The following is a 108,591-nucleotide window of genomic DNA, read 5'->3' on the forward strand; positions in this document are numbered from 1 at the left end:
CGCCGCCTTCCTGGCCTCGATGTCGTGCTTCACCCTCAAGTCGACTCGCATAAAAAGCCTCCCATTTCTCGTGTCCAAGAAATGGGAGGCAGTTCATTTTGGGACGGGGCTATTTTGACTACTTTTAACGTCAAGCAGTTCCAAATACCTGCATCAACAGGAAAGTAGTCAAAAAAACCCCGTCCCAAAAAGACTACTGACCAAAAAAGCGAACGCCAAAGGACGTGTCCTCGCAGGCGACAATGCGGCGGTCGCGCAAAATGGTCCGCACGTAATACCAGTCGCCCACACAGCCCGACAAATGCAAGCCGGCTGCCAGGTAGCACAGCAGCGGATAGCCCGAAAACGCAAACCCCAGGGCAAATGCTGTCGTCACGACAACCGTCGGCGCCAGACAAACTGCCATGTACCGCCGGCGCGAATACACAACGCCCTCGGCGCAGGCATAGATCATGCACGTCTCGAGGTTCGCCCCAAAGGTAACCTGCGCGCCCGCAGGAGCCAGCAGCTTAAAGAACACGCCGTGCACCAACTCGTGCACGGCAAATGACGCCGCCGAAACCGCAGCCAAGCCAACTATCCAGCCCAAGACAGCCGTCCAGCCACCCGCGTCAGCCGCATCCAAGTCCGCGGGCCCACCCAGCAGCATAAACACCGGCACCAGGCACACGGCAAATGCGCCAAGCACGGCCATCCCCCACACAAAGCAAGCGTGCAGGAAATCCTCGTCTTCAAACGCATGTATGTTGGAAATCTCATTCATAGCATCTTAGGATAGCGCCCCTGCCACGTACCCGTCCGCATGTGCGATAATGTCGAACGATATGCACGAATTGACCACCGCGTCGCCAGGCCTTGCGCCCGGCTGCGCTCTCACCATATGCGAAGGAGTCCCATGGCATCCAAATACTCCATGAACGACCGTCCCAGCTGGCCTCGCCGCGCCATCGTTACCGCCGGCGAGCCCTATGGCAACAAGGGTCTTCACTTTGGCCACGTTGGCGGCGTCTTTGTCCCGGCCGACTTCTTCGCCCGCTTCCTGCGCGACCGCCTGGGCCGCGAGAACGTCATCTTCACCTCGGGCACCGACTGCTACGGCTCGCCCATCATGGAGAGCTACCGCAAGCTCAAGGAGAACGAGGGCTACGATAAGTCCATTAGCGAGTATGTCGAGTCCAATCACTCCCGTCAGGCCGCGACCCTCAACAACTACAACATCAGCTGCGATATCTACGGCGGCTCGGGCCTTGAGCCGGCGGCGCAGATTCACAACAAGGTGACCGCCGAGATTATCGAGCGCCTGCACGAGCAGGGCACCATCTCCAAGCGCTCTACCCTGCAGTTCTACGACGCCAAGGCCGGCACGTTCCTCAACGGTCGCCAGGTCATCGGCCGCTGCCCCATCCAAGGTTGCAAGTCCGAGAAGGCTTATGCCGACGAGTGCGACCTGGGCCACCAGTTTGAGCCCGAGGAGCTCATCGCGCCCAAGAGCCAGCTCACCGGCGAGGTGCCCGAGCTGCGCCCGGTCGACAACCTCTACTTCGACCTGCCCGCCTACCTCGACTTTATGAAGACCTATACTGCCAAGCTCGCCCAGAACCCGCAGGTTCGCTCCGTGGTCTCCAAGACCATGGAGGAGTGGCTGCTGCCGGCACAGCTCTACATCCAGAATAAGTTCCGCGAGGCCTTCGACGCCGTCGAGGACCAGCTCCCCGAGCACACCGTGCTGGAGCCCGAAGGCAACAAGAGCAGCTTTACCGTCACCTTCCCCAGCTGGAAGGAGCGCGACGACGCCCACGCGGTACTCGCCAACGGCGGCGTGCGCTTCCGTAGCGGCAAGGCGCTCGTGCCCTTCCGCATCACCGGCAACATCGACTGGGGCGTTCCGGTGCCCGAGGTCGATGGCGTCTCCGACGTCACCTGCTGGTGCTGGCCCGAGAGCCTGTGGGCGCCCATCAGCTACACCCGCACCGTGCTCGCCCGCGATGCCCGCGCCGCCGGCGTGACCGAGGGCGTCGCCGCCCAGGATGCCGCCCTCATGGGCGAGCCCGCCGCCGATTCCACGCAGGTCCCCGCGCCCACCTACCAGCACAGCTCGCTCGACTGGCGCGACTGGTGGTGCTCGGACGACGCACAGATCTACCAGTTTATCGGTCAGGACAACATCTACTTCTACTGCATCGCGCAGACCGCCATGTGGGAGGCCCTGGGTTGGAACCTCACGCAGAGCACCGTCAGCGCCTGCTATCACCTGCTCTACATGGGCAAAAAAGCCAGCTCGTCCTCGCAGACGCCTCCCCCGCCGGCAGACGACCTGCTCAATCACTACACCTGCGAGCAGATGCGTGCGCATTGGCTGTCGCTCGGCCTGTCCGAGAAGCCGGTGAGCTTTAGCCCCAAGGCATATGACACACGCGTGACCGGCAAGGACAAGGACGGCAACGAGGTGCGCGCCTGCGACGACAAGCGCGTTATCGACCCGGCCCTTAAGGAGAGCGCGCTTTTGACCGGCGTGTTCAACCGCCTGGCCCGCAGCTGCTTCTACGGCGTCGCCGTCAAGGAGGGCGACGAGAGCCCCTACCGCAACGGATGCATCCCCGCCGGTGCCGCCTCCGCCACCGTGGTCGAAGCCGCCGAGCAGGCAGCTCTCGCCTTTGAGCAGGCCATGTACAAGTTCGAGACGCACCGCGCGCTCGCCGTGTGCGACGACTACCTGCGTGCCGCCAACAAGCGCTGGAGCGACGCCTCCAAGGCCGCCAACAAGCTCGAGGGCGAGCCAGCCAACGCCGCAATGACGCAGGCACTGGTCGACGCCTTCACCGAGCTGCGCGTGGCGACCGTGCTCATGCACGGTATTGTGCCGGCCGGCTGCGAGCTCATCTGCGAGTACTTCGACGTCGATCCGGTCGCCTTCTTTAGCTGGGATAACATCTTTGCCTCCACGGATGAGTTTGTGGAGAGCCTGGGCGAGAAGCCCGGCGAGCACCGCGTAAAGCCGCTGCCCCCGCGCTTCGACTTCTTTAGCAAGCACGAGAGCCAGTACTAGACAAACGCCAAGGCAGACTAGTCAATTTGGGACGGGGCTATTTTAGCTACCCCGTCCCAAATTTAACTGCAACGCCTGCCGAAACGGACGGGCAGCTAAAATAGCCCCGTCCCAAATTGACTACTTTTAATGGAATGGGAAGGAAAGACGGATGTCCAAGCCACGTCGTCGTAAGCAGAAAAAGCAGGTTAAGCCCGAGCTCAAGCTTAGGCAGTTTGCCGCTACCGAGCTTTCCGACCAGCTTGCCGCCCAACACCCCGCCGCCGACCTGCCGCGCTTTATGGTCGATACGGTCGCCGGCGCCTATGCGCCTGCCGATGCCGAGCTCATGATCGAGGGCTTTGGCGCCGCAGCCACGCGACCGGTCACGCTGCGCGCCAACACGCTCAAGGCAACCGCCGAGGACATCGCCGCCGCGCTCGACGCAGCCGGCATCGCCCACCAAACCGTTGCCTGGTACCCGGACGCTTTCATCCTGCCCGAGGCCCAGGTATCCGATCTGTGGGATCTCGACATCTACCGCAACGGCAAAATCTACCTGCAGAGCCTGTCGTCCATGATGCCTCCTTTGGTGCTGGGCGCTCAGGCCGGCGAGGATATCCTGGACATGTGCGCGGCCCCCGGCGGCAAGACGACGCAGATCGCCGCCCTCACCCAGGGACAGGCGCACCTCACCGCCTGCGAGATGAGCATTCCCCGCGCCGAAAAGCTCGAGGCCAACTTGGGCCGCCAGGGCGCCAAAAACGTACCCGTCATGCGTATCGACGCACGCGAGCTCGACGAATTCTTCCGCTTTGACCGCATCCTGCTCGACGCCCCCTGCACCGGCACGGGCACCGTCATCAGCGGCAACGAGAAAAGCCTGCGCGGCCTGACCGAGCAGCTGCTCTGCAAGTGCGCCCGCTCGCAGCGCGCGCTTCTGGACCGCGCCATGGGCGCCCTCAAGCCGGGCGGCACGCTCGCCTATTCGACTTGTTCGATCTTGCCGCAGGAAAACGAGGACGCCCTGCAGGAGGCCCTCGACAAACACATGGACTGCGAGCTCATCCCCCTCGACGGCACGCCGAGCGAAAGCGAAGCGCGCCGTGCTCAGGAAGCTGGCGAAGAGCCACGCGTCGAGAGCAACGCCCTCACCGAGGCCATCGCCACCGGCCACGTCTCGACCGTCGCCAACGGCATGCCCGGCACGCTGACCATCCCGCCCAGCCGCGACTTTGAGGGCTTCTACATCGCTCTGATCCGAAAACGCAGCTAGCGCACGGACCAACTCAACAAGCTATCTCCGTGCGCGCTTGTCCTGCTGGTCCTTATGCCGCGCAAGCGCTTCACGCTCCTTGCGCTCGGCCTTTTTGCCCTTAATGGCCGTAACCACAAAGTAGATGACCGCGGCGGCTACGATTGCGCCCACGCATAGGCCAATCGAGCTCAATATCGTCGTGATTTCCATACCGCGCCACCTCTCTTATAAACGGGACATTTAAGATAGCACCTCAAAACCTGCCACCACAGCTCCTTCACGTTCGCCGGCCCTTCGGTCTAACGGATAGCGCGGCGGGGAAAAATCAACTCGTCAAACGTTTTAGCAACGTAGCGCCGGTCGCACGCTGCCGACCGCACATTATAGAAACGGACCGCAATGGATTCTCTCAACGATTTGAACGAGCGTGTTGACGCTTTTGTCGCCACCAGCTCCTTCGACACGCCCGCCGCGACGAACGACCAAGCCCCCATCGATGTTCCCGCCGAGGTTCACGAGGACATCGTCGCCTCGGTCGATTTCTCAGAGGTTGAGCTTGCGGACGAATTTACCGAGCCCCAGGTGGCTGTAACCCCCAGCGGCCTTTTGCCCATGGAGCCGCTGCCCATCGACGGGCGCCTGCGCAAGGCGGCCCTCCGCATGCCCGATGAGATCGAGGAGGCCAGCGGCTTTACGCTCTTTGGACGCCGCATCAAATCGCTCATCTACACCACCGACGTGGCGGTCATCCGCAACTCCAATGCCGACGCCGTGTTTGCCGTCTACCCCTTCACGCCGCAGCCCGCCATTACGCAGGCGCTGCTGACTGTTGCCGAGTGCCCGGTCTTTGTGGGCGTTGGCGGCGGTACCACCACCGGTAAGCGCTCCGTGCAGATGGCGGCCGTCTCCGAGATGCAGGGCGCGGCGGGCTGCGTGGTCAACTCCCCCGCTACCGCCGAGATGGTCGAGCACATCACCAACATCGCCGACATCCCCGTCATCGCCACGGTCGTTCGCTGCGATGACGATGCCCACGCCAAGGTGCGCGCCGGGGCCAAGATCCTCAACATCGCCGCCGGCAAAAACACACCCCAGGTCCTACGCGAACTGCGAGAGCACTATCCCAGCCTGCCGCTCATCGCACCGGGTGGCAAGACGCCCGAGAGCATCCGTGAAACCATCGCCGCCGGCGCCAACGCTATCATCTGGACGCCGCCTTCGGCCCAGCAGCTGCAAACCGACATGATGGAGCGCTACCGCAAGATGAAGGAAGACGCCACGCCTGTCATCTCGCGCGACGATGTGCCCATTATCGACCAGGTCGCCGCCGCCGAGATCAGCCAGGTCGAGAACATGAATCCCGACGTGCCGATTCCCGACGAGGTCATCGAGCGCGTCGCCTCGATCCACGATCATATCGAGGAGCGTCGCGCCAACCGCGGACTCAAGCCCTCGCTACACGGTTTCTTCTTCCGTGGAAAGAAACGCTAGCCGCAACAGCAAGGCCCGCCCCGCAAACAACGGGACGGGCCTTTTTCTGTTATCAAATGTCAGGAGGACAGGCGTAGCCGTTAAAACCGTCAGCCAGCCCACAAACGTTAGTCCACGCGCTTGTCGCCCATAAAGAAGAGCGCCACCGTACCAGGTCCGGTATGCGAGCCAATCAGAGTACCGATGTCATTAATCTCAATCTTGCCTTTAAGCTGCGGAATCTGTTCCTCTATCAGCGCCGCAACTGCCTCGGCATCCTCGCGACACGCCGAGTGCGACATGATGCACTTACCCGAATAATCCGCACCGCCCTGCACGTGTGCCATCATGGTCTTAGCCATCTCGGAAATCGCACGCTTCTTGGTGCGAATCTTCTCACGCGGCGCCAGCTCACCTTCGCAATCGACCGTCATAAGCGGGCAAATCTTGAGTGCCGTGCCGATAATCGCGCTCGCGGCCGAAATGCGACCGCCGCGCAGGTAGCTCGACAGATCGGTCGAAAAGAACCAGTGGTGCAGGTTGAGTTTATGCTCCTCAATCCAAGCGGCCGTCTCCTCGAGCGAAGCGCCGCCATCGCGAACGTCGGCGGCACATTCCGCCAGCAGGCCAAGGCCCGAAGACGCCGCCAGCGAATCGATGACGCGCACCTTGCCGCCCTGGGGATAGCGATCCGCGAGCATCTGCGCCGCAACGCAGGCCGATCCATACGTGCCCGAAATACCCGACGACAACGTCAGGTGCAGCACGTCTTTACCCTCGGCAACAAACGGCTCCCAAAACTCCTCGTACTCACCCACGCTCACCTGAGACGTCTTGGGCATGGCGCCCGCGGCAATCTGAGCAAAAAACTCGTCCGGCGTAATCGACTGATACAGATCGTCCGTATAGACAACATCGTCGATCTCGTAATGAAAACACACGACAGGAATATTGCGCGACGCAAAGAACTCACGGGTTCGATCGGCGGCGGATTCACAGGTCAGGACAAAATCACTCATATGAGGCTCCTTACTCATTGCTGCGCAAATTATCGCACAGCATGCGTGAATACGGTACAAATGTCCGTTATTTACCAAATTGAACCAAAGGTAGTGAACATCTTTACCGTCATCATCTCTAGCGATCCCGGAGGTATGCGCCTGCAAAACGACCCTACGTCTCCACTCAACCGCCATATCTACCTCGACTAAATCGATTTAGCAAACCGTTCGGCCAACAATTCAATCTCCTAACCCCAATTGAAACAAAAGCGGCGCATACTGATAAACGTTTGACGCTGTTTATCAATTTTACCAACCACATCGGAAGGTGTTTCATGGTCGCATTCGATCGCAATCCGCAAGACTTCAAGTATCTGCGCCTGCTGTCGAGACAGTTCCCCACCGAGCAATCCGCATTCACCGAGATCATCAACCTCTCGGCCATCCTCAACCTGCCCAAGGGCACCGAGCATTTTATGAGCGATGTGCATGGCGAGTACGAAGCCTTTATGCACATCCTCAACAACTGCTCGGGCGTCGTGCGCGAGCATGTCGACGAAATCTTTGGCGACACGCTCTCCTTTAACGAAAAGGGCGAGCTGTGCACGCTCATCTACTACCCGCGCGAGAAGATCGATCTGGTCCGCAGCCGGCACGAGGACTCGCCCACCTGGTACAAGACCATGCTCAACCAGCTCATTGTGGTTGCCCGCTCGCTTTCGAGCCGCTACACCCGCTCCAAGGTACGTAAGGCCATCCCGCGCGATTACGCCTACATCATCGACGAGCTGCTGCACACGCATCCGGACGAGAACAACTACCGCGTGCGTTATCACGAGCGCATTATCGAATCCATCTTGGAGACCGCCAGCGCCGACGACTTTATCGAGTCGCTCGCCTCGCTCATCAAGCGCCTCGCTGTGGACCACCTGCACTTGGTGGGCGACATCTTCGACCGCGGCGGCGGCGCGGCCAAGATTATGGACCGCCTGCTCACCTATCATTCGCTCGATATTCAGTGGGGCAACCACGATCTGTTGTGGATGGGCGCCGCTGCCGGCGAGCCCGCCTGCATCGCCACGGTGCTACGCAACAACCTGCGCTACGACAACTACGAGATTCTCGAGAACGACTACGGCATCTCGCTGCGCGAGCTTGTCGCCTTTGCCAACGCTACCTATACCGCCGGCGAGCCCATCAGCCCGCTCATCAAAGCCATCAACGTTCTGCTCTTTAAGCTCGAGGGCCAGATTATCCAGCGCCACCCCGAGTTCGACATGGCCGACCGTCTACTGCTCGACAAGGTCGATCACGACGCCGGCACGGTCACCCTCGCCGACGGCAGTGTGTGGCCGCTCACGACCAACGACTTCCCCACCGTCGATCCGGCAGACCCCTACACGCTCACGCCCGAGGAACAGCACATCATAGACAAGCTCGTGTCCGAGTTTGTCACCGCCGATCATCTGCATCGCCACATCGATTTCCTCTATACCCACGGCTCCATGTATAAGGTCGCCAACGGCAATCTGCTGTTCCACGGCTGCGTACCGCTCAACGAAGACGGCACCTTTAGCAGCATGAACTGCCTGGGTACCTGGCACGCCGGCCGCGATTATTTTGATTTTTGCGACTATATCGCCCGCCGCGCCTGGCGTGCCGGCGACCGCGATGCCCTCGACTGGATGTGGTACCTGTGGATCGGCTTTAACTCACCCGCCAGCGGACGCGTGGTGCGCACCTTCGAGCGCGCCTACATTGCCGACAAGAGCACGTGGGTCGAGCCGATGGACCCGTACTACACGCTCACCACGTCCTCGTCCGTTTGCGACGACATCATGCGGGAGTTTGGCGTCGCCCCCATGGCCTGCTCGCCGACGGGCCATATCATCAACGGCCATACGCCCGTCAAGACCACCAAGGGCGAGCAGCCCATCCGCGCCAACGGAAAGTTGCTGGTCATCGACGGCGGTTTCTGTCGCGCCTACCACCCCAAAACGGGCATCGCCGGTTACACGCTCATCTCGAGCTCGCGCGGATGCCGCCTTAAGTCGCACCAGGCCTTTACCAGCGTTGCCGAGGCGCTCACCCGCAACATCGATATCGAAAGCGAGACCAACCGCTTTGACGAGGCCGACCGGCGCCGCATGGTGAGCGACACCGATACCGGCGTCAAGATTCGCAGTCAGATCCAAGACCTGCGCCAGCTCCTCGATGCATATAGAAACGGTGCTATCGAGGAGCGCGCCTAGCCCCGCCTGCGGGGATTGGTTAAACTTGCTAGGTTTGTCATCCCCGCGGCGCCCCGGCGCCACCCTAAGGCAGGTACCATGCAAAAGCTCCTTGCGCAGATCATAAAGTTTGGCGTCGTCGGCGTCGTTGCCACCGTCATCGACTTTGGCATCATGAATCTGCTCCACTACGGCCTGGGCCTCAACATCTTGATCGCCAACACCAGCGGTTTTATCGTCTCGCTCATCTTTAACTACGTCGCGAGCATGAAGTACGTGTTTGCACACAAGGAGGGCATGAGCCGCCGCCGCGAGTTCATCATCTTTGTCGTGCTATCCGTTATTGGCCTGGCGCTCAACGACGGCATCGTGCTGACCCTCAACGCCGGCCTGGGCCTCGAGGCCAATATCGCCAAGATTTGCGCTACCGCGCTCGTCATGGTCTACAACTTTGTAACGCGAAAGATCTTCCTAGAGGGCGAGCAGACCAAATAGCTCGGCCTCCTCGTTGCACTACGGGGACCTGCGGATGACGCGCGTCGAGCGTAGCGTTGCCTGGGCCTTGCTCGTTTACGGGAAGATTTGCAGCGTTTGCGGATTTCCACTTGAATATTTGGCGAGTTCGTATAGTTCTTGCCAAAGACCTTACGTTTGCCATGCAAAAGCTCTAAAGTATCTCGTTGCTCGATTCATCAACGCATTGGATGTGATTACGTGCGCAACGCGCTGGCACAACCTCATACCAAGCAGTTCCTCAAGTTCGCTGTCGTAGGTCTTATCTCCTTTGGCGTCGACTGGGGCATGCTTATTGCGCTCGTCGAGCTGTTCCACCTCGACTTTTTGATGAGCACGACGGTCTCGTTTACCACGTCCGTCGTGGTTAACTACTGGCTCAGCATGAAGTACGTGTTCGACCATCGCGAGGGCATGAGCCGTAAGCGCGAGTTCACGATCTTTACCATCCTGTCGGTGATCGGTCTGGGCCTCAACGACCTGTACATGTTTGTGGGCGTCACGTTTTTGAGTATCGGCTACCAGGCCATGAAGGCCATCGCCACGTTCCTGGTCACCTGGTACAACTACTTTAGCCGTCGCTTTTTCCTCGAGGGCGCACGGTCGTAGACGGCCCAACATAATCTCGCTTCGCAGCCGGTTGGAATTCTCGTTCCAACCGGCTTTTTGTTTGCAGAGTCTGCCGAGGAAGGCGGGCTACGGTGCATGAATGGGACGCAGTTTCCCCATGAGCGCTGTTCCGGAAAGTGTATCCCAGATTGCAGCCTCAGAATGGGATGCAGCTTCCGCAACGCCGTCCTAGCGGAAACTGTGTCCCGGAATCAGCCAACAGAACGGGACGCAGTTTCCAGATGAGCCCCCATGCGGAAAGTCTATCCCGGAATGAGCCCCCAGAGCGGGGCACGCTTTCCGAAACCCGCCCCATCGGGAAACCGTATCCCGGTCTGAGCGTGGATTCCGGGACGCAGTTTCCCGCGGACGCCGAAACGGAAAGCACATCCCGTTATCGATGTCTAGAACGAGATGCGCTTTCCCAATGGATGCTGATGCGGAAATTGCGTCCCGGAATTCACCTTCAGAGTGGGATGCGATTTCCGGTTGAGCCTCGATTGGGAAACGACGTCCCATTCGCATAAAAACGGGCGGCTCGGATGTTGGTCCGAACCGCCCGTTTGGCATGTTATGTCGAGGCATTTAGCCCGTTACGTAATACCAGACCACGCTGTCGCCATTGGAGAGAACGTAGTTGCTGCAAGCCGTGTTGGGCGTTACGCCGTTGACAGAGTACATCCAGCCGCTTGTACCACCGTGCTCCTTCTCGGCCAAACCACCGATAGCGGCGACATACGTGCCGTACGATGAGCCGTGCGCATTTACGGAAAGGCCCAGTGCGCACAGGGCATCGTAGGGGGTAGCGCCCTCGTTGAAGGTGAACGTACCGCCAGAAGACACCGGGTTACCCACGGCACTCGACGTCACTGAGACCGTCACAGTAATGTAGCCAGGCTGCTGCGAGCCGCCCTGATTGCCAGCAGAAGCGCTGTCGCCGTTGGATACAGACCCACCGCCAGACACCGAGCCGCCGCCCGAAGAGGAGCCGTCAGAAGAACTCGATCCACCAGCGGATTCGGAGCCCTGTCCGGCAGACGCGTTGTTGGACTTCTTGCCGCCCTTGCCTTCGGACTTCTTCTCTTTCGAATCCTTGTCTGACTTCTCGTCCGAAGACTCGGAAGCGTCCTTGGAATCCGATTCATTCGAGTCCTTGGACTCGGAGTCCACAGCGTCAGAAGACGAGGAGCCCGCTGTCTCCGTCTTGCGAAAGGCGATAGAGCCAGAGTCGGCAACGCTCCTCCCCGCCACGGCCCGAGCGATCCAATCGATGGACCAGGCGCCGCTGGCGGAAGGGTGAACAAAGCCCAGCGAGACGAAAATCAGCGCGATGCAGACGGCCGTCAGAGAGCCAAGTAGCGCCTTGCGCCGAGGGGCGGACACCGCCGAAGCGGCGCCCTTTTGCTTAGCATCGTCGAGCTGAATGAACGACGAGTCGGGTTGCTTGGAGTCGGCATCCTGAGGTTTATTGGACACAGCTCTCACCTACCGGCGCTTGGTAAACACGAACACGCCAATGACCGCAAGCCCGATCACGCCGGCCGCTACGCCGACAATGGCGAGCGGGTTGAAGCCAGACTGCTGTGCCAGAGCCTCAGCGGACTTCTTAGCGGTAGTCGCGGCAGCCGATCCCGTATCGGACTTGGAGCTGGACTTGCCGGACTTCTTGTCAGACTTCTTGCTGTCCTTCTTGTCGCCCTTGCCGGAATCCTTCTTGGAATCCTTGCCGTCCTTGGTCTCGGTCTTGGTCGTTGTGGATACCGGCTTCTGGCCCGGAGCAACAGCACCGCCAGTCTGCTGGCCATTTGTGCCGTTACCGGAGCCAGAACCAGCACCGGCATTACCCGAGCCGCCATTGCCGCCGTTGGAGCCAGAGCCGCCGTTACCGCCAGGGGCAACAGCCTTCTTGTTCCACTTGGCATACAACGTCATATCGGCCGTCACCGCAACGCTAAAGTCATACGCCTTGGTGCAGGCAGCATCGGTGTACCAACCGGCGAAGGTGTAGCCCTTGCACTGCGGCTTAGTCGAGGGCTCCGTCACCGCTTTGCCTTCCTTCACGCGTTGAGAATCGGGCATCGCCGCATCCTTACCGTTGGCGTCGAACGTCACAGTATAGCGTTTGACCCTTTGGCCATTGCCCTTGACAGCAAACAGCTTGCCCGAGTCATTGACATAGTAGAGTGAGCCATCGGATCCGACCGAAATAGAAGCCATGCAGTACTGCTGGTCGCCCGCCGCGGGCGTATAAAGCAGCTCGGCCTCGTCGTCGCCAATACGGTAGCGATAGATGCCGCCCGGGTTGTTGTTAGACGTAAAGTAGACGTACGTCTCGCCATTCTGGACAGAAACGACCGGCTGCGACTTTACATCACCGCCGCCCGAAGCCCCCTGACGAATATAGCTACCGTCCGCCTTGCAAATGGAATAGTCCACGGCAAGCGTCTCGGCATCAATCACTGCAAGCTGACCGTAGTAGTACGTGTACTTGTTCTGATAGCCGCCCATAAAGGACTCGGTCGATGCGCCTCCGACCACAATTTTGCCGTTGACCAACACCGGCGTCGAGGTCGAGCTGCTGCCAAACGAAACCTTGCCGAGCTCAGAAAGCGCTCCGTCTTTCCCAACCGAAAGCTTATGCAAAACGCCATCGGCACTTACAACATAAGCGGTTGACCCATCGACCAGCACCGTTGTACGGACGCGATCGGCAACCTTGAGCGACGCAACGGTCTTTCCAGTTTCGGGGTCGACCGTGCTCACCGTACCGGAATCATCTGCGATGACGCCATAATTGCCCGAGAACGCCAAGCCGGCCCAGTAGTAGCCCTTGCTGTTCTCGTTCTTATGCTGCCACATAACCTTGCCATCGGAGATGCGCACGCAGAGCAGGTAGCCGTCGCTCGAGTCGGACCAGCTGGCCGATGCCGTCCCAAAGTAAGCAAAGCCGTCACGAACCGTAATGGACGCAAGAGACTGCTGGGCACCATCGGGACCAGCAGGCAACTCATCGGTTACCCAAACCGTCGCCAGGGCATCAACGGTCAGCGCTTGCAGGCGACCGCCCGAAAGCGGCACGAGCACGACGCCGCCGGTGTATACCATGCGCGAGGTCGTATCGATTTTTGCTGCCAAAGGCGATTCGGCAACGGTCTCACCCGTATCGACATTCTTCTTAAGCAGCTTGGAGCCAACGGCCACGTAGAGGTAGTCACCGACCAGCAGCGGGTCGGAAATACCCTTGCTCCATTCGCTCGAGCCCTTGAGCTCGCTCACCCATTTTGCCTCGGCGTCCTTCGTGGGCACAGAAGCATCGGTTACCTTGTTGGCGCTCGTATAACCAGGCCAATCGCTGTCCCAGTTGGGACGTGTGGCGCTCGGGTTCAAAACTACGCCGTCAAGCGGTTTTTCACTATCGGACGCGTAAACATACTGGGTGTTGTCGCCGGGCTTGAGCACAACCTGGTCGGCACCAACCTTGGAATATTCGCCATTGACGTAGAGCTGCCAATAGCGACCCGTCGCCTCATTCGAACCCAGCTTCCGACCGTCGGTCGACGTAATGCTCTCCAGGAGGAAGTAGCCGTCCTTCTCCGGCGTCTTCAACTCGTACCCAAGGCCCGAAGCCTTCAGCGCCATCGACGTCAGGTCGGCAGCCGTCGCACCGCTCTGGAGCTTCGCGTCGTTGAAGGAGTACCAGACCGAAGTCTTCTCGTTAGCATCAGGACCAATCAAACTCAACGAGGCCTTGACTTTAGCCTGCCCAATCTCGTCAAGACTGGTACCAAAAGCGGAATAGTAGAGCACGACGCTATCGCCGGGGGCGAGGTGAACCTGGCCGGCGCCGACCTCAGACGCCTTCCCGTTAACAAAAAGCTGCCAGTACTTGCCCGTCGACGCATCCCAGCCCAGCTTGCGACCATCCGCCGAAGTGATATCACTCAGATAGTAACTCGCCGTGCCCACACCGGTCGCGGTATGGGTCATGCCCTTTAGAGCGTCTTCAATCACATCGCCGGCAGTCGAGCCGTAAACTACACTCTTGGCGGAATCGGCCCAAACCTCGTCGTTGCTGTCGGCGTCGACGCCAACGAGCTTAAAGGCAACGGAAATCTTGGGGTCGGAATGATCGACCGTACCAACAACGCGATACGTCGCTTTAACGCTCTGGTTAATGAGGCTCTGCAGCTTAGCGTTCTCGGGATGCGCCTTCGCCAGAGATTCGTACTTGGCGTACGTCAGGTTGCTCTCGACCGTAACAAGGGTATCGGCCTTAGGGCGCGTCACCTTTAGATTTTCGTTCGAGATGACCGAGGTGTCGCTCGTACGATACGTGCGCCAGTCGTTCCCCGACATCGCGTCGTATCCAGGAAGGTCTGCTGCCACAACGCCGGACAGCTTGCTGTCCTTACCCTTGCGGTACTCGATGCCGCCGTCTGCCGTAGGCACCGCTTCGGCAAAGGTCGACAGATTCTCGGTAACCGCGTCAACCGAAGCGTTATCGCCGAGCAGAGACTTTGCGTAGGCATCCTTGACCTGCTGCATAAATGCCACAGCTTGGTCAATCTCGGAATCGTCGATGGGCTTAACCTTGATGACGATGTCGCGCGTTACGGTTATGCCGTCCTTGGCAAGCGTAGCCGTAATAACTACTTCATTCGAGACGCCTTCGATATCACGGGTAACAACCACGCGGTAGCCGTCGACCTTCGCAACAGCCTCATTGCTCGATGTATAGGAGAGCTTGGCGCCGGACGGAGCGTCGATGTCAGAACGACGGGTATTGGGCAGCTGGAGATCGCCCTCGACGGCATTGGCATCGACTTCTTTTTTGGTCTCAAAATCCTTGAGCACAATGCGGTCGAGCGCAGCTGACAGCTCGGCCTTTTCGGCATCAATCTGCTCCTGAGATTTTGCCTTGACGGTATAGTAGACCAGATATGCCGTCCCATTTGACGGGGCATTATTGTAGCCAGGAACCGCCAGCGAGAGTGTAGCCGTGAGCTGAGCAGTCTGGTCGGTCATACCGTGGGTATACGTAACCGTCGGATCGCCGTAGCTGGAATTCACCTTGGCAACAGAGTCATCAAGACTCATCCAGACAATAGAAGCAACCTTTATACCGTTGATGCTGATTGAGCCGGGAAGCGTTCCCTGCGTGACGCCCGCCTCAATCTCGTCGGGCAGACCCTCAGCATGAGCCCATGCCGCCTTAAGATAGGCGATGACCTTGCCGCCGTCCCATGCGAGCGTCGATGCGCGACCGGGCGTATACGACACGCTCTCGGAGCCAAGCGTCAGCGTATACGTCGGCGTAAACTGGCGAAGCAGCGAGTAATCAAGCGCGGAAGTCTTATCTGCAGGAGACAGGAAGAAATAGGAAATCTTTCCATCATCCGCGATGCCGCCATCCTGCTTGGGATCGCGACCGCCATAGGTTACGCCCGCAAGCGAAACCTTGATATCCGAGTAGCCCAAGTTGGCAAGCTTCGCCAAAAGCATGGAGCAGATGTTGGTATCGGTTCCCTGGGATGGATTGGGATACCAGCCTGAATAGCCATCGGCTTTGAGCTTCGCAACCGCCTCGTCCAGCTTCTTCGCATCGTCAGACTTGAGGGCTTCGGGTTCGGCAGGAGCCTCTACGGGATACTTGAGGCTTGCCGTGAACTCGTAGTCGCCGGCGCCATACGTAACACGGCATGCGACATACTTGCCGGCAAGATTGGAGGTCAACTTGAGATCACGAGCAGTTGCGCCTTCGATAGCGGTGTAGCCCGACGCCGTCGGAGCGGTAGACTGGCTATTGCCGACATACCACTGATAGCCCAGCTGGTCGTACTCTGAGGAGAGAATCTCCTCGTCTTCGCCAAACTCGTCCTTGTAATAAGCTGCGACCTTAACGGTATCGCCAACCTTGGCGATACCGCTGCCATAGGCAAGCCCGTTGCCGTCAGCATCAACAATTTCAGCCGAGTTAACGGTCACATATGCCGAACGTGCGGAAACGGCGACGGAGTCGGACGCATCGCCCTGCTCGGAAGCGACGGATACCGGCGCAGCCGAACCCTCTGTATTGACAGCATCACCGGCCGTCGCGTTATCGCTGCCAGCGGCATTTTCGGCGGCATCATCGTCGGCGCCTTCGGCCGCCGCGCCCTCGCCGCCCGTCGCAGCCTGAGCCACGGCCTCGGCAATGCCCTCGGCGCCCTCGGCCCAAAGTTGCGCCGGTGTGGTACCAAAAGCCATGGCAAAAGCCAGGAACGCCACCAGACCGCGCTTGGCTACGCCGCACGCAATCGCCCCATGACGACGCCACGAGGCGCGCTGGCGCTCGTCCTCAAACATATCCATTTGTCTCCTACTGTCTGCACTTGGAGCATTGCCTAGCGGCTGCCCCACGTCATCGCGCATATTGCGCTCGAGTACCCCCATCGGGGTCCCCCCTTCCCTCCAGAGCCCAACGCGTACCGGCGGCATGCGCCGCGGCCGCGTACAAGATGGGAGGCGATCCGACTTAACCTTACCGACCCGGGCGCGCCGTCCGATCTGCGGCGCGGCCATCCCGGACCAAGAGGAATTACGGTTACTGGTACAGCCGGGGACTTGCACCCCGATTCTCCCAAACGCGCAGGAAAACCGCGCATTTGTGCGTCTCCGCACCACCATCTAGGCCATCGATTATTACTGTCAATATGGTAGCACGCAAAAGGGCCCCGCACGCAGGCGAAGCCCAAGGTAAAAGCTATTGTTTGCGATAGGAGAATGCGGTGACGGTCGCAGTCTCTACCGCTTGCCGCCGTGACTGTTGCGCCAGATCTCGCGGCCCAGCATCAGCGCCAGCACCAGCGCACTCACGTAGCCCATAAAGCCAATGACCGGGATACCGAACACAACCGGCTCGATGCGCGCGTAGTACACAACCGACGAGCCGATAAACAGGCCGGCGATCACAATTGCCATCGACATGCGGTCGATAATTCCACCCAGCTGTCGCAGCGCCTTATCGCTGCTCATGATCTGCGTGTTCACCTTAAGCTGGCCGCGCGTGAGCATGCGCGACGCCAAGCCCAGATACTCGGCCGCCTCGAGCGAGCCTTTTGCCGCGCGATAGCTGCTCGCGGCAAGATCGTGCCCCATTTCGCGGACGCGCGCATAGGTGCTCTTCTCGTTTTTGATGTGCGTCTGGATGATCTGGATCATGTTGACGTCGGGCATATACTCGGTCAGCAGACCCTCGAGCGTCACCATGCCGCGCGCGAACATCGTCACCACGCTCGGCAGCTCAACGTCGTTTTTGCGCGCCAGATTTAACAGCGAGGTCAAAAACTCGCCGATATCCAGGTCCTTAAGATCGAGCCCTGCAAAGTCGGCGACGATAAAGTCCAAGTCGGACAAAAAGGCCGAATGGTCGAGCTCGGCAGAATCGCCGCGCGTCACGGCAAAGCGCATAAGCGAATCCTTGAGCTTGGGAACGTCACCTTCGGCCACGGCGAAAATCATGTCCTTGACGATACCGCGGTCGTGACTCGACATGCGCCCGACCATGCCCAGGTCGATAAAGTAGACGATCCCGTCTTTGAGGATGATGTTTCCCGCATGCGGGTCGGCATGGAAAAAGCCATCGTCGAGCACCTGCGTCGAGTAGTCCTCGACGATCACGGCGCCAATCTTTTCCAAGTCATAACCCTCGGCCACCAGGCGCTCGGGATCGGCAATGGAGATGCCGTCGATGTAGTCCATGACCACGACGTGTTCGGTACAAAGGTCCAAGTAGGATTTGGGACACGAGACGCCATGCACGCTTTTGTGGAAGTCATAGAAATCGTTGAGGTTTTTGGCCTCGGCCAAAAAGTTGGTCTCCTCGCGAAACGAGGTCCACAGCTCTTCGACCACGCCATGCAGGTCCACAAACTGGTCGGTGTTGACGAACTTGGAAACGATGCGCACCACCGAGCGAATGATGTCGATGTCCTGAGCCATCACCTGCTGCGCGCCGGGGCGCTGTACCTTAACGGCCACGTCCTCGCCGGTCACCAGACGGGCGCGGTGTACCTGCGCGAGCGACGCGCTACCGAGCGGGTTGGGGTCAATCGCGTCGAATATCTGCCCCAGGCGCTGGCCGTATTCCTCTTCCAAACAGCGGAGCACTACCTCATACGGCACCGGCTCTACGTCGGAGCGCAGACGGCGCAGCTCGTCGCAAAACCGCTGCGGCAAAATCTCGGAGCGGTTGGCCAGAATCTGCCCCATCTTGACGAACATGGGACCGAGCTCTTCGAGCAGACGACGCAGGCGCACCGGCGTGAGGTTGTCCCACACGCGATACTTTTTGATCAGGCGAACGATCTGACCAATGCGCTCACGACGACCTGCCGGCGTGAGCTGGTATTCCTCGTCCGGCGCCATCGCGTCGGGCTCCTCGGGGACCATATCGACAGCGCGCGGCTTCTTGCGAGCGCCCGAGACGGCGGCCTCGACCTCGTCGACAACCGCCGTCTCGTCACCCAAGGGATCTTGATTGTTGTAATCGGTGGTGGAATCTGCCATCTGCGCTGCTACTCGGCCTCTTCGGCGTCCTCTGCGTCGTCGGGCTCAACGGACTCGACGGGCACCGAGGTCACGTTGTCCTCGACCGAATCGACGATGTCGCGCACATGGGCCAAAAAGGCCGTGCGCTCGGGGGCGGTCATGACGCGCACGCGGGCGAGGATGAGCTCGTCGAGCACGCGCTGGGCCGCAGTCTCGCCCTGCATGCCCAAGCGCTCGGTAAGGTCGGAGATGGTGCCGCCGGCCTGCTCGAACATGTCGGACACGCTGCGGGCGATATCGGGGGTGCCGGCGTCCTTGCGCACCTGCTCGCCCTTGGCATTGAGGTCGTCGAGGACCTTCTTGCCGCCCTCGACGGCAACGGCGGCGGCACCGAAGCCCACGTTGATGGCACCGTTAACAAGCTGATCGAATTTCATAACCATGGTTGGCTCCAATCGTGAACAACTTCATTGGCCTACTTGTACCCAAGATTGGGCAAACGACACAAAATCGTTTGTCACCGGGATAGAAATCGAGCGAGTCAAAGCCTTTGACGGCGTTTGCCCCGCTCGCTCGTTGCAAGGTTATCTTTACCTTACGTTATCGTTCATCGCGAAGGAATTCTTCATGGCACAGCTCGTGGTGTAGAGCACCTTGCCCAACAGGGCATCGGTCTCCACGCGCACAAGCTCGGCAAACGCCTCGTTGGCGCGGGCGAGCTCGGCAGACACCTCGGCCTCGGGCAATACGGCTACAACGGCGTCAACGTCGTGAATCTGCTTGTGGCCCATGCCGCCGACCTTCTCCTGATAATCCTCGACCGCGCGACCGCACTCATGGAAGCGGACATCGGCCAAGGCGCCAATCAGGCGATTCGCCCAATAGAAATTCTCGGACGTCACGCGAGCCTGCGTGTCGGCATAGTACTCGGGCATGGTCTCGACATTGGCGTACAGCGGCACAAGCGCGTTAAACGAGTTAGAGCCAAACGCCATCCACTGCACGGCGCGATACGCCGGCTGCGCATAGGGGCGCAGCTGCAGCACGGCGAGCTGGCTGTTGCGGTTGATGCCGATGGGACGATAGGCGCCGCGCGTGGCGGGCGTACCCTTGCTGCCGTAGCAGTCGTACTCCGTGCCCTGGTAGTGGCTCGAAAGCACGTACTTGATGTCCTCGAGGGTCACCTTGCGCTCGGGCACGCGGCTCCAGGGAATGTCGTCGCTCTCGGGCGTGTAGTCGGCGTCGGGACCGTCCCACACATCGCTGGGGTTGAGGCAGCGCTGCATGTACCAGGCGCGCGGCGTGTTGTAGACGTGGTCGCTGTCGCTGTGCGAGCCAAAGGCCTCGCGCGGATTAAAGACCGCGGCGGGACCGTCGCCCTTAACGCCCAACGTCAGGTCCAGATGCCACTCGGCCATCCAGGTGCGTAGGTCGGCCGAGCACATGTGGTCGACCTGCGCGCCCTCGGCGTCGTCCAAGTCAAAGCTGTCGATACCCAGCTGGTTGGGCATGGTCACATAGGCGTCGTCGGGTACGCGCTTGGCGATCCAGTGGTGGCCGCCGATGGTCTCGAGCCACCAGATCTCGTCAACGTCACTAAAGGCGATGCCGTTGTTCTCGTAGGTGCCGTAGCGCTCGAGCAGGTCGCCCAGAATGCGCACACCGTCGCGGGCGGACTTGGCGTATGGCAGCACCAGGGTCACCATGTCCTCCTCGCCCAAACCGCCGGGCTGCGCCGGCACATAGCCGTCCTCGCCCTCGTTACCCTTGGCGGGCACGAAATCCACGAGCGGATCGGCGCCGCGGACGCGCTCGTTGGTGGTGAGCGTCTCGGTTGCGGACATGCCAACATTGAGCTCGTTGAAACCGGCCTCGGCCCAAATGCCATGACCCGGGACAACGTCGGGGACGCTTGTGTAACGCATGGGATTGTCGGACAGCTCAACGGTCAGGTGGCTCAGGACACTCGTGTAGACACGCGGCTGCTCGTCGGGATGCACTACGCGCATGCGCTTGGGCTCAAATACCCCATTGGGCGAGTCCTCGTTGCGGGCAACCAGCGTCGACCCGTCATAGCTCGCGTTCTTACCGACCAAAATCGTTGTGCACGGCATGCGCATCCTCCTTGAGCGAAGAAATCAAACGGTAACAGTGTATCGCTTCGGTGCAAAAAGGGCGAAACCACAGCCTCGGCAGCCCCCGTGGTCAAAAGCCTATTTCGATGCGCGCTCGGCCGCTTCGATCACGTGTTTGGCGAGAATCGCGGTGGTCACAGCCCCCACGCCGCCCGGCACGGGTGTGATGGCGTTAACGATCGGCTCCGCAGCATCAAAATCGACGTCGCCGACCAGCTTGCCAGCGGCCTCGTCCCAGTTAATGCCCACATCGATGATCGTCTGGCCCTCGCGAACCGCATCCGCGCCAATCGTGCGCGCGCGCCCAACGGCCGCAACCACTACATCAGCCGCACGACACTCGGCAGCAAGGTCGCGCGTGTGCGTATGGCACGTCGTCACCGTGGCATTGCGAGCCGTAAGCATGGCGGCAACGGGACGGCCAATCACCAGAGACCGACCGACGACCGCGACCTTGGCCCCATCCAGCTCAACACCGTAATGGTCCAGCAACGCCAACACGGCCTCGGCCGTGCAAGGAGCAAAGCCCTCGCCTCGCCCCGAAAGCGTGGTAAGCAGCGAGGCCGGCGTCATGGAGTCGACATCCTTGGCGGGATCGAGTGCCGCGGCAACCGCATCCTCGTCAAGCCCGGCGGGCAGCGGGCGAAACACTAGGCAGCCATGAACGGCGGGGTCGGCATTGATGTCCTTAATAGCCGCCAGCAGCTCATCCTGCGAAGCATCGGCAGGAAGCAAAACGCGGCAAGCATCGATGCCAGCCTTTTCGCAGCGCTTGAGGGCGCCGCGCTCGTACGATAGATCATCCTCGCGCTCGCCCACACGAACGATGGCCAGCGTCGGCACAACGCCGCGTTCGCGCAGGACGGCGCAGCGAGCAGCGAGTTCCTCGGTCAAGGCACGGGCAACGGGAGCACCCTTGAGCAGCTCGGCCATGGCTATCCCCTCTTCCTGGCTGCGTCGGCGGCGCGGCGCGCCAGCGCATCGGCACGCGGCAGCCACGTATCCAGCAGCTCATCGCACGCCGCCTCGAGTTCCTCGGCGCGCGCCCGGTCTTTCATAGATGTAGTGTTGGCAAAGAGCGTCAGGCTCGCACCCTGCATGGCGGCGCGGCAGAACACGGCACCGCACGCCACGTCGGACAGCAGCTGGCGCGACCCCTTGTCCGCCATGTCCTCGAGCAGCGCCAGCGCGCGCCCGCAGGCATCCATAATGCGATACGGTGGCATAGCCGCCACGTGCAGCGCATCCTGAATCGCAGCCGGTCGAGCCGGATCCTCGCGCGAAATACCGTACGCCGCGGACACCTGGCCGTACGCGCGAACATCCTCGGCGACCAGGTCCACAAGTTCCTGTGCCAACTCATCCGCCTGGGCAAACGCGTGCGCCAAATCGTCCGCTCGATCGGCAAGCGCGGGATTGGTCGCACCGTAGCGGGCAACCATCCCGCAAAGTGAGGCTCCCAGTGCGCCCACAAAGGCGCTCGCGCTGCCACCGCCGGGAACCGGCTCGCGCGCGGCAAGTGCCTCGGCAAATCCGCGACAGGTTTTATCCATCATCTCTTGGCTCATACGCACGCACCTTCAAGTCATATAGATCGGTCGGGCGGCAACCGCCGGCCAACTGTATCGATCAAGTAATGGTGCTAAGTCTAGCCCATAAGCACATGAGCGTCAGCGAACCTGGCCATCGCGGATTTCTATGACACACGATAGGCGTCGGCGCCGCAAGCATGGGACACATGGCCCAGCCGAGCGAGCCGCCCGCGCGTACAGTAAAGGCAGGTAATCCATGGGCGATTACAGATGAGGAGACACGACTATGAAAAACTTTCTTATGCCGGTAGCCGACGAACGCGAGGATGCCGGATGCCGGAACCACCCCAAATGTGGCAACAGTACGAAAACGGCAGGCACCCCAACACGTCCGCCCGCCGATTTATTGCGCCGCGCAGACAATTAAACCGGCTTCTTTAAACGTCTGGGCAGTATAGTGGCCACAACGAGCGCGCAGCCGCACCCTGCGAATGGAGGAGTTATGACCGAACATCACGCCATCAGTCGCCGAGCGTTTACGCTGGGCCTTGGACTTGCAGCGTTGTCGCCTCTGGCAAGCCTGCCCGAAACCGCCATGCTGGGCATTAGTCCGCGGACAGCCTTTGCGGACGGCACGGCCGATCCAGCGGCCAGCCTCGACAAGTTCGTCATTCGCCTTCGCCCCGCGGGCTATTTTCGCACCGCGAGCGTCAACGAAGACGGCAACGTCATCGGCAACGTCTGCCACCTATTTAATGACGGCACGTCCAGCAAGCTCATCCTTGAGCACGTAGCGACCGATACAGATAATACAAAATGGTATGCCATCCGCACCCTGCTCAATTTCGAAGAGCACAAGAAGACGGGCTACAGCATTTGGTCGGTCGATGGCGACTCGGACGAAGATGGAAAGGTCATCCACGTATGGAGTGGCGAGCATGACGACAAGCCCAGCCGCTCTTTTGCGTTCGACCGCCAGCAAGACGGAACCTACATCATCCGAGACCGCACAAACGAGGACAAAGACTTTAATTACCTGGCCATAGAAAAGGACGGCAAAGACCAAGACGACAACAAGATCTGCCACAAGAGGACGAGCATTCCGTGGGAACTCGAACTTGTCGGTTACGACATGGGCGAGATCAATACCACAGTTAGCAGTATCGACTGGACCACGTATAGCAGCTACGTCGACGGACCATGTTGGATGAGCCACGTCGACAACAACAAATACCTCGACGAGCTGAGCATCCCGGGCACGCATGATACGAGCACCTGCAGCGTCGACAACGACACCGAGCCCCAAACCTCGCTTGTAAAGTGCCAGCAGGATTACATACCCACGCAGTTGCTCGAAGGCATTCGCTATTTTGATATCCGACTTGGAGGGAACAACGAGCACGACGACCCCGGTATCGTCCATGGAGGATGCTACCTGTTCAAAAAAGACGGGCACTATATGCAGCTCTCCGATGTCATCGGTTACTTCAAAACATTTTTGAAAGAAAACCCGTCAGAAGCGCTCATCATGCTTGTGTCACGAGGCAACAACGAAGCCACCGACGAAAGTGCTACGACGGCTTTCGCCAAGGTTTTGGGCAATGATCCCAATCTGTTCTATACGTCGAGCCACGTTCCCACACTGGGCGAGGTGCGCGGAAAGATCGTCCTGCTGCGTCGATTTGGACTCGCCGGCAGCAGCGTAAGCGGCCACACATGGGGCCTCGACCTCACCGAATGGGACAAAAAAATCGCAGCACACTCAGACAGCTCCTCTATGTGTCTCGTCCAAGACGTGCGAGGCTTTGAGACCACGGGCAATGCGGGCGACAAAGAGCCCTATTGCACAAAGGTATATGCCCAAGACCATTACAGCTGCACGGGATCCAGTAAGATAGCATGGGTCGATAGCGCCCTGAAGGCAGCGTCCGAACTCGAGCGCAACACCGTAGATATCACTGCCGCGGATGGAACAACGATGCAGGCAACGGAGCGCTGCTGGTCTATCAACTACACCAGCTGCACGCAAAACAACCCTTTTACCGCAGCGCGAGTGGTCAACGAGCATCTGTACAAGAGCCCGTACATCAATCCCGACGGCACCGAGGAAACAGAGCCAGATTACCTCAAGCACATTGGCATCATCGCATCCGACTTTGTTGATGCGGCGCTGGCCCGGAGCATCTATCAGCGCAATTACGATACGGAGCACAAGCAGACGGCTTCGTACCACCTCCCGACCCGCATGCGCATGACGTACGGCGACTCGCTGAGCGATGCCTCGCTCCAGGATGGCAAGACCGTTGGCGAGGGCTATTTCCGCCTCAAGGACAGCAGCAACGTACTCAACGTGGCGGCTTCGGGCCATGTGTTTGAAATCGTATATGTGGATGTCGACGCCTTGGGCAACAAGACCGTTACGGCGCTGCGGGGCTCCGTGCCCATCGATATCGATCCGCGCGCGTTGACACCCCATTTTAAGGGGCTCGAGGGCCTTAAGGCCGGCGAGGACGTGCGCGCCAAGATTACGGCATCACTCGAGGGCAAGCTCGAAAACGATGCCTGCACCGCCCAACTCGAGTTTATGCACGATGCAAACGGCGCTCCGGGAACGGCGATGGCCGAGGGTGAGGCATTTGCCGCGGGAACGTACTGGGTGCGTGCGAAAAAAGACCTGTTGGGCGACGCGGCGCAGAACTACACGCTCGCCAGCGACGGAGCCGCAAGCTTTACCGTAGCGGCCTCGGACAGTGCAGGCGGCGCCGGCGCCAACGCGGGCAGCGCGAACAAGAACGGTAAGGGCAACAAGGGCAAGGGCTCGGGCGGAAAGCTCGCCGACACGGGCGACGGCTCCGGCGTTGCCGCCGGGCTCGCTGCCGCCGCCATAGCTACAACGGTCGCCGGCGCAGCAATGATTGTCAACGACCGCGAAGACAGCGAAGGCGCTAGCGAATAGGCAAGCCGACCGTTTGGACACATCGACTCAATCGGGGGCGCAGGATACCGTTCTGCGCCCCTAGCTTTTGCAGATGAGTGAGCAGCGTGTCCAGCGCACTCGCAGGTCGAGCGCTCAGCCACTGCGTCGTCCAATGCACAGCCGCAAATTTACCCCGAACGTCGCTATCGGCTACATCACCAAGTTCAGCACGCTCACGAGTTCCTGAGCCTGGGAATGACTGCTCAGCCTGTGGGAACAGGCGGTCAGCAACCTATTACGGAGGAGCACGCGCTTACCCTTGACCCTGTTGACACCCGTAATGTCCCTGAGGTAGACGATCTTGGTATGGGTACCGAAGAAGTTGTTCTTCACGACCGCCTCGATACGATTGGGATAGATGCTTATTCCTTTGAAAACGCCGGCACCCTTATCGTGAAACAGCACGTGTTGTTATCCACGCGCGCCACCCCATGGAGTTCGATAAAACCATCTCTATGGCCACATTTTAACCACCGCAAACCCTCTTCGCGGTCGTGCGCAGAGCACCAAATCGTGTCCGCACGAGGCTTCAAACTAGAATCAGTAAAGGTGTTTGATGCGCTTGGTGAGCTCTTAGGATGTTCCTCAAATCGCCGGCATCGGAGGATGTCTTACATGGTTTACGTATGGGAATCCGAGTTCTTTGATTCGGACGGCATGGTCGATGCCGTGCCATGTGGCTCGCTGGGCGGAGGAGGAACGTTTGGCTCCGACCTAAACGACGCTGTCGAAAGCGCCGCTGATTTTCTCGCATGCATGGTCGACGATCATCTTATGGGCGGCGTCGATCTTCCCGCGCCGGACTTTGGACACCAGCCACAACACGGCGGCAAGATTATCGCCGTGGCCGTCAGCCGCGAGCTCGGCGACATCCCCGCCGTCACCGCGGCGGACACCGCTCGTATGCTCGGTGTTAGCTCAGCACGGGTATCGCAGCTGATAAATGCTGGGCTGTTGGATTCATGGAAGGATGGCACCAAGCGCATGGTGTCCAAAGCTTCCATCGAGGCACGACTCGCCGACGCCCCAAAGGCAGGACGCCCGAAAGAAATGCCTGTTGCCGTGTAAAGAGACGTCTATGCATACCATTTTGACATATTGACCATTGAGTTCTCTCGATTCGCTACGCACCGCGTCGCGAATCGAGCTGGACATATTGCCGCCGATTACCACGCATCTCCAATCCGAAGTGTAAGAGGAGTTTTCCATGACAGACAGACCGAAAACAACACTGCGCGACTGCATCTACGGACTTGCCGTCGGCGACGCGCTGGGCGTTCCATACGAGTTTATGCCTCGCGGCACGTTCGAATGCATGGACATGATCGGCTACGGCACGCATGGGCAACCCGCCGGCACCTGGAGCGACGACACATCTATGACGCTTGCTACCTGTGACTCGATTAGGGAGCTCGGGCATATCGACACCGCAGACATGCGCGACAAGTTCGTAGGCTGGATTGCCCGTGGCGAGTATACGATTGACGGTGTTTTCGATTACGGCGGCACGACCGCTCGAGCCCTGCGCACCGGCAAAGGAGGCTCCGGCGAGCGCGACAACGGCAACGGATCGCTCATGCGCATCGCGCCCCTGGCGTTTGTCGACGCGACGGACGAAAAGATCTGCGAGGTCTCCGCGATAACGCACGCTCACAGAACGTCAACTGAGTCATGCATCATATTTGTTGAGCTGATGAGGAGCGTGATGAACGGCACGCTTCCCTCATGGGCGCTGCATCTGAAAGGCGTGTCTGAGCAGGAAATCAGGTCAGGTGGCTTCGTGCGCGACACGCTTAAGGCAGCCGCCTGGTGCTTTGTCAACACTAACAGCTACAAAGGTCGCGTGCTTGCCGCCGTCAACCTGGGCGACGACACCGACACCACCGCAGCCGTCGCAGGCGCCCTCGCCGGCACGGCATACGGTATCGATGCAATTCCACGGGAGTGGATAGACACCCTACGCGGCAAGGAGCTGATTGAGAGCTGCTTGTTTTAGATCGCGGCGGCAACAGAAACAAGCCAGGTGGCATCATGGAGAGGAAGATCGCGAATATAGACGAGTTCCAAGTAGACGAAAACGGGATTCCGCTATTTCCAGCAGGACTAAAGGAAGAAGCCAACCTCTATGTCCTCCCCGACGGGCGTTACCTCCCCTGCGGAGTCTACAAGACCGCGGACGGCGACTTGCTCCTTTATGAGCCATCCGAACTTAGTTTCTTCGGGCAGATGACTAGCCAATTCAAAGAGCGCTAGAGGTTTGATTGCCCGTTAGATCGACACTGTTCCAAACCATGAGGTTGGTGGAGAAAGGGGTCATAGAAAGGGGCCGGTTGCAGCCGGCCCCTTAGACATTAGCACCTGCGTTGCCCGCGCTTACAAAGTTGACCGACTGAGGAGCGGGTTCCGCGGCACACCTTGATTTTACCCGGTGGGGCGGCTCTTTTGCAGCCGTCCCACCGTTTATTTAGATCTACTACAACGGACAGCTCGCACTACCGCGCACTGTCCCGTACCACCCCCCTACTTACCAAAGATCGCGCCGAACAGGCCCTTGCGTTTGGGCTTTTCCTCTCGGTAGGAACCCTTAGCTGCCGCTGCCACCTGACGCGGTTGCCCGCCGCCTCCATGGCGCACAATCTGGTACAGAAACGGAGATTTAACGTATTTGACCTCGATGGGCGTGGCGTGCACGGTACTTTCGTTCGATAGATGCAGGCTCGGATTGAGCGGTGCCACCACATGTGTCTCGCGCTTGTCGCTAAACACTACCGCGGCCGCGCGGCCCGTCTGGCCGTTTACGGCAATGCGCACCTGCTCACCATCGCGGCTGTCCGTTGCCGGACGATCGACAAAGTAGACCGGCACCATCACCAAGCCGTCCTTATGCTTGCGGGCCTTGCGCGCCCACGTGCGGATACTCTTTTTATTGAGCCCCAGTACCGCCTCGGCATCGTTGCCGGCAATGTCGAGCGCCAGCTTATCAATGACCACCTGGTCCTTGGTAGATGCATCGACGGAAACGACGCGGAAGTCGCCTTCCTGTATGGCAGGATCGAACGGCCCCACCTTGCCAAAGTCCCACGGCTCCAAAATGCCCATAAGACGAACGTCCAGGTAGTTTGCCCGCGGATATGCCCAGTCGAGCACCTCGTAGTACACCAAGGTCTCCTTGCTCAGCCCCTTGCCCGGGAAGGACGCCATCATGCGCAAATCCGCGAGCGCCATGGGAAAGTAGAAGAGCATCATGTCGTTTTGGATCGCGTCTTCTACATCGTGACCGGCAAAGGCTTCCGCATACTGGTGCACCAGCTGCAGCGCGTTGGCACGTGCCTGCTGCGGCGAGATTTCGCAGGGAATACCCTGCTCGGGTACATACTCCGCACCAACGCCCATGGTCAGGCGCTTGCTAAAGGTACCGGGCTTGAGTAGGTCTGCAACGCCGATCTTATTGCCGCAGGACGGGCATTCAAATACGCGCTGGGTCGACTCGCCTTCGAAGGATGCGCCACAGAAGGGGCACGGGATGCTCACATGCGCGGCCTCCTGGAACTCCTGCGCCGTGCCGCGGTCCTCCCACAGTAGATGCTCCAGAACCGACTGGTTGCGCCAGTGCGCATGAAAGAAATACCAGTCGGGGTCCACCGGGCGCTCGAGCTGCGACACATGGGTGAGCTTAAGCAACCCATCGACAACCGTCAGCGGCGCATGGCGAATGCCCAGGGCGCTCTTGGGCTCCCCCGCATCGGCCTGCCACGGAACGACCGTGCCGCAATAGGCACACTCAAAGCTGCGTTTAGCCTGGTGTGAGTACATGGGGCCGCCGCAGTTTTGGCATTTGATGGCAAACATCTCGTCCATGGATACGTCCTCCTTTACGCAGGGGCTGTCGACATTAAGTATGTCGGGCAGGCAGGCACAAGCCCATACCCATGTGGCCCAAAATGGAACACCCGATCGGACAAGAAGCCCCGCTCGTTAGCTCCAGCAGACCATTGCTGCATTTTCTGAGCATCGGCGCACGGCGCGCCTATGCGAGCTACACTATCCCCTTAAACGAGGATGCGAGGAGGTACGCCATGCTATTTGTAAATCGGCTGGTACATACACTTGTTCCTGGCAGCGAGGGCGAGCCGGTCGATGCATCATGTCGCACTAACGCGGGCTTTGCCGCAAGCCTCATCTGCATTGGCCTCAACATTACCCTGTGCCTGGCCAAGGGCATCGCGGGTCTGCTCGCCGGCTCTGTCTCGCTCATCGCCGATGCCTTTAACAACCTCTCCGACGCCTCGAGCAACATTGTGAGCTTACTCGGGTTCCGCCTTGCCAGCCGCCCGGCCGACGAAGGCCACCCCTATGGCCACGGCCGTTACGAATACCTCGCCGGCTTGTTTGTCGCCGTCCTCGTTTGTGCCGTCGGCATCAACCTGGTGCTCGAGTCCATTACCAAGATCATCAAGCCCTCCCCCACCGCCTACACGCTGGTCTCCCTAGCCGCCCTCGTCTTGTCCATGCTCGTCAAATTATGGATGGCCGCATTCAACCGCGCGCTGGGCGACCGCATCGACTCGGAGACGCTCATCGCCACGGCGCAGGACTCCAAAAACGACGTCATCACCTCGGGCTCGGTCTTGGTGGCAGCGCTTATTTCGCAGACGACCGGCTTTGACCTCGATGGCTGGGCAGGCCTGGGTGTGGGTATCTTCATCTGCATCAGCGGCATGGGCCTGGTGCGCGACGCCATCAGCCCGCTGTTGGGACAAGCGCCCGACCCCAAGCTCGTCCAGGAAATCCGCGACAGGATCATGTCGTACCCCCAGGTCTTGGGCACACACGACCTCATGGTGCACGACTACGGCCCCGGCCGTCAGTTTGCCAGCGCACACGTGGAAATGCCCGGCGAGGGCGATGCCTTTGAGCACCACGAGATCCTGGACACCATCGAACACGATATTAAACGCCAGATGGGCATCGACATCACGCTGCACTGCGACCCCATCGCCACCACCGGCGACGACCTGCGCAGCTGGGTCAAGCGTGGCGTCATGCAGATCGATCCCGCGCTCTCCATCCATGACCTGCACGAACACGATGGCTTTGTGTCATTTGACCTGGTGCGTCCCGACGGTTTTCGCATCTCCGACGACGAGCTGTTGGAGCGCGTAACGCATATCGTGCACGAGCGCAGGCCCGATGCATCATGCGTTGTCACGTTTGACTCGGGCTTTAGCTCGCCCGACCGTCCGGCCGAACAGTTGTAGCCCCGCTCCACTCGGCCGCTAGTTTCCCTGCGCGCCCGAAATGCCGTTTTGCAGGGCATCCCAGGCGTTCGTTGCCATATCGCCCAGGTTCTGTGCAGTATCGCCGAGGTTCTGGGCTGTGTCGCCCAGCTCTTGCGCCTTGTCTCCCAACTCCTGTGCCTTGTTGCTCAGGTCCTCCAGCGTGTTAGAGCTCGAGCTGTCCGTGGCGCCTTGATCAGCGGACGCATTGCCCGACGAGCCGTCCTTGCGCGTGAGCTGAATCTCGAGGTTACCGTTGTCGTTATAGTAGGCAGACGTCACGACCCAATTGGCACCGACAACAGGTGTTGAGCCATCATCGGTCAGGATCACGGCATTCGAAAGATCGGCCCCGCGCGACTTGAGGAGCTTCTTGGCGTTTGACCAGTACTGACCCGGGATATCGCTCAGGTCGACGGTGCCGGACTGGGCAGTCTCGGTCTGCTCGGCCGTGGTATCAGTCGTGGCGCCCCGCTTGTTGAGCATGCCCGACACAATGGCGAACACAACCGACAAGGCAAAGAAGATCGCCAGCACGATGAGGATCTTCTTGATCACGCTCGACGAACGCGAAGGCTTCTTCTCCTCGTCCTCGCCATACTGGGGGATGGACTTGGGATACTCACGATACGGCTCGCGCGCGTATCGGTCGTGCGACTCGTAGCGCGGCTGTGCCGTGCGCGGCATATATGTCGTCTGCTGAGGTTGTGGAATGGGATTTTGCAGCAGGTCATCATAAGGGTCTACCGCCGCGTTGCCGTAGGGGTTCTGCGATGAGACACCATGCGGGTCCTGCGCCGCGTTTCCGTAATTCACAACGCGCGTGGGATCAGCCGACACCTGCGTCGTATCGGGGGCAGCGTAGCCGGGATTCGGCACGACGCGGGTCGCATCGGCGCCATTGCCCGTCCGCGGGGAGCCGTAGCCACCCATTACGGTCGTCTTGTCCTGGTCCATGCAACGTTTCCTTTCCGTCGCCCGTAAGCATCAAGTTATCCATGCATTCTACCCGCGCAAAAGCCTATGATGGACAAAGCCCGCCGGTATCTACAAGACATGCGCGGCCGACGGTCACAAGCGAATCGAGGATATGTCATGGCAAAAAGCAAGCTCATCAAGGACACGACGCGTGCCGAGCGTGAGGAGATCATCAAGCTAGCGCTCGCGGGCTGCGGCAACGGCAGCTGCGACAACTGCGGCAGCTGCAGCTTAGGAGCCGGCGACCCGTACGGTACCTACCAGCCCTACATTGACGGCGAGATGGAAATCGCCGATATCAACATGATGGTCGCCGAGCGCAACGCCAAACTCTTCGGCCTCCAGCGCGGCTAACGACCTCTTCTTGGGCTGTGCACCACAAAATGCGCCCATCTACTACGTTTAACCCAAGGGTGCCAACCATAGCCATATCTGTGTTAACAAAACCGCAGGTAAACGTCTTGCCGCATTGTTAAAAAACGCTCCATGGTCGGTCCAACCCTGGTAAACGTAGTAGATGGGCGCTTTTCGTGGCATGGCTGGCCCAGATAGCTTGTTTCGGAGCCAATTTGCATCAAAAAGTCCCCGGCGGCGCTGCGTTTTGCGCCACCGGGGACTGTTCAGTTCACTCCCTGTTGTTTTGCCCTACTCGTTGGGCACATGCGTGGCGCAAGGATACCCAGGCGTCACATCCTGACCGCAGGAATAGCTCGAATCTTGTAGTACGCCGACCTCGTCACCTGTTCCGAACGATACGGAGGAACGTAGCTATCGGTATAGGTACGCACAAAGCCCCGCCGGGCCTTGGTAGGCACGGCGGGGCGGGCAAGCGGCTATGAGCAGCAGGCTTAGAAAAGGCCGGTGATGTTGCCGTCGTTGTCGACGTCGATGTTCTCGGCCGCGGGAACCTTGGGTAGGCCCGGCATGGTCAGAACGCTGCCGGTCAGCGCGACCACAAAGTGGGCACCGGCGGAAACCTTGAGCTCGCGCACGGTGATGCGGAAGTTCTCGGGCGCGCCCAGAGCCTTGGCGTTATCGCTAAAGCTGTACTGGGTCTTGGCGACGCACACCGGCAGGTTGCCAAAGCCGTTCTCGCGCAGCTCGGCGAGCTGGCGCTTGGCAGCCGGCGTAAAGTCGACACCATCGGCGCGGTAGACCTTGGTGGCAACGGCCTCCAGGGCGTCGGCCACATCGGCGCCGTCCTCGTAGGCAAACTTGAGCTCGCTCGGCTGCTCAATCAGGCGCATGACCTCATCGGCCAGGTCGAGCGCACCCTCGCCGCCCTTGGCCCAAACCTCGGACAGCTTAACGTTGACGCCGAGCTTCTGGCACTCGGACTCGATGAGCGCAAGTTCGGCCTCGGTGTCCGTCGGGAAGCGGTTGATGGCGACCACGCAGGGAAGACCATAGACGTTCTGGATGTTGTCGACGTGGCGCAGCAGGTTGGGCATGCCGGCCTTAAGGGCCTCGAGGTTCTCGTCGTTGAGGTCGGCCTTGGCAACACCGCCGTTGTACTTAAGCGCGCGGGCAGTGGCGACGACCACGACAGCGCTGGGGCGAACGCCCGTCATGCGGCACTTGATGTCCAGGAACTTCTCGGCACCAAGGTCGGCGCCAAAGCCGGCCTCGGTAATCGCGACGTCACCAAAACGCATGGCCATGCGGGTGGCCATGATGGAGTTGCAGCCGTGGGCGATATTGGCGAAGGGGCCGCCGTGGACAAACGCGGGCGTGCCCTCGAGCGTCTGCACCAGGTTGGGCTTGAGCGCATCCTTAAGCAGCGCAGCCATGGCGCCCTGAGCCTTGAGGTCGCGGGCGCGGACGGGCTCGCCGGCATAGCTGTAGCCGACGACGATCTCGCCCAAGCGCTCTTTGAGGTCGTTGATGCTCGTGGACAGGCACAGAATCGCCATGACCTCGGAGGCAACGGTGATATCGAAGCCGTCCTCGCGCGGCACGCCCTGGGCCTTGCCGCCAATGCCATCGATAACATGGCGCAGTTGACGGTCGTTCATGTCGACGACGCGCTTCCAGGTGATGCGCTTAACATCGATGCCGAGCTGGTTGCCCTGCTGAATATGGTTGTCGAGCATGGCGGCCAGCAGGTTGTTGGCGGCACCGATAGCGTGGAAGTCTCCGGTAAAGTGCAGGTTGATGTCCTCCATGGGGATGACCTGGGCCCAGCCGCCGCCGGCGGCACCGCCCTTGACGCCAAAGACGGGACCGAGCGAAGGTTCGCGCAGGGCAACGGCGCTCTTGACGCCGCGACGACGCAGACCGTCGGCCAGACCGATGGTCGTGGTGGTCTTGCCCTCGCCTGCGGGCGTGGGATTGATAGCGGTCACGAGGACAAGCTTGGCCTGGTGATCGGTCGGCTCGTTGAGCAGTGAATAGTCGACCTTTGCCTTGTCGAAGCCGTACGGAATCAGGTGCTTAACGTCGACGCCGGCGTTCTTGGCCACCTCGGTAATAGGTAGCGGCGTGACGGAACGTGCGATTTCGATGTCAGTAGGCATGGGCGGTCCTTTCGTTACCGGATGAGAAAAAGACCAATTCAGCATAGCACGGGCGCGCAATAGTAAAACGCCCATAACCGATGAACGGCGATATGTTTATCCAATGCCCAGCGATAGCCTACAGACCAGCCAAAACAAACCCGCCCCTAAACGGTAGGTTCAATCCCCAAGTGCTCAAAGGTGCGAAGCGTTGCCTGACGACCCTGCGGCGTGCGAATCATCAACCCGCACTGCAACAGGTAGGGTTCGTAGACATCTTCGAGCGTACCCGGGTCCTCGCCCACCGCGCTGGCAAGGGTCGTCAGGCCCACGGCACGGCCGGAGAACGTCTTGGCGAGCGTCTCCAAGATGCGAATGTCCATCCAGTCCAGACCAAGCTCATCAATCTCAAAGAACTCGAGCGCCTGACGGCAGATATCAAGCTCAATAGGACCATTGCCGCGCACCTGGGCGTAATCGCGCACGCGCTTGAGCAAGCGGTTGGCAAGACGTGGCGTGCCGCGCGAGCGTGAGCCGATCTCGAGTGCGCTGGGATGGTCTATTGTCACGCCCAAAATGGTTGCCGAGCGCGTCACAATCTGGGCAAGCTCCTCGACCGTGTAGTAGTCCAGGCGATACGAAATACCAAAACGGTCGCGCAGCGGGCCGGTCAGCATACCCGAGCGGGTCGTTGCCGCCACCAGCGTAAACTTGGGGATATCCAGGCGAATCGAGCGCGCCGCCGGGCCTTTACCGATAACGATATCGAGCGCAAAGTCCTCCATCGCGGGATACAGGACTTCCTCGACCGAACGGTTGAGGCGGTGGATCTCGTCGATAAACAGCACGTCACCCGGCTGCAAGTTGGTAAGGATGGCCGCCAGGTCGCCGGTGCGCGCGATGGCCGGGCCACTCGTCGTCTTAATCTGAGCGCCCAGCTCGTTGGCTATAACGGTGGCCAGCGTGGTCTTGCCCAGACCCGGAGGGCCCGAGAAGATCACGTGGTCGAGCGTCTCGCCACGGCTCTGCGCCGCCTCGATCAGCACGCGAAGGCTCTGCTTGATATGCTCCTGACCGCAGTAGTCGTCCAGGCGCTGGGGACGCAGGGTACGGTCGACATCGAGGTCCTCGGGCGTCAGCTCCGAGCCCACCATGCGCTCGCCATGCGCCATGGATGCCGCCGGCGAGTTGCCGGGCGTCGCCCACAGGTCCTGAGAGTCATCGGCTTCCCACATCACGCATCCATTCCGAGTCGCTTAAGCGCCGCGCCGAGCAGATCCTCGACACGCATATCCTGCCCATCATACCCGCTCAGAGCGACATCGGCCTCCTGCGGGCTAAAGCCCATGGAAAGGAGTGCCGCACGGGCATCATCGATGGCCGAGGGAGCGGCAGCGGGCACGGGCATCGCAACCTGTCCGGGAATCACGTCGACCGGCACAAAGCCCTTATCCTTGGCAAAGGTACTCTTGAGCTCCAGAATGAGGCGCTGAGCTGTCTTTTTACCCACACCGGGCACCTTAGCCATGCCCTTGTCGTCCTCGGCCATCACCAGCGAATACAGCTGCCCCACGGTATAGGTGGAAAGCACGGCGAGCGCCAAGCGCGGGCCAACGCCCGAGACGGACACGAGCCGGTCGAACATTGTGCGCTCATCCTTTGAGGAAAATCCGAAAAGTGTCATGGCGTCCTCGCGCACCTGCATGCGCGTGTAGAGGCGGACCTCGCCGCCGGGCGTCGGCAACGTGGCCGCAGTGCTGCCCGAGATGCCGAGCTCAAAGCCCACGCCCGATACATCGACGACAGCAGAGCTCATCGTGGCCTCGACAAGCGTTCCGTGGAGCTGGGAGATCATCAGTATCCGGTTCCTCTCTGTTGATAGAACTCGCCGCCGGTAAGCGCTCGGGTGCGGCTGAGGTTAACGTGGCAGATGGCGCAGGCCAGGGCATCGGCGGCATGGTCGGGGTGCGGGTCGTGATCGAGCTGCGTAAGCGTGCGCACCATGTAGGCAACCTGCCGTTTGTCTGCAGCGCCCGTGCCCACAACAGCCTGCTTAATCTGCATAGGCGTGTATTCGCCAATCTCGAGCGCGCACTCCGAAAGCGCCACAAGCGCAGCGCCGCGGGCATGCGCCGTGGGGATGGCCGAACGAACGTTAGCGCCAAAGTAGATGCTCTCGATAGCAGCGGTATCGGGACGATAGCGTTCGACAACGCCCTTGAGGTCGCGGGCGATATGCGACAGGCGCACCGCGAGCGGACTTCCAGCACTGGTCTCGATGCAGCCATAGGCACGACAGCGAACCTCGCCACGTCGCTCCTCGATAATCCCCCACCCCGTATGGGCCAAACCAGGGTCGATACCCAAGATAACCAAGCCAACCTCCCCTCGCCACAAGCGCAGCGCAAGGCAAGGCCCCACGCACTATTCACGAACGTCTGTTCTAGAATAACACAACAGGGCCAAGATGCTTAGTTAAAGCATCGGGGTTGGGAGCGAATCCTATCCCCAGTTTAGTTCTGCGAGAAAAAAGGAAACTGACGGGGATCCACCGGCGGATGTGGCATCGGCGTGCCCTGGGGCCCGCCCTGCGGTCCGCCCTGGCCGCCCATCATCCTTTCGATGGCGTCCTGGACCTCGCCCTCGAACTTTTTCATTCCCTCGTGCAAACGACGCTGACCGTCCTCAGAGCGCAGCTCCTCCATCTGCTCGGGCGAAATACCCAACAGCTCACCCAACAGACCCATCATCTCACCGCGCATGCGATCGCCCGTATCGCTATCGGCAAAGCGGCGCACTTCGGCGCGCGCCAGTGAATCAACCGTCATGCGCTCCTTGCCGTTGAGCCCCAAATCGGACCACGCAAGCATGTACGGCCAAGCGCGCTCGGCAAACGAACGGGCCGAAACGATCGGCGCCGTCGGCAACATGCGACGGGCAGCCTCACCCTGTCGAACGAGCATCAGCAGCAGCGAGCAGGCCTCAGGCTTGCCAGCGGCCATCGGGATGTCGTCGAAAGATCGATTGCGGTCCACGTGCGCCTCGAGCGCGCCATCGACCTCACCCGGCTCAAGCCCGCCGAGCAGCTGTGCCGCGCGGTCGAGCATATCGACCGGACCGTCGAGCGTCGAGAGCGCCTGCGCCAGCACTCGCTCCATACAATCTTCCACCGCGTTGAGCGTCACGAGCTCTTGGGGCACCACGGCAGACGTGCGGTTGCGCACGCGCGCCACAAACTCAAGCGTCGACAGGTACACATCGCCAAAGGGCGCAAAGTCGCCCTGGTAGCCGCCGGACAGTGCGGGCGCCGCTAGCGCGTACTCGGTCTTGGAGAGCGGGCTCAACGCCATGGCGCCCAGCTCGAGCGCCGTGTCCTCCAACATCAGGTCCAGCGCACGCGAGCGCAGACGCTCGGCATCGCCCGCCGACACGTCGCGATCGAGCACACGCGCCGCATCCGGTGCATCGCGCTCGACGGTGCGAATGTGCAGGCGCTCGGCAATCGCGCGGACGGCGGCACAGCGGGCAGCCTCGGCCTCTTCCTGAGCCGGCGTAAAGATACGGTTGCGACCCAGCACAAGGCCAATCACATTACGCGGGCCCAGAGCGTCAACGGCAAGTGCCGCCAGCAGGGACGACGGCAAGTCACCCTCGAGTGCCACCACAGCACGCGACGCGCCGCGAGCGCGGGCGTTGTCGCGCACGGCGAGCACCAACGCCTGCCACAGCCACGCCTCGGAACGAAACTCGGGCAGTTCGTGATCTTCCAGGGCATCGAGCATCACGCCGCGCTGAATCTCCTGAACCAGCAGGCTCTCCTCAAAACACGGCGCCTGGGCCACCACGCGACCGCAGTCGTCGAGCACAAACGAACCGCCGGTATACACCGACTCGTCGTACGCACCGACCGGCGCCATGCAGGCAAACCACACGCTGCGCTTAGACGCGATCTTGCGGTAGGCACCGCTGCGAACGGCGGCGATGGCGGCAGTCTCGCGGTCGGTCATGTCAAACGCGTTGAATTGGAAATACGCAATGAGGTCAACACCGGTCGGCAACATCTCGAGTTCGCGGTCCAAGTCAAAAATCACGGCGATGCGCACGCCGTCCACGTCGAACACCGGCGGCGCCCAACGCGTGTCGTTGTTCTCGCCACGCTGCAGGGCAATGCTCGATCGCGCCGGCACCACACGACCGTCCTTGAGCATCATGTAGTCGAGCAGCGGCTGGCCCTCAAACGAAACGGCCGCGGGCACGATGCAGATCATATCGAGCTCTTGGATACGCTCGGCAACACCGGTCAGGCCTGTCAGCATGTCGTGCTCAAAGTCGGCAGTACCCACCAGACCGCCGGGCAGAGCACCCATAAAGAGCGGAGCCGGGACGCACAGCACGCGCGCCCCGCGCTCGTGGGCCAGACGAGCCTGGTCCTCGATGCGACCGCAAATGCCCTCAATATCACCCAGGCGCATATCGATCTGTGCAAGCGCGAGCTTCATGGCCCAGCCCTTTCCGTCGTAAACCATCGAAACCGTAGTAAAAGCGCCGGCCGCATAATGCAGCCGGCGCTTGCATGTGCATATGCTAGCTATGATACCCCGAGCGGGGGCGCGCTCCTAGAACGTCGCGGACCACAGCCCATGCAGGTTGCAGTAGGCATAGACGGTACCGGTCTTGGAGCCGCCAGCGAAAAACGTCGCGGGCTTCATGCCGGGCTCAAGGTAATGGACCTCCAAGCGGCCCTCGGCCTCAAGCGCGATCCACTCGATGTAGTGCTCGGGCAGCATGGGGTGCTCCGTCGAGCCCACGCGCGCACGAATGACGTGGCCATCGCGCTCGATCTCGACAACAGGCACGTGCTTCTCGTGCGCCGCGTCCTCGGTGTTTGCCGTCAGCTCCGTGCAGCCGGCAGGGGTCGCAACGTCGTCGCCAAGAGCGGCAACGAGCTTGCCGTCGGAGTCTTTAAAGAATTTCGCCATGATGTTCTCCTTTGCTGATGTGCCAATGTTCTCAATGGTTCTTATGCCCAAAGAGCGCCGAACCATCCATGGCATTGCAAATGAACACATAACGGGTGAGGCAAGCGGTCGGGCCAGGACGAACCGGCGACCTGGCCCAGCCCGGCGGCCCCATCCCGCGCGCAGCTAGCGACCGTCGCCACCGAGCAGCGCCAGAACGTCCTCGCGCGTGAACAGCGCCGACGAAATGCCGTCACCGCCGAGCACACTGTTGACCAGGTCGCGCTTGGACTCCTGCATCTGCATGATGCGTTCCTCGATCGTGTCCTTGGCGATGAGCTTGTACACGGTCACGGTGTGCTGCTGGCCAATGCGGTGGGCGCGGTCGGTCGCCTGGTCCTGCGCCGCCACGTTCCACCACGGGTCGTAGTGGATGACCACGTCGGCAGCCGTCAAATTAAGGCCCACGCCGCCCGCCTTGAGCGAAATCAAGAACACCGGCACCTCGCCCGCTTGGAACTGCGCAACCATCTTGGCGCGGCTCTCTTTAGACGATGCGCCCGTAAGCTTAAGGAAGGTGATATCCTCCTTGGCCAGGCGCTTGCCGATGATATCGAGCATGCCCGTAAACTGGCTGAACAGCAAGATGCGATGACCGCCGTCGAGCGCGCCGTGGACGAGCTCCATACACGTATCGAGCTTGGCGCTTCCCGCCTTGTAGTCCGCGTAATGCAGATGAGGATCACAGCAGATCTGGCGCAGCTTGGTGAGCTCGGCAAGTACCTTGAGCTTATCTTTTTTGAACTCCCCGGCCTCGCGGTGCTGCACTTGCTGGGCAATGCGGTCCTGGTTGGCCAGGTAGAGCTTACGCTGCTCGCCGGTGAGCTGCGCCATCACCGTATCCTCGATCTTCTCGGGCAGGTCGGCCACCACGTCTTCCTTGACGCGGCGCAGCACAAATGGCGACACGAGCGCCTGCAGGCGAGCGGCGCTGTCACCCTCGGCGTGCTCGACCGGGCTTTCGAAGCGCTTGGCAAACGACTCGCGCGTGCCGAGCAGGCCCGGCATCAAAAAGTCGAAGATGCTCCAGAGCTCGGACAGGCGGTTTTCGATGGGCGTGCCCGTCAAGGCAAAGCGCACAGCGGCCGGCAGACGCTTTGCGGCGCGAGCCACCTGCGTGAGCGGGTTTTTAATGTACTGGGCTTCATCCAGCACCACGCGGGCAAAGTCCTGCTCGACGTACTCGTCGATATCGCGGCGCATGAGGTCATACGACGTCACGATCACGTTGTGCTCGGCCACGCCGGCAATTTGCACGCGACGTTGGGCCTTAGCACCCACAATGGCGCACACATCAATCGAGGGGGCAAAGCGCTCCAGCTCGGCGGTCCAGTTGTACACGAGCGATGCGGGGCATACCACGAGCGTGGGCTTAGCGTCCCCCGCCTCCACGTGCGCCAGGATATGCGCGATCATCTGGAGCGTTTTGCCCAGGCCCATGTCGTCGGCCAAGATGCCGCCAAGGCCCAGATGCTCGAGCGAACCGAGCCACTGGTAGCCGTCGACCTGGTAGCCACGCAGCGTGGCCTTGAGCGAGGCCGGCACCGTAAAGTCCATCTTGCCGAGCGTGTCCAGGCGCTCGACGGTGCGACGGAATGCAGCGTCGCGATCGGCTTCGAGCGCGGGCGTGCGCGCAAGCATGCTGTCGACGAACAGGGTACTCGACGCGGGAAGCGACACGCCGTCGAGCAGGTCGACAGCATCGACCCCCAAGTCCTCGGCAAGGCCAAACGCGGCGCGCGCTCCCTCGTCCAGGCGAATGATGTCGCCCGACGTGAGACGAGCAAACGTCTGGTGACGCTTGTAGGAATCGAGGTAGATGGCAAGGTCTGCCGCCGAAAGGCCGCTCGCGCCCAGTTCGACGTCGAGCAGGTTACTCTTGACGGTGGCGCGCACCGAAAGCTTGGGCGCAGGGCGGACCGAGATCTGGCGCAGACGGTCGCTGAGCATGACCTCGCCCAGCTCGGACAGGGCAGACAGGCCCTCAGTCAGCAAGTGGAACAGGCTCTCGTCATCGCGTTCCTCAAACGCCAGGCCACCCTCGTAAAAGTCGAAATACAGAGCCGCCGTATCCATAACGCGAAACTCTGCCACCTCGTCGCGCGGCGGCACGCCCGGGCGCCGCTCTTCGAAGGGGCTGCCCGGAGCGCCCATGCTAAAGAGATCTGCCGACCAGTCGCCGTAGGTAACCGTAATTTTGCAGGTCACAAGGCCATCGTCGACGCCGATCGCCATGGCAAAGCTTGGCTCGGGCGCCACGGTATCGAGCACAGCGGGCGCAGTAAGGTCGGTGTAGTCGCGCAAGATAGGCAGCGCCATGCGGCAAAACTCACCCACCTGGTCGGCGGCGATATGGACCGGTGTGCGGCAGGGCAACAAGTGCGATAGGAACGGCGCGGCATGTTGGGCAAACGCCGTGTCGGTACGGCGCGCGCGGCGCGTATCGACCAGATAGGCGACGTCGCCCGAGGCAAAGCAGTACGTATCGGCCGGAAGGCGCAAGTCGTAGCTGCCCCCGGCTGCCGGCATAATCTTGGCAGCAATCAGCGGCGGGCGCTTAGCCGGGACTTCGTTCTCCCCTTCCGGCAACGACTCGACCGTCACCTCGTAGGCGCGGTGCGTCGTCGTCCCCCGCGACCAAGCAGGCTCAAAGGACATGGCCCTGCCGCGCAGCAGGTCCAGCACGGACACGATGGAATACTCGGATACCGGCAACTGACGCTCGGCGACAAAGCCGCTGCGGGCAAAGTCGTACGATGCCGAGCGCGAGCTCGTAATATCGCCTAGGTAGGCGACCGTCATTGCAACAAAGTCGAGCAGCTTTGCCGACACGTCATCGAAAGCCTCGGACACATGGGCAAACGTAAGCTTCTTGCCATAGGAGAACGTACCGCCGCGCGCATAGGCATCGGCCATGCCGTCGATATCCTTAACCACGTAGGACACCGAACCGCAGCGGATGCGAAACTCGAGCGCCCAGCTAAAGCGATCGGCAAACAGCGGATTGTAGTACGGCACCAGCGAGGGCTCCAGCACTGCTTTGGGCGCATCGGGGTCAATGGTGCCGGCGAGCTTGCGGCGCATGGCCACGAGTTTATCCATGCGCGCGTCCGAAAGATCGGAAAGTGCTGCCACAAGGCTCGGGCTCGTGGGCACGGGCGCCGGGAAGGGAAAGTTGGGGTTGACCGCAGATGCGCTGGGCGCGGGGCGTGTGGGCTGCTTGGACTGTGCGGGCGACACCGTAAACGTGCGGACCGGCGTGCGCAAACCCTCGACGGGCTCGGCGCCGCTGGCATCCAGATACGCCAACGCCGTGGCGATGGCGTGCTTGCACATGCCGGAATAGCGGAAGGCGGCGGGACAATCGCAGTCGTAGTCGACAACCTCGTGCTCGTCCATATCGAGCGCCACGTGCGTCTTATACAGGTCGCCGCGCGAACCACGCACCGTACCCTCGATATTCGCGTTTTTGGAGAAGCGCGAGCCGGAGTCCTCAAACGACAGCACGGCGCCGTTGAGCATGAGCGAACGCCCCTTCATAAAGGTACTGCTGAGCGCCGCCTCCTTACGAAGCGCCTGCACAAACGTCCCCTGCGCCATCGCTTCCTCCAATCTCACCCGGGGTAGCTAATTTGGGACGGGGCTATTTTAGCTACCCCCATATGTCGGTTGAGATGTGTTCCGACCCCGACTCATTCGCCGTCAGCCAAAGGGTAGCTAAAAAAGCCCCGTCCCAAATTAGCTACCCCGCCAACGGCGTCCTTAGATCACCGTCACGCGACCTTGGTTGCCGACGATGGCCTTGGCCTCGGCCAACAGCGGAATCGAGCGTGCGTTGACCTTAGCAGGTACCTCGGCACGCAGCACGCGCCCGTCCGCCTGCTCGATAAAGATCTCTACGCGATCGCCGCCCGGGTTGGCGGTGAGCACCGTGGCAAGACGCGCCATGTTGCCCTGGCTAAAGCGGCTGTTGGGCACCATGACCTCAAACACCTTGGGCTTGTTGTTCTCCTCGTTGAGCTCAAGCGGCACGATCTCCTGCGCGATGATCTGGTCGCCGCGGTCCGAGCGCTCGAGCTTGCCCTTAATGCGCACAAACGCATCGGACAGCTGCGCGCCGGTCTCGGGGTCGACCTCGCCGTACAGATACCCCTCGGCCTCCTTGAAGGTCTTGGGGAACACCACGACGGTGGCCTCGCCTTCCATGTCCTCGAGCTGCACGATGCCCATGGGGTCGCCGTTTTTGGTCACGCGCTTGGACACGCTCGAGACCATACCGGCCCACCACAGCGCCTTGCCCTCGGGAATTTCCTGGTTGATGGTGCCGCCCGTGGGGTTTTGCACCTCGTAGCCGGTGTCGATCTGCGAGAACGAAAAGTCGCGCGCTTTGCTGAGCGCATACTCAAACGGGCGCAGCGGGTGGTCCGAGACATAGATGCCCAGAACCTCCTTCTCCTGGCTCAGCTTAAGGTGGCGGTCCCATTCCTGGCCATCCGGATCGGGTACGCTCACCTCAAAGCCCGAGCCCTCAACGTCGCCAAACATGTCGAAGAACGACGTCTGGCCGCTCGCGCGATCCTTCTGGCGCTTTGCCGCGGCATCGATGATGTTCTCGGGGTTGTTCTTGTCCACAAAGTGCATCATCTGACGACGCGGATACCCCGTGGAGTCGAAGGCACCTGCCTTGATGAGCGATTCGATCACGCGACGGTTGGCCTGGCTCGAGTCCACGCGCTCGACAAAATCATGCAGCGTCTTAAACGGACCGCCCGCCTCGCGCTCGGCGATAATCGCCTGCGCCACGCCGGTGCCCACGCCGCGGATACCGGCCAGACCAAAGCGCACACCTTCCTTGGTAGCCGTGAACTCGGTACCGGACTCGTTGACATCTGGCGAAAGCACGGGGATGCCGTCGTGACGGCATGCCGAGACGTAGTGCACGATCTTGTCGGTCTTGCCCGTATAGGACGTCAGGACAGCCGCCATGTACTCGTGCGGATAGTGCGCCTTGAGCCACGCCGTCTGCATAACCAAGATGGCGTAGCCGGCGGAGTGCGACTTGTTGAAGGCGTAGGACGCGAACTCGAGAACATCGTCCCAAATCTTCTGGGCGACCTCGCGCGTGTAGTTGTTCTTGATGGCGCCGTTCATCCAGTGGTCGTAGGTGGTCTCGTCCGAGCCATCCTCCCAGTGGAGTACCGTCGACGTGAGCAGCTTGATCTTCTTCTTAGCCACGGGCTTACGGATACGCGAGTCCGATTCGCCCTTGGAGAAGCCGCACATCTCGACGGAGATGAGCATAACCTGCTCCTGGTAGACCATGGTGCCGTAGGTTTCGCCCAAGATGTCGTCCAGACGGTCGTCGTAGGAGACGGCCGGCTCCTTGCCGTTCATACGGTTGATGTAGGACGAAACCATGCCGGCGCCCAGCGGGCCCGGGCGGTACAGGGCGATCAATGCCACGACGTGCTTGTACTCGGTGGGCTTCATGTTCTTGATCGTGGCCGTCATGCCGGCGGACTCAACCTGGAAGACGCCGGCGGTGTGGCCGGAGCCCATGAGCTTAAAGATCTCGGGATCGTCAAAGGGAATCTCTTCCTCTTTGATGTCGATGCCGAAGTTCTTTTTGATGTTTGCCTTGGCCTTGGAGATAACCGTCAGCGTACGCAGGCCCAAGAAGTCCATCTTGAGCAGGCCCATGTCGGCAACGGTATGGCCCTCGTACTGGGTAATCTCGACGCCGCCCTTGGTGTCGAGCTTGGTGGGCACGTGCTCGTTGACGGGGTCGCGGCAGATCAGAACGGCGCACGCATGAACGCCCTCGCCACGGGTGAGGCCCTCGATCGAGAGCGCCGTGTCGATGATGCGGCGGGCGTCGTCGTCCTTTTTATAGGCCTCGGCAAAGTCGGGGTTAAACAGATCCTCTTTGCCGGGTTGTTTTTCGAGCACCTGCTTGAGCTTGACCTTGGGGTCGCTCGAGACCATCTTGGACAGGCGCTGGCCCATGTAGACCGGGTAGTCCAGGACGCGCGCGGCATCGTTGATGGCCTGCTTGGCCTTAATGGTCGAGTAGGTGATGACGTGGGTGACCTTCTCGGGACCGTAGAGCTGGCGAACGTGCTCCACGACCTCAAGACGCCGCTCATCGTCGAAGTCCATATCGATATCGGGCATCTCGGTACGCTGCGGGGACAGGAACCTCTCGAACATCAGACCGTTCTCGAGCGGGTCGAACGCGGTGATGTTCATGGCGTAGGCGACGATAGCGCCGGCGGCCGAGCCACGGCCGGGGCCGACGCCGATGCCGTTGTCCTTGGCCCATTGCACGTACTCGGCGACGATCAAAAAGTAGGCGGCAAAGCCCTTGTCGCAAATGACCTTGTATTCGTACTCAAAGCGCTCTTTGATGTTGACGCCACCGATCTCGCGCGTGGCCCAGTCGTCACCGTAGTGCTGGCGAAGGCCCTTCTCGCACTCGCGGCGGAACTGGCTCTCGTGCGTCTCGCCGGGATCGAGCAGCGGAAAGCGCGGCAGGATGATGGAGTCCCAGTCCAGCTCAACGTAGCACTTGTCGGCGATCTCGAGCGTGTTGTCGCAGGCCTCGGGGCAATACGGGAACATCGCCCGCATCTCCTCCTCGGTCTTCATGTAAAACTCCGAGCCGGTCATGCGCATGCGGTTGGGGTCGTCGACCTTGGCGTTCATGCCGATGCACATGATGACGTCCTGCACGGGCGCGTCCTCGCGGCGCAGGTAGTGGAAGTCGTTGGTGGCGATGACCTTGACGCCCACCTGTTTGGCGATATCAATGAGCGTGCGGTCCATCTGCTCGTCGGTCAGGCCGTTATCGGTGGTGATGCCGTGTTCCTGGATCTCGATGTAGAAGTCGCCGGGGTCAAAAGTATCACGGAAGGTCTCGGCCCACTTGATGGCGCCCTCCATGTCGCCCCGGTCGATGTATTTGGGGATGATGCCCGCGATGCAGGCGCTGGTGCAGATCATGCCCTTGGCGTGGCGGCGCAGGTTGTCGAGCGTCACGCGCGGCTTGTAGTAAAAGCCCTGCACGGCGGCCTCGGAGACCGTTTGCATCAGGTTGACGTAGCCCTCCTGGTCCTTGGCCAGAAGGATCATGTGGTAGAGCTCGGGTTTGTGGTCGCGGGCGAGCGTCTCGTCCGGCGTAAAGTAGACCTCGCAGCCAAAGATGGGCTTGATGACCAGAGGCGGCTTGAGCTCGTCGATATTGCCCTTCTCGTCCCACATGGCCATGTCCTTCACATACTGGGCATGCTCGCGCGGGTTTGCCTCGGGATCGGGCTCCACCAGCTCGTCGCGGCGGTCCTTTTCCAAGAAGGCCTTGTCGTGGCTCCAAGTTTTGTACTCGGGCGTATTGTGGTTGACGGCGTCGCAGGCCAGCGCCAGATCGGGCACGCCATACATGTAGCCGTGGTCGGTAATGGCCACGGCGGGCATGCCCAGCTCTACGGCACGGTTGACCATATCCTGGATACGGGTTGCGCCGTCGAGCATGGAGAAAACAGTGTGGTTGTGCAGATGGACGAATGCCATGTGATGAGCTCCGATGCGGGTTCGTGTTCTGACTGAACGATTTTACCCCACGGCACGGACAGCGCCCGAACCTAGCCAAACCCACACGGGTAGCTAATTTGGGACGGGGCTTTTTTAGCTACCCTTTGACTGACGGCGAACGAGTCGGGGTCGGAATACATCTCAACCGATGTATGGGGGTAGCTAAAAGAGCCCCGTCCCAAATTAGCTACCCCTGAGCTGCAGTGGAATCGAAAAGGAATCCACCGCAAGTTATCTGAGGGTTAGAGGTTGTAGGTGACCACCTGGGGCTCGGCGAGCTCGACTGAGACAGCTGGGGCCGTCTGCTCCACGCGGACGAACTTGACGGTCACCGTCTTAAAGCCCGCCTTATGCAGAACATCCGAATAGACGCGCGCCTGCAGGGCGTGCTTCTCGAGCAGCTGGTCGGGTGTCTCGTCCGGCGTGCCACCCGTCTTGTAATCGATGACCAGTGCGCGTGACGGATCGGCCGGGTCGGTCGCCAGCGCATCGATGGCGCCCTCGGCATATGCACCGTAGCGGGCAATGTCCTTGTCCTCGCAGCCCAGCGAGAAGAACGGCACTTCGGCACGGACGCACGGCCAGGCAAGAAGCTCGGCACGGACCGACGACCTGAGCCAGCGATTCAGGGCAACGTCAAAACGCTCGCGCTGCTCCGGCGTCAGGCACCACAGGCGCGTCAGCGCATCGGCGCGCTCAGCGGGCAGCGCATCGGCACCCATCTCGATGAGCCACTGGCAGGCGGCATGGAACGCCGAGCCCAGCGCCACGGGGTTGCCGGCGGGCTCGACAGCAGCCACGTCTGCATCGGCTATCTCCGAGCCATCCGACTCGGCATCGTCGCCCGCCTCGTCCATGGGAACACGCGCCTCGGCGGCACGGTCTTCCGTCTCGGCATGGAGCGCCGCGGCGATCGACGAATAGCTGTACGAATCACGCGCCGGGAACGGACACGTGCCCATGCGCACGCCCGCCGCCTGGGGATATACGAGTTCAAACGAATCGGGCTTGGGGTCGGCAGGACCGGGCACGGTTGAGTGCGCAGCATTATCGGCGACATCGGTATCGCCACGAACGAGCCTGCCCTCGGCATTCAGCGAAGCGTTGGCCTCAAACGCCTGCTCGCCAAAGGTAAAGTCCGAAAGCGAAATGAGCTCGTAGTCGCCCGGCTGGGAGTTGTCGAATACCAGGCGGTCGGCATCGAGCTGCGGCATGTCCAGAGCGTCGGTCGGCAGAATGCGGCGCAGCACGTCGTAGGTCAGATCGGTCTCGACATCGAAGGTCGGCGCCGTCACCTTGCCACGGCTCACGCCGGCATCCATCGCCAAGATCACCAGCTCGCGCGCACGGGTCATGGCAACGTAGAGCAAACGGGCCCGCTCCTCGAGCGAAAGCTGCAGGTCGTCGTTGCGCAGGCGAGCAAATGCCTCGGCGGGAGAACCCGTCGCACAGACGTCCTCCATGAGCTCCGGCGGTAGCCACAGCGACGTGCCCTTGCCCTTAAACGCATGCTCAAACTGCTTTTTGACGTCATCGCCCTTTACGAACGTGCCGTCCGCGAGCTTAACGCCGTCGAAGCGTGCCGGCAGCGCCACGACCCGCGCTCCGCCCTCGACGCGACCCATCTGTGCCGAACCCGAGGACTTACGCACGCCAAAGCACTCGGCGACCGCCACGACCGGATATTCCAGACCCTTGGAGGCATGAACCGTCATGATGCGCACCGCGCCGTCGCCCTCCTCGTTCAGGGCGCCCGGGGCCTCCTTGCCCGCCAGGAAGCGATCGAAGGCAAGCGCAATGGAGCGCGGCGAGTTACCGAACTCGGCCTCCGCCTCGGCCACGGCATCGAGCGCCTTGAGCACGTTGGCGGCGATGGCCTTGCCCTCGGGGCCGCGCTGCGCCAGGCGCACGAACCAGCCGGAGGCATTGACCGCGTCGCGCGCGATGGCGGCGAACGAATCACGCCCCACGCGACGCAGTGCGTAGCGCAGCACCTCGCGGGCACGCGTCACGAGCGGCAAGCCCTGCAAGCCCGGCACATCGGAATCGCTCATGATGCCCGCATCGATGTTGCGGCGCGACGTCTCGCCCGTCTGATCGTCGAGTTTGGTCGCCAGCGCCAGGAACTCCTGGGCGCCGAGTGCAAACATCGGCGAGGCCAGCAGTGGCATAAGGCCCTGCGCCGTATCGGCCGGATTGGCGAGGGCACAAACCAGGGCGCGCACCGTCTGCACCTCGGCAGCTTGGGCAAAGACCGAGCCGCCCGCGATGACGCAGTCGAGCCCCTGGTCACGGAAGGCCTGTGCGTAAACGTCTGCGTTGGTCATGCGGCCCAGCAGCAGCACCATGCCGCCCTGGGGCTGGCCGGCATCGGCAAGCGCGCGGAATCGCTCCGCGATCGCGCGGGCCTTGGCCTGTGTGCGCTCCTGCGTACTGCCGCCGGCAACAAAGAGGGCCTGGCGGCGCGAGGCATCCGCCACCAGCGTGTCCTTGCGGCCGTCGCTCGCCTCAAGATCCAAAAAGCCCTGCATCAGGCCGCCGTCGTCGCCGTCGAAGACACGGGCCACATAGCGCAGCACCTCGTCGTGGCTGCGGAAGTTGCGCACGAGCTTGACGAGCTCGCCGGCGAGGGCATCGGACGTGGCAACCGTCTCCGACGCCGCCGTCGATTCCACTTTGCGCTCCTGGCGACGGAACACCTCGACCTCGGCGCCGCGGAAGCGATAGATCGACTGCTGCGCATCGCCCACGGTGCACAGCGCGCGCTCCCCCACGCCGGTCAGGTAGCGGATCAGGTCGACCTGCATCTGATCGGTATCCTGAAACTCGTCAATCATGACCATCTTAAAGCGGCCCTCGTACGCAGCACGAATGGCAGGGTAATCGCGCAGGGCCTCGTAGGCCATGCGCAGCAGGTCGTTATTATCGAGGGCGGACTGGGCAGCCTTCAGTGCGCGATACTCGGCCTCTACAGAGCGGGCCAAGCCCACCAGTGCATCGAGCGCGGGGCCACCGCAGGCAAGCACGATATTGATAAATGCATCGGCGGCCTCGGCCTTGAGCAGCTCGACCTGCTCCTTGGGGAACGCCTTGCTCGCGCGCGGCATGGTGCACGACATCATGAGTCGCGCCGCATCGACCATGGTCTTGCCGCTCGCCTCGAACGCGTCGATGGCGTCGAGCGCCGTCTGCGCCTTCTCGGTCGCGGCCTTGCTTGCGCCCAGCGCCGCGCGATAGGCATCGGCGAGCGCCGAGGTATCGGCCTGGCCACGCGCCACGCACACGTCGTCCATGCCGCCCGGCAGCTGGCTCGAGAGCTCCAGCATCTCGCGCACCAGACCCTTGATGGTCGTGCCGGCACCAAAGGGGCCGCCCTCGCCCGCCATGGGATACCAGGCGTAGAGGGCCTTGAGCGATGCCGCGAGCTCGGGGGCGGCATCGGGTGCCGTCGCGCGGGCCAGCACATGCTCAACAGCCTGGTCCATGAGCTCGTCGGTATCGGTGAGCACCGTGAACTCGGGGTCGATGCCCAACTCAAGCGCGTGTGCGCGCAGGATACGCGAGCACATGCCGTGAATGGTCGAGATCCACGCGTCGTCGACGGTCAGCGCTTCCTCGTCCATGCCCTCGTCGATAAGCGCACGGCGCACGCGATCGCGAATCTCGGCCGCGGCATCCTTGGTAAAGGTAATGGCGAGCACCTGGTCCAGATGCTCGACGAACGGACCGGATTCGGGCGAGAGCGCGTAGACGATGCGGCGCGTGAGGGTAAAGGTCTTGCCCGAACCGGCGCCCGCCGAGACAAACAGCGGACGGTCGAGCGTCTTGACGATCTGCAGCTGTTGCGGCATCAAGGTCGAAAGATCCATGGTCTACACGTCCCTCCTTACAAACGTTCCTTCGTGGTTATACGAGCAGCGGGCATGCGCGGCCTGCGTCGACGCCGGGTCGACAGCAGTGACGTTGCCCGCCTCGAGTTCGCGCAAGCGCTCGGCGATGCCGGCCTCCACGCGATCGAGCAGGGCGTCGAAGTCCATGCTGCCACCCTCGCCGGGGAAACCTTTCTTAAGGCCCGGGATGCGACCGTCGCCACGCTCTTCCTCGAGCAGCTCGGCGCTCGCGGCACCGCGCAACGCCGGCTTGCCGCCCTTGGTCGAAAAATAGAGCGCCGCACGGGTATCCAAATCCAGCGCCCGGCGCATGGCCTGGGCGTAGATGAGCGTTTGGGTATGTGGCGGCAACCAGCGCGGATCGTCGATGGGCGCCGTGCCCGATTCCTCGTCGCGCACCGTAGGGTCGGCGAGCTTAAACTCCTCAACGCCCGTGCGATGCTTGTAGTCAATCACCACAGCGCGATTCTCGGCATCCACATCCACACGGTCGATGCGCCCGCCGAGCGGCCAGCCGGCATACTCGACCTGGAGCTCGTTGAACGCAAACTCCAGGTAGCGCGGAGCGAAGGGGGCAAGCGCCTCGGACTCGTAAGCAAGCACGCCCTCCAGCTGCGGCAGGATCTCGGCCACCTGACGCTCCTCCACCGCAGAGAGCGGTACCAGCGGGCCCTCGTTGCCACGCTTGCCGGCGTGCTCGGCCAAGGTTTCGGCAAAGACCTCGTGCAGCAGCTCCTGCGCACGCGGCAGGTTTTCGGGCGTCACACGCTCCATGCCCTCTTGGGGCAAACGGGCATGCAGATGTTCCAGCACGTCGTGGACAAAGTTGCCCTTCTCCATGTTGCCAAAACCCGCGTCGATAGACTGGGGCTTAACGCGATACGAGACGAACCAGCACAGCGGGCAGGTGGAATAGGCCTCGATCTGCGAGGCAGACGTCAGACGCGGTACAAGCGGCGCGTCCTCGCCCTCGCCGTCCCGACGGCGCAAGACCAGATATGGCACGGCCGCCTCGCTCAAATGCTGAGGAGCCTCGCATGCCACGCGCTCGCGCTTGAGGCCCTTGCCGGCTGCAGGGTCAAAATCACCTACGATATCGCCCTCGCCCACGCATGTCACCTGAGCGGCACCGGTGGCCTCGGCATGCGCCCGCAACTCGGTCCACACGGCAGCCGGATAGCACTCGCGCGCCTGGCGATCGTGCGTCACGCGCGCAAGCGCAACCGGGCCACGTGCCGCCCGCATCGCGTGGCCAAAGCGCACGCGCAACAAGGCCGCAGGCTCAAGCGTCACGCCCTCGCGACCAAGGCTCGCAGCCAACGTGGCCAGCGGTCCTTCCTCGCGTGAGAGCGGATAGCTGTCCAGATCGACATCGGCAAACAGCACGGCATCGTAGCTGCCGGGGCGCAGAGCCGCCACATCGGCAAGCGAGGCAAAGCGAACCTGGGCACGTGGCGCACCGTCAACCTCGTAGGTCTCGTAATCGTAGGCGGTGCTACGCTTGTCCACCTTGGTGCGAATGCCATCGAGCACGGGCACGGTCGCGGCCTGCGACACGTCGAGCGCGCGGGCGTCATTCATAAGGATGTCGATGGCGTGGCGCAGCAGGGCCGTCTCCGCTTGGCGACGAGCTTGGCCATCCAGGCTACCCAGCGAGCGATCGGGCAACGCCTCGGCAACGGCAAGCATGGCCTTGAGCGCCGTCACGGGCTTGTCGCGCCACAGTGCCTGGAACACGTCCGAGACCACACACGGTACGTTCTTAAACCAGTTTTCGTCGCTCGCCGCCTTGCGTGCGCCCCTCACCTGGCCTTGCACGCTCTGCAGCAGGCTCTTAACGCCCGCGGTAGTCTTGCTACGCGAGAGACGCATATTCTTATCGAAGATACGGGCATTGGCGGCATCAGCGCCCGAAAGCGGACTGTAGATCCAGTCGGCAAGCTCAGGCGCGGGCCACCACTCGGTCTTTGACGCCACACCCTCATCGGCCGCCTTCATGCGCTCGATCAAGCTGGCAAGCGCCGCAAACTGCCTGCCCGCAATGGATTGGGAAAACGCCGTGAATTCAGTTGTCTCGGCAGCGATATGACGAGCCGCCAGACGAGAGGCGAGCTCACCGAACAGCTGGGGTGCCCGGGCAGAAACAACGAGCACGCGTACGGGGTCGGCGGAGAGGCCGGCGGTATCGTCGGCCCCGAAACCCTGGCGCGCTTTTACCAGAACATCAATTGCGTCCGCATAAGCATGAGCGCGGGCGTGGGGGCCCGCGACCTCAATAAAGGCAGGCTGAGCGGTGGTTCCACAAGCGGCATCAGACGCGACGGCGTCCTCCCCCAGCGGCGCGATCTCAAACAGCACACCGCTGGCATCAAATGCCGCGGCAAGTTCCTCGCGCATCGCCGCCTGCTCGCGAGCAAGCAGCACGACGACCTCTCCCCCACTGTTCGCCACAGCAGACAGCAGCTCGAGCAGACCGTGCGTAAACGACGTGACGCCGCGTACACAGACGGCACGGGCGCACGCCGGCAGATTATCGGCCAGAGCGCTGGCCATAATGTCAGCCGCCTCGCAGGGCTCGACCATATCTCGACGGTCCAGACCGCCCGCGTAGGCACGCAAAAGCTCGAACACACGAGCCTCGGCATCGCTTTTTGGCTCAGGCCGGCAATTGTTGCCACGGCATCGCTCGGCAGCTGTCCCCGCCACACCTGGCAGCACATCGCGGGCCATGCGCGCAAGCATGCGCACCGTGCCCTGGCTGCGCGAAAGCGGCTGCAGGTCGACATCATCGAGACGCGTGACCATGTCCGAAAACAGCATCTGGCGCTGCAGGTTGTCGACGAAACCGCGCCCGTCGCCCAAAAGCTCCCAAAGCGAGCGAAGCCACGACGCGGGCGTCTTGTAATCGATGCCCAGCGAAACGCCGGCTTCCGCCGCATCATGACGGCACAGGTCGAGCTCGGCAAACGTTGGCGCCAGCAGCACGGCACGCCCGTGGCGGGCAATAAGGTCGGCAAGCAGCGCCGACTCGGCATCGCTCAAATCCGTGCCGGCATTAGTGGTATAGATTCGAACAGGCATGGTCCTCCACTCAAACTGTTCGCAATAATCAATGCATCCATCCTACCCGCCCAAGCGGACACATTGCCACCGCAGCTTCATCTTTTGGCGCTTTGGAGACAAGTCGCTTTGCACCACGTTGGTGCAAAGGGGGCAGGTTCGCTTGCACCAATTATTCGGCATATAAAAACCGCCCCCGGAGGAGCGGTTTTTCACAATTCGTTTTGCCGCGGCCTATTCGCCATCCTCCAGCTTAATGAGGATCTTGCGGTAGCCACCGTACTCGCCGTTGAGCGCCTTGGATACACGGCTCACCGTGGTGGACGAAGCGCCGGTACGGACCTGAACCTCGACATAGGGCTCGCCCTCATCCAGGTAGCGCGCGACCTGCAGACGCTGCGATAGATCGCAAATCTCGCGCGGTGTGCAGATATCGGTCAAAAACGCTTGGATATCTTTCTCGTCGTCCAAAAGACTAAATGCGTGGACTAGCTGCTTGACATCAGGCTTGTCAAACATGTTCTCGATATTCATCGATCACCGCCAAACCCGCCAAAAGGCATCGAAGTTGATACTGGTACCGGGCATCGTTCGCCCATTCCATGCAATAGGGCAACGCATGTGGCTTTTGCCCGTAGCAGTTTAGCACACCACCAAACTAAAGTGACAAGACTCTCTGTCAGCGGCGCGTTTTTTAGGACGAACGCCGTTTTGAAACCAAATGCGCACGCAAGCTCCACGAATATCTGAGACAATGGGCGCCCAACGCAGAGGCGCACGCCAAGGCAACCATCCGATTCGCCGCGGCAAACGAGCTTACGCGCCACCAACACGTCACGCGCACCGGAAAGGAACCCACCATGCGCTTCTTGCTCAACTGGCTTTTGACCTCAATCGCCATCGCGATCGCCACGTTCCTCGTCCCCGGCATTCAGCCCTTCGGCATGGCCGACGCCTGGGTCTGCTTTGCCTTTGTGGGACTGTTCCTCAACATCGTCGACTCGCTCGTCAAGCCGCTCCTGACGGTCATCTCGCTGCCGCTCACCATTATCACGCTGGGTATTTTTCAGCTTGTAGTCAACAGCTTTATGCTCGAGCTTGCCAGCTACCTATCGGTAAATCTGCTGGGCGCGGGCATCTCCATTGCCAGCTTTGGGTCGGCCTTTATGGGTAGCATTTTGGTGTCCATCACTCGAAGCATCTTCGACAGCATCGCCAGGAACTAAAGCAACCGGATACGGACCGCCACAACACGCCAAAACGAAGGCCGTCCATCGCAACGATGGACGGCCTTCGCCTTTGTCAAGCCTCAGAGGACAAGAAAATCTACCATTTCTACCCCGTCCCCAAATGGCTGGTGGGGCTAGATGACGTAGTCGTAGCCCCCGTTGGGGGCGACGAGCGCATCGAGCGTCACACCGTCGAGGTAGTCGTTGATGAGCTTGTCCAGGTTCTTCCACACGTCGAGCGTGGGGCACTCATCAGATCGCGAGCAACCCTTGCAGTCGCCATCCAGGCAGGCGACCGGCGCCAGGCTGCCCTCGGTCAGGCGCAAGATCTCTCCCACCGTGTACTGCTCGGGCGGGCGCGTGAGCACGTAGCCGCCGCCCTTGCCACGCATGCCCGAGAGCATGTTGGCGCGCACGAGCGTAGCCAAGATGTTCTCGAGATATTTCTCGGAAATCCCCTGTCGCGCCGCAATCTCTTTGAGCGGGATGCGACCGGCCGCCTGGTGCTCGGCCAGGTCGACCATAACGCGCAGGGCGTACCTGCCCTTAGTAGAAACCAACATATATAGTGCTGCCTTTCGGTCTTTTAATCCGTTGAAATTCTAGCCGAAAAATTGGCTTTGGAAATACCCGTTCCGGTCAAGGTGGTTAATCAGCTCGTAATAATCTTCTATTTCCTATTGCATTACTAGGCTTTAGTGTCTACTATGCTTGCCAACAGCTAAAAGAACAACCTATAAGGTTTATGGGTTTAGCTACTAGGCCACCGTAAACTACACGGATCCAGTCATTTGAACACTTGGAGGTTCACCATGAGCAAGGTTTATACGTCCATCGATCAGCTTATCGGCCACACCCCGCTTTTGGAGCTCACTCACTTTGAGGCCGATGAGGACCTCAAGGCCCGCGTACTCGTCAAATTGGAATACTTCAACCCCGCCGGGTCCGTCAAAGACCGCGTCGCCAAGAACATGATTGACGAGGCCGAGAAGGCCGGCAAGCTCGTGCGCGGCGGCGACTATACCATCATCGAGCCCACGAGCGGCAACACCGGCGTCGGCATCGCCTCGGTGGCGGCGGCTCGCGGCTACAAGGTGATCATCACCATGCCCGAGACCATGTCCGTCGAGCGCCGCAAGCTTATGCAGGCATACGGCGCACAGCTCGTGCTCACCGACGGCTCCAAGGGCATGAAGGGCGCCATCGCCAGGGCCGAGGAGCTGCAGAAGGAGACCCCCAACAGCATCATCGCCGGCCAGTTTGTGAACCCCGCCAACCCCGCCATTCATAAGGCCACGACCGGCCCCGAGATCTGGGACGACACCGACGGCAAGGTCGACATCTTCGTCGCCGGCGTTGGCACCGGCGGCACCGTGACCGGTGTGGGCGAGTTCCTCAAGGAGCAGAACCCCGAGATTCAGGTTGTCGCCGTCGAGCCCGCCACCTCCCCGGTACTCTCCAAAGGCCAGGCCGGTCCGCACAAGATCCAGGGCATCGGTGCCGGCTTTGTGCCCGACGTCCTCGACACCCAGGTCTATGACGAGATCATCCCCGTCGAGAACGACGACGCCTTTGCCACCGGCCGCGCCGTGGGCCACAAGGAGGGCGTGCTCGTGGGCATTTCGTCCGGTGCCGCCGTGTGGGCCGCGCTGCAGCTAGCCAAGCGCCCCGAGAACGAGGGCAAGACCATCGTGGCACTGCTCGCCGATACCGGTGAGCGCTACCTGTCCACGGCACTGTTCCAGGACTAGAGCCTTTTTTCCCATAGGTTGAGCTCAGGGACGAACCTGCCTCCTCTCTCTCCCGGCGGTCTGAGCCCATCCCGTCAGGGTGTCCCACGAGACGTCCGAACTTGCTACAATGTCTGCGGCGCGGAACCAGCCTCCCGCGCCGCTTTTCTTTTTTGGCCACATGCCACCAAGGAGAACCTCCCCATGCACAACAAGCGCGTGCTCGTCGCCATGAGCGGCGGCGTCGATTCCAGCGTGACTGCCTATCTGCTCAAGTGCCAAGGCTACGAATGCGTCGGTGCCACTATGCGCCTCACCTGCCCTGCGCCCGATCCCGTCACGGGCATGAGCAAGGTCGACCGCGACATCGCCGATGCAAAGGCCGTCGCCGATCGCCTGGGGATACCTCACCATGTGCTCGACCTGCAGCAGGCCTTCGACCGCAACGTTATCGAGCGCTTCGTGACCGCCTATCAGGAGGGGCTGACGCCCAACCCGTGCATCATCTGCAACCGCCATATTAAGTTTGGCGCGCTGCTCGACGCGGCGCTCGATATGGGCTGTGACTACATTGCCACGGGTCACTACGCCAAAACGAGCCAAGCGCCCGATGGCACCTGGCAACTGCACCGCGGCGAAGACTCCAAGAAGGACCAGAGTTACTTTTTGTATTCGCTCACGCAAGAGCGCCTGGCACGCACAATCTTTCCGCTGGCAGGGTTGGACAAAGAGCGCGACGTGCGCCGCATTGCCGCCGAGCAGGGCTTCATCAACGCCAAGAAGGCCGAGAGCGAGGATATCTGTTTTATCACGGACGGCGACTACGCGGGCTATATCGAGCGCCGCTGCGGGCATGCCGCCGAGCCGGGCGATATTGTATGGCGCGACGGCAGCGTGGTCGGACGCCACAACGGCGCACTGCGCTATACCGTCGGCCAGCGCAAGGGCCTGGGCGTCGCGATGGCGCGCCCCGTGTATGTAACGGGCGTCGATGCCGCCAACAACATTGTGCATCTGGGCGAGGCTGAGGACCTGACGGCGACAGCACTCACGGCCAACGACTGGATTTGGAGTGCCCCTGCCGACCGCATGGAGGCAGAGCTCACATCCGGCGACATTCGCGTGGGCACCAAGTACCGCTACCGTCAAAAGGACCAGGCAGCGACCCTTACACGTGGCGCCGACGGACAGATGCTTCTGACCTTTGACGAGCCGCAGCGCGCCATCGCCCCCGGCCAGGCCGTCGTTATCTATCGCGGCGACGTCGTCCTGGGCGGCGGCACGGTAACTGCCGCCATCAAGTAGCCGCAGGATTATCGCCGCATGTGTCGAAGCACCTCAACAGCAGCATTCACCTCGATAACGCGACGCTCGAGGCCGCGGCAAATGGACTCGAGCCGGCCCTCCGCTGTGGCCCATTCGCTCTGCGAAAGAATCTCGATCGCCTCATCAACAAATCCGTTGAGCCGCGATGAATCGAACCAATCGAGTGAGTCCGCAAGCGCCAGCTGGACGGAAGGGTCGGGCCCAAACGGCTTAGCAGAAAACCCAAACTCCCCAGCTGCGAGCACGGCAGTTGGTACGTTGTACCACAGGCAGTTGCCGCTATCGAACAGCGGAGCAGGCCTTATCTCCAGGGTGTCGACATTGCGGATGATGCCGAAGTTTCGCCAATGGCGATCGCTGTTGGCCAAAAGGGCATCGCAGACAATCATCTGCGACATAGACCTTCTCACGGCAGCCTCGTCTGCTCCATGCTTACCAAGGAAGCGGCAGTACCGGTCGTATGTCGAGTTTCCCCGCTGGCTACCAAGTGCGCCCTTAACGTAAACAGCCGGAACGTATTCCTCGCGGCCGTCAAGAAAGTCGTCGCACAGACACACAGGGCCATCGAACATTCGCTCAACCGTATAAGGAACAAACTCGCCCTCCGACAACAAGCGACGATGTAGAGCCGTTGCAACCGCCTCGTTAAAGGGACGCTGATCGTCCATGCCGCACCCCTTGACCAGAACGCGAACAGCGTTGCGAATCATCCACGATTTAGGGAGCTCGCCCTCGGACGTGTTATCCGGATTTTTAAGACCGATGCCCTCCAGCCAACCCGAACGTCCCTCGGGCGCCGATCGCTCAAAATCATTCTCGAAGTAATTGAGGTTTCGCCATTTGAGTTCGGCGCAATCGGCCGGCCGCAGCCAATAACAATCCGAAAGCGAGAGGCCCAGGCACTGAACCGGGACCTCGATGCCACTGGCAATTCCCAGTTCACGATAGCGCGAGACGAGTCCGGGGCGAACATCGGGCACCGACCGATGGCTCCACCACACGTTGAGCTCCCGTTTATTCACCGTAGGAGAAGAGCTCGAGCACGTGCCAAACGGCATTCGTTGTGCATCGAGGACCTCCGCGATTTCGAAGGGAAATTCGCGCGACGGATCAAATGAGACATGCGCGACCTCATGGTCGGCCGACATCAGCGTAAACTTGCGCCCCACATCGGCCGCAGGACGGCGTCCACGTTTGCGGACCTTTTGATAAGCGACCGCGGAATTGTACTCGACCATCTTCCGTCCGCCCACAATATCGCACGCGAGCGTTCCCGATGCGGCAAGTTGAGAGATGCGGGCTTTCGTAACGCCCAGCAGGCGGGCAGCATCACCCATAGACAAGTACTCAGACGTATCCATACACCACATCACCTCGTTAAGTAATTTACACGTTTAGTTAATAGATTACATACATCATAATACTAAACGACCCAAAGCGAAAAAAGGCCCGAGAAATCGGGCCTTAGCGATTGGTCAGCCGAGTCGCAAGCTGCTCCCCTAGCGCTGAACGTAGGCGCGAACCAGCTCATAGGTATTGCACACGCCGTCGATGTGGCTGCGCTCGTAGTTGTGGCTCGCGTACACGCCAGGGCCGATCAGGCCGTGACGGATGTCGTAGCCGGCAGAAAGCGTGGCCTCAACGTCCGAGCCGTAATGCGGGTACACGTCGATGGCGTAATCGAGCTCCAGCTCGCGCGCGATATTGGACAGCGTGGTCACCAGATCGTAGTTGTAGGGGCCGCCCGAATCCTTGGCGCAAATCGACACCATGCGCTCGGTGCAGCCCAGATCGTCACCCACGCAACCCATGTCAACGCTGATCATCTCGCGCGTGTCGGCCGGCACAAAGGCACCACCGTGGCCGACCTCCTCGTACACCGTAAAGAGCAGTGAAACCTTGCGCGAAAGCGTCACCTCGCCAGCGGCGACGGCACGCGCCAAGCCCAGCAAAATGGAGGCCGACAGCTTGTCATCCAAGAAGCGGCTCTTAATGTAGCCGCTCTCCGTCACCGTGGTACGCGGATCCATAGCGATGATGTCGCCCGTCTGAATGCCCAGCTCAAGCACATCGTCCTTGCTGTCGACATTCTCATCGAGCAGGATTTCCATGTTCTTCTCGATGGTCTTGACCGGCTCGTCGGCCACGTGCGCCGAAGGCTCGGTATTGAGGACCACACCCGTGTACACATTGCCATCGCGCGTGTAGACGGTGCAGTTCTCGCCATCGGCCGTAGACCACTGATGCCCGCCGAGCGTCGTGGGACGCAGGCGACCATTGTCCTTAATGGAGCGCACCATGGCGCCCAGGGTATCGACATGGCTCGCCAACACAAGCGGCTCACCCTCGCCGCCAAGCTCAACCAGCACGTTGCCCTTATTGGAACGCTCGGGGCCAAAGCCCATATCGCGCAACGTTTCCATTAGATAATCAGTCGCCGCACGGGTATAGCCCGTAGGCGAAGCAATAGAAGTCAGCGCCTTCAACTGGTCAGTAATATAGGAGAGCGTAGAATCCATCTTGGACACCAAAGTCACCCTTTCATATCGAATTAAACCCACAGCAACGATACCACCGCGAACCATCTTTTTACCTAGCGAGACAACCCATCGAGCTTCTCAGAGCGGCGCCCGCCACGATAACGAGCCGGCGGGCCCCCGCCCGTTGGCCCCAGAATCTTTCCGCAGGACAGAAGGAGGCCCCACCGCACGTAGTGCGCAGCGGGGCCTCCGACATGTCCGAGGACGATTGTGGGGGTAACGGGCAGGGGCCCGCCGAACCATGTTAGGCAGCCGGGCAGATCTTCTTGAAGAGCTCGATGACGTCGTCGAGCGTCGCCTCGCGCGGGTTGCCCGGGAAGCAAGCATCGGCCATGGCGTCCTTGGCCAGGACCTCGATCTCGTCAGCCTTCATGGCCTCGCAGACGTGCGGGATGTTCACGTCAGCGGAGAGCTGCTTAACGGCGGCGATAGCGGCGTCGGCAGCCTCATCGGTGCTCATGCCCGTGGTGTCAACGCCCATGGCGACGGCGACCTTGGCCAGGCGCTCGGCGCAAACCGGCTTGTTGAACTCCATGGCAATCGGCAGCAGCATGGCGCAAGCGACGCCGTGCGGGGTGTCGTAGTGAGCGGACAGGGTGTGAGCCATGGCATGGTCGATGCCCAAGCCAACGTTAGAGAAGCCCATGCCGGCGACATACTGACCAAGAGCCATGCCCTCGCGGCCGGAGCCGGGCTGGCCGGACTTGGCCTCGGCAACGGAGTCGCGCAGGTTCTCGCTGATCAGCTTGATGGCCTCAAAGTGGAACATGTCGGAGAGCTCCCAAGCGCCCTTGGTGGTGTAGCCCTCGATGGCGTGGGTCAGAGCGTCCATGCCGGTGGAAGCGGTCAGGCCGGCGGGCATGGAAGCCATCATGTCGGGGTCGACGACGGCGACCTCGGGGGCGTCGTTGGTGTCGACGCACACGAACTTGCGGACCTTCTCGGGGTCGGTGATGACGTAGTTGATGGTCACCTCAGCAGCGGTACCGGCGGTCGTCGGCACGGCGATGGTGAACACGGCGTGGTTCTTAGTGGGAGCAACGCCCTCGAGGCTGCGGACATCGGCGAACTCGGGGTTGTTGATGATGATGCCGATGGCCTTGGCAGTGTCCATAGAGGAGCCGCCACCGACGGTCACGATAGCATCAGCCTCGGCGGCCTTGAAGGCCTCGACGCCGTCCTTGACGTTCTGGATAGTGGGGTTGGGCTTGATCTCGGAGTAGAGGCTCCAAGCGATGCCGGCGGCATCGAGCTCGTCGGTCACCTTAGCGGTAACGCCAAACTTGACCAGATCGGGATCGGAGCAGACGAAAATCTTCTTGTAGCCGCGACGCTGGAGCTCGCCGGGGATCTCCTTGATGGCGCCGGAACCATGATAAGAAATGGTGTTGAGAACGAAACGATTAGCCATTGATAGCCTCCCATCGTGTGCGGGGCACCCATTACGCCCCACGCTATGGCTCCCATCCTAACGCTTTTGAAGCGAAAAACGCGTGAGAATGTCAGATTATTTAAAGCGTTTCAACAACTGGTATCGTCACCGCCTGACCACTAAACAAAGAAGGGGCAGCCGAGATGACCGTCCCCTCCCCATTATTGATCAGTGTGGCAAGGGGTCAGCCCCTTGCCACATCCTGCCGCTATTTTTGGCAGGCCTCTTTCCAATCTTCGCAGGCGCGCTTCCAGCGAAAACGCAGGTCGCGCTCGCGGTCGATAAACATGATGGCAAACGCCACGAACAGCAGCACGCTCGCCACCGCAATAGCGTGCAGCCCCATGCGCTCAATACACCAGTTTCCCAGCACAGCGCCAAACACAAAGGTAAAGATCACGCCAAAGTACAGCAGGCCGTTTTCCAAAAAGCCGCGCTTGTGGGTGATGATGTAGTCGTCCACGTTTTGCAGCGCATTGCGCAGGTTACCGATACACATGGTCGTGGCAATGCCGTGACCGTGGATCTTGCGGAAGCTCTCGACCTGCATACCGCAGGCAAACGAGATGAGGCAGTTGGCGAGCAAGTTGTAGCCGCCGCCGGGGATAAAGCTCACGCCCAGCAAGATGACGGCTTCAAAGAACACCGTCACCTGGCGCCAGTGAATCACGCTGCCAAACCGTTCGTGTACCAGGTCGGCAAGCATAATGCCCACGGCAAACGACACCACAGGGAAGAAATAGCGCCCCGCGAGCGCCCAATTGCCCTCCGAGATGCTCACGCCCACCAGCAAGATGTTGCCCGTCTGCGCGTTGGCGAAAACATGGTCGCGCCCAATGTACGAATAAACGTCCATAAAGCCACCGGCGAGCGCCAAGATGATGCCCAGCTCAATAGACTCCGATATCTGTTTGGCACGCTGCATCGTCGTGCGCCCTCCTTGTTGACGACCCTCTCGTGCGTTGGCGGAAACATAGCCGCCGTTCATACTGTAACCCATTGACAACATGGCGCGCCCGCGAGACGGACTCCCCAACGCGCAGATACACCGTCTGGAAACAAACGGCGGGCGCGGCATCGACACACGACACCTCGTGTACTCCACCAGTCTTTTTAGCCCCGTCCCAAAAAGACTGGTTACAATTACGTGCAGCATACAAACACCGGGAGGAATCGTGGCAAAAAAGCCCCAGGACGCTCAGCACAACCAGCACGGCAAGCATGCCCAACGCGGCCAGCAGCAAAAGCGTGGAAGCAAAACCCAGGGCTCGCGCCCCGCGCATGCCCCGGCAGCGCCTGTCCGCCCCTGGCGCCCGGGCCGCGATAAGTTCCTCCCCGTCAGCCGCGCCGACATGGATGCGCGCGGCTGGGACCAGTGCGACTTTGTCTACATCTGCGGCGACGCCTACGTGGACCATCCCAGCTTTGGCATGGCCATCATCAGCCGCGTCCTCGACGCGCACGGCTACAAGGTGGGCATCATCTGCCAACCCGACTGGACCGACCCCGCCAGCATCACCGTGCTCGGCGAGCCGCGCCTGGGCTTTCTCGTCAGCGCCGGCAACATGGACTCCATGGTCAACCACTATTCGGTGACCAAGCACCGCCGCCACACCGACGCCTATACCCCCGGTGGCGAGGAGGGACACCGCCCCAACCGTGCCGTCACGGTCTACGGCAACCTCATCCGCCAGACATTCAAGGACGCCCCCATCATCATCGGCGGCATCGAGGCAAGCCTGCGTCGCTTGGCCCACTACGACTACTGGCAGGACAAGCTCAAGCGCTCGGTACTGCTCGACTCGGGCGCCGACATCCTCATCTACGGCATGGGCGAGCACGCGATTGTCGAGATCGCCGACGCGCTCGACGCGGGACTGCCCGTCGATCAGATTACCTATATCAACGGCACCGTCTACCGCACGGGTTCGCTCGACGAGGTCTACGACTACGACCTGCTGCCCAGTTGGGACGACCTTACCGCCGACAAGCTCAACTACGCGCGCAGCTTTAACGTGCAGCAGCAGAATATGGACCCCATCACCGGACATCGCCTGGTAGAGCCCTACCCCAACAGCGTCTATGTGGTGCAGAACCCGCCGTCGGCGACGCTCACCACCGACGAGATGGACGAGGTGGCCGAGCTCCCCTACGCACGCGATTGGCATCCCGATTACGACGCGGCGGGCGGCGTGCCGGCCTTTGCCGAGATCAAGTTTTCGATCAGCTCCAACCGCGGCTGTTTTGGCGAGTGCTCGTTTTGCGCGCTCACCTTCCACCAGGGCCGCGTGCTGCAGACGCGCAGCCACGACTCGATCATGCGCGAGGCCGAGCTGCTCACGCGCGATCCCGAGTTTAAGGGCTATATCAACGACGTGGGCGGGCCGACGGCCAACTTTAGCCGTCCCGCCTGCGACAAGCAGCTCAAGCACGGCGTATGCAAGAACAAGCGCTGCCTGTGGCCGAGCGTGTGCAAGAACATGGTGGTCGACGAGAGCGGCTACACCCAGCTGCTGCGCGACCTGCGCCAGCTGCCGGGCGTCAAGAAGGTCTTTGTCCGCAGCGGCATCCGCTTCGACTACACCATGGCCGATGCCTCGGACGAGTTTTTGCGCGAGCTGCTGGAGCACCACGTCTCGGGCCAGCTACGCGTAGCACCCGAGCACGTGAGCGACGCGGTGCTTTCCGTGATGGGCAAACCGAGCCGAGCCGTCTACGACGCATTCTGCCGTAAATTTGAACGCTTGAACCGCGAGTACGGACTCAAGCAGTACGTGGTGCCGTATCTGATCTCGAGCCATCCCGGATCGACGATGAAGGAAGCCGTGGACCTTGCCGAAGCCGTGCGAGACATGGGCTACATGCCCGAGCAGGTGCAGGACTTCTACCCCACGCCGTCCACCATGTCGACGTGCATGTACTACACCGGCGTGGACCCGCGCACCATGGAGCCGATCTATGTGGCGCGCGACCCGCACGAAAAGGCCATGCAGCGCGCGCTCATCCAGTATCGCAAGCCCGAGAACTACAAGCTCGTGCGCGAGGCGCTAGAGAAAGCCGGCCGTCGCGACCTGATCGGCTACACCAAGCATTGCCTGATCCGTCCCGTGCCGCCACGCCCGGGCGAGACATCTGCCGGCGGCGGACATGGCACCGGCAAGAAGGGCGGCAAGGGCTACGGTGGCGCTGGAGCCAAGGGACCCAAGGGCAGCAAAGGGCACAGCGGCATGTCGCGCGCGCAGAACACCGCCGGGCGCAACCGTGCGGCTCAGGGGCGTCAGGGTGCCAACGGAGGCGGTCGCCGCAACTAAGGCAGCAGTGCGCTCGCTGCATCCATACCACACGCGTGGCGCAGCGAGCGCATTGCCTCAACGAGGATGACGCCGGCGATAGCGACCGTGACCACCACGTCGACCGGCGTGTTCACAAACCACAGCATGCCCATGAGATACGACCCGGCATTAAAGGCAAAGTGCAGCAGGATCGTGTAGCGGAGCTTTCCGGTCGTCACGAGCACCCAACCAAAGATGAGGCCGGCGGCACCCGCGTAGCAACCCTGCACCCAATTCATGTGCATAAAACCGAAGATTGCCGCCTGCAGCACAATCGCCGCGGCGACACCCCACGTGCTTGGGGCCGCCCAGGGCACTATGGCGCCGTCTTGCGCACTCGCACGACGCCGGCGCTTCCAGAGCGGACGGCACTGGGGATTAAACGCACGCAGCGAAAACTCAAAGATGACACCGCGCACCAGGAGCTCTTCGCAAAACGGCGCGCCGAGCACCGTGGTCAGGACGGCAAGAGGACTGGTATCGCCCATGCCCGTTTCCTCGACAAGCTCGCTGTAGTCGGCCGCGGCATCGGGCAACAGCGACAGTACGGCGTCGGTCACGTAGCTAACGACCACCTGCAGGGCAAGACCGATCACGATAACGCAGGCGATGCGTTTCCACGCCCCACGCGCTCCCCCGCCGAGCGGATACTCGCTTTGCGAACGCGTCATAAACGAGCGCGGCCACAGATAACGCCACCACAGCAGCGCCATCAAAAACGACGCCGTCTGAGCGGCGGCCTGAAGCAATTGAATGTCGAGGTCATCGATCGAAAAACCCATGAACACCGATGCGACGCCAAGGGCGGAGAACAAAACGACGCTCAGGGCAATATCGACAGCGACGACGCCAAAACAGGCGAGCGCCCACGCTATCGCATTGAGCATGCCAACCTCCTCAAAACCCGGCACTGAGGGACGTTCCTTAACTGCCGGCAGACAAGTAACGTCCCCAAGTACCGGCAGTTTGGGACAGTCATTGTTGATGAGAATCGGGTGCAGTGCCAAAGGCCCCGCTGGGCGAGATGTCGAACGGGAAGGTGCCGCAGCGATTGAACGCGGCGATAAACATGCGGATGGCGTTGGACGGCGTGGTGCCCACGAGCTGGGTTGCCGCCGCGAAGGCCGCCTTTTCCTCGGGCAAGACCTTCGCGACAACCGGGGTCATGTGTTCTGCCATGGCGCTTCCTTTTTGAAACAACGGTAGTGCGGATAGATGCGGGGCACGCGGCTTGGCGACGGGCTGTGAAGGCAACCCGATTGGCCCGCATCTGGAGTTTGTTTCTGCGGCGTTGGTATTATATGGTATTCCTAAGTTATACCCGGCAGATAGAATACCACACCCGGTCCCATGGGGACGGAGAAAAGACGGATGATTTTGTTGCTGGGTTAGTATTTAGAGCGTGATGATGTCCGAGATATCGAGGGCCTAAGCGTCGGCGTATGGCGCGCCCAGGCTGGGTATCCGGCGCATGGCGCCCTATTGTCTTGCATAATTTCGCTTATGCCATGCATAAAAAGACGGGGGCACCCCTTCTCGTCCCAACGTACCCCCGCTTGTACCGTGCAAAAACCGGAGTTTTCAGCATCGCGGCCCCCGCAGGCGGTGCCGCGAATCGTGGACGCCGCGCGATTGGCGTCGTTTTGGGGCACGGCGCGACGCGAAACGCGCGTTATCGCCGCGCCGGACGCCGTCAGCCAACCCAAATCGCCTGCCGAAGGATCCCGCTAGCTCAAAAAGACGATTCCGGCGCGTATGCAGTCACCCCGGCTTGCTGAAAACTCCCGAAAATGCACGGCGCGCCCCGGGGGACCCGTGCGCGCCACGAAAAACACGCCCGCATCCAAAAGAATGCGAGCGCGAAAGCCGGATGTCGGCAAGGGCGCCAGGCAGCGGGCGAAATCCCCGGCGTGTCCGCCCGGGCACCGCAGCCGCCGCGCGTCAGCAGAAAACCTCATGCCCTGCGTCGATGTCGGCCCCCGCATACGCGAATCTCCAACTAGGTCGATAGTCCGTATCTCTTGCCACGACCGTCTCCGCGCGTTTCCACGAAGAAGACTCGCCCCACCTAATACTGAGCCCACTAAAAGGGCCCCGAGCATAGTCTGCTCGAGGCCCAAACTCGTGTCGCCTTACCGCGCGACGCGTATGTTACTTGCGCTTGCCGCCGCCGTCACCGGGGCGACGGGAGCTGCCGCCGCGCTTGCCGCCACGGCTGTTACCATAGCTGCCACGGTTATCGCGACCGCCGGCACGGCCGCCACGGGAGCCGACCTGGTTGCTGCCACGTCCGCCGCGATAGCCGCCGCGGCGCTCTTCGCGGGTATCGTCGTAGTTGCGCCAGTCATCGCGACGATCTCGACTGGCACGCGGGTCGCGACGATCGCGCGACTCGCCAGAACGGCCGGCGCCACTGCGGCCGCCATTGCCGCGAGCATCCTTGCGACGCTCACCGCCGCGGCCGCCGCGCTCTTCAAAGCGCTTGCCGCCACGGGACTCGCCGCCGCGGCCGCCGCGCTCGTCATCGCGACCGGAACGACGACGGTCGCCCGCGCCGCGCTTGCCGCCGCGCGAGCCACGGCCCTCGTCCTCGCGCTCAACACGGCGACGACCGCCGCGGTCCTCGTCCTCGCGGCGACGGCGATGTGCCTCGCCCTGGAACTGCTTGGCACGGCGCTCGGCACGGTTGCCGCGCGGGGCCGGCTCGACGGCACCAGCACCGGCACGCTCCTCGGCAGCCACCTCGCGGGCCACGCTCTCCACGGCCTCGTCCACGCGAGCCTGAACGCCCTCGCGCACGCGGGTCTTGCCGCCGCGCTTGGGACGGCTCGGGCGCTCGCTGTCGCCGCGACGCTCATCGCGACCACGGTTGGAACGACCGGCCACATCGCCGTAATCGTCGCCGTTGCGCTTGCCGTCGCGACGCGCCTGCTCAAGCTTCTTCTTGCTCTTGGACTTACCGCGCTTGGTCTTCTTCTTCACCTTAAAGGCCGCAGGGTCGCGCTCGGGATCAACCGCGGGCGGATTGGGGCCCACGTGCAGGTCGCCGGCCTCGTAGATGTCGGCAGTCTTGTCCATGAGCTTCTCGATCTCGTAGAACTCATCCACGTCCTGCTCGGTCACAAACGTGATGGCCCAGCCCAGCTCGCCGGCGCGGCCCGTACGGCCAATACGGTGGATGTAGTCGGTCGGCTCGGCCGGCACGTCAAAGTTCACGACGTAGCGCACGTCGCTGATGTCGATGCCGCGGGCGAGCACGTCGGTTGCCACCAGCACGTCGACGGTACCGTCGCGGAAGGCCGAAAGCGCGCGCTCGCGCTGGGCCTGGCTGCGGTTGCCATGAATCGCGGCGGCCTTGATGCCCTTGCGCTCCAGACGACGGCAGCAGCTGTCGGCACGGTGCTTGGTGCGCATAAAGACGATGGTGCGCTCCGGGCCTTCCTTTTTGAGGAACTCGGGCAGCAGGTTGTTCTTGGCCTCGATGGACACCGGGAACACAAACTGGTCGACGGTGTCGGCGGTCGACGTGGCGGGCGCGATCTCCACGCGGGCCGGGTCGCTCACTAGGTCGGTAATCTCGCCCACGGCCTCCTCGTCGAGGGTCGCCGAGAACAGCAGCGTCTGGCGCTCGGCCGGCGTCTCGCGCACAATACGGCGAACGGCGGGCAAAAAGCCCATGTCAAGCATGCGGTCGGCTTCGTCGAGCACCAGCACCTTGACCTCGTCCAGGTGGCAAGCGCCCTGCTCGATCAGATCGACCAGACGGCCCGGCGTTGCGACCAGGATGTCGCAGCCGTACTTGAGGGCAGCGGTCTGCGGCTTGTAGCTCACGCCGCCCACAACGGTCACGGCAACATGGCCGGTGACGTCGGCGATCTTGCTCGCGACCTCGTCGATTTGCTGGGCGAGCTCGCGCGTAGGGGTGATGACGAGCATCACGGGGCCGCGGCCGTTGCCCTCGGGCTTTTTAGCACCGCGACGACGGTTACGGCCGCCGCGCTCGCGCACAGGTTTGGGAGGAGCGATGTGCTCCAGATTGTTCATGGTCGGCAGCAAAAAGGCGGCCGTCTTGCCGGTGCCGGTCTGAGCGGCGGCAAGCAGGTCGCGGCCCTCGAGCACCACGGGGATCGAACCGGCCTGCACGGGCGTCGGCGCCGTGTAACCCAGGTTCTCGATGGCACGAAGTATCTCGTCCGAAAGACCCAGCTCGTCAAAGGCGGGCAGGTTCTCGGTAGCGGACTCGACGGTCTCGGCGGCGCTGGCCTCGTCGGCCGCATCGAAGGCAGCCTGGGCCATGGCCTCGCGGGTCTCGTCCAGGATCTCGGCGTCGGTGACGTCGGATACAGAATTACGCATATGTTGTTGTTCCTTATCTGCACGCGCAAGGGGCACGGCATGCGGCCGCGCGGGCGTGCTTGGTAGTGCGCTAGTACATACAAAAACGGGTGCGCACAGAGAGGACGTTGCTCAGCACGCTGGCGATCGCTTTGGCAGCCATATCACGCGCCGTCCAGACGCAGCAGCTCTAAGCGATGGAGCAGATTCGCCGCCGGTTAGTATACCCGTACTCCGTATGCCCCCACGTAAACCACAGATGACGAGGCGGACGGGGTGGGTCTGGGCCAATTGTCTCAATCTGTAACAGTTACGAGGCAAAACCAGGTCTACACGTTACGAATCGAGACAAACCAAAACCTCGCAAAACAACATCTCGATTTGTAACAGATAGAGGTCATTTTCCCTGCCAGATGTTACAGATCGAGATGTTAAGCAACCGCCGAATTGTTTGTCTCAATCTGTAACAGTAACTCGGCAAAAACGGAACTAGATGTTACAGATTGAGACGAAGGGCGAGGATGGTGCGCTAACTTAGCAGTCGACCCCCGTATCGGAATGTCATACATTTCAACTTTTGCCATACACCCCCAGGGGGTATGGGTGTATAGTATCGAGAGGTTAACAATTCCAACACCGAACCACAGAAAGGAGAAGCCATGGCTCAAGATAAGTTTGACGTAGGCGGCATGACATGCGCCGCCTGCCAGGCGCACGTGGACCGCGCCGTGAGCAAGCTCGACGGCGTCCAAAGCGTCGCGGTCAACCTACTCGCCGGTTCCATGATGGTCGACTACGACCCCGCGCAGGTCTCCCCCGACGATATCTGCACCGCCGTCGACCGCGCGGGCTACTCGGCCTCACCCGTCAGCACGGGCACCGGTGCCGCCGGCTCAAACGGCAGCGCGCAAGCCAGGTCCGGCGCCGCTCATATGGAGTCACCTACCAAAAAGCTGGAGGCCACCGCCTCCGCCATGCGCACCCGCCTCATCGTCTCGATCGTCTTCCTCATCCCACTGTTCTACGTAGGCATGGGACACATGCTCGGCTGGCCGCTGCCCAGCGTCTTCACCGACCACACCCACAGCATGACGCTGGCGCTCACCGAGCTCGTCCTGCTCATCCCCATCGTCTACGTCAACGACGCGTACTTTATCAACGGCTTCAAATCACTCGTGCACGGCGCGCCCACCATGGACGCCCTCATCGCCGTCGGTGCCACCGCGTCGATCGCCTGGTCGCTCTACGCTATGTTCATCATGGCCGACCAGCTGGCCACAGCTCAGGTGCACGAGGCCATGATGACAGGCATGGACAATCTGTATTTTGAGAGCGCGGGCACGATCCTGTCGCTCGTCACCGTGGGCAAATACCTCGAGACGCGCAGTAAGTCCAAAACCGGCGGCGCCATCGAGGCGCTCATCGATCTGGCGCCTAAAACCGCGACCGTCGTTGCCGACGACGGCAGCGAAACCACCGTCGACGTCGATAGCATCCTTCCCGGCCAGGTCCTGCGCGTGCGCCCCGGCGAGTCAATCCCCGTCGACGGCGTGGTGCTCGAGGGTAGCTCGGCCGTGGACGAGAGTGCGCTCACCGGCGAGTCAATCCCCGTGGAAAAGACCGCCGGCGACACCGTCAACGCCGCCACCGTCAACCGCACCGGCTCGTTTACCTTCCGCGCCACGCGGGTTGGTGCCGAGACATCACTCGCCAAGATCATCCAGCTCGTCGAGGACGCCAACGCCACCAAGGCGCCCATCGCCCGCATGGCCGACAAGGTCGCCGGCGTGTTCGTGCCCGTGGTGTTCGTGATCTCGGCCGTGACCTTTGCGGTGTGGATGGCACTGACCGGCAGCATGAACGAGGCACTCACCTCCGCCGTGGCCGTGCTGGTGATCAGTTGTCCCTGCGCGCTCGGCCTAGCCACGCCCGTCGCTATTATGGTAGGCACCGGCAAGGGCGCCGAGATGGGCATTCTGTTTAAGAGCGCCGAGGCGCTGGAGAGCCTGCGCAGCGTGGGTACCGTGGTGCTCGATAAGACGGGTACGGTCACCCGCGGCAAACCTGCCGTGACCGATATCGTGGTAGCCACGCGCGCCGACGGCTCGCCCGCCATGAGTGAAAAGGCGTTACTGAAGCTCGCTGCCGCGCTGGAGCGCTCGAGCGAGCATCCGCTGGCCGAGGCGATTATGACCGAGTGCGAGGTGCGCGGAATCGTGGCGCGCATGGTCGAGGACTTTGCCGCCGTGCCTGGACGAGGCGTTACGGCGCGCGAGGGACAAAACGCCATCGCTGCCGGTAACGTTCGCCTGATGAGCGAGCTGGGCGCGGAGGTGCCCGCCGGTCTTGCCGAGCGATTCGCCGTCGAGGGCAAGACACCGTTGTTCTTTGCCAAGAACGGCGAGCTTGTCGGCACCATTGCCGTAGCTGACGAGGTCAAGGAGACGAGCGCTGAGGCCATCGCTGTAATGCGTTCGCTCGGCGTCGACGTGCACATGCTCACCGGCGACAACCGCGTCACGGCCGAAGCAATCGCCCGCTGCGTAGGACTGAGCAGCAAGCAGGTCATTGCCGACGTGCTTCCCGCCGACAAGGAACGCCACGTGCGCGAACTGCAGGATGCGGGCGGCAAGGTCGCCATGGTGGGCGACGGCATCAACGACTCCCCTGCCCTGGCGCGCGCCGACGTGGGCCTTGCTATCGGCACCGGCGCCGACATCGCCAAGGAAGGGGCAGATGTGGTACTCATGCGCAGCGACCTCATGGACGTCGCCCGCGCTATCGAGCTTTCGCGCGCCACGATTCGCAACATCAAGCAAGACCTGTTCTGGGCGCTGTTCTACAACGGCATCGGCATTCCGCTCGCTGCGGGAGTGTTCTTCCCCCTCACCGGCTGGCAGCTCTCGCCGATGTTTGGCGCCGCAGCCATGAGCCTGTCGAGCGTGTGCGTCGTGTCCAATGCTCTGCGCCTGAAATCCTTTAAGCCTAAAGTGGCAAAATAGGCTCACCATTACGTCCATTTAGAACGGGCTTTCCAGGTGCCCGAGATTGACCTGAAAGAGGAGCGACGCGTACTTTGGTACGCGAGCGACGGCTTGAAGGTCAAGGTCGGGTGCCTGGGAAAGCCGACATAACAGAGAGGAATACCCATGCGTTACACAATTAAGACTTCCGGCCTTATGTGTGGCCACTGCGACGCTACTGTCGAGACGGCACTGCTCAACGTTGCCGGCGTGACCGACGCCGATGCCGATCACGAGACTCAGACGGTACAGGTGGAGTGCGCCGACACCGTGGCCGCTGAGCAGCTCGCTGCCGCCGTCGAGAGCGCCGGCGAGAAGTTCCACGCCCTGTCCGTGACCGCAGCCTAGCTGCTACCAGAAGCATTCGACCCCATCGACCAGAAACGAGGACCCGCCATGATGGCAGACCGCAAATCGGTGAACCGTATGCTCAAGACGGCGCGCGGCCAGATCGACGGCATCCTGCGGATGGTCGAGGAGGACCGCTACTGCGTCGATATTTCCACGCAGCTCATGGCCACACAGGCACTCCTCGCGCGCATTAACGCCGACGTGCTCAAGGCGCATATCGAGGGCTGCGTGACTTCGGCAATCGAATCGGGCGACGAAGACCTCAAAGCCGCGAAGCTCGCCGAGATCGAACGCGTCGTCGACAAGCTCTCTAAGTAATCGGCGCATTGAGGACAAACCACTTTGCACCGTCTTGATGTTCCGAGGACAGGTATGTTTGCACCACATTGGTGCAGATTAACCTGTCCCCCCTGCTCTAAATCGGGTATAAAGGCGTGCGGCATATCGAATGAAAGGCAATTTGCATGAATGACTTTATGAAGGGCCGCAATGGCGCCGACGAGCTCACCATCGTGATGGGTTTTGCGGGCATCGTCATCGCGATGATCGGATCGATGGCCCGCATCCAGTGGCTCAGTTGGATCGCCATCGCCGTCATCGTGATCGGCGTGCTGCGCGGCCTGTCCAAAAACATCGACGCACGTCGCAAGGAGAACGACGCCTTCGTCGCCGGCTCGGCTAAGGTCCCCGGCTTGGGCAAGTTTGTCGCCAGCTTGGGTGGCGGCGCTGCAGCGGCCAGCACCTCACGCGCGGCCGGCACCAGTAAGGAAGACTTTGAGCGTGCCAAGCGCACGGCCAAGAAGATGTGGAAAGGTCGCAAGACCACGGCATACCTCAAGTGCCCCAACTGCGGCCAGATGCTCTCCGTTCCCAAGGGCAAAGGCAAAATCCGCGTCACCTGCCCCAAGTGCCACGCCAAGATGGAGACGCGCTCGTAGCCGCTATACCGCAGGACAAAATAAAAGCCGAGGCCTCGCACTGGGACCTCGGCTTTTTTGAATGCGACAAAGGGCCCGCCCCCGTCACACCTACGCCACGCCGTCGCGGGCAAGCTCCTCGGCAAGCGCCTCGGCTGGCATGGCCATAATCGTGTCGAGCTCGGCGTCCACCTCGGGAATACGCCTCACCTTGAGTTTGCGCACCAGATCGCCACGACACATCACGTGCATCGGCTCGCGCAGAGCGCACAGGTCATCGAGCGGGTTCTCGCGCGTCACCAGGATATCGGCAGCCTTGCCGCACTCGATCGCACCGGTCTCGCCGCCCAGCCCCAGCAGCTCAGCATTGACCTGCGTAGCCGTATGCAGCGCAAACGCATTGCTCACGCCCACGTACTTGGCAAAATAGGCCACCTCGCGCCACATGTCGTACTGGGTCACGAACGGGCAGCTCGAATCCGTACCCAAACCTACCTTGATACCGGCTTCCAGCGCCGCACGAGCGCTCTCGATAATGCCCGAGCACACGATATCGCCGTTCTTCTTTTGCGTGTCAGTCGAATGAGTCTTCTCCGGATCGAGCAGCACAAACGGCAGTGCGGGGCTGATCGTGCAGGTCACACTCGGCGCACGCCCCTCGAGCTGAGTTCCCGCGGCGCCGCGGTACAGCTCCAGGATCTCGGGCGTCAACGGAGCGCCGTGCTCGATCGTATCGACGCCGGCCTCGAGCGCGGCCTTCACGCCCTCGATGCTCTCGACATGAGCCATAACCGGAAGGCCCATATCGTGCGCTGCCTTGCACGCCGCCGCGGCAACCTCCACCGGCATACGCAGCACGCCCGGCTCGCCCACCTCGGTCGCATCGAACACACCGCCCGTTACGAACAGTTTAATGACGTCGGCACCGCGCGCATACAGGTCGCGCACCTGTTCGGCCGCCTCGGAGGGACTGTTGGCCACCTGGGCGAACAAGCCCGCGCCGTGGCCACCCGGCACCGTGACGCCCGTTCCCGGCGCCACCAAACGCGGACCCTGATACTTGCCGGCGTCGATAGCATCGCGCACAGCCAGATCGGCAAACAGCGGGTCGCCCGCGCCGCGCACCGTGGTCACGCCGCTTGCCAGTTGTTGTTGGGCGCTGCCCTTAAGAATATGGCGCACGATAGCGCGCCCCACGGGATTATCGAGCTTCTTCATCAGCGTGCCCGCATCGCCCGCCGAAACCGGCTTGCCCGAGCCGCACAGATGCACATGCATATTGATGAGGCCCGGCATGAGATACGCCCCGGCCAGGTCGAGGACCTCGGCACCTGCAGGCGCCTGCGCCACAGCACTCGGCCCCATCCACGTGATGACACCGCGCTCAACGGCCACGGCCATGTCGGGCTGCGGCTCCATATGCTCCGAACCATCCAGGACGGTCGCATTGATAAACAACGTGGAACGATCGGCAGACGCCATATCGAGCTCCTCCCTCACGATTAACTTGAACATTTGTCCATTATCACCTAATGCAGCAAACTAAAGTCGAACATATCGGTTAGCGGAGGGACGAGAGAGCTGTGAGGGCAAACGGAGACAGCACGGCAATGCTCCGGCCGTTCCAGCAAAACGTCTTGATTTGTAACAGGTAGACCAGGTTTTAGCAGCCAGATGTTACAGATCGAGATCTTTCGGCACCGCGTCCAGCCTTTGTCTCAATCTGTAACAGTTGGGTCGAATTTTGGCCGTTAGATGTTACAGATCGAGATATTCTCCAGCCCTGTCGTCAAACATCTAAATCTGTAACAGGTAGACAGGTTTTCGGCCTATAGATGTTACAGATTTAGATCTTTTAGCGGCAGCCAACCTTCTGTCTCGATCTGTAACAGTTACGAGGCCAAACGGCCTCTTGTTGTTACAGATCGAGACAAACTCGACAGGAACAACCACATCCGCGTTAGTCGTATCCCTCAGCGCCCATACCACTGACGCTTCCATCCCTCAGCCAAATCGGCCCGCTGCGAAATACCCGCCAGCCTCATCTTTTCAGCCAGCTTCCCCGGGTTCTTGAGTTCATCAAACGTGAACCTCAGCACCTTGTGCCCGAGCATTGTCAGATGAGACTCCCGCTGACGCTCTGCTACGAACGGGTCGACTGACTCCCGATCCCCACCATCCTGCAGGGTATACTTTCCTTTTCCGTCGAGCTCGCCAATCACGCACGTCCCGTCCTCGAGCCTCCAGAAATAATCGACCCGAAACACCTGGCTCGAATCGAGCGGATCGCGAAACTCCACCTGCAACTCTGGCACCGGAAAACCGTATGCAATAAAGAACGCTCGGAACCGAGACTCGCCACCATTTTCGGACAGCCCGTCCGCATGCGACGCAATCACCTGAGCTCTGCGATACCCGTGTCTGCCCTCGCAATCGGCCTGGAGCCGTTCGCAGAGGTCGTCGCGCGATATGCCCTTCGCCCGCAGCGCAGAATCGGCAATCGCCAGACCATATGAAAACGGCGCACGCAGCAGACAATCCTCCACCGTGCGCCAAAACGGCGTCACTCGCACGCCGTCGACGCACTCAAGCGCACCCGACGCCTGCGGACGCAGCAGCCTATATCCCGTACTCAACGCCACCGAACAACCCGTCTTGACCAAGTAACGCGGCCCGAGCAGATCATTCGGCACCTCCAGACCCCATATCAGCGCGGCGTCATACCCCCAAAACGCCCAATCGGGATGAAACTCCGCAAGCCCCTTGATGGTCCGCCGAGCCCGCTCCGGCGGCGTCAACGCATCCCATTCATGCTGAAAACAGAATAGGTGCGATTCGGGCTCCGCAATATCGTCTGTGCCCACATGGCGCCGCAGCCACATGAGCTCGGCATTATCGTGCGTCGCAAGCAGCACGCCTTGTTCAGCCGCCTCCGTGAGCCTGGCAAGCATCCTATTCCGCGCCAAAGTGCTACGTGTTGCATGTTTGTGTTTGAAAACGGTATTAGACACTTCCATCACCACCACGTCAGACAAATGGACCATCGTCACCGTTGCCTCCGCTGACAAATGTCTTGATCTGTAACAGGAAGACAGTCTTTGAGCCTCTAGTTGTTACAGATTTAGATTGTTCGGCACCGCGCCCAACCTTTGTCTCGATCTGTAACAGTTAGGTCGATTTTTGGCCTGTAGATGTTACAGGTTGAGACATTTCCCCAGCTAGGTGCCAAACATCTCGATCTGTAACAGTTGGATCGAGTTTTGGCCTGCAGATGTTACAGATCGAGACATCCCCCCTGCCGGGTTCCAAACATCTCGATCTGTAACAGTTAGGCGTTCTCCAGACCCCTAAACGTTACAGATTTAGACAAACCAGCAACGCCCAAGCATTCGTCTCGATCTGTAACGGGTAGACCGGTTTTTTGTCCCTAAACGTTACAGATCGAGATATAAAGGCAGAAGGCAAGGCAGGCGGCAGATGCCCATCCCCTACTCCCATTCCTGTTTGTAGATGTTGAGTGACTTTACGTAGCGCCCCTGGGCGCCCATGATGTCGCGAACCAGCCGTAAGAAGAAGCTGATACACGAGGTATCGAAGCCATCTTCTAGGTCCTCAGGATGCACGGCGCCAGGCCCGTCGACCGCCGTATCGCTCAGGCGCGCAATGTCGTAGAGGTAAAGCTGCCCCGCCGTCAGCCAGACATCGTCGACGCACGCGAGGCGCACCGCAATCGCGCCATCGCGCCAGTGCTCCTTTTGCACGATATGCGGATCGTAGACGTCAAAGCGACGGTCGGTACGCGTGTCACGCAGCGCGACCATACCGGTCGCGGGATCCTTATCCAAAATGCCAAAGCGCGAAAAATAGTGCGTGTCGCGCACCTGCTCGAGCCGTCTGAGCGAGACGGGCGAAAGCGACGCCGGCGGCTCGTCAACATACAGCTCAAGCAGCGTCTTGCCATGGTAATAGGGACGCTCGAACAGCAGCCAATCGGTAAATGCCATGTTATAGGCCATGATTTCATTTTGCGAGGGCTCCTCGCAATAGCTGAGCCATGGATCGACTATCACTTCGAACTGTGTACGCGCCGACTCCAAAAACTGAAACTTGCGCAGCATCCAAAACTGGGCCATGCCGGCAATATCGTCACCGACGGCCTCGGCCAGACGTCCCCGGTCCAAAACATGATCAGCCATGGCATCCTCCTCAAACTGATAAACCTCAATTTGAGCTTACGAGGAGGGCGGGTGGTCGCCGCCATCACGGGCGAAATGGGCATCGGGCTGCAAACCAGATGCTGACCAAGCACTTGACGGGATACTTGCAGATTATACAAATTGCCACAAAATCGCGGGTAGAACTAGACGAATCACCCGCGCCGCTGTCCGCAAACAACTAAAGCCGCCACATAAACAGCAGAGCGCAACGGGCGCAAACGCCAACGGGTAGGCAGCCAAACGTCGGCAAACGAGCAAAACGCTCGCAAACCCGCAAGGAGTGTCCCCGGATGCCGGCATATAAGGAACGTCCCCAGCTGCCGGCACTTGGGGACGTTCCTTATATGCCGGCCGTTGGGGACAGCCCTTGCCGATTCGATTGTTGAGTAACTCCGTGATTGTCTTACAGCCCCAGCGCCTCGGCGACCTCGGCTGCGCAGGCGAGGGCATCGGCCATGGCACTCACCACGAGCGAGCTGCCGTTGCGGGCATCGCCGGCCACATACACCGGCGCGGCATCCGCGGCAACGCCATCCACGCGAGCCGCAAGATGCGAGTCCTCGGAGGCCATCACGGGCAACGGACGGCCCGCCGTGGCAATAGGCACGTCAACAGCGTCGAACACGCCGTGCTCCGGACCCGTAAAGCCACAGGCGATCAGCACCAGCTGGGCCGGCACCTCGTGCTCGGAGCCCGCAATGCGCTCGGGCTTGCCGGCCGACCAGTCCAGATCGACCACGCGCAGGCCCGCGGCAGCGCCCTTCTTGTCCAGCAATACCTCGAGCGTATCCACGCCCCAAGCACGCATCTCGCCGCCCATGGCAGCGATAGCCTCCTGCTGACCGTAGTCGGTCTTCTTCACATTGGGCCACTGCGGCCAAGGGTTGCTCGCCGCACGCTTATCCGGCGCGGCCGGCAAGAACTCAAACTGACGCACACTGCGTGCACCCTGGCGCACCGCGGTACCCACGCAGTCGTTGCCGGTATCGCCGCCGCCAATGACCACAACGTCCAGGCCGCGCGCGTTCACCGCGGGCTCACCTCCATCGAGCACCGAGACGGTCGAAGCCGTCAGGTAGTCCACGGCATACACCACGCCCGGGGCATCCACATTCGTAGCCAAAAGACCGCGGGGCGTACGAGCACCGGCAGCCACCACAACGGCGTCAAAACCATTGAGCTTGGCCGCCACCTCAGGGTTCGTAACGTCAGTACCCAGCTCAAAGACAATGCCCAGCTCGCGCATGAGCGCCACGCGGCGCTCGACCACGGACTTCTCGAGCTTCATGTTGGGAATGCCGTACATGAGCAGACCGCCTGGGCGGTCGTCGCGCTCAAACACCGTCACGCGGGCACCGCGACGCGCAAGTTCCCATGCAGCCACCAGGCCAGCCGGGCCGGAGCCCACCACGGCGACCGAGGGCGCGTCCTCCCCGGCCGGCTCAAAGCGACGCGGGCCGCCGTTTGCCCATTCGTGGTCGCTGATCGCGCGCTCGTTATCGTGAATCGTTGTGGGCTGGCCGTCGACCGAACCCAGGTTGCACGCAGCCTCGCACAGTGCCGGGCACACGCGGCTCGTAAACTCGGGCATGGGCGAGGTGAGCGACAGGCGCTCGGCCGCCTCGTCCCAGCGACCGCGATACACCAGCTCGTTCCACTCGGGAATCAGGTTGTGCAGCGGACAGCCACTCGGACGCGCCTTGCCAAAGCTCGCACCCATCTGGCAAAACGCCACGCCGCACATCATGCAGCGGCTCGCCTGGGCGCGGCGCGCATCGTCGTCGAGCTCCACGTACAGCGGATCGAAATCGCGGCTGCGCTCCTCCACGGGGCGCAGCTCGTGGGTCACGCGATCGATATCAAGAAAAGCACCGGGCTTACCCATGGCACTTACGCCTCCTTCTTGGTCGAAGCAGCAGGGCTGACAGCCACGGGCGCAGTGCCCGCTGCACCGCCCGCGACATCAAAGCGAGCGACATCCGCGGCGCTCGCGCGGCCGGTCACGATGTCAAACGCCAACTCCTCGGCCTGCGCGTGCGTCTTGCCCACGGCCTCGGCCGCAGCGACAATCGCCAGCACGCGCTCGTACTCGGTCGGAATGACCTTCACAAAGTGCTTGCTCATCGAGTCGAAGCTGTAGAGCAGCTTAATGCCGCGCGGACTCTGCGTCGCGTCCACGTGCTCCTGGATGAGCGCGCGAATCTGCGCCAGCTCGCCAACCGTCGGGGCCTTGAGTTCCACGCTCTCGTGGTTCACACGGGCTTCGAGCGTGCCGTACTGGTCAAAGACATAGGCCACGCCACCCGTCATACCGGCGGCGAAGTTCTGCCCGACCTCGCCCAAGATGAGCGCCAGGCCGCCCGTCATGTACTCGCAACCATGGTTGCCGCAGCCCTCGACCACCACAGTGGCACCGGAGTTACGCACGGCAAAACGCTGGCCTGCCAGGCCGTTAATAAAGCCGCGGCCGCTCGTGGCGCCAAAGAACGCCACGTTGCCCACGATGATGTTCTCGTCGAACTTGTAGGTCGCATGCGGGTTGGGGCGCACCGACACCTCGCCGCCCGAAAGGCCCTTGCCAAAGTAGTCGTTGGCGTCGCCGCACACGTTAAGCGTAATGCCGCGCGGCAGAAAGGCGCCAAAGCTCTGACCGGCCGAACCATCGCAATCGATGGTGATGGAGCCGGCGGGCAGGCCCTCGGGATGTGCCTTGGTCACCGCATTGCCCAGGATGGTGCCCACGCAACGGTTGACGTTGGCGATATCGGCGCGGAACCGAATCGGGCGCAGGTGCGCACGGGCATCGGCCGTATAGGGCACAAACAACGTGGAGTCGAGCGTCTTGTCGAGCTCGCTGTCCGCAGCCATCTGCGGCAGGAAGTGGCGACCGTCGGCGCCCGGGATATGGGCACCGAACTCGCAGGTCGCGCTCGTCAGCACGGGCGACAGATCAAGCAGGTTGGCCTTGCGGTTGCCCGGTACCTCGATCTGGCGCAGGCACTCGGGATGGCCGACCATCTCGTCGACGGTGCGGAAGCCCAGGCTCGCCATGACCTCACGCAGCTGCTCGGCAACAAAGAGCATAAAGTGCTCAACGTGCTCGGGCTTGCCGCGGAAGCCGCGACGCAGGCGACAGTTTTGCGTGGCGATGCCGGCCGGGCAGGTATCCTGCTGGCAGTCGCGCTGCATGAGGCAGCCCATGGAGATGAGCGGCATGGTCGCAAAGCCAAACTCCTCGGCGCCCAGCAGGCAGGCGACGGCAACATCGGTGCCGTCCATGAGCTTGCCGTCGGCCTCAAGCACCACGCGGGAGCGCAGTCCGTTTTGCAGCAATGTCTGCTGAGCCTCGGCAAGGCCGAGCTCCAGCGGCAGGCCGGCGTGCCAAATGGAATCGCGCGCCGCGGCACCCGAGCCGCCATTGTGGCCGCTGATCAAGATCTTGTCGGCGGCACCCTTGGCCACACCGGTGGCGATGGTGCCGACGCCGGCCTCGCTGACCAGCTTGACCGACACGCGCGCGCCGGGGTTGGCGTTCTTAAGATCAAAGATCAGCTCTGCCAGGTCCTCGATGGAGTAGATGTCGTGGTGCGGCGGAGGCGAGATCAGGCCGATGCCGGGCGTGGACTGACGGACCTCGGCGATCCAGGGGTAGACCTTCTTGCCGGGCAGGTGGCCACCCTCGCCGGGCTTGGCGCCCTGGGCCATCTTGATCTGAATCTCGAAGGCACTGCACAGGTAGCGGCTCGTTACGCCAAAGCGCGCACTTGCCACCTGCTTGATAGCGGAGTTCTTGGAGTCACCGTTAGCCAGCGGGGTCTCGCGACGCGGATCCTCGCCGCCCTCGCCCGAGTTAGAGCGTCCATGCAGGCGGTTCATGGCGATGGCCATGCACTCGTGCGCCTCTTTGCTGATAGAACCGTACGACATGGCACCGGTGTTAAAGCGGCGGACGATGTTGCGCGCGGGCTCCACCTCGTCGAGCGAAACCGGCGTGCGGCCGTTGGCATTAAAGTCGAGCAAGTCACGCAGGCGCACGGCACGGCCGGTGCGGTGCAGGCGGGCGCTGTACTCCTTAAAGGTGTCGTAGCTGTCCTCACGACAGGCGGTCTGCAGTAAGTAGACAGTCTGCGGATCAATGAGGTGATCCTCGCCGCCGAGCGGGCGCCACTTGGTCAGACCCAGCGTGGGCAGCTGATCGGGAGCCGGGCTCTTAAGGATAGCGAGCGCGGCGTCGTAGCGCTCGTTTTGCTCGCGCTCAACGTCCTCGACACCCATACCGCCCACACGGCTCACCGTGCCGGCAAAGTACGCGTTGACGAACTCCGGCGTAAAGCCCACGGCCTCGAAGATCTGCGCCGAATGGTAGCTCTGCACCGTGGAGATGCCCATCTTGGACATGATGGAAACGATGCCGGCGGTCGCAGCCTTATTGTAGTTGGCGATGCCCTGCTCGGCTGTCACGTCCAGATCGCCGTGCGCCGCCAGGTCGCGAATGCACGCATGCGCGCTGTACGGATAGATGCCGCTCGCGGAGTAGCCCACCAGCGCCGCAAAGTCGTGCGGAGACACGGCGTCGCCACACTCCACCACAATGTCGGCAAAGGTACGCACGCCGGCGCGGATCAGGTGGTTGTGCACGCAGCCCACGGCGAGCAGTGACGGCACGGGTACCTCGTCCGCTCCGGCGCGATCGCTCAACACCACGATGTTCACGCCGTCGCGGACCGCAGCCTCAACGTCCTCTGCAAGCTGCTTGAGCGCAGCCTGCAGCGCGCCCTCGTCGGCATCGCGGCGGTAAACGGCACGGAAACGGCGGGTCTTAAAGCCAACACGGTCAATCGCGCAAATGCGGTCGAACTCCTCCTCGCTCAGCAGCGGGCGCTCCAGACGCACCAGTTGGCAGGCCGTACGAGAGTCCTCGAGCAGGTTGCCGTGGTTGCCCAGGTAGAGCGTGGTCGAGGTGACCATATGCTCGCGCAGGGCGTCGATCGGCGGGTTCGTGACCTGGGCGAACAGTTGATAGAAATAGTCAAAGAACGAGCGCGTCTTCTTGGACAGGCAGGCCAGCGGCGCATCGATACCCATCGAGGCGAGCGGGGCCTTGCCCTGCTGGGCCATGGGGCGCACGACCTCGTCAACATCATCCCAGTGGTAGCCGAGCTTGGCCATACGCACGGCGGCAGGCACCTCGGCATCCTCGGCAGGCGTTGCCGCGGCGGGCTTGTCGAGCGCGTCAACGGTCAGCGTCTCCTCGGCAATCCAATCGCGGTAGGGCTTTTCCTTGGCATAGCGGGCGCGCAGCTCGTCATTGTAGATCACACGGCCGCGGGCAAAATCGACCTCGAGCATCTGGCCCGGTCCCAAACAACCGCTTGTCAGGATATTCTCGGGGCGCACCTCGATGGTGCCCACCTCGCTTGCCAGCATAAAGCGGCCGTCGCGCGTCACGTAGTAGCGAGCCGGGCGCAGGCCGTTGCGGTCAAGGGCGGCACCCAGCGTACGGCCGTCGGTAAAGGCGATGGCCGCCGGGCCGTCCCAGGGCTCCATGAGCATGGACTGGTAGGCATCGTAGGCGCGACGCTCCTCGCTCAGGTTGTCGTTGTGGTCCCACGGCTCGGGCAGCAACATGGACGCGGCACGCGTGAGCGGACGGCCGTTCATGACCAAAAACTCGAGCACATTATCCAGAATCGCGGAGTCGGAACCCTCACGGTTGATGATGGGCATCACACGCTCAAGATCATGCTGCAGCACGGGGCTGTACAGGTTAGGTTCGCGGGCGCGAATCCAGTTGACGTTGCCCTTGAGGGTGTTGATCTCGCCGTTGTGGATAATAAAGCGGTTGGGATGTGCGCGCTCCCAGCTAGGCGTGGTGTTGGTGGAGTAGCGCGAGTGGACGAGCGCCACGGCCGTCTTAACGGCGGCGTCGTTGAGATCGATAAAGAAGCGGCGCATCTGCGTGGCGACCAGCATGCCCTTGTACACGATGGTGCGCGAGCTCATAGAGCACACATAGAAGATCTTGTCGCGCAGGGCAAACTCGGCGTCGGCCTTCTTTTCGATGGTACGGCGGCACACGTACAGGCGACGCTCAAAGGCATCGCCGGCGGGCGTGTCGTCCGGACGGCCCAGGAAGGCCTGCAGGATGGTGGGCATGCAGGCGCGGGCCGTCTCGCCCAGATCGTGAGGGTCGACCGGCACCTCGCGCCAAAAGAGCAGCGGCACGCCGGCCTCGGCACAGCCTTCCTCAAACACGCGGCGGGCATCCTCTACGCCCTTGTCGTCCTGCGGGAAGAACAGCATGGCCACGCCATAGTCGCCCTCTGCCGGCAGAATCTGGCCGCACTTTTGAGCCTCTTTGCGGAAAAAGTGATGCGGAACCTGGAACAGGATGCCGGCGCCGTCGCCGGTATTCTTCTCGAGTCCCGTGCCACCGCGGTGCTCCAGGTTGACCAGAATGGACAGCGCATCGTCCAGAATCTGGTGGTGGCGCTCACCGTTGATATCGGCAAGCGCGCCGATGCCACATGCATCGTGGTCGAATTCGGGGCGATAAAGGCCCTGCTGCTGAGCGGAATCTGCCTGCATCGCGATCCTCCCCTAGATATTTAGACAGTCAGTTGAATAGGCATACTAGAAGCATCGCCGGCCCATTGTGTTTCCCGCCCGTTTCGAAACAATTGCGTAACGCACGCCCTGCGAGTGGACACCGCCGACCTCAAGGGCAACAACAAGGGCCCCAGGTTCGGCCTGTAAACTCACCGCTTCAAACATCTCAATCTGTAACAGGAAGACCCAATTTCGACGACTAACGGTTACAGATTGAGATGTTCTCGAGAGACGGTTACGAATGTCTCAATCTGTAACATGAAGGGCCGGTTTTGGCGGTCAGCTGTTACGGATCGAGATTTTCCATAGGACCATTTCTTCCTGTCTCGATCTGTAACACCTAGGCCCAATTTCCATCCCTAGTTGTTACAGATCAAGACATTTCGGCAACCCCCCTTTACCATCCTATTCAAATACAACAATTTTGTTAGTCATGGTCAAATTTCGAGCCTAAAACGGGTATCCTTTGCGGCGTCAAACAAACGGCACGCAGGAGTGCACCATGATCGACCATCTCAAATATCACTTTGGCTCCCCGCGCACCGGCGGCCACGGCGGACTCGACATCGCACGGCATATCGGCCCCGGGCTGCTCGTGACCGTCGGCTTTATCGACCCGGGCAATTGGGCCTCCAATATGGCCGCCGGCTCGCAGTTTGGCTACGCGCTGCTGTGGATCGTCACGCTGTCCACGATCATGCTCATCGTGCTGCAACACAACGCGGCTCACTTGGGCATCGCCACGGGCATGTGTCTTGCCGAGGCCACGACGCGCCACCTGCCCCGCCTCGTCGGGCGTGCGATACTCGGCAGCGCGTATCTAGCCACGGTCGCCACCGCCATGGCCGAAGTCCTGGGCGGTGCGATCGCACTTCAAATGCTCTTTGGCCTGCCCGTACGTGCCGGCTGCATCATCGTGGCGGCGGCATCGATTGCCATGCTCATGACAAGCTCCTACAAACGCGCCGAACGCTGGATCATCGCCTTCGTGGGCGTGGTGGGACTTTCGTTTTTAGCCGAGCTTCTGCTGGTCAAGGTCGACTGGCCGCAAGCCGCCACAAGCTGGATTACACCCAGTATGCCCACCGGCTCAGTCGCGATTATCGTAAGTGTCCTAGGCGCGGTCGTTATGCCCCACAACCTCTTCCTGCACTCCGAGGTCATCCAATCCATGCACTTTGAAGGCCAAGGCGAGCAGGTTATCGAAGAACGCCTGCACTACGAGCTCTTCGACACGCTATTTTCGATGGGTGTGGGCTGGGCAATCAACTCGGCCATGGTCATCCTGGCCGCAACGACCTTCTTTGCGCACGGCATTGTCGTAGACGACCTCGCCGTCGCAGCGGCCACGCTCTCCCCCATTCTGGGCCCGGCAAGCTCGACCATCTTTGCGGTGGCACTGCTGTTTGCGGGCATATCGAGTAGCGTGACGGCGGGCATGGCGGCGGGCACCATCACCGCGGGCATATTCGACGAGGAATACGACATCCACGACCGACATTCCTCGATCGGAGTGGCGGCCTGTTTCGTCGGCGCAGTGGCGGCGTGCCTGATCGTCCCGAATCCTTTTGAGGGTCTCATTTGGAGTCAGGCACTGTTGTCGCTTCAGCTGCCGATTACGGTCTTTGTGCTCATACGACTCACCAGCTCGCCCCGCGTCATGGGCAAATACGCCAACTCGCGCCCGCTCAACGCGTTGCTCGTAGGGATCGGCGTCATCGTGACGATTCTCGACATCGTGCTGCTAACGGGGATGTAATGGGATGGCGTGACTGTCCAGATATAACGTCTCAATCTGTAACACGTGAGGCCGTTTTGAGCCCTTAGATGTTACAGATTGAGATTTTCTGAGAGATAGTTTCAGTTTGTCTCGATCTGTAACAAGTGGACCCAATTTCCGCGCCCAGATGTTACAGATCGAGATATTTCTTCAGCCCCAACCTTTTGTCTCGATCTGTAACAAGTAGAGGGGTTTTACGTGCCTAAATGTTATAGATTGAGATTTTGAGAATGATGGTTTTGGTTTGTCTCGTTCTGTAACAGGAAGACCCGTTTTGAGCCGTTAGATGTTGCAGGTTAAGACAAAAGGTCGGCCGGACTCACAACAGACAGGATCGGCTAATAGCAGCCGTGATCCCTTGGGGACGGAGGAAAAGGGCCCCGGCCGGGATATCCGACCGGGGCCCTTGGACAGAGCTATATGTTGCTGCAAGTCGTGTGTCTACGAGCTACTCCTCGACGAGCTCAAACTGATCGGGACCGACGCCACACACCGGGCACACGTAATCCTCGGGCAGTTCGGGCGTGTCGACCTCTACCTCGTAACCGCAAACGGTGCACACGAACTTGTACGTCTTCTTTTCCTCGGCCATGATGTTCTCCTCTCGAACGTGGCTGCTGGTGTACTTTGCTTATTAGTATATATTCTTAATAATATAATGCAAGCGGTTTTACCGCATTTCTACCCTTGGTACGAAGACGCCTTGGGCGGCGTCTTGCCCTTCAGGACCTTATGGTAGTAATCGTAGGTGAGCGGCGTCTCGTCGCTCAGGCGCTCGGCATCCTCGACCTCACCGATAAACAGTAGATGCGTGCCCACATCCACTGTGTCGATCAAACGGCAGCTAAACAAGGCCGCCGCATGCTCGGGAACATAGGGCATGCCCAGTGCGGTCTCGCGCGTCTCGTACTTGGCAAATTTGTCATAGTTGCTGCTGGTACGGAATCCAAAGTTACCAATGTAGGGCATATCGGCCGTCTGATCGATCACGGTCAGCGCAAAGGCCTTGGCAGACGAGATAACGCCAGACGTGACATTTTCCTTGTTCACGGCAACCGAAATGCGCGGCGGCGTGGACGTCACCTGCACTGCGGTGTTGATAATGCAGCCGGCGCGCGATCCATCTGCCGCGGCACTCACCACATACAGCCCGCACGGCATCGTAAAGAACGCAGTTTTATCCAAAACGATCACTCCCCTAACTCGGAATTGAGCCTTGCAGACGTATATACCCACAATGAGACATATGTGTCAGAACGGTAAGAAAAATGAGCCACACGCAGTTGCGGTGAAAAAGTCCCTGTTTAAGCCTGGATACCCAACAAACAGGAACTATTCCACCGCAACTTGCGAGGAGCAGACCGGGAGTACGACAACAGTGATGGATGAACATCCCCGCCCGCCCGGATATCAACCCTTAGCGATTACGCTCCTTAAGCGCGCGATCGATTTCGCGCTGAACGTCACGTTTGGCCATGTCCTCGCGTTTGTCGTAGAGCTTTTTGCCACGGCCCAGGCCCAACAGCAGCTTAACGCGACCATCGGCATTAAAGTAGAGCTCGAGCGGCACCAGTGCATAGCCGCGGTTGCGCAGTTTGCCGTCAAGAAAATCAATCTCCTTGCGATGCAGCAGCAGACGGCGCCGGCGATCGGGATCACGGTTCCACACACCACCGTGACTATAGGGATGGATGTGCAAACCCACCAGCCAGCACTCGCCACCGCGAATCAGCGCAAAAGTATCGGTAATCTGACAGGCGCGCTCGCGAATCGACTTGACCTCGGTACCGCTCAACTCAATGCCGCATTCGAATGTCTCGTCGATAAAGTATTCGTGATGCGCCGAACGATTCTTGGAGATGAGCTTGCGCTCGCGCTTACTGGGCATCGCCGGCCTCCTCGGCGTCATCGGCTTTCCCGCTCGCGGCCTCGCGTTTGGCCTTGCGCTCGGCGTTGAGCTCGGCATCGCTTTCGCGCACCAGCTTAATGATCGCCGCGCATGCCTCCTCGCCCACCAGGTCGCGGGCACGGACCGTCAGGCGTGCAGCCTCCTGCTTGTCACCGTCGCCCGCAGCGTCGGTCGCACACATAATCAGACAAATGGCAATCTCGGCCGAAGGCGAGGTCGGTACGCCCTGCAACGCCAGCTCGCCCATCACATGCTCATCACTCTCGTCGGCGGCATCCGGATAGGTGGCATGGATCTTGCTGAGCAAGCGCGTCGTATGTGAATCGCCAGGGGCCAAGCGCAGCGCCAGACGTGCGCAACCCACGGCCGCCGAGACGTTCTCGGTCTCGGGCTCCAAAAAGTACTGGCCCAAGTTGGCGTAGGCGCGGGCGGCGCACCTGCCGTCACTCGCTCGCTCCAGCACCGAAAACGAAAGCGAAGCCCACTCCTGCTTGTCCTCGAGCGCACGGAACAGCTCGGCCAGATCCAGTCGGTAGTTGCAGTTCATGGGGTCCCAGCGCACGGCCTGCATCAAGGCATTGCGGGCGCTCACATAATCCTGCTGACGGATGTAGGCAAACGCCATGTCGGAGTACAGGCGATCAAACGGCACCTCGACCTGCACCAGCTCGCGTGGATCCTTTTCCACGCGGCGGTAGGCCAGGCGCTCAAACTTGCTATCGAAGCTAAAGTACTGGCGGTTCTCCTCCGTTTTGCACTCGGCATCGATATACTCCTCGGCGAGCTCCACCAAACGCTCCAGCAGCGGCGTCGCCGTGGCCAGGTCTCCCTGCGCCAGGTAATTCTCGGCATACGTAATGTCTTGTAGGCTGATGGGCAGGTCCATGGCAACTCCTCGGTCCAGGTGAAACGCGGCTCATTCCACACATGCGGTGTATACACAAAACCCGGGTCTCTTGCGAGGCCCGGGCATTCAATTTGTGGTAGCCCGTACCAGATTCGAACTGGTGATCTCCGCCTTGAGAGGGCGGCGTCCTAAACCGCTAGACGAACGGGCCATATGTAGCAAATGCAATGGCTGGGATGGAGGGAGTCGAACCCCCATTGACGGAACCAGAATCCGCTGTCCTGCCATTAGACGACATCCCAATGATTGCATCGCTGCGCTCGGCTGTGCCTTTGCGCAAGAAAGAAATATACGGGAAGTCGCTCCGTGACGCAAGCCCCAATTTTGACTTTTTTAAAATTCGGTCAAATTGGCCTAATTTCGTCCAACCCGTGAAGGACCTGTGATGCCGACCGCTGTACACGAAGGGCAAAACGCCGCGGGCGGTAGCCGTCAACCGTTGGCAGATACTAACGCGAAAACGATAGCACCAGGCAACACAATCGAAGTATCTTTTGATCATGCGGACGTCATGGCATGCGGCGCTCCCCGACCTCAAGCGCATCCAGGCAAGTCTCGTCGAGCTGTCCGGCATGCCAACCGTCATATCCGAGACGAACCTGGAGCGGCGGCAGCGCGAGCGGCGGCAGCGGCAACGAATTCCGTTTATCTGCCCCGGCATTCAGGCATACCTGCCCTTTATGGACGAAGAGTACTGGAGCGACACGCCCGACAAGCACGTAAAGATCTACGACCCACACGAATGGGCGCAGCTGAAGGACTGACTGGGGCAGGCCCGCCCTGGAGTAGGCCCGCCGGCAGAAAGCGCATCCCAGATTTCAAGCTCAAACTGGTCCCCACTTTCCCGTCGAGCCCTCAACCGGAAACCGTGTCCCAGAATCAGCGCTCGAAACGGGATGTCATTTCCGATAGAGCCCTCAACCGGAAAGCACATCCCAGAATCAACACTCAAAATGGGACGCACTTTCCGAAGCCGCTACAGCAACGCCTCGGTCCAAGCCGCTTCCCTAAAGCCGGGGATCGCAAAGTCGTCGCCCACCAGCAGCGGGCGCTTAACCAGCATGCCGTCAGTCGCGAGTAGCTCAAAGCACTCCTGGTCCGTCATACCCGCATCCAGGCGCGCTTTCAGACCAAGCTCTCGATATTTCATGCCCGACGAGTTAAAGAAGCGTCGCACCGGCAGCCCCGAACGAGCAATCCAGGTCGCAAGTTCCTCAGCCGAAGGATTGTCTGTAACAATATCGCGATCGACGTACTCAACCCCATGCTCGTCCAACCAGGCCTTGGCCTTTTTACACGTCGAGCATTTGGGGTATTCAACAAACAGCACTGCCATGGGGATTCCCTTCTTAGAAAAGACAAGTGTCTGGCAAACAGCGCATCGATGGCCATCTGCGACCGATGCCGATATTGTAACCAGCGCCGACGTACAGGCGGTCGCGATTTTCCATCTTGAGGTTAGCGCCTCGCATGGGCGCCAATGGGACAGGTCGCGCGCTGAACCAGCGCGGCGGCCAACAGCACCAACAGCATGGCGACAACGTAACCCGCGGCATCGAAGCCCAGGTCAATCATGTCGAAATGACGACCAGGAACAAAGATCTTGTGCACTTGGTCACCGACAGAGCAGACGGCGCAAAAGAGCAGAGCGAGTACGTACCGGAATCGCGCGCATGGCAGGCACTCGCCCAGGCATGCCACTGTCGCCGAAGCAAACAGTCCTACAAAGAAGAACTCAACGGTATGTGCGACGCGACGAATGTTGGCACCCATCCACAGACGAACGGGCGCAAGCGGGTCGGGATGAACAGTGGCAGTCGTTGAATCCGTGCCCTCGACGGCATCCCCCGCCTGGAACTCCTGCGTGGCGTCGGGCCGCACGTCCGCGGCCCGTCCTTCCACCGCACGCGCGGTGGACTCGCTGAGCGACGACGTCTGCTCCACGTTTTGCTCCGTCAGCATCCAAATACTTGCCAGCGTCACGACCAGCAGGACAATCGAAATCCATCCGACCATGTGCTTCACACGCGCCAAGGGCTAACCTCCGTCATTTTTTGAGCAGCAGCGAGTGTACCCCCAAATGCAGTTGTCGCCGTAGCGAAATCCAAAATGTTCGAATCGGGGCGCCAAAGGACCGTGGCGCCCCTACTCCATCTCGCGCATCCAGCGATCGAACGTCCCCACGCACACGCCTAGCCGCTTTGCCGCCTGACTCCGCGTGATATCACCCGCCTCGTAGGCATCGCGTACCAGCTCGAATTGCGGGGGACAGGGCTTGCGGGGCCGGCCAAAGCGCACGCCGCGCGCTCGCGCCGCCGCAATGCCCTCGGCTTGGCGCCGGTGGATGTTCTCGCGCTCCACCTGCGCCACATAGCTCAGCAGCTGCAAAACAATATCGGAAATCAACGTACTCGTCACGTCCGACCCACCACAGTCTCTGGCGCGCGTGTCGAGCAATGGCATGTCTAGCACCACGATGGCGGCGCCGAGCTCTTTGGTTATGCACCGCCATTCCTCGAGGATCTCGCTGTAGTTACGGCCCAGCCGATCAATGGAAAGTACCACCAGCACATCGCCGGAATCCAACGCGCACAGCAGCTCGCGATACCGCGGTCGATCGAAGTCCTTGCCACTCGCATGGTCGGCAAAGATATTCGCCGGTTCCACGCCATAGGCGCCCAGCGCATCCAGCTGCCGATTCAGATTTTGATCACGCGAGCTCACCCGCGCATACCCGTACACCGTTGTCATCTCATCCCCGCTCTCTCGTAAACCTCCCAAAAAGGGACAGGTTTATTTTGGTAGGTTTTATCTCCCCTATAGCAGGCGGAAGACGCAAGCGCGCGAGCGGCAAGACGATTGAACCGCCACAAAAAAAAGGCAGCCCCAAAAGACCGCCCCGTTCTCTATCAATCACCAAATTCCGGCTAATGAATAAGCCTGAAATCCAAGTGCCCGCGCGTGGTATTGACACGCGAGACCTCGATAATCACGCGTTGCCCCAACTCAAAACGGCGCCCCGTGTCGGCACCCGTCAACGTGAGCGCGTCCTCGTCAAACTCGAACCACTCGCTTCCCAAGCTCTTAATCGAGACCAAGCCCTCGACCTGTGTCAGGTCGAGGCGCACAAAGAGGCCCATGCTGCTGACCCACGAAATGGTTCCGGCATAGCGCTCGCCCAGACGATCCTCGTAATACTGGGCGATCTTGATCTTTTGCGTCGCATGGCTGGCGGCGTCGGCCGCACGCTCGGCATCGCTGCATGCACGGCAAATCTGCGGCAAGATGCGCGGCAGCGACTCGCGACCCCTGCCGATCAGCCGCGGCGTGCGCGCCAAGGCATCCTTGCCGCCCAGCTGCTCATACGCCAGCTGCAATTTGAGCACACGATGGACAACAAGGTCCGGATAGCGTCGGATAGGGCTCGTAAAGTGGCAGTAGCACGGCGCGGCGAGCGCAAAGTGGCCCTCGTTGCGCGGCTTGTACAGCGCGCGCTGCATGCTGCGCAATAGCAACGTGTTGACAAGCGGGGCATTTGCCGTGCCAGCGGCAGCGTCAACCGCCGCCTGCAGCTCATCGGGACTTCCCAGGGCAATGCCGGCCGCGCGGCGATCGTCGATGATACCCAGCTGCGCCAGCGCCACAGCGGCCCCGTGCAAGCTGTCGGGGCTGGGATCCTCATGCACGCGATAGCATGCCTCAATATCGCGGTCTGCCAGCCACTCGGCAACGCACTCGTTGGCAAGCAGCATAGCTTCCTCGATGAGCGACGTGGCACACGAGCGCTCGCGGGCCACGATCTGCACGGGAATGCCGTCCTCGTCCAGCAAAGCGCGAATCTCCGCCGTGTCAAAGTCGACCGAGCCGCGCGCACGGCGAATGCGACGGCGTCGCTCGGCAAGCTCGTTGGCAGCAACTAGGAAATCGCTCAGATCCACGTCGTAGTCGCGGGCAGTCTCTTCGCAAGTCAAACCGCGCTCAAGCGCCTCCTCGCGCGACGCCTCGGCTGCAGCAACATCCTCGGCGGCACCTTTCAACACGGAGTACTCCACCGCACCGGCACGCACCAGCAGTGCCTCGGCACCGTCATAGTCCATGCGCACGCGCGAGCGAATCACACTGGGATACGGATCGTAGTGGCGGACGTGCCCCTGCGCATCGAGCTCGATGTCGACGGTAAACGCCAGGCGATCCTCGTCGGGGCGCAAGGAACACAGGTCATTCGACAGGCGCTCGGGCAACATGGGGAGCACGCGATCGGCAAGGTACACCGACGTCGTGCGATGGCGAGCCTCTAGGTCGATGTGTCCATCCCAGGCCACATAATGCGATACATCGGCGATATGGACACCCAGCTTGTAGCCGCCCTGCGTCGTGCGCTCCAACGAGATGGCGTCGTCAAAGTCGCGCGCGTCGACCGGATCGATCGTGATGATAAAACGGTCGCGCAGATCACGGCGAAGTGGGTCTTTAAGAGCTGTCGCCACGTCGAGCGATAGCTCCTCGGCCTCGGCAAGGGCGGTCTCGGGATAACTATCGGTATAGCCGTAACGAGCCATGACATATTGAACGCCCAAGTCGGGTGCATCGTCGCCGCCAATGCGGCGCTCAAGAGTCACGGTGCCCGATTCCAAGCGTGTCGGATAGCTCAAAATGCGTGCGACGACTGCATCGCCCGGATGCACGCCCAAACGCTCCGCCGAAGTATCCTCGGGCAACATAAAGAAATCGGCCTTGAGACGCGAATCAAGCGGCTCGATCACACCGAGGGGGCCTGCCGTCTGATACGTGCCCACCACGCTTATGGCCGCGCGCTCGACAACGCCCTCGATCACGGCACGGCGATCGCCGCGCGGTCCGGTCTTAATGCTCACGGCCACGATGTCGCCGTCCATAATCTCGCGCTTGCCGCGACCCATAACCTTATAGTCGCCATTATCGGTGACAACATAGGCGCTATGCTCATGGAGCTGCACGCGGCCCGTCAGGCTGGGACGCCGCTCGCTGCGCACTGGCGCGCGCTTGTTGCGAGCGCTACGCTTATGTTTGTTATTGCGCCCCATGGCGCCTCCTTACTATCTGTTGCGGGGCCCGCAGGCGCAACCGCATCATGTCAAAACACCGTGCAGGCCTAAACCGCACGCATCAATGAGTCTACCCAATCAACAACAGGGCACGCACCTCGCATCATGATCCCTATGTGACGGAGAAAATCGAATTATCGAGACAAGCCGAACTGCCGGTGAGCCCTTTTCCTCCGTCGCACGGGATCAAAAAACGGGCCGCCCCAGAGCGGGACGGCCCGTTAGCAAAACTTATTCCAGCTGTGTCTACACGCGCAGGTAGCGACGCATGGCAATGGCGGAACCAAAGAGACCGATGATCACGCCGACCAGGATCAGTGCGGCATACGTCACCAGGTAGTATTGCATCGGCAGCGCAAACGACATCCAGCCAATGCTCTCCTGAAGACGCGGAACCAACAGGTTGCGAAGCAGCTCCAAAACACCGATGGAAAGCAGCGAGCCCAAAACGGCCTGCAGCACGCCCTCGGTGATAAACGGACCGCGAATAAAGCCATTGCTGGCGCCCACCAGGCGCATGATAGCAATCTCGCGGCGGCGAGCCGTAATCGACAGGCGAATCGTGTTGTTGATAAAGATGAACGCGATAAACGTCAGCAAACCAACAAGCACAACGGCAGCGATGCGGATGTAGTTCGTCACCTGGAACAGGCGGCTCACTTCCTCCTGACCGTACAGAACGCTCGCATCAACGTCACCGTCATCCGCGATCTTCTGGAAATCGGAGTTCTTCTTGAGCTTCTTGGCCGTGCTCTCGACCTGGGACGGATCGTCCATCTCGATCGCGAACGAAGCAGGCAGCGGATTCTGGCCGTCAAGTGCGCTCAGAGTGGCGTCGGCGTTACCCGACATCTTGCTCGTGTACTCGGCCAGCGCGTCGTCCTTGTCCTTATAGGTCACGGACTTAACGTTGTTCCACGTCTTGAGCTCACTCTCGAAAGCCTGGACGTCGGCCTGGTCGGCGTCATCGCTAATAAACGCGTTGATAACAACCTGGTCCTCAACGGTGCCGATCACGGAGTTCAGCATCGCGGAACCCATGATGAACAGGCCGATGATAAACAGCGAAAGGAAAATCGTGATGACGGCGCCGAGCGAGGTGGTCCAGTTACGGAAGAAGTGGCTCATTGCCTCTTTGAGCGAATAGCCCACGTTAGTTGGTGCCATAGTTGCCGTAACCTCCCCTCTCCTGGTCGCGGATTACGTGGCCGCCCTCGAGGGCGATCACGCGACGATGCATACTATCGACCATCTCGCGATCGTGGGTAGCCACGATCACGGTCGTGCCGGTGCGGTTAATGCGCTCGAGCAGCTTCATGATGCCGAGCGAAATTGCCGGGTCGAGGTTGCCCGTTGGCTCGTCGCAAATCAGCAGCGGCGGACGGTTGACCATGGCGCGGGCGACGGCCACGCGCTGTTGCTCGCCGCCGGAAAGCTGATCGGGCAGCGAGTCCATCTGATCGGCCAAACCGACCAGACGCAGTACCTCGGGCACCTGGCTGCGAATGACGCCCTTGGGCTTGCCTATGCACTGCAGGGCAAACGCCACGTTTTCATAGGCGGTCTTTTGCGGCAGAAGCTTAAAGTCCTGGAACACGGCGCCAATCTGGCGGCGCAGGAAGGGAACCTTGCGGTTCTTGATTTTCATGAGATCCTGACCGGCGACCAAAATGCGACCGCTCGTAGGCCTGACATCACGGTTGAGCGTGGAAAGCAGCGTGGTCTTACCCGATCCGGAATGACCGACCAAGAAGACGAACTCACCCGGATAGATCTCGATGTTGATGTCGTCGAGTGCGGGCTTGTTGGGCTGTGCCGGGTAGATCTTGGTGACATGCTCCATCAGAATGACGGGCTCGACACCGGCCTGCTTGGCCATCTTCTTGCGACTTGCCTGCGGATCGATAGGCGCGAACACCGACGTAAAATCGGGGTTGTTGAGCGCATTGTCAAGACTTGCGACCTCGGCAGCCTGATCATTCTCGACTATGGGCGCAGCGGGCTGCATAGGATCGGGAATGCCGGCAAAGAGGCCGGACTGCGCCGGCTGCGGCGCGGGCGTAGCAGGAACCATGGGATCGGGAATGCCCGCCATGGTCGGCTGAGGCTCGGCTGACGTCTGAGGCTGGTTCACGCGAGCAGTCACCTTTTGGACGGGCTCAAAGCCCGCAGCGGCAGAAAGCTCGACATCGCTGGTGGGATTGTAGGCAAAGGGATCGGATGCCGGCCGTGCCTGATCTGCCGGCTGTGCGGGGGCCTGAGCAATATGCTGGCCCTCTGAATCCGGAGTGGCGAAACGTGTGCCCGGGACACCTTGCCGTGTCTTGGGGGCCTCATCGCCCGCACCGGAGGTACGGAAGTGGTTACCCACTGGTGCTCCTTATCATCGTGCGTTTAAACTACATGAGCGCTTTGTATTTTAGCAGCATTAGCTTCGCTGCACATAAGAAGCATGGCAAGGTTTTGGTCTCACCGGCCGCGCACAGGGCTACCTCCCAAATCGTCCTCGGACATGTCGGAGTCCCCGCTGTGCGCTTCGCGCTGCGGGGACTCCTCCGTCCTGCGGAATGATTTGGGAGGTAGCCCTGTGCGCGGCCTGCGGCTACTAAGGAGTCGCCGCGTTTTTCTTGGGGTGCCGCATATACAAAGTTGGGAGGGCTGAGTTGCACTTTGCTGGTCTGGGCCCGCTTCCCGGAGGAAGCCCTTGCTTGGTGCGGGCCCGATTTGTTTGTTGCCCACAAAAAACAGGGGCGCCCTCTTTGGGTGCGCCCCTGTTGTGGCTTGCATACGGTTGCTAAAGCGATACTTTGCCTCGTCTTGCCCTAGGCCAAGAACTCCTTGGTGGTTGCCACGATGTTGGCGGCATCCAGGCCGTACTTGTGCAGGAGCTCGGCGCCCGGGCCGGACTCGCCAAAGGTGTCGTTGACGCCAATCTTCTTGAGCGGCGTCGGGCACTGCTCGCAGAGCACGTCGGCAACGGCGCTGCCCAGGCCACCGATCACGGAGTGTTCCTCGACGGTCACGACGTGGCCGGTCTTGGCGGCGCTCTTGACGATCAGATCGGCGTCGATGGGCTTAATGGTGTGCATGTTGATGACCTCGGCGTCGATGCCCTCGGCAGCGAGCTGCTCGGCAGCCTCGAGAGCCTCGCCAACCATCAGGCCGCAGGCGATGATGGTCACATCGGCGCCCTCACGCATGACGATGCCGCGGCCCGGCTCGAACTTGTAGGTCTCGGGGTCGTTGATGACCGGCGAGGCCAAACGGGCAAAGCGCATGTACACGGGGCCGTCGCACTCGTAGGCGGCGCGGACCACGGCGCGGGCCTCCACGTCGTCGGCCGGGACAATCACGGTCATGCCAGGGATAACACGCATAAGGGCGATATCCTCGCAGCACTGGTGCGTGGCACCGTCCTCGCCCACCGAAATACCGGCGTGCGTGGCGCCGATCTTGACGTTGAGGTGCGGATAGCCGATGGAGTTACGGACCTGCTCAAAAGCGCGGCCGGCGGCAAACATGGCAAAGGTGCTCGCAAAGGCAGTACGACCGGTGGTCGCGATACCGGCGGCGACACCCATCAGGTTGCTCTCGGCAATGCCCACATCGAAGAAGCGGTCGGGGCAGGCGGCCTTAAACTTACCGGTCTGCGTGGCGGCAGCCAGGTCGGCGTCGAGGACCACAAAGTCGTCGTGCTCGGCAGCGAGCTCAACGAGGGCCTCGCCGTAGCTTACACGCGTGGCGATTTTCTTGACGTCTGCCATCCTAGAGCTCCTCTCCGGCGGCCGTGAGCTCTGCCATGGCCTGCTCAAACTGTTCATCGTTGGGGGCCTTGCCGTGCCAACCAACCTGGTTCTCCATAAAGGAAACGCCCTTGCCCTTCATGGTCTCGGCGATAATGGCGGTAGGCTGACCCTTGGTGGCGCGAGCCTCGGCAAAGGCGGCGCGAATCTGACCGAAGTCGTTGCCGTCGGCGAGCTCCACCACGTGGAACTTAAAGGCGCGGAACTTGTCGGCGAGCGGCATGGGATCGTTGACCTCCTCGACGGGACCGTCAATCTGCAGACCGTTGTGGTCAACGATCACACAGAGGTTGTCGAGCTGCTGATTGCCGGCAAACATGGCGGCCTCCCAGACCTGGCCCTCCTCGCTCTCGCCGTCGCCCAGCAGGGCGTACGTGCGGTAAGTATCGCCCCAGTGCTTGGCGGCGACGGCCATGCCCACGGCGGCGGAGATGCCCTGGCCCAGCGAGCCGGTGGACATGTCGACGCCCGGGGTGTCGTTCATGTTGGGGTGGCCCTGCAGGTGGCTGCCGATATGGCGCAGCGTCTCGAGGTCCTCCTTGGGGAAGAATCCGCGCTCGGCGAGCACGGCGTACAGACCCGGAGCGCAATGGCCCTTGGAGAGCACAAAGCGGTCGCGGTCGGCCTTGCGAGGATCGGCCGGGTCGACATTCATTTCCTCAAAGTACAGATAAGTCATGATGTCGGCAGAGCCGAGCGAACCGCCCGGATGGCCGGACTTGGCAGCGTGCACGCCGGTGACGATGCCCTTCCTTACCTCGTTGGCAACTTTTTTGAGCTCTTCGTCGCTCATTGTGCCTTCCTTTCATCCTCTTTAGACAAGATGCGCACGGCGCAGAAGGTAATCCCAACCCAGCCGCAATGCACGTGCGCCATTCATTATGCTGGAAACTGAAGGCTTTACCAGAGTTTTTATCATTATTTGAATAATTTAGCTGGCAGACCCGCTGATGAATCGGTTTATCAATGTGAACGTCTTTTGGATGGAGCGCAGTCTGCCCTACGCGTTAATGTCCTTGAACCCCTCACCGAAGGCTTCCGTAACGTCGGCGACCGTCACGATAGCTTGAGGATCGCGCTCGCGCACGATGGTCTTGAGTGTATTGAGCTCGCGGCGGCTAACGATCACCATAATCACCGGCTTCTCAGCGCCCGAATACATGCCGGTCGCCTTAAATTTAGTGCAGCCGCGACCCAGGCCATACATGATATCGGCCGCGATATCGGGGAAATTCTCCGAGATGATGAGCACCATACGGCGCTTGTTGCCGCCATCGACCACAGCGTCGATCACATAGCCGCTAATTACCATCGAAAGCCCTGCATACAGCGCGTTCTCTAGAGAGAAGACGGGGGCCGATGCCGCGCATACGGCGACATCGATCGCCATGACGGTCGAACCCACCGGCAGCGAGGTATTACGTGAGATAATCTGGCCGATGGTGTCGGAGCCGCCGGTGTTGGCGCCGGCGCGTAACACCATGCCGTAACCAATGCCCGTGATAATGCCGCCCCACATAGCGGGAAGCATCAGGTCTGCATCTGCCAGAGGCGCTACAAACGGGGCAAACAGGTCGGTAAAGAAGCCCAGTAGCACAAAGCCTGTCGCCGTCTGTACCACATAGAACATGCCGCCCTCGCGCATGACGACCAGCAACAGCAAGGCATTCATCACGATGGTTTGGATACCGACGGGCAGCGACACGCCCCGCGCGGCACCGACCGCCTGGATAATAGTCGCAAGGCCCGTAACGCCACCGGCGGCAAGACCGTTGGGAATCAAAAACAGGTCGGTCGCGATGGCCGCCAAAGCGCACCCAAGCATGATCTGGGGTAGATCGCGGAAGAAGTTCATTGAAAGAATGCGCTTGATATCCAGACGATATGCCATGCTACCTCCCTCAAAAAAGCGCACCCCCTTGGGTGCGCTTTGAACTTCTTACCGTATTTGATTCTACCGATTCGCCGAGGAAAAACCACCCCGCGGCGGGTTTGCTCTGGATATAAAACCGCCTGTCCAGAGTTTAGTGTCGGTCCGTGACTCACCCGGGGCTTAAGCGGACGGAGACTCCGCATCAGCATTGCCGGTAGCCCAGCGATGGTAGCCGATCACAAACGGATCCAAGTCGCCATCGTCGAGAACGGCGTCGACGTTGCTGGTCTCCACGCCCGAGCGCAGGTCCTTGACCATCTGATACGGATAGAGCACGTAGCTGCGGATCTGGTTGCCAAAGCCAATCGTGGTCTTGGGACCGCGGATCTCGTCGAGCGCCTCGGCGCGCTTCTCGAGCTCAATCTCGTACAGACGGGCCTTGAGAATCTGCATACACGCGGCCTTGTTCTGAATCTGGCTGCGCTCATTTTGGCAGGTCACTACAATGCCGCTGGGAAAATGCGTCACGCGCACGGCGGAGTCGGTGGTGTTGACGCCCTGGCCGCCCGGGCCGCTTGCGTGGTACACGTCGACGCGGATATCGTCGGGGTTGATCTCGATATCGATATCGTCGGGCAGCACCGGAATGACCTCGACGCCGGCAAACGTAGTCTGTCGACGCTTCTTGTCATCGGTGGGGCTAATGCGCACCAAACGGTGAACGCCGGCCTCGGCACGAAGCATACCGAAGGCATCCTTGCCCTCAACGGTAAAGGTCGCGCGATCAATGCCAATGACCTCGGCAGCGGGGCAATCGTTGATGGTGACCTTCCAGCCGCGGCGCTGGCAGTACTTCATGTACATCTTAAAGAGCATGAAGGTCCAGTCCTGCGCCTCCAAGCCGCCCTGTCCGGGCTTGATAGTCACAATCGCGTCACCGTGATCGAACTCGCCGGTAAACCAGCTCGAAAGTTCGAGCTCATCGATGGCGCGCGCCAGACGATCAGCCGTGGCGGCAGCCTCCTCACGCAGTGCAGCGGCATCGGGGTCATCGCCCATTTCCTCGGCAAGTTCCAGCGCCGCGCGGGCATCGGAGAGCTCGCCGCGCGCGGTATCCACGGCGGCGATATCCTCCTTGGCGCGCGCAATCTCTTCCATCGTGGCGCGAGCGTCATCGGCGTCGTCCCAAAAGCCGGGAGCGACGCTCTTGGCCTCAAGCTCGGTCACGTGGGTGCGCTTCTCGTCCAAATGAAGATACGACTCAACCTCGCCGAGCCGGTCCGCAAACGCGTCCAGCTCGGCGGGCGTTACCTCTAAAGCATCCGCCATTAACGATTCCTGCCGTGGCAGTACTTGAACTTCTTGCCGCTGCCGCAAGGGCACGGTTCGTTGCGACCCACGTTGACATACGGGTCGTCGCTCTCGGACTTGCGGTAGGTGGTCACCTTAGCGCCGTTGTTGACAGCTGCCGGTCCGCCCTGGACGGCCGTGCGAGCCTGTGCCCGTGCCTCCTTGCGCAGGACCGAGTTGCCGTTGTCGCCATCGACGTCGGCGGGGCCGGAGAAGCGCGCACCCTCGAGCGCGGGGTCCTCCTTGCGCTCCACAGCCTGCGGGGCGGCCTTGATCTCGATGCGCAGGACGGTGCGCAGGTAATCCTCGTACATGGTGTCAACGAGCATCTGGAAGGCACCATAGGCCTCAGTCTTGTACTCGACCAGCGGGTCGCGCTGACCAAAGCCGCGCAGGCCGATACCGGTCTTGAGGTAGTCCATCTCCTGCAGGTAGTTCATCCAGCGGGTATCGATGACGCGCAGCATGACCTGGGTGTTGAGCTCGCGCATGAGGTCCTCACCCAGGCGCTCGGCCTTCATGTTGTAGCACTTCTCGACGTAGGCCAGGACATCGGCAGCAAGGGCCTCGTAATCCTCGTCGGGGAACTTGGGCGTATCGATATGGCCGGTCAGCTCCACAACCCACTTGCGCAGGCCATCGAGGTCGCGCTCGCCGTCGTGGCTGTCCTTAGCGCAAAACTCCTGCACGCAGCGGTACACGGTGTCGTGCATGACCTCGGTGATGTGGTCGGTCAGGTCCTTACCGTCCAGAATCTTGTTGCGCTCGGCGTAGATAACCTGGCGCTGCTTGTTCATCACGTCGTCGTACTCAAGAACGCTCTTGCGCATGGAGAAGTTGATGCTCTCGACCTTGTGCTGGGCGCTCTCGACGGCCTTGGAGATGATCTTGTGCTGGATGGGCATGTCGTCGCCCATTTCTGCCGTGACCATCATCTTGGAGACGCGGTCCATCTTGTCGCCACCGAACAGGCGCATCAGATCGTCCTCGAGCGACAGGTAGAACTGGGTCTCGCCCGGATCGCCCTGACGACCGGAGCGGCCACGCAGCTGATTGTCGATACGGCGGGACTCATGGCGTTCGGTGCCGATGACGGTCAGGCCGCCGGCGGCAAGCACGCGTTCGCGCTCGGCCTTGCAGGTCTCCTTGGCCTCGGCGTTAAACTGCTCGAGCTGCTCGGGCGTCACGTCCTCCATGGTCAGGCCCTCGTACTCCAGGCGCTCGCGCACCAGCTCGTCGGGGTTGCCGCCCAGCAGGATGTCGGTACCACGACCGGCCATGTTAGTAGCGATGGTCACGGCGCCGTAACGACCGGCCTGGGCCACGATATGAGCCTCGCGCTCGTGGTGCTTTGCGTTGAGGACCTCGTGTGCGATGCCGCGCTTGGTAAGGGCTGCCGATAGCTTCTCGGAACTCTCGATGGAGACGGTACCGACCAGGACCGGCTGGCCCTTGGCGTGACGCTGCTCGACATCATTGGCAACGGCGTTGTACTTGGCCTGGATGGTGCGGTACACCAGGTCCTCGTGATCGACACGCTGCACGGGCTTGTTGGAGGGAATGACCTCGACGGGCAGCTTGTAGATCTCGCGGAACTCGGCGTCCTCGGTAAGCGCCGTACCGGTCATGCCGGAGAGCTTGTCATACAGACGGAAGTAGTTCTGCAGGGTGATGGTGGCAAGGGTCTGGTTCTCCTCGCGCACGAGCACGCCCTCTTTGGCCTCGATAGCCTGATGCAGGCCCTCGGAGTAGCGACGGCCCTCCATGATGCGGCCGGTGAACTCATCGACAATCTTGACCTCGCCGTTGGTAACGACGTACTGCTTGTCGCGGTGGAACATGTATTGGGCCTTCAACGCCTGCTGCAGGTGGTTGACCAGCTGGCCCGAAAGGTCGGCGTAGATGTCCTCGATACCCAGGCGGCGCTCGATCTTCTTGAGGCCGCGCTCGGTGGCGGCAATGGTGTGCTTGGCCTCGTCCATGACGTAGTCGCCCGTGGGCTCCACGTCCTCGGTGGCGGTGAGCATATCGTGCGACACGTCCTCGCCGCGCTCCAGCCCGCGCACGGCGCGCGCGAAGTCCTTGTAGGTGCTGGCCGACTTGGTGCCGGCGCCCGAGATGATCAGCGGGGTCCTGGCCTCGTCGATCAGGATGGAGTCGACCTCGTCGACGATAGCGTAGCTGTGGCCGCGCTGGACGCGCTGCTCGGGGCGGGTGACCATGTTGTCGCGCAGGTAGTCAAAGCCAAACTCGGAGTTGGTGCCGTAGGTGACATCGGCCTGGTAGGCCGGGCGCTTAAGCTCGAGCGGCATGTTGTTCTGCAGCAGGCCGACGGTCATGCCCAAATACTTGTAGATGCGGCCCATCCACTCGGAGTCGCGCTTTGCCAGGTAGTCGTTGACGGTAACGACATGCACGCCCTTGCCGGCGATGGCGTTAAGATAGCCGGCCAGGGTGGAGACGAGCGTCTTGCCTTCGCCGGTCTTCATCTCGGCGATATGACCCTCGTGCAGCGCCATGGCGCCGATGAGCTGTACGTCAAAGTGACGCATGCCCGTGATGCGCTTTGAAGCCTCGCGCACGGTGGCAAAGGCCTCGGGGAGCATGTCGTCAAGCGACTCGCCGTTAGCATAACGCTCGCGGAACTTATCGGTCTGGCCGCGAAGTTCCTCCTCGGTCATCTTCTCAAACTGAGGCTCAAGCCCGTTGATCTGGTCAACGATCTTGTAGTAGCGCTTAAGGTCCTTATCGGATCCAAAGGAGAGCAGCTTTGACATGAATCCCATGTGGTTTTCCTTTTTTGGCCATCGCCCGTAGCGCACTGCACTGGGCGAGTTAAACACAGATAGTTGTACTTTAGCCAAACGGGGCGCACGCTATACGCTCGACCTCATCCCCCACGTAATAACTACGACCGACCTGCCAAAAAGGGCGTTTTATTTTTAATGGCTACGGCCCAGATAAGCGCCGATAACTTTGCGCTGCTCGGCGCTCGCCCGATAGTAGACGCGAAGCTCGCCTTCGGCATCCAAATCAAAGCGCGCCTCGTCAATCAGGCCATTCTTGTGCGCGGTCATGAGCGCCTCCTGCATGCGCGGCCTTGCAAAGGCGGCAAACGATGCATACTCGGCCGCGAGATCGGCCATCACATCGTCGACGCAAGCCTCGTCATGGCAAACAAAATAATCGAGCATGGCATAGTTAAGCGGAAGCATCCCGATCACCGTCCTTTTTAACCATGTCGAGGGGATTCACGGCGATCAGGCAAATGCCGACGAGGTTGACGACGGCCGCCACCCATGCGACGGACGGAAGCGCGTAGCCGTCAAAGCCCAAGACCAGGCCGACGATAATCCACGTAAACAGCGGCGCTGTAAAGGTATAGGTGCCGTTGATGGCCATGCCCAGCGCCGTGCCGCACATGGAGTTGGCGCGATACCAGCTCATAAACGAAAAGTAGGCGGCAAAACCGGAGCAGGCGAAAAACACGACGGAGGATTTGTCGGTGAGCGCTTGGGCGACAAGGACGTAACTCTGACCAAGGGGCTCTCCGCATGCCAAGGTTAGGGCCGGCAGTACCAAGCACAGGTTGCCGACGCCCGAGACAAGCTGACGGATGTTGATGGCAATCTGAGGATCGATCATGCAGGTGGCGCGGCCGCCCACGCATCCCTCGACGCCCCAGCACAGGGCGGCTAACAGCGCCAGACCCAGGCCGAGCGCCATGCCGGAAGATGCCTGCCCGCTCAGGCCGGCGCTACCGATCATGGCGCCGGCGAACACGCAGACAACGATGCCGGTGACGACACGGGGGCTAAGCGGCTGTCGGTAGAGCACGCGGGCGAGCACCGCACCGATCGCGGGGTTGAGCGCGGCGATGGGCACGGCAAGCGTGCCTGCCTGCGAAAGCGCGATAACGTAGGCGGCAGAAGCGATGGGCCCGCCAATGAAGGCGGCGGCGATAACGATGACGCCGGGCTTTGAGGCGATGCAGCGGCCTAGGTCGGCGAGTTTGCCCTGACCGGCAGTGAAAAACGTGGCCCAGACGGCACTCAGCACGTCATTGACGCCCGAGGCGATCGTGGGCAAGATGAATACCGCCAAAAGGCCGGAGGGAGCAAATGCATCGAACCAACCGGCCCAAACGCCAAAGAGCTGACCGGCGGTAACAAAGGCCGTGTACAGCGCATACATGCAGCTCGAAAGCGCCGCGACAGCGATACCCTTCCTAAAATAGGCAGCATCGAGCGCACGCTTCTTTGCCACCGCGAGCTCGCGATTGCCCAAGGACGTCGATGTGTCCACGTAGCCTCCTATCGGTTACCTGCCAAAAAGGGACAGGTTTATTTTGGCAGGTTTTATCTGGGCAAACGAAAAATCCCCACCGTTCGGTGCAAAGAGGACGTGCTACTTTGCGTCGATAAGAAAAGGGCCGTGCACCAATTGGGTGCACGGCCCTTTTGCCATGAATGCGAGCGATTCCTCGGCGAGCTATTTACTCAGCAGCCTCGGTGGTCTCGGCCTCGGCAGCGGCCTCCTCGACGGGAGCCTCTGCGGGAGCCTCGGCGGCCTGCTTGGCAGCCTCCTCGGCAAACTTAGCGGCACGCTTGGCCTTCTCGGCAGCCTTAGCCTCAGCGGCGGCCTTGCGAGCGGCCTCGGCCTCAGCAGCCTTGGCGGCCTTGGCAGCCTTGGCCTCCTCGGCCTTCTTGAGCTGGGCGGCAGCAGCGCCACCGAACTTGTCGGCGAAGCGCTGGACGCGTCCACCGGTGTCGACGAACTTCTGCTGGCCGGTGTAGAACGGGTGGCACTCGTTGCAAAGCTCGACCCTCATCTCGGACACGGTAGCGTGCGTCTTGAAGGTGTTGCCGCAGGAGCACGTCACCGTGCACTCGACATACTGGGGATGGATACCCTGCTTCATGGTAGGACTCCTTATTGGTCAGGCGCTGGTTACCGATCAGCGCATAAGGCGTCTTGGTTTCCGACCAAGACAACAAACTCGGCTATGGTACCACGGCGCCGAGCGTCCCACAAAAGGTTCACGGTCTTTACGCCGGAGTACACAGGTGAATCTGCCCGATCGCGGCGCCAACAGAGCCGCCCGAGCTGTCCAAGGTGCCAAAAATACACCCTACGAGACAAGCGCTCCATGTTGCAGACGTGTAACGCCGCAGCAAAGGTGCCCCTTTTTGCACGGGACAGGTACAATGATGAACACTGTACCGTAGCGGAGCGCCGCCGCGCGCCGCTAACACGCGAAAGGGTTTCCCATGGCCGAGATCTCGTCCTCCCGTATCGTCATCACCGTCCTTGGCAAGAACCGCCCCGGCATTGTCGCCGGCGTCACCCGCGTCCTGGGCGAAGCCAATGTCGACATCCGCGACATTACGCAGTCCATTATCGAGGACATCTTCACCATGACCATGCTGGCCGACACCGCCGAGTCCAAGCTCGACTTCGCCGAGCTGCAGAAGGCCCTGGCCGAGGCCGGCGAGCTTTCGGGCGTCAACGTGTCCATCCAGCGCGAGGACGTCTTTAACTTTATGTACCGCCTGTAGCGAACAGGCTGCGTGACGACGGCCCAACGTGCGCCCAGGCGCAACGTCGCCACATAGCCCGGAGAGGAGCGCGCATGGCCTACGACGCCAAGAAAATCTATTACCGCTTCGACGACCACCTGAGCCGCCTGGTCTTGGACTACGAAGCAAGCCGCCAGATTTCGCCCGAAAGCGAAAATCTATACTACGGCATGCCCACCGAGCCTTATGACGAGGGCCTGTTTGTCGAGCACAATGTTAAGCGCGGTCTTCGCAATGCCGACGGATCGGGCGTGGTCGCGGGCCTCACCCGTATCTCGGACGTGCACGGCTACAACAAGGTCGACGGAAAGGCTGTGCCCGATCAGGGTAAGCTCACGCTTCGTGGCTACAGCATCGAAGATCTGGTCAACAATGCCCAGGCCGAGAACCGCTACGGCTACGAAGAAGTCGCCTACCTGCTCATCACGGGCTCGCTGCCCAACAAGGATGAGCTCGACGGCTTTTGCGGGCGTCTGGGCGCGTTTAGGCACCTGAGCGACGAGTACGTTAAGGAATTCCCGATGACCACGGTGTCGTCGAGCATCATGAACGTGCTTCAGCGCGCCGTGCTGCTGCTCTATGCCTTCGACGCCGAGCCCGACGTGATCACCCCCGAGCACGAGATCGATGTTGCCATCTCCATGCTCGCCCGTCTGCCCCGTATTGCCGCCTTCGCGCACATGGCTTCGGTCGCCAAGCGTCGCGGCTCCGAGGTGCATGTGCCGCACCCCACGCCCGGCCTGTCCACGGCCGAGACCATTTTGCAGGTGCTGCGCGGCGGCATGGCGTTTACCCGCGACGAGGCGATGCTGCTCGACGTGATGCTTATGCTCCATGCCGAGCACGGCGGCGGCAACAATTCCACGTTCGCCTGCCGCGTACTGTCGTCGTCGGCCACCGACCCGTATTCGGCCTACGCCGCGGCCATCGGCTCGCTCAAGGGCCCACGCCACGGCGGCGCCAACGCCAAGGTCGTATCCATGCACGAGGACATTCGCGCGCACGTTTCCAACTGGGAAGACGACGACGAGGTCGCTTCCTATCTGGGCAAGATCTTGGACAAGCAGGCCTTCGACGGCACGGGGCTCATCTACGGTATGGGACATGCCGTCTACACGCTCAGCGACCCGCGCGCCGAGGTCTGCCGCCACTACGCGCGCACGCTGGCCGCCAAGAAGGACCTGGGCGAGGAGTTCGCGCTCATCGAGCGTATTGAGCGCCTAGCGCCGCAGGTGATGCGGGACCACGGCATGACCAAACCCATCTGTGCCAACATCGACCTGTATACAGGCTTTATTTACAAGATGCTCGGCGTGCCCGAGACGCTCTTTACGCCGCTGTTCGCCGTCGCGCGCATGGCAGGCTGGTCGGCGCACCGCATGGAAGAGCTCTTCTGCGCGCATCGTATTATTCGCCCGGCATACCGTCCGGTAATCGAGCCACTGGAGTACAAGCCGCTCGCCGACCGTTAGGACGCGCACCGTTATAGAACACGAGCGTGGCCAGGGCATCACCGCCCTCGGCCACGCTTTTTATGCCAGCAGAAAGGGCTGCATCGAATGATTGTTTTTGGCTCTTCGGTGGTTTCTGTGGGAGAGATTCCGGCATAGGCCCAGCTCAGCGGGCGAAAACAACGATCTGGAACTGAAACGGCCCCGGGAGGGGCCGTTTCCGCGTCATC

General features: G+C 61.1%; 79 protein-coding genes and 2 tRNA genes. 24 read left to right on the forward strand and 57 right to left on the reverse strand.

Annotation, left to right across the window (positions count from 1 at the left end):
• Positions 1 to 193 precede the first annotated feature (193 nt).
• The gene (locus ACTNBY_RS04030) at positions 194 to 763 is read right to left on the reverse strand and encodes a DUF3267 domain-containing protein (protein WP_441063462.1); all 570 of its coding nucleotides are present in this window, start codon (positions 761 to 763) and stop codon (positions 194 to 196) included.
• A 132-nt stretch (positions 764 to 895) separates the two neighbouring features.
• On the opposite strand from ACTNBY_RS04030, the gene ACTNBY_RS04035 reads away from it, so the two are divergent.
• Entirely contained in the window at positions 896 to 3,046 is a 2,151-nt protein-coding gene (locus ACTNBY_RS04035; protein ID WP_441063465.1) for a methionine--tRNA ligase, read from the forward strand.
• 151 nt (positions 3,047 to 3,197) lie between these two features.
• Entirely contained in the window at positions 3,198 to 4,301 is a 1,104-nt protein-coding gene (locus tag ACTNBY_RS04040) for an RsmB/NOP family class I SAM-dependent RNA methyltransferase (RefSeq protein ID WP_441063466.1), read from the forward strand.
• Between the two features lie 21 nt (positions 4,302 to 4,322).
• Here ACTNBY_RS04040 and ACTNBY_RS04045 read toward each other — a convergent pair whose 3' ends face one another.
• Positions 4,323 to 4,493 (reverse strand): hypothetical protein, encoded by a 171-nt coding sequence (locus ACTNBY_RS04045; RefSeq protein WP_427728972.1) that lies wholly within the window; start codon positions 4,491 to 4,493, stop codon positions 4,323 to 4,325.
• A gap of 189 nt (positions 4,494 to 4,682) precedes the next feature.
• Between ACTNBY_RS04045 and ACTNBY_RS04050 the strand changes: the two genes are divergently transcribed.
• Complete coding sequence (locus ACTNBY_RS04050) at positions 4,683 to 5,774, forward strand: hypothetical protein (protein ID WP_441063467.1); 1,092 nt, start codon at positions 4,683 to 4,685, stop codon at positions 5,772 to 5,774.
• A gap of 107 nt (positions 5,775 to 5,881) precedes the next feature.
• Here the strand turns inward: ACTNBY_RS04050 and ACTNBY_RS04055 are convergent, their stop codons facing one another.
• Positions 5,882 to 6,772, reverse strand: a complete 891-nt coding sequence (locus tag ACTNBY_RS04055; protein ID WP_441063469.1) for a DegV family protein — start codon at positions 6,770 to 6,772, stop codon at positions 5,882 to 5,884.
• Between the two features lie 317 nt (positions 6,773 to 7,089).
• On the opposite strand from ACTNBY_RS04055, the gene ACTNBY_RS04060 reads away from it, so the two are divergent.
• From ACTNBY_RS04060 to ACTNBY_RS04070, 3 genes are all read left to right on the forward strand, one after another.
• Positions 7,090 to 9,006 carry a fructose-1,6-bisphosphatase gene (locus ACTNBY_RS04060; protein ID WP_441063470.1) on the forward strand — a complete coding sequence of 639 codons (1,917 nt, stop codon included), beginning with the start codon at positions 7,090 to 7,092 and terminating at the stop codon, positions 9,004 to 9,006.
• Positions 9,007 to 9,084: 78 nt separating this feature from the next.
• A complete protein-coding gene (locus tag ACTNBY_RS04065) occupies positions 9,085 to 9,480 on the forward strand; it encodes a GtrA family protein (RefSeq protein WP_154515815.1) in 396 nt (131 codons plus the stop codon).
• A gap of 219 nt (positions 9,481 to 9,699) precedes the next feature.
• Complete coding sequence (locus ACTNBY_RS04070; protein WP_370450581.1) at positions 9,700 to 10,107, forward strand: GtrA family protein; 408 nt, start codon at positions 9,700 to 9,702, stop codon at positions 10,105 to 10,107.
• A 585-nt stretch (positions 10,108 to 10,692) separates the two neighbouring features.
• Here the strand turns inward: ACTNBY_RS04070 and ACTNBY_RS04075 are convergent.
• The 7 genes from ACTNBY_RS04075 to ACTNBY_RS04105 all read right to left on the reverse strand — a co-directional run bounded on the left by ACTNBY_RS04075 (position 10,693) and on the right by ACTNBY_RS04105 (position 22,339).
• Positions 10,693 to 11,583 carry a DUF4430 domain-containing protein gene (locus tag ACTNBY_RS04075; RefSeq protein ID WP_441063471.1) on the reverse strand — a complete coding sequence of 297 codons (891 nt, stop codon included), beginning with the start codon at positions 11,581 to 11,583 and terminating at the stop codon, positions 10,693 to 10,695.
• Between the two features lie 9 nt (positions 11,584 to 11,592).
• A complete protein-coding gene (locus tag ACTNBY_RS04080; protein WP_441063472.1) occupies positions 11,593 to 16,458 on the reverse strand; it encodes an InlB B-repeat-containing protein in 4,866 nt (1,621 codons plus the stop codon).
• Between the two features lie 432 nt (positions 16,459 to 16,890).
• Positions 16,891 to 18,654: an ABC1 kinase family protein gene (locus ACTNBY_RS04085; protein ID WP_441063474.1), complete on the reverse strand. Its 1,764-nt coding sequence runs from the start codon at positions 18,652 to 18,654 to the stop codon at positions 16,891 to 16,893.
• Positions 18,655 to 18,662: 8 nt separating this feature from the next.
• Complete coding sequence (locus ACTNBY_RS04090; RefSeq protein WP_154515830.1) at positions 18,663 to 19,079, reverse strand: hypothetical protein; 417 nt, start codon at positions 19,077 to 19,079, stop codon at positions 18,663 to 18,665.
• A 147-nt stretch (positions 19,080 to 19,226) separates the two neighbouring features.
• Entirely contained in the window at positions 19,227 to 20,750 is a 1,524-nt protein-coding gene (locus ACTNBY_RS04095; RefSeq protein WP_441063476.1) for a C69 family dipeptidase, read from the reverse strand.
• 99 nt (positions 20,751 to 20,849) lie between these two features.
• Positions 20,850 to 21,704 (reverse strand): bifunctional 5,10-methylenetetrahydrofolate dehydrogenase/5,10-methenyltetrahydrofolate cyclohydrolase, encoded by an 855-nt coding sequence (locus ACTNBY_RS04100; RefSeq protein WP_441063478.1) that lies wholly within the window; start codon positions 21,702 to 21,704, stop codon positions 20,850 to 20,852.
• Between the two features lie 2 nt (positions 21,705 to 21,706).
• Positions 21,707 to 22,339, reverse strand: a complete 633-nt coding sequence (locus ACTNBY_RS04105; RefSeq protein WP_427794625.1) for a cyclodeaminase/cyclohydrolase family protein — start codon at positions 22,337 to 22,339, stop codon at positions 21,707 to 21,709.
• A 466-nt stretch (positions 22,340 to 22,805) separates the two neighbouring features.
• Here ACTNBY_RS04105 and ACTNBY_RS04110 point away from each other — a divergent pair, with 466 nt between their 5' ends.
• Positions 22,806 to 25,259 carry a phosphatidylinositol-specific phospholipase C gene (locus ACTNBY_RS04110; RefSeq protein ID WP_441063481.1) on the forward strand — a complete coding sequence of 818 codons (2,454 nt, stop codon included), beginning with the start codon at positions 22,806 to 22,808 and terminating at the stop codon, positions 25,257 to 25,259.
• A 171-nt stretch (positions 25,260 to 25,430) separates the two neighbouring features.
• Here the strand turns inward: ACTNBY_RS04110 and ACTNBY_RS04115 are convergent, their stop codons facing one another.
• A complete protein-coding gene (locus ACTNBY_RS04115; protein ID WP_441063483.1) occupies positions 25,431 to 25,685 on the reverse strand; it encodes a hypothetical protein in 255 nt (84 codons plus the stop codon).
• A 210-nt stretch (positions 25,686 to 25,895) separates the two neighbouring features.
• On the opposite strand from ACTNBY_RS04115, the gene ACTNBY_RS04120 reads away from it, so the two are divergent.
• The 3 genes from ACTNBY_RS04120 (at position 25,896) to ACTNBY_RS04130 (ending at position 27,533) form a co-directional block, all read left to right on the forward strand.
• Positions 25,896 to 26,348, forward strand: coding sequence for a helix-turn-helix domain-containing protein (locus ACTNBY_RS04120; RefSeq protein WP_441063485.1), 453 nt, complete (start codon positions 25,896 to 25,898; stop codon positions 26,346 to 26,348).
• Positions 26,349 to 26,487: 139 nt separating this feature from the next.
• Positions 26,488 to 27,276 (forward strand): ADP-ribosylglycohydrolase family protein, encoded by a 789-nt coding sequence (locus tag ACTNBY_RS04125; protein ID WP_441063487.1) that lies wholly within the window; start codon positions 26,488 to 26,490, stop codon positions 27,274 to 27,276.
• Between the two features lie 35 nt (positions 27,277 to 27,311).
• Positions 27,312 to 27,533: a hypothetical protein gene (locus tag ACTNBY_RS04130; RefSeq protein WP_441063490.1), complete on the forward strand. Its 222-nt coding sequence runs from the start codon at positions 27,312 to 27,314 to the stop codon at positions 27,531 to 27,533.
• A 267-nt stretch (positions 27,534 to 27,800) separates the two neighbouring features.
• On the opposite strand, the gene ACTNBY_RS04135 is transcribed toward ACTNBY_RS04130, so the two are convergent.
• The gene (locus ACTNBY_RS04135) at positions 27,801 to 29,138 is read right to left on the reverse strand and encodes a hypothetical protein (protein ID WP_441063492.1); all 1,338 of its coding nucleotides are present in this window, start codon (positions 29,136 to 29,138) and stop codon (positions 27,801 to 27,803) included.
• 218 nt (positions 29,139 to 29,356) lie between these two features.
• On the opposite strand from ACTNBY_RS04135, the gene ACTNBY_RS04140 reads away from it, so the two are divergent.
• Entirely contained in the window at positions 29,357 to 30,538 is a 1,182-nt protein-coding gene (locus ACTNBY_RS04140; RefSeq protein ID WP_441063495.1) for a cation diffusion facilitator family transporter, read from the forward strand.
• 18 nt (positions 30,539 to 30,556) lie between these two features.
• Here the strand turns inward: ACTNBY_RS04140 and ACTNBY_RS04145 are convergent, their stop codons facing one another.
• On the reverse strand, positions 30,557 to 31,513 hold the full coding sequence (locus ACTNBY_RS04145; protein ID WP_441063498.1) for a hypothetical protein: 957 nt from the start codon (positions 31,511 to 31,513) through the stop codon (positions 30,557 to 30,559).
• 138 nt (positions 31,514 to 31,651) lie between these two features.
• On the opposite strand from ACTNBY_RS04145, the gene ACTNBY_RS04150 reads away from it, so the two are divergent.
• Complete coding sequence (locus ACTNBY_RS04150) at positions 31,652 to 31,888, forward strand: hypothetical protein (RefSeq protein ID WP_035137347.1); 237 nt, start codon at positions 31,652 to 31,654, stop codon at positions 31,886 to 31,888.
• Between the two features lie 494 nt (positions 31,889 to 32,382).
• On the opposite strand, the gene ACTNBY_RS04155 is transcribed toward ACTNBY_RS04150, so the two are convergent.
• From ACTNBY_RS04155 to ACTNBY_RS04205, 11 genes are all read right to left on the reverse strand, one after another.
• Positions 32,383 to 34,050, reverse strand: a complete 1,668-nt coding sequence (locus tag ACTNBY_RS04155) for a formate--tetrahydrofolate ligase (protein WP_427717820.1) — start codon at positions 34,048 to 34,050, stop codon at positions 32,383 to 32,385.
• Positions 34,051 to 34,196: 146 nt separating this feature from the next.
• Positions 34,197 to 35,264: a Holliday junction branch migration DNA helicase RuvB gene (gene ruvB / locus ACTNBY_RS04160; protein WP_117735946.1), complete on the reverse strand. Its 1,068-nt coding sequence runs from the start codon at positions 35,262 to 35,264 to the stop codon at positions 34,197 to 34,199.
• Positions 35,264 to 35,884, reverse strand: coding sequence for a Holliday junction branch migration protein RuvA (gene ruvA / locus ACTNBY_RS04165; protein ID WP_154515896.1), 621 nt, complete (start codon positions 35,882 to 35,884; stop codon positions 35,264 to 35,266). Before ruvA ends, ruvB begins: the two co-directional genes overlap by 1 nt.
• Positions 35,884 to 36,405, reverse strand: a complete 522-nt coding sequence (gene ruvC / locus ACTNBY_RS04170) for a crossover junction endodeoxyribonuclease RuvC (RefSeq protein WP_035137351.1) — start codon at positions 36,403 to 36,405, stop codon at positions 35,884 to 35,886. The genes ruvA and ruvC overlap by 1 nt, the downstream gene beginning before the upstream one ends.
• A gap of 137 nt (positions 36,406 to 36,542) precedes the next feature.
• Positions 36,543 to 38,528: a hypothetical protein gene (locus ACTNBY_RS04175; protein ID WP_441063501.1), complete on the reverse strand. Its 1,986-nt coding sequence runs from the start codon at positions 38,526 to 38,528 to the stop codon at positions 36,543 to 36,545.
• A gap of 117 nt (positions 38,529 to 38,645) precedes the next feature.
• Positions 38,646 to 39,008: a desulfoferrodoxin family protein gene (locus ACTNBY_RS04180; protein ID WP_154515902.1), complete on the reverse strand. Its 363-nt coding sequence runs from the start codon at positions 39,006 to 39,008 to the stop codon at positions 38,646 to 38,648.
• Between the two features lie 165 nt (positions 39,009 to 39,173).
• Entirely contained in the window at positions 39,174 to 42,647 is a 3,474-nt protein-coding gene (locus ACTNBY_RS04185; RefSeq protein WP_441063503.1) for a DEAD/DEAH box helicase, read from the reverse strand.
• Positions 42,648 to 42,809: 162 nt separating this feature from the next.
• Entirely contained in the window at positions 42,810 to 46,613 is a 3,804-nt protein-coding gene (gene dnaE, locus ACTNBY_RS04190) for a DNA polymerase III subunit alpha (RefSeq protein WP_427717806.1), read from the reverse strand.
• Between the two features lie 263 nt (positions 46,614 to 46,876).
• Positions 46,877 to 50,503 carry a UvrD-helicase domain-containing protein gene (locus ACTNBY_RS04195; protein ID WP_441063505.1) on the reverse strand — a complete coding sequence of 1,209 codons (3,627 nt, stop codon included), beginning with the start codon at positions 50,501 to 50,503 and terminating at the stop codon, positions 46,877 to 46,879.
• Positions 50,504 to 50,506: 3 nt separating this feature from the next.
• Entirely contained in the window at positions 50,507 to 53,605 is a 3,099-nt protein-coding gene (locus ACTNBY_RS04200; protein ID WP_441063507.1) for a PD-(D/E)XK nuclease family protein, read from the reverse strand.
• A gap of 213 nt (positions 53,606 to 53,818) precedes the next feature.
• Positions 53,819 to 54,118 (reverse strand): YerC/YecD family TrpR-related protein, encoded by a 300-nt coding sequence (locus ACTNBY_RS04205; protein WP_154515917.1) that lies wholly within the window; start codon positions 54,116 to 54,118, stop codon positions 53,819 to 53,821.
• A gap of 326 nt (positions 54,119 to 54,444) precedes the next feature.
• On the opposite strand from ACTNBY_RS04205, the gene ACTNBY_RS04210 reads away from it, so the two are divergent.
• Positions 54,445 to 54,810: a phage holin family protein gene (locus ACTNBY_RS04210; protein ID WP_441063510.1), complete on the forward strand. Its 366-nt coding sequence runs from the start codon at positions 54,445 to 54,447 to the stop codon at positions 54,808 to 54,810.
• Between the two features lie 137 nt (positions 54,811 to 54,947).
• On the opposite strand, the gene ACTNBY_RS04215 is transcribed toward ACTNBY_RS04210, so the two are convergent.
• Entirely contained in the window at positions 54,948 to 55,376 is a 429-nt protein-coding gene (locus ACTNBY_RS04215; protein WP_154515923.1) for an RrF2 family transcriptional regulator, read from the reverse strand.
• A gap of 249 nt (positions 55,377 to 55,625) precedes the next feature.
• On the opposite strand from ACTNBY_RS04215, the gene cysK reads away from it, so the two are divergent.
• Both cysK and mnmA read left to right on the forward strand, forming a co-directional pair.
• Positions 55,626 to 56,564, forward strand: a complete 939-nt coding sequence (cysK, locus tag ACTNBY_RS04220) for a cysteine synthase A (protein WP_154515926.1) — start codon at positions 55,626 to 55,628, stop codon at positions 56,562 to 56,564.
• An 18-nt stretch (positions 56,565 to 56,582) separates the two neighbouring features.
• On the forward strand, positions 56,583 to 57,848 hold the full coding sequence (mnmA, locus tag ACTNBY_RS04225) for a tRNA 2-thiouridine(34) synthase MnmA (RefSeq protein ID WP_441063512.1): 1,266 nt from the start codon (positions 56,583 to 56,585) through the stop codon (positions 57,846 to 57,848).
• An 8-nt stretch (positions 57,849 to 57,856) separates the two neighbouring features.
• Here mnmA and ACTNBY_RS04230 read toward each other — a convergent pair whose 3' ends face one another.
• The 4 genes from ACTNBY_RS04230 to ACTNBY_RS04245 form a co-directional block, all read right to left on the reverse strand.
• The gene (locus ACTNBY_RS04230; RefSeq protein WP_441063514.1) at positions 57,857 to 59,230 is read right to left on the reverse strand and encodes a hypothetical protein; all 1,374 of its coding nucleotides are present in this window, start codon (positions 59,228 to 59,230) and stop codon (positions 57,857 to 57,859) included.
• 138 nt (positions 59,231 to 59,368) lie between these two features.
• Positions 59,369 to 60,388: a M42 family metallopeptidase gene (locus ACTNBY_RS04235; RefSeq protein ID WP_441063540.1), complete on the reverse strand. Its 1,020-nt coding sequence runs from the start codon at positions 60,386 to 60,388 to the stop codon at positions 59,369 to 59,371.
• 265 nt (positions 60,389 to 60,653) lie between these two features.
• Positions 60,654 to 61,820: a lactaldehyde reductase gene (gene fucO / locus ACTNBY_RS04240; RefSeq protein WP_154515935.1), complete on the reverse strand. Its 1,167-nt coding sequence runs from the start codon at positions 61,818 to 61,820 to the stop codon at positions 60,654 to 60,656.
• Between the two features lie 229 nt (positions 61,821 to 62,049).
• Positions 62,050 to 62,766, reverse strand: a complete 717-nt coding sequence (locus tag ACTNBY_RS04245; protein ID WP_154515938.1) for a YoaK family protein — start codon at positions 62,764 to 62,766, stop codon at positions 62,050 to 62,052.
• 250 nt (positions 62,767 to 63,016) lie between these two features.
• On the opposite strand from ACTNBY_RS04245, the gene ACTNBY_RS04250 reads away from it, so the two are divergent.
• Positions 63,017 to 65,152: a YgiQ family radical SAM protein gene (locus tag ACTNBY_RS04250; protein WP_441063516.1), complete on the forward strand. Its 2,136-nt coding sequence runs from the start codon at positions 63,017 to 63,019 to the stop codon at positions 65,150 to 65,152.
• On the opposite strand, the gene ACTNBY_RS04255 is transcribed toward ACTNBY_RS04250, so the two are convergent.
• The 3 genes from ACTNBY_RS04255 to ACTNBY_RS04265 all read right to left on the reverse strand — a co-directional run bounded on the left by ACTNBY_RS04255 (position 65,149) and on the right by ACTNBY_RS04265 (position 69,529).
• The gene (locus ACTNBY_RS04255) at positions 65,149 to 66,060 is read right to left on the reverse strand and encodes a CPBP family glutamic-type intramembrane protease (RefSeq protein ID WP_441063519.1); all 912 of its coding nucleotides are present in this window, start codon (positions 66,058 to 66,060) and stop codon (positions 65,149 to 65,151) included. The two genes, ACTNBY_RS04250 and ACTNBY_RS04255, sit on opposite strands and share 4 nt — an antisense overlap.
• A gap of 88 nt (positions 66,061 to 66,148) precedes the next feature.
• Positions 66,149 to 66,352 carry a type II toxin-antitoxin system RelB/DinJ family antitoxin gene (locus tag ACTNBY_RS04260; RefSeq protein ID WP_117647680.1) on the reverse strand — a complete coding sequence of 68 codons (204 nt, stop codon included), beginning with the start codon at positions 66,350 to 66,352 and terminating at the stop codon, positions 66,149 to 66,151.
• A gap of 972 nt (positions 66,353 to 67,324) precedes the next feature.
• Positions 67,325 to 69,529: a DEAD/DEAH box helicase gene (locus ACTNBY_RS04265; protein WP_441063522.1), complete on the reverse strand. Its 2,205-nt coding sequence runs from the start codon at positions 69,527 to 69,529 to the stop codon at positions 67,325 to 67,327.
• Positions 69,530 to 70,167: 638 nt separating this feature from the next.
• Between ACTNBY_RS04265 and ACTNBY_RS04270 the strand changes: the two genes are divergently transcribed.
• The 4 genes from ACTNBY_RS04270 (at position 70,168) to ACTNBY_RS04285 (ending at position 73,820) form a co-directional block, all read left to right on the forward strand.
• Positions 70,168 to 72,510 carry a heavy metal translocating P-type ATPase gene (locus tag ACTNBY_RS04270; protein ID WP_441063525.1) on the forward strand — a complete coding sequence of 781 codons (2,343 nt, stop codon included), beginning with the start codon at positions 70,168 to 70,170 and terminating at the stop codon, positions 72,508 to 72,510.
• Between the two features lie 147 nt (positions 72,511 to 72,657).
• Positions 72,658 to 72,879, forward strand: a complete 222-nt coding sequence (locus ACTNBY_RS04275; RefSeq protein ID WP_154515953.1) for a heavy-metal-associated domain-containing protein — start codon at positions 72,658 to 72,660, stop codon at positions 72,877 to 72,879.
• Positions 72,880 to 72,930: 51 nt separating this feature from the next.
• Positions 72,931 to 73,200: a metal-sensing transcriptional repressor gene (locus ACTNBY_RS04280; RefSeq protein WP_441014970.1), complete on the forward strand. Its 270-nt coding sequence runs from the start codon at positions 72,931 to 72,933 to the stop codon at positions 73,198 to 73,200.
• A 146-nt stretch (positions 73,201 to 73,346) separates the two neighbouring features.
• A complete protein-coding gene (locus ACTNBY_RS04285) occupies positions 73,347 to 73,820 on the forward strand; it encodes a hypothetical protein (protein WP_441063528.1) in 474 nt (157 codons plus the stop codon).
• Positions 73,821 to 73,910: 90 nt separating this feature from the next.
• Here the strand turns inward: ACTNBY_RS04285 and ACTNBY_RS04290 are convergent, their stop codons facing one another.
• The 5 genes from ACTNBY_RS04290 to gltB form a co-directional block, all read right to left on the reverse strand.
• Positions 73,911 to 75,281 (reverse strand): amidohydrolase family protein, encoded by a 1,371-nt coding sequence (locus ACTNBY_RS04290; RefSeq protein ID WP_441063529.1) that lies wholly within the window; start codon positions 75,279 to 75,281, stop codon positions 73,911 to 73,913.
• Positions 75,282 to 75,772: 491 nt separating this feature from the next.
• Entirely contained in the window at positions 75,773 to 76,849 is a 1,077-nt protein-coding gene (locus ACTNBY_RS04295; protein ID WP_441063530.1) for a hypothetical protein, read from the reverse strand.
• Positions 76,850 to 77,287: 438 nt separating this feature from the next.
• Positions 77,288 to 77,995 (reverse strand): hypothetical protein, encoded by a 708-nt coding sequence (locus ACTNBY_RS04300; RefSeq protein ID WP_441063531.1) that lies wholly within the window; start codon positions 77,993 to 77,995, stop codon positions 77,288 to 77,290.
• Positions 77,996 to 78,419: 424 nt separating this feature from the next.
• Positions 78,420 to 79,901, reverse strand: coding sequence for a glutamate synthase subunit beta (locus tag ACTNBY_RS04305; protein WP_441063532.1), 1,482 nt, complete (start codon positions 79,899 to 79,901; stop codon positions 78,420 to 78,422).
• Positions 79,902 to 79,906: 5 nt separating this feature from the next.
• A complete protein-coding gene (gltB, locus tag ACTNBY_RS04310) occupies positions 79,907 to 84,604 on the reverse strand; it encodes a glutamate synthase large subunit (RefSeq protein ID WP_441063533.1) in 4,698 nt (1,565 codons plus the stop codon).
• 523 nt (positions 84,605 to 85,127) lie between these two features.
• On the opposite strand from gltB, the gene ACTNBY_RS04315 reads away from it, so the two are divergent.
• A complete protein-coding gene (locus ACTNBY_RS04315) occupies positions 85,128 to 86,384 on the forward strand; it encodes an Nramp family divalent metal transporter (protein WP_441063534.1) in 1,257 nt (418 codons plus the stop codon).
• Between the two features lie 469 nt (positions 86,385 to 86,853).
• Here the strand turns inward: ACTNBY_RS04315 and ACTNBY_RS04320 are convergent, their stop codons facing one another.
• The 6 genes from ACTNBY_RS04320 to ACTNBY_RS04345 form a co-directional block, all read right to left on the reverse strand.
• A complete protein-coding gene (locus ACTNBY_RS04320) occupies positions 86,854 to 86,997 on the reverse strand; it encodes a rubredoxin-like domain-containing protein (protein ID WP_035137395.1) in 144 nt (47 codons plus the stop codon).
• Between the two features lie 89 nt (positions 86,998 to 87,086).
• Positions 87,087 to 87,590, reverse strand: coding sequence for a flavin reductase family protein (locus ACTNBY_RS04325; RefSeq protein WP_427717758.1), 504 nt, complete (start codon positions 87,588 to 87,590; stop codon positions 87,087 to 87,089).
• A gap of 232 nt (positions 87,591 to 87,822) precedes the next feature.
• Positions 87,823 to 88,293: an SsrA-binding protein SmpB gene (gene smpB / locus ACTNBY_RS04330; protein WP_196025254.1), complete on the reverse strand. Its 471-nt coding sequence runs from the start codon at positions 88,291 to 88,293 to the stop codon at positions 87,823 to 87,825.
• Positions 88,283 to 89,200, reverse strand: coding sequence for a hypothetical protein (locus ACTNBY_RS04335; protein ID WP_441063535.1), 918 nt, complete (start codon positions 89,198 to 89,200; stop codon positions 88,283 to 88,285). Before ACTNBY_RS04335 ends, smpB begins: the two co-directional genes overlap by 11 nt.
• A 95-nt stretch (positions 89,201 to 89,295) precedes the next feature.
• Positions 89,296 to 89,372 (reverse strand) — tRNA-Glu (locus ACTNBY_RS04340).
• A 17-nt stretch (positions 89,373 to 89,389) separates the two neighbouring features.
• Positions 89,390 to 89,463: transfer RNA gene (locus tag ACTNBY_RS04345), tRNA-Gln, on the reverse strand.
• 258 nt (positions 89,464 to 89,721) lie between these two features.
• Here ACTNBY_RS04345 and ACTNBY_RS04350 point away from each other — a divergent pair.
• Positions 89,722 to 89,985: a hypothetical protein gene (locus ACTNBY_RS04350; RefSeq protein WP_441048315.1), complete on the forward strand. Its 264-nt coding sequence runs from the start codon at positions 89,722 to 89,724 to the stop codon at positions 89,983 to 89,985.
• A 212-nt stretch (positions 89,986 to 90,197) separates the two neighbouring features.
• Here ACTNBY_RS04350 and ACTNBY_RS04355 read toward each other — a convergent pair whose 3' ends face one another.
• The 14 genes from ACTNBY_RS04355 to rpmE form a co-directional block, all read right to left on the reverse strand.
• On the reverse strand, positions 90,198 to 90,563 hold the full coding sequence (locus ACTNBY_RS04355) for an arsenate reductase family protein (protein ID WP_441063541.1): 366 nt from the start codon (positions 90,561 to 90,563) through the stop codon (positions 90,198 to 90,200).
• Positions 90,564 to 90,679: 116 nt separating this feature from the next.
• Entirely contained in the window at positions 90,680 to 91,246 is a 567-nt protein-coding gene (locus ACTNBY_RS04360; RefSeq protein ID WP_441063542.1) for a VanZ family protein, read from the reverse strand.
• A 120-nt stretch (positions 91,247 to 91,366) separates the two neighbouring features.
• On the reverse strand, positions 91,367 to 91,972 hold the full coding sequence (locus ACTNBY_RS04365) for a recombinase family protein (protein WP_441063537.1): 606 nt from the start codon (positions 91,970 to 91,972) through the stop codon (positions 91,367 to 91,369).
• 176 nt (positions 91,973 to 92,148) lie between these two features.
• Entirely contained in the window at positions 92,149 to 94,284 is a 2,136-nt protein-coding gene (locus ACTNBY_RS04370; protein WP_441063538.1) for a ribonuclease R family protein, read from the reverse strand.
• Between the two features lie 267 nt (positions 94,285 to 94,551).
• Entirely contained in the window at positions 94,552 to 95,472 is a 921-nt protein-coding gene (gene ftsX / locus ACTNBY_RS04375; RefSeq protein WP_154515997.1) for a permease-like cell division protein FtsX, read from the reverse strand.
• On the reverse strand, positions 95,459 to 96,676 hold the full coding sequence (ftsE, locus tag ACTNBY_RS04380) for a cell division ATP-binding protein FtsE (protein WP_441048318.1): 1,218 nt from the start codon (positions 96,674 to 96,676) through the stop codon (positions 95,459 to 95,461). Before ftsE ends, ftsX begins: the two co-directional genes overlap by 14 nt.
• 451 nt (positions 96,677 to 97,127) lie before the next feature.
• Positions 97,128 to 98,069, reverse strand: coding sequence for a transketolase family protein (locus ACTNBY_RS04385; protein WP_441014998.1), 942 nt, complete (start codon positions 98,067 to 98,069; stop codon positions 97,128 to 97,130).
• A gap of 1 nt (position 98,070) precedes the next feature.
• Entirely contained in the window at positions 98,071 to 98,901 is an 831-nt protein-coding gene (locus ACTNBY_RS04390; protein ID WP_154516003.1) for a transketolase, read from the reverse strand.
• Positions 98,902 to 99,108: 207 nt separating this feature from the next.
• Positions 99,109 to 99,999, reverse strand: a complete 891-nt coding sequence (locus ACTNBY_RS04395; protein WP_441048319.1) for a YitT family protein — start codon at positions 99,997 to 99,999, stop codon at positions 99,109 to 99,111.
• Positions 100,000 to 100,161: 162 nt separating this feature from the next.
• Positions 100,162 to 101,310, reverse strand: a complete 1,149-nt coding sequence (gene prfB / locus ACTNBY_RS04400; RefSeq protein WP_441048320.1) for a peptide chain release factor 2 — start codon at positions 101,308 to 101,310, stop codon at positions 100,162 to 100,164.
• Positions 101,310 to 104,117, reverse strand: a complete 2,808-nt coding sequence (gene secA / locus ACTNBY_RS04405) for a preprotein translocase subunit SecA (RefSeq protein ID WP_441048321.1) — start codon at positions 104,115 to 104,117, stop codon at positions 101,310 to 101,312. Before secA ends, prfB begins: the two co-directional genes overlap by 1 nt.
• Before the next feature lie 156 nt (positions 104,118 to 104,273).
• On the reverse strand, positions 104,274 to 104,546 hold the full coding sequence (locus ACTNBY_RS04410) for a hypothetical protein (protein ID WP_441048323.1): 273 nt from the start codon (positions 104,544 to 104,546) through the stop codon (positions 104,274 to 104,276).
• The gene (locus ACTNBY_RS04415; protein WP_441032943.1) at positions 104,533 to 105,636 is read right to left on the reverse strand and encodes a hypothetical protein; all 1,104 of its coding nucleotides are present in this window, start codon (positions 105,634 to 105,636) and stop codon (positions 104,533 to 104,535) included. The genes ACTNBY_RS04410 and ACTNBY_RS04415 overlap by 14 nt, the downstream gene beginning before the upstream one ends.
• A gap of 190 nt (positions 105,637 to 105,826) precedes the next feature.
• Positions 105,827 to 106,252: a 50S ribosomal protein L31 gene (rpmE, locus tag ACTNBY_RS04420; protein ID WP_154516018.1), complete on the reverse strand. Its 426-nt coding sequence runs from the start codon at positions 106,250 to 106,252 to the stop codon at positions 105,827 to 105,829.
• Positions 106,253 to 106,601: 349 nt separating this feature from the next.
• On the opposite strand from rpmE, the gene ACTNBY_RS04425 reads away from it, so the two are divergent.
• Both ACTNBY_RS04425 and ACTNBY_RS04430 read left to right on the forward strand, forming a co-directional pair.
• The gene (locus ACTNBY_RS04425) at positions 106,602 to 106,889 is read left to right on the forward strand and encodes an ACT domain-containing protein (protein WP_006235289.1); all 288 of its coding nucleotides are present in this window, start codon (positions 106,602 to 106,604) and stop codon (positions 106,887 to 106,889) included.
• Positions 106,890 to 106,963: 74 nt separating this feature from the next.
• Positions 106,964 to 108,382, forward strand: a complete 1,419-nt coding sequence (locus ACTNBY_RS04430) for a citrate synthase (protein ID WP_441048324.1) — start codon at positions 106,964 to 106,966, stop codon at positions 108,380 to 108,382.
• Positions 108,383 to 108,591 lie beyond the last annotated feature (209 nt).

The sequence above is a fragment of the Collinsella sp. HCP28S3_E12 genome (assembly GCF_052065595.1).
Taxonomy (GTDB): domain Bacteria; phylum Actinomycetota; class Coriobacteriia; order Coriobacteriales; family Coriobacteriaceae; genus Collinsella.

What these genes read in the sequence shown, in the direction of transcription:
- ACTNBY_RS04030 (WP_441063462.1), bottom strand. Translation starts at nt 763, where the DNA reads ATGAATGAGATTTCCAACATACATGCGTTTGAAGACGAGGATTTCCTG.
- ACTNBY_RS04035 (WP_441063465.1), top strand. Translation starts at nt 896, where the DNA reads ATGGCATCCAAATACTCCATGAACGACCGTCCCAGCTGGCCTCGCCGC.
- ACTNBY_RS04040 (WP_441063466.1), top strand. Translation starts at nt 3,198, where the DNA reads ATGTCCAAGCCACGTCGTCGTAAGCAGAAAAAGCAGGTTAAGCCCGAG.
- ACTNBY_RS04045 (WP_427728972.1), bottom strand. Translation starts at nt 4,493, where the DNA reads ATGGAAATCACGACGATATTGAGCTCGATTGGCCTATGCGTGGGCGCA.
- ACTNBY_RS04050 (WP_441063467.1), top strand. Translation starts at nt 4,683, where the DNA reads ATGGATTCTCTCAACGATTTGAACGAGCGTGTTGACGCTTTTGTCGCC.
- ACTNBY_RS04055 (WP_441063469.1), bottom strand. Translation starts at nt 6,772, where the DNA reads ATGAGTGATTTTGTCCTGACCTGTGAATCCGCCGCCGATCGAACCCGT.
- ACTNBY_RS04060 (WP_441063470.1), top strand. Translation starts at nt 7,090, where the DNA reads ATGGTCGCATTCGATCGCAATCCGCAAGACTTCAAGTATCTGCGCCTG.
- ACTNBY_RS04065 (WP_154515815.1), top strand. Translation starts at nt 9,085, where the DNA reads ATGCAAAAGCTCCTTGCGCAGATCATAAAGTTTGGCGTCGTCGGCGTC.
- ACTNBY_RS04080 (WP_441063472.1), bottom strand. Translation starts at nt 16,458, where the DNA reads ATGGATATGTTTGAGGACGAGCGCCAGCGCGCCTCGTGGCGTCGTCAT.
- ACTNBY_RS04085 (WP_441063474.1), bottom strand. Translation starts at nt 18,654, where the DNA reads ATGGCAGATTCCACCACCGATTACAACAATCAAGATCCCTTGGGTGAC.
- ACTNBY_RS04090 (WP_154515830.1), bottom strand. Translation starts at nt 19,079, where the DNA reads ATGGTTATGAAATTCGATCAGCTTGTTAACGGTGCCATCAACGTGGGC.
- ACTNBY_RS04095 (WP_441063476.1), bottom strand. Translation starts at nt 20,750, where the DNA reads ATGCCGTGCACAACGATTTTGGTCGGTAAGAACGCGAGCTATGACGGG.
- ACTNBY_RS04100 (WP_441063478.1), bottom strand. Translation starts at nt 21,704, where the DNA reads ATGGCCGAGCTGCTCAAGGGTGCTCCCGTTGCCCGTGCCTTGACCGAG.
- ACTNBY_RS04105 (WP_427794625.1), bottom strand. Translation starts at nt 22,339, where the DNA reads ATGAGCCAAGAGATGATGGATAAAACCTGTCGCGGATTTGCCGAGGCA.
- ACTNBY_RS04110 (WP_441063481.1), top strand. Translation starts at nt 22,806, where the DNA reads ATGACCGAACATCACGCCATCAGTCGCCGAGCGTTTACGCTGGGCCTT.
- ACTNBY_RS04120 (WP_441063485.1), top strand. Translation starts at nt 25,896, where the DNA reads ATGGTTTACGTATGGGAATCCGAGTTCTTTGATTCGGACGGCATGGTC.
- ACTNBY_RS04125 (WP_441063487.1), top strand. Translation starts at nt 26,488, where the DNA reads ATGACAGACAGACCGAAAACAACACTGCGCGACTGCATCTACGGACTT.
- ACTNBY_RS04130 (WP_441063490.1), top strand. Translation starts at nt 27,312, where the DNA reads ATGGAGAGGAAGATCGCGAATATAGACGAGTTCCAAGTAGACGAAAAC.
- ACTNBY_RS04135 (WP_441063492.1), bottom strand. Translation starts at nt 29,138, where the DNA reads ATGGACGAGATGTTTGCCATCAAATGCCAAAACTGCGGCGGCCCCATG.
- ACTNBY_RS04140 (WP_441063495.1), top strand. Translation starts at nt 29,357, where the DNA reads ATGCTATTTGTAAATCGGCTGGTACATACACTTGTTCCTGGCAGCGAG.
- ACTNBY_RS04145 (WP_441063498.1), bottom strand. Translation starts at nt 31,513, where the DNA reads ATGGACCAGGACAAGACGACCGTAATGGGTGGCTACGGCTCCCCGCGG.
- ACTNBY_RS04150 (WP_035137347.1), top strand. Translation starts at nt 31,652, where the DNA reads ATGGCAAAAAGCAAGCTCATCAAGGACACGACGCGTGCCGAGCGTGAG.
- ACTNBY_RS04155 (WP_427717820.1), bottom strand. Translation starts at nt 34,050, where the DNA reads ATGCCTACTGACATCGAAATCGCACGTTCCGTCACGCCGCTACCTATT.
- ruvB (WP_117735946.1), bottom strand. Translation starts at nt 35,264, where the DNA reads ATGTGGGAAGCCGATGACTCTCAGGACCTGTGGGCGACGCCCGGCAAC.
- ruvA (WP_154515896.1), bottom strand. Translation starts at nt 35,884, where the DNA reads ATGATCTCCCAGCTCCACGGAACGCTTGTCGAGGCCACGATGAGCTCT.
- ACTNBY_RS04175 (WP_441063501.1), bottom strand. Translation starts at nt 38,528, where the DNA reads ATGAAGCTCGCGCTTGCACAGATCGATATGCGCCTGGGTGATATTGAG.
- ACTNBY_RS04180 (WP_154515902.1), bottom strand. Translation starts at nt 39,008, where the DNA reads ATGGCGAAATTCTTTAAAGACTCCGACGGCAAGCTCGTTGCCGCTCTT.
- ACTNBY_RS04185 (WP_441063503.1), bottom strand. Translation starts at nt 42,647, where the DNA reads ATGGCGCAGGGGACGTTTGTGCAGGCGCTTCGTAAGGAGGCGGCGCTC.
- dnaE (WP_427717806.1), bottom strand. Translation starts at nt 46,613, where the DNA reads ATGGCATTCGTCCATCTGCACAACCACACTGTTTTCTCCATGCTCGAC.
- ACTNBY_RS04195 (WP_441063505.1), bottom strand. Translation starts at nt 50,503, where the DNA reads ATGGATCTTTCGACCTTGATGCCGCAACAGCTGCAGATCGTCAAGACG.
- ACTNBY_RS04200 (WP_441063507.1), bottom strand. Translation starts at nt 53,605, where the DNA reads ATGCCTGTTCGAATCTATACCACTAATGCCGGCACGGATTTGAGCGAT.
- ACTNBY_RS04205 (WP_154515917.1), bottom strand. Translation starts at nt 54,118, where the DNA reads ATGAATATCGAGAACATGTTTGACAAGCCTGATGTCAAGCAGCTAGTC.
- ACTNBY_RS04210 (WP_441063510.1), top strand. Translation starts at nt 54,445, where the DNA reads ATGCGCTTCTTGCTCAACTGGCTTTTGACCTCAATCGCCATCGCGATC.
- ACTNBY_RS04215 (WP_154515923.1), bottom strand. Translation starts at nt 55,376, where the DNA reads ATGTTGGTTTCTACTAAGGGCAGGTACGCCCTGCGCGTTATGGTCGAC.
- cysK (WP_154515926.1), top strand. Translation starts at nt 55,626, where the DNA reads ATGAGCAAGGTTTATACGTCCATCGATCAGCTTATCGGCCACACCCCG.
- ACTNBY_RS04230 (WP_441063514.1), bottom strand. Translation starts at nt 59,230, where the DNA reads ATGGATACGTCTGAGTACTTGTCTATGGGTGATGCTGCCCGCCTGCTG.
- ACTNBY_RS04235 (WP_441063540.1), bottom strand. Translation starts at nt 60,388, where the DNA reads ATGGATTCTACGCTCTCCTATATTACTGACCAGTTGAAGGCGCTGACT.
- fucO (WP_154515935.1), bottom strand. Translation starts at nt 61,820, where the DNA reads ATGGCTAATCGTTTCGTTCTCAACACCATTTCTTATCATGGTTCCGGC.
- ACTNBY_RS04245 (WP_154515938.1), bottom strand. Translation starts at nt 62,766, where the DNA reads ATGCAGCGTGCCAAACAGATATCGGAGTCTATTGAGCTGGGCATCATC.
- ACTNBY_RS04255 (WP_441063519.1), bottom strand. Translation starts at nt 66,060, where the DNA reads ATGCTCAATGCGATAGCGTGGGCGCTCGCCTGTTTTGGCGTCGTCGCT.
- ACTNBY_RS04260 (WP_117647680.1), bottom strand. Translation starts at nt 66,352, where the DNA reads ATGGCAGAACACATGACCCCGGTTGTCGCGAAGGTCTTGCCCGAGGAA.
- ACTNBY_RS04265 (WP_441063522.1), bottom strand. Translation starts at nt 69,529, where the DNA reads ATGCGTAATTCTGTATCCGACGTCACCGACGCCGAGATCCTGGACGAG.
- ACTNBY_RS04270 (WP_441063525.1), top strand. Translation starts at nt 70,168, where the DNA reads ATGGCTCAAGATAAGTTTGACGTAGGCGGCATGACATGCGCCGCCTGC.
- ACTNBY_RS04275 (WP_154515953.1), top strand. Translation starts at nt 72,658, where the DNA reads ATGCGTTACACAATTAAGACTTCCGGCCTTATGTGTGGCCACTGCGAC.
- ACTNBY_RS04280 (WP_441014970.1), top strand. Translation starts at nt 72,931, where the DNA reads ATGGCAGACCGCAAATCGGTGAACCGTATGCTCAAGACGGCGCGCGGC.
- ACTNBY_RS04285 (WP_441063528.1), top strand. Translation starts at nt 73,347, where the DNA reads ATGAATGACTTTATGAAGGGCCGCAATGGCGCCGACGAGCTCACCATC.
- ACTNBY_RS04290 (WP_441063529.1), bottom strand. Translation starts at nt 75,281, where the DNA reads ATGGCGTCTGCCGATCGTTCCACGTTGTTTATCAATGCGACCGTCCTG.
- ACTNBY_RS04300 (WP_441063531.1), bottom strand. Translation starts at nt 77,995, where the DNA reads ATGGCTGATCATGTTTTGGACCGGGGACGTCTGGCCGAGGCCGTCGGT.
- ACTNBY_RS04305 (WP_441063532.1), bottom strand. Translation starts at nt 79,901, where the DNA reads ATGGGTAAGCCCGGTGCTTTTCTTGATATCGATCGCGTGACCCACGAG.
- gltB (WP_441063533.1), bottom strand. Translation starts at nt 84,604, where the DNA reads ATGCAGGCAGATTCCGCTCAGCAGCAGGGCCTTTATCGCCCCGAATTC.
- ACTNBY_RS04315 (WP_441063534.1), top strand. Translation starts at nt 85,128, where the DNA reads ATGATCGACCATCTCAAATATCACTTTGGCTCCCCGCGCACCGGCGGC.
- ACTNBY_RS04320 (WP_035137395.1), bottom strand. Translation starts at nt 86,997, where the DNA reads ATGGCCGAGGAAAAGAAGACGTACAAGTTCGTGTGCACCGTTTGCGGT.
- smpB (WP_196025254.1), bottom strand. Translation starts at nt 88,293, where the DNA reads ATGCCCAGTAAGCGCGAGCGCAAGCTCATCTCCAAGAATCGTTCGGCG.
- ACTNBY_RS04335 (WP_441063535.1), bottom strand. Translation starts at nt 89,200, where the DNA reads ATGGACCTGCCCATCAGCCTACAAGACATTACGTATGCCGAGAATTAC.
- ACTNBY_RS04350 (WP_441048315.1), top strand. Translation starts at nt 89,722, where the DNA reads ATGCGGACGTCATGGCATGCGGCGCTCCCCGACCTCAAGCGCATCCAG.
- ACTNBY_RS04365 (WP_441063537.1), bottom strand. Translation starts at nt 91,972, where the DNA reads ATGACAACGGTGTACGGGTATGCGCGGGTGAGCTCGCGTGATCAAAAT.
- ACTNBY_RS04370 (WP_441063538.1), bottom strand. Translation starts at nt 94,284, where the DNA reads ATGGGGCGCAATAACAAACATAAGCGTAGCGCTCGCAACAAGCGCGCG.
- ftsX (WP_154515997.1), bottom strand. Translation starts at nt 95,472, where the DNA reads ATGGCACCAACTAACGTGGGCTATTCGCTCAAAGAGGCAATGAGCCAC.
- ACTNBY_RS04385 (WP_441014998.1), bottom strand. Translation starts at nt 98,069, where the DNA reads ATGGCAGACGTCAAGAAAATCGCCACGCGTGTAAGCTACGGCGAGGCC.
- ACTNBY_RS04390 (WP_154516003.1), bottom strand. Translation starts at nt 98,901, where the DNA reads ATGAGCGACGAAGAGCTCAAAAAAGTTGCCAACGAGGTAAGGAAGGGC.
- ACTNBY_RS04395 (WP_441048319.1), bottom strand. Translation starts at nt 99,999, where the DNA reads ATGGCATATCGTCTGGATATCAAGCGCATTCTTTCAATGAACTTCTTC.
- prfB (WP_441048320.1), bottom strand. Translation starts at nt 101,310, where the DNA reads ATGGCGGATGCTTTAGAGGTAACGCCCGCCGAGCTGGACGCGTTTGCG.
- secA (WP_441048321.1), bottom strand. Translation starts at nt 104,117, where the DNA reads ATGGGATTCATGTCAAAGCTGCTCTCCTTTGGATCCGATAAGGACCTT.
- ACTNBY_RS04410 (WP_441048323.1), bottom strand. Translation starts at nt 104,546, where the DNA reads ATGCTTCCGCTTAACTATGCCATGCTCGATTATTTTGTTTGCCATGAC.
- rpmE (WP_154516018.1), bottom strand. Translation starts at nt 106,252, where the DNA reads ATGAAGCAGGGTATCCATCCCCAGTATGTCGAGTGCACGGTGACGTGC.
- ACTNBY_RS04425 (WP_006235289.1), top strand. Translation starts at nt 106,602, where the DNA reads ATGGCCGAGATCTCGTCCTCCCGTATCGTCATCACCGTCCTTGGCAAG.
- ACTNBY_RS04430 (WP_441048324.1), top strand. Translation starts at nt 106,964, where the DNA reads ATGGCCTACGACGCCAAGAAAATCTATTACCGCTTCGACGACCACCTG.